This is a genomic window from Bosea beijingensis, assembly GCF_030758975.1.
Classification (GTDB): Bacteria; Pseudomonadota; Alphaproteobacteria; order Rhizobiales; family Beijerinckiaceae; genus Allobosea; species Allobosea beijingensis.
The window spans coordinates 2975690-3090155 of sequence record NZ_CP132359.1 but is presented as its reverse complement, the minus strand read 5'-3'; the positions used below and the strand labels follow the sequence as shown (position 1 = coordinate 3090155).

Below are 114466 nucleotides of genomic sequence, written 5' to 3'. Positions count from 1 at the left end.
TGATCGATGTCGCGATCGAAGCCACACCCATTCCGTTGCCCGCAGCGACAGCCCGCCTGCTTCACGGTGATTGCCGTGATCTCATGCGGAGCTTCGTCCAGCAGGGAATGATGTTCGACGCGATCGTGACCGATCCACCGTACCATCTATCTTCGATTTCGCGCCGGTTAGGCAGGAAGCAAGCAGCACCGCTGAGCGGCGGCGAGCCGGGCTCCGCCAATCCGTATCGCACACTGGCCTCGGGCTTCATGCAGCAGACTTGGGACGGAGGTGACATCGCGTTCGATGTCGATACATGGCGTGCTGTGCACGCCGTCCTGAAGCCGGGCGGCCATCTCGTCGCATTCGGCGGAACGAGAACGTTTCACCGTCTTGCGGTCGCCATCGAAGATGCGGGGTTCGAGATACGCGATCAAATCATGTGGCTGTTCGGGTCGGGCTTTCCGAAGTCCCACAACCTCAAAGGCGAGCATCAAGGACAGGGCACGGCGCTCAAACCAGCTTATGAGCCAATTTTGGTTGCCCGGAGGCCCATCCGCGAGAGCAGCGTTGCGGCGAACGTGCTCCGTTTTCGGACGGGTTCGATCAATATTGACGCTTGCCGCGTACCGACCGACGAGGTGATCGAGATGGGACGAGCCGGTCGAAAGCGCGGTTCCTCAGTCGCTCTGGAAGGCGTCGGACTACCAACAACATTGGGAGGTCCGACTACGCACAGGAAGGGACGCTGGCCCGCCAACGTGATTCATGACGGCATCGATGAGTCCTGGGGCAGATACTTCTATTCGGCCAAGGCGTCGAAATACGATCGAGGTCCTGGAAACAGCCATCCCACCGTCAAGCCCAACGATTTGATGCGATACCTCGTCCGGCTCGTAACTCCGCCCAGCGGAACGGTCTTAGACCCTTTCATGGGCTCCGGCTCGACCGGCGTCGCGGCGCTTCAGCAAGGCTTCAGCTTCGTCGGCTGCGAGCAGCAGGCAGACTATATCGAGATCGCGCGAGGCCGGATCGCGAAGGTCAAGTCGAAGAGCGGCTCGCCGCTCAGCGAGCTTCAACCGGAGGAAACACCCGCGATCCGAAACGCATCTTGAAGTGGAAAGCGTCGTCCGGGTCTGCAAAGAAATACACTCGCCCTGCGTCATCCGGCAGAGTGTCGAAGTCAAATGAAGCCGAGCGATGTTGCTCGATCCAGTGCCGCCGTTCGTCAAGCTCGGCGCGGAAGCGATCGTAGCCGAGATCGTGGCACATGAGGCCGCGCTGCTCTACTGCGTGGGGGTGCTTGGCAAGCCGTTCTGCGCGGAGACGTTCCGCGCCGCCGCTCGTTTCGATGCGTCTCATCTCGTATTTATAGAAGTGGCGCGCCTGCGCGCGCCACTGAGACTGTTCAGATAGCCAGCCGAACCGCAAAGGCGTCGTTGTCTGACTTCACGTAGATGTACTGGTGAGTCTTGTGGCGGCCCGAAGGCTTGAACACGACCTGAACACCTTCCTTCATGCCGAGATGATCGATCATCTCGCGCGCATCATTCAAGTCGCCTTCCACCCGAAATTGATGCCAGCGCTCGATCTGGGTGATGACGATCGCATCGCCCTGAACGGTGAAGCCAGGATGTTTGATCAGGTCGGTGGCGACCCGATTGAACGGCGTCTTCCGGCTACGCCAACTCCAGAAATGAAGATTGGCGGGCCAGCCGTCCCAGGTCACGGGAACAGGAAGGTAAGAGTTGGTCAAATCGGACTGATGAAAAATATCTGTCTTCAACATGCCGCTCGTGCTGATGCGGGTGCCAATATAAATCTTTGCTTTGGTCTCGATGCGACCTGTCTTGATACGTGACATTCGGAATATCCATTGGTGTTGCAATGGAACTTGAATACCGAATGGCCTGCTCAGGAGTCGAAATTAAAATCGCTCGTTGAAAAACGCATCTGCGAGCGAGAGCCGGGCCGATCCTAAATAGCCTATGACCCGTATGTGCCACTCGTCTTCGCGATGCGCTTCGATCCTCTGCGAGACGTGCTGCTGGCGATACTCTCTCAGGATCGCCCGCCGCATCCAGGCGCATGATCCTCGCCAACTTCACTCCTTGCAGATCACCTGCTCGATTGCTGACGCGTCCGCATTTAGCCAACTGCGGAGGAGCCTCCACAATTCCTTCGGCTATCAACGACGCCACAGCCGATGGTGGAAGAGCGTTGGCCTCTGGGCATGGTGGACCGGCATCGGTTTGCACGGCCTCGTCGAACTCGGCTCGATCACCGCGCACGAGTTTGTTTCCGCGCTGCGGCATCACGGAGATGTTCGTCTGCGGCCAATTGCGATCGAGGCCGTCCGAACCGAGGTCTATCGGGCGGCACAATCCATCTCGCCGTTCCAGCGCAGCGATGCTGCCGGACGATACCAGCCGGTGAAGATTTCGATCGAGCCGGTGATCGTCGCGGCGTTTGCCGTGCCTATCATTGCCAATAATGTAGAACCGCTGCCGATGCTGGTGTGAGATCACTGGCCGTTGCCATGAGACCCAGACCTATCGGCTCCACAGTTCGGCGAGACGCTCAACCTCACTGGGATGAAGCCAAAAATTTGAACCCTGACGTTGCTTGAATATGCCCATGTCCTTGAGAGCCGCATCATGCTTCAAGATATTGTAGTGTAGAGGCTTTCCTGGACGAGTTTCGACCATCTGGAGGCGAACCCTGTATTCGGGTGCTGCCGCCTCTGATCTATCGACCCAATACGATGCCGCTGGTGACGTATCTGCTCTGAGCGATGGCAAGCTGGATATACGCGCCCACCCGACCGCGCCAGCCCCGACAGGGTTTGCGCCCTTTCCGCGCCAAAGAACAACGCCATCACCGACGCGCATATCTTTTCGATGCTGCGCAGCCAGCCAGTCGCATTCAGTTGATGAGCTTCGAAGAAACCCGTCGAAGTCAAAGCGCTGAGGAATGGCCTGAAACAGCCAGAAGTTAGCCAAGGTGCTCATCTCCCAAACCGGCCTGCCGAACAGCTTCGATCGCTTCTTCTCGCTTGCGTCCAGGCTTTGTCGCGCTGCTGCCCGCCAGCCAGTTCGAATGGTGGCCGTTGAGTGGCGACGGGTGACTGATATGGCAGAACGTCACTCCTCGTGAGGCGTAGCTGACAGAGTTGATCGCTTTGAAGCTTGTCGGATGAAGCGCGCGCACGAGGTTGCGGCAGCTATCGATATAGGAATCTGTCGTACCCAACATTAGTACGAGGCGAAGCCTGCGCGGTAGATTGCCGAGATACGTTTCCGCGCACGCTCGCACGACCCGTGAGATTTCTTCACGAAAAGCGAGTGGCATCACAGACCCGGTGCAGGAGTAGGTTGCGCTCGGATGGTCGTACTCTTCTACCCGCCGCGACAGGCTGCACCGCACCAGGGAACCAAACGCGAAGTCCTGCTCCTGATGTCGCATCCGCTCTTCGACCGCTTCTGCTGCGGCAAGGACACCGACCGCTCGAAGCGCTGCCGTCAAACGTGGACGCATGCCCTTGAACGGCACCGCGTCGAAGTCTCCCTGTGCGTAAGCGTCGGCCTGGGTGAAGCCCTTCGAGAAGCCCAGAATTAGCACCAGCGGGTCCGACGATCCCCATGCTCCGGGATCGTTGACAACCCGCCAGCGACCAACTTCAGCAACCCTTTGATCGGGAGCGATGCAGCGAGCACAAGAGATTGGGCCATGAGAGGGAAAGCCGTTCTGATCCATAATCTGACCGCTGCGTTAAGCTCAGGGGCGCGAGAAGCGCGCGGTTTGATGGCCAACAGTGACGAGGCGTCCGTTGTCGCCGACGACGGCATAAACACCGAGCCAGCGCTCGATCACCTTGAGGCTGCGCTTGCCCCCGAGATGCTGGCGCAGACGCCTTATCGCGGGCTTGTCAAAGCAGTAGCGCTCCGCGCCGTGCCCGCAGGCACTGGAGGAGCCGAAGCGCTCCAGTAGATCAACAATAAGCGGTGGAACTGCGCGTTGCTGGAGGCGAGCTTGCGCATGACTAGATAGTGCGTTCGAAATTGAACCCATGTCTCGTCTCAAATCTGCTGCCAAGCCCCGACCACAGCGAGCGCCGTGACCGGGTCCTTATCGGCGAAAGGATGATATATAGCCTAGCTGGCTGAGCCAGATACATCGAAGATCGCTATGCGATCGCTCGCGACGAGAACGGGACTACGTTATTTCCCTGCGATTGCTTGCGTCACAGGGGTCTCGGGAGCGTTTTCCTCCGAGAGATGGAGAAGCGGAGAGATCACGTGGGTATCCCACAGCACGCCCACGATCTCCTCAAGGCGGTCCTTAAGCTCCGCGCTGCCGTTGAACCAAGCCTCAAGCCGGTCGGCTACGCGGCCCTTGAAACCTGCTCCCTGGCCCCATTCCGAGGCCGCCTGCGACCAAACCTGCGAGTTAGTCAACGGTCCGTGATAGACCTCCATGGCCGCTCGCTGAACGTTGTCCAGGAAGGTCGCTTTCGTCGCCGCAGCGCTTTGTCTGATCTGCTCAATTGTCTTCTCAGCGAGAGCGAGGCCCGGATCGCTCTTCAACACAACAAGGAAATCATCGAGAGAATTAAACCAGCGCGCGCAACGCGCCCGACCATCACGCGCTGCTCCGACACCGATCTGATGTACAACGTTCAGCCCGGAGTATTCGCCATTGCGGCGCGTCGCTGCCCACAGTGTCGAAGCATACCTGACGTTTCGAATCGTGGAGATTGCATCCGTATGGGCAAGGCGCTCGCGTGCACCTATCCGCCGATGCTCCTGAAGAAAGGAGTTGAGCTTGCTGGCGACCTCCTCGATCGCAGCATTGAGAGCCTGGACTTCGCTATTCTCGATCAGTTCTTCCACCGCTGCGCATAGGTCGAGAAGGCGCTCTGCCACCGTCTGCCGCATTCTGCTCAACTGCCCAAAAATGGCGTCGCGGACCTCGATTGGTTCATCCGCCTCTACGTTGAAAAAGAGCATCGGCACGCCCGCCAAATCGTCCGAAGCCAACTCACCCGTGACTTGAAGGCTCTTAAAGGCGTAGCCTTCGCTGTCAGTGAGCGCTTGTTCCCCCATGTCATCCTTCATGGCGCGAGCTTCTCCAGCACGAGGTAGCGCCAGGATCGAGACTTTTCCGGTGTCTACTCGCTCGGAGAAGGTCTGGCGCATATGCTGTAGCAACGCACGTGCACTTGTGCCGGGCGCATCGTTGAAGCGCGAGCAGAAAACGATCGTTGTGCGCGGGTCGCGAAGTCGCAAATCAAGGTCTTCCCGAACAGCTACGTCGTCCACCCCCTTAGTATCAATGACGGTAATCTCAAATTCGCCGAAGCTTCGCCCGAAATCGGGGACAAGCAAATCAATGCTCCTGGGCAGGGAAACTTCCTTGAGACGGCCATTATTCACCATTCTAAAGGTTTCGGCGACCCATTCCATTGGATTTTTGCGTGTCGCACTGTCGTACCAGAGTTCGCGCTGAGTTCTCTCAGGCAACTGCATAAGGTCGAGGACGCGCGCGCGGAACTCGTCTTCGCTGGAACAAGCTCGGGCAACATCGATAAGGGGATCGTGCCAGACCGGCTTGCCCTCGACGATCTCACGACGACGGACGAGTCCCGACATATTTCGAACCGCGCGCTCGGCCTCACGGCTAACGCCCACGCTTTCACCCGTTCCGTTGCCGGTCACGCCATCCTTGTGGCTTCCAGAGACCGCCTGCCACTTAGCCGCGCAGAGATCGTCAACAAGCTGCCGAAGCTCCCCATCGCTCATAGGCAAGAGGGAGATTCCGAACTCGGGGCCACGCTTAACGTGCACTTCGCAGATGGTCGTGCCACCAGCACCCGTTTCCAGAACAACGCGATTGATTGCCACCTTTTCCGTTGGAGAGGGCGGCACTAGCAAGTCGAACAAGAAGCTCAGTGCGGTTGACTTGCCGACGCCGATGTCGCCGATAAAGGCAACGTTGTGAGAGAGGCGCGTTAGAAAACTGGACGCCTTCACGAGGTCGTCCCGACGACGCTCCATCTGCCGCCGAAGCGGCCAGGGGTGACCTTCGTCGGCGAGGAAGTCGGCGATAACCTCCAACGTCTCTTCTGCCTGCTCAAGGTAGCTTCGTTGAGCGTTCCAGAAAGATGGCGGCTCAACGTGATTCCATTCACGCGTGGCGAACTTCTTATATTCCCCTGCATGCTCCGAGCCGAGATCGGTCAATGCATCGAGAACTCTCTCAATCTCAGCAGGAGCGACAACCTCCCCCTTCTCGATCCGCGAGATACGGCTCTGATCCACACCCGAGCTTTGAGCGATCGAGCCTTGGGTCACGCCCAACTCGGAGCGCAGGCGAGCAATGACATTTGAAGTCTGAGTAGCTGAAGGCGACATGGACAATCTCCATCGAGCATCGATGCTGCATATATGCGGCATCAATGCTCGATCGTCAATTGATTCTGTAAAAATTTATGCGCTCGCTGCCGCGTCTCGCCCCGCGATGAGCGAGCGCTCTGGCGAAATCCCCTCCCGTCCCACACTCCCTCTCGCCCCCTGTTCCAAAAACCCTCTCCCCGACGCTCTCCCAACGGTCATCGCAACTCCCTGTAAATACGGGGCTGGCGACGATCCCCGAGGATGGCGGCGAGCGTGGTCGGAACCATCTGTTTCCGACCGCGCTATGTCCTCGAACCCGCCCCTCGCAATAACGGTCGTTTCCGCGACGCTGCTGATGTGGGCGTGATCGTCCGGGATTCTGCTGGCGACGGTCTCGCAGAACTGGCGGTCAGAACTCGCCTACGTGACAGCGGCGTTCTGGCCCAGGCATCGATAGACGCTGGCCCGGCTGATCCCGACCTGCCTGACGATCTCGGCGACCTTTGCTCCCTCGGCATGGAGAGCGCGGACCGTGTCGGCCTGCCTTCGGGCGGTCGGCGCGCGGCCCTTGTATTTGCCCGCAGCCTTGGCCTTGGCGATGCCTTCAAGCTGGCGCTCAAGCATGACCGATCGTTCCCAGGATGCCGTGGCAGCAAGCACGGTCAGGATTAGCTTTGAAGTGGCGTTCGATGTGTCGAGTGTGCCTCCGCCGAACGACAAGATGCGAAGCGCGACGCCCTTCTTCTCTAAACGTTCAATGATGCTCAGGAGATCGGCTACGCCGCGAGAGAGTCGGTCAACACGGGTGACGACCAGCGTGTCACCTGCCCGGCAGAACTCGATGGCCGCTTCCAGCTTCTCGCGCTTACCAACTGAGGACACCTGCTCGCTGAACACCTTCTCGGCACCAGCCGCCTTCAGATCGCGCTCCTGGGCTTCAAGCCCGGCCTGCTGCTCAAACGTGCTTGTCCGGGCTACGCCTACAAGTATGCCTGCCATCGTCACCTCGTCTCACACGAACTTAAGACTTAAGCCTCTCACGCATTCTCAAACTGGCAACCGATTTGTGTGAGACGATTCTGAGACGGCGCAGAAGGCCCTGACCATGTGAGACGAGCTTTACTCATCCTCGTCGGGCAGATTGGTCGAGGCGTACCAGCCCTTAACGGTCGCGCTGTTGCGATAGGGCTCCGTGAAGGCGAGATGGATCGAGCGGCAGGCGGGAGCCAGTTGCCAGAGCCGCTCGAACTGGAACGGCGGCACCGAGATCACGAACTGGACGACGGGCTTGATGCCGATGAGCATCCCAGCATGCGTGCTGCTCTCCCACTCGGGATCGGAACCGATCTGAAGCTGAGCAACGCTGATGCCTCGCAGCGGCTCGTCGAGTTGGCCGTGGAAGTGCAGATGAGCCGAGTGAGGCTCGACGTTGGCAGAGCCCCCGTAGTGCGAGCCGACGCTGCCGCGCCATCGTTCGACGAGCAGGTAGCGGGCGATCGAGCTTGGACGACCAGGGCGCTTGCGCGGCATGGGACCTCCTTACCAGCACGATGTGGCAGAGCGTCGGCATCATGCAGGCCATGGTGACCACCCCTCTCGCGCACAGGAGTCAGTCAAAAAGCGCCCCTCGCGCGACCCTCACTGCTTACGCAGGAACGGGAACTCCAGCCTGTCGATGTGCTGCTTCAACAGCGGCACGTCGTCCTTCAGCAGAAGATAGTGCTCTTCCGAGATGTCGCCCGGCTTGTGGCCGGTGATCGCGTTGATGCTGGGTTTTGGGACCCCGATCACATAGGCAGCGTGCTCGAAGGTCTTGCGCAGCGAATGGACCGTCAGCCTCCGATCCGCGCCGAGCGCCGCGTCGATCTCACGGTTGAGGCGCGTGCTGATCGACCCGCTCCAACGCTCTGCCGAAGCCCGGTACTTGAGTTCGGGGAAGAGCCGGTCCGACGATTGCTGCACGAGATCGAGGATGCCGAGGTCGAGAAGATCGCGGTGCAGTGGGATGTAGCGCCTGTTGTGTGCGCTCTTCACCCTCGCATCGTGCAGGTCGATCACCTCGACGCCGTCGCGCCGGACGAACCAGGAGGCGCGAAGCTGGGCCATCTCCTCCAAGCGAGCCCCGGTCAGAAGCAGCAGTCGGGGCAGCCACAGCACCGCGCCGTCCTCGGTCTCCGTCTGTCGGAAGAACCGGGCGAGTTGGTCGAGGTCGAACCGGCTGTAGCTGCGGCGCGCCGCGACGATCGCCGTGCGATCCGGGCCGAGCCCCCGGAATGGGTTGCTGGAGATCAGGCTGGCCGCGACCGCCGCGTTGCAGATCGTCGAGAGGCAGGTGACGGTCTTCTTGACCGTGGCGACCGAGCCGAGCTTCAGCGACCGGACGAACTGCTCGGCCATCTTCTTCGTGATGCTGCCGATCGCGATGTCGCCGGTCGAAGCCGCGAAGCGGGTGATCGCCTTCTCCATGTCGAGCCGGGATCGCCGTCGCGGCGGCACACCCTTCCGCTCCTGGCGGCGCGGCAGATAGACCTCCTCGTACACGCGGCGAAGCGTCATCAGCTTCTTCGACTTCGCGGTCTCCGTGGAGACGACAGCGGGCTGCGATCGCAGAGGAAGTGCAGCACCGCGATCCTGCTGATACGCTGCCGGATCAAGCTGCCAGGGAATGTTCAGCCCCGCTCGGACGGCGACGATCATGTCGCCGACATCCGCCGCAGCACGCAGGGCTCGACCTCTGGCCGTCATTGGATCGCGCGTCTTCAGCGAGAAGGTCACGGTCCGTCTTGCACCCGCCGTACCGGCGGCGACCAGAGCCTCGAACACATCGGCAGGAAGCTGGAGCCGGAACCGGAACGTGCCGCCCTTCACGCCCAATCTCGTGAACGGCACCAGTCCAAAACGCGGCATCCTCGATCACGACCTCGCTTCACCCTTCGGTCGCATCAACTGACCGTTCCGCTCCTGTGAGAGCCGAAACGCTACCCCTGATCTGGAATCTCGCAATCAAAAGAATAGGTTGCATTAAGGTTGCAACGCACGCAATAGGTGTCCTTTCGGGCGCGCCATTCATCTCGTAAGCCGTAATTGATGCGACTTACTCGCACATAATCCGACTTTCAGTCAGACATGATGCGACCTTGGGCCGAAAGACTCGATTTCAAGCGAAACCTTCCACCACGCAAGAACGGCGCCGCTGCCGGAGCCGCGACGCCGTTTGCCTGATCGAGCGCAAAGAAAAATCCTAGCGTCCGCCTTCACGCAATGGCGCTCACGCCTGATTCACCCCCGTTGAATAGGTCCATCCTGAAGTATGTCTTTTGGCAGACAGGAGGGCCGAGACGCCAAAGAAGCGCCACAAGCCCGCAGAGATCGTCGCGAAGCTGCGCCAGGTCGATGTGCTGGTCTCGCCGTGGCAGTCTGTTGCAGACGCGATCCGCTCGATCGGCGTGACGGAGGTAAACTACTGCCGCTGGCGTCGTGAGTTCGGCAGCCTGAAGTCAGACCAGGTGAAGCGGGTGAAGGAGCTTGAGGCCGAGAACGCCCGGCTGCGCGACGAACTCCTCGGCGGCGAGATATTCTACAGCCTCCCCGAGGCAAAGATCATCGTCGAAAGCGGGCGGCAGCACTTCAATACCGTGCGCCCGCATGGTTCGCTCGAATACAAGCCTCCCGCCCCGGAGGTCTTCATCCCCGCCATGACCGCACGGGCGGCTGCGCAAACCAGACCAGCTACGCCGCCCGCGCTGTCGTCGAGGCCAACCGTCCACTAACAATCATCGTGGATCAGTCGGCGAGGGCGGCATGATGCGATATCCACCGACGCCGGTGTCACCTCGCGACGCGAGCGAAAGAAAGGTCGAGGTGATTGTTCAAGCTGCTAAGGGATGACGGGATTCCGGCTCGGCGCTTCAAGAAGCAAAGCCGACAAAAAAGAAGCAAGACAGGCGCCTTGCGCATGGGTCTTGACCAGTTCTCTGCCTGGGGATGCCTGCTATCCATCGAGGCGGTAGCGATGATGACGTCAACTTTGATCAGTCGGTGAAGACGACGGCCTTCTTGCCGTTGAGCAGCACCCGATCTTCGAGGTGATAACGTACCGCGCGGGCCAGTACTCGCCGTTCGATATCGCGGCCCTTGCGGACGAGGTCATCGGGTGTGTCGCGGTGGGAAATGCGTTCGACGTCCTGCTCGATGATCGGCCCCTCGTCGAGATCCGATGTCACGTAATGCGCTGTCGCCCCGATCAGTTTGACGCCACGTTCGTGGGCCTGATGATAGGGCTTGGCGCCCTTGAAGCCGGGCAGGAAGGAATGGTGAATGTTGATGCAGCGCCCCGAGAGCTTGGCCGAGAGAGCGTCGGACAGGACCTGCATGTAGCGCGCAAGCACGACGAAATCGGTCTGCGTCTCCTGGATCAGGCGCCAGAGTTCGGCCTCCTGCTCCATCTTGGTCTGCCGGTTGATCGGCATATGATGAAAAGGCAGGTCGCCGAGATCGGTCGAGGCGATGTGCTCACGGCCATGATTGGAGACGATGCCGCTGATGTCCATCGCCAGTTCGCCGATGCGCCAGCGGTAGATCAGATCGGCGAGGCAATGGTCGAACTTCGAGACCAGCAGCAAGACACGCTTCCGGGCGGTGGCGTCACGAAGCGAGACCGTCATCTTGAAGCGCAATGCCATCTCGTCGACGAGGCCGCGGATCTCGGCAGCGCTGCGGGTCCCGTCCAGGCGGTCGAAGACGACACGCATGAAGAACTGCCCGGTTTCGCTGTCGTCGAATTGCTGGGCATCGCGGATGTTGCAGCCTGCCTCGGCGAGCAGTGTCGATACGGCGGCGACGATGCCGGGGCGGTCCGGGCAGGACAGGGCCAGGATCAGCGGAGCGTTGGACATGGACGATCGGCCCGCCGGAGCGGGTCCCTGACAGAAGCAGTAGCGGGAGGGCAGATGGATCGGCAGCGCGCGTGCGCCGCCGTCAACCTCGGCCCGATGCCACGCGACAGCCGAATTCGCTCGCCGAGGCGACGAACCAGGACCAGAAGCTTCCCGCCATGCTGCGCGGGACCGTGATCTCGAAAGCCGGCCCTTCGGAGGTGTCCTCCAGCCGCCAGAGATGGATGCCGACATAGGCGACATTGGTCAGCGCCACGTCACCCACGGCAAAGGCAGCGGGATGCAGATCGAGCATCACGCCCTTGGCCAGCACGTCGCGAACCCGCGGCCCCGCCAGCCTGAGTGCGGCGCGCGCGTCGCTCTGGTCACTCACGGCGGCATGGGCAGAGAGTTCATCGAGAAGCCCGGCAAAGCCATCGCGCGAGATGGCCCGAAGCAACCACTGATCTGGGCCGGCCCAGATGATGTCGTGAGCCGGACCCCGGGCGATTCGCGGCGTTGCCGGCAGGGCGAGGCCCAGTCTCGCTTCAAAGGTTCGCGACAATGCCGCCGAGCCATCCGGTGCCGCGATCACGGTCGCGAGGCCGAAGCTGTCGAGCAGGGTCGCGACGACGCCGGTCTCACCTTGCGCGCCGAACGAACCCGGCTGCGCGATGCCGGCCCAGGCGCCGCGTGGCCCCCATGAGGTCGCGGTCTCAGCCATGGAGATGGCTCCCTTCGGGATCGACGAAGACGGGTGAGCAGATCTCGACGACCACGTCGCCGTTGCGAACGGGATCATAGGCGCGCACGCGATCGCCGATGCGGCCGGCGCCGCCACGGATCAGGCCAAGACCCATCCAGTGGTTCAGGTGCGGGGAATAGGCGACCGAGGTCATGTAGCCTTCGTCATTCTCCATGATCGGCGCCTTGCCGATGCCGATGAAATGCGCACCGGCGCGCAGGCGGTGCGTCGGGTCGACCGGCCTTAACCCCACGAAGGACGGACGGTCCTTCTCGATCAGAGCCTGCCGGCCGGCCATCAGGCGGCCTATGAAGTCCTTCTTCGTCGACATCATCTTGCCGAGGCCGAGATCGCGCGCCGTGGTCTGGCCGTTGAGCTCGTTGCCGGCGACATGGCCCTTCTCGATGCGCATCACGCCGAGCGCCTCGGTGCCGTAGGGCGTGATGTTGAAGCGCTCGCCCGCCTGCATCAGCGCGCGCGCCATCGCGTCGCCGTAGTCCGCGGGAACGGCCAGCTCATAGGCCAGTTCGCCCGAGAAGGAGATCCGGAACAGCCGTGCCGGGATGCCGCCGCCGACAGTGATGGCTCGCGCCGCGAGGTAGGGGAAGGCTTCGTTCGAGATGTCATGTGCGGGATCCACGACTTCACGCAGTGTCTCGCGGGCCTTCGGGCCGGCGATGGAAACCTGCGCCCATTGCTCGGAAACAGAGACCATCCGCACGTCGAGCTCCGGCCAGAGCACCTGATGGCAGAATTCCAGATGCTGCATCACCTTGCCGGCATTGGCGGTGGTGGTGGTCATCAGGAAATGCTGCTCGCCGAGGCGGGAGGTCGTGCCGTCGTCCATGACGAAGCCGTCCTCGCGCAGCATCAGGCCATAGCGCGCCTTGCCGACCGGCAGGGCCTTCCAGCCGTTTGTATAGACGCGCTCGAGGAATTCGGCCGCGTCTGCGCCCTGGATGTCGATCTTGCCCAGCGTCGAGACATCGCAGATGCCGACGCCGGCGCGAACGGCCAGGACCTCGCGATTGACCGTCGTCAGCCAGTCATTCTCGCCGGGCCTCGGGTAATACTGTGCCCGCAGCCACTGGCCGGTCTCGACGAAGACCGCGCCTTGCTCGCGCGACCAGGCATGGGTCGGCGCCAGGCGAACCGGCTTGAAATCCTTGCCGCGGTGATGGCCGGCGAGCGCGCCGATCGCGACCGGCGTATAGGGCGGCCGGAACGTCGTCGTCCCCGTCTGCGGGATCGTCTTGCCCGTCTGCTCGGCCATGATGGCGAGGCCGCCGAGATTCGAGGTCTTGCCCTGGTCGGTCGCCATGCCGAGCGTCGTATAGCGCTTGAGATGTTCGACCGGACGGAAACCCTCGCGGGCCGCAAGCTCGACATCCTTGTCGGTCACATCGTTCTGGTAATCGACGAAGGCCTTGCCCTTCGCGCCCTTCACGCGCCAGACCGGCTGCAGCCCTGCCGCCTCGGGATCGGTCGCCGGGACGGGCTCTGCGCCGGCAGGGGACAGCCCTGCTTCGATGGCAGCCTCCCGGCCAAGCCTTGCACCATCGTCCAGCGCCTGTGCCAGGGTGAAATGGCCGGCCGCGCTGCCGGCGACGGAGAGACCCGCCGGCAAGGCGCCCGGCACGAAGCATTGCTGAGCCTCATCCCAAGCCGGCTTGCCGTTCTGATGCGAAGTCAGGTGCAGGGTCGGGTTCCAGCCGTTGGAGACCGCCAGCAGGTCGCAGTCGACCGCCGTCGTACCACCGGAAGCATCGCGGATGGTGACGCCCCTGAGCTGGCGGCCCCCGCGCGCATTCTCGATGACGCCGCCCGCAAACAGCCGCGCACCGAGCTTCTCGGCCAGCGCCTTGCGTGCAGGGTCGCCATCCACGCGGCTATCGACGATCGCCGCGACCTTTCCGCCGGCAGCGGCGATGTCGCGCGCGGTCGCCCAGCCATCGTCGCCGGCGGTGAACAGCACAGTCTCGCGTCCCGGCAAAACGCCGTAGCGATTGACATAAGCGCGCGCCGCGCCGGCGAGCATGACGCCGGGCGTGTCGTTGCCGGGGAAGACGATCGGCCGCTCCAGCGCGCCCGCGGCCAGGACCGCGCGTTGGGCATAGATGCGCCAGCCGCGCTGGCGCGGCTCATGGGCTGCCGGCTCGGGCAGATGGTCGCCGACGCGCTCGACCGCGCCATAGATGCCATGGTCATAGAGCCCGAAGACGGTCGTGCGGGACATGATCCGCACCTGGGGCATGCTTTCGAGTTCGGCCAGCGTCGAGGCCAGCCATTCGCTGGCCGGCTTGCCGGCAATCTCGCGCTTTTCGGCAAGCAGCCGCCCGCCCAGGCGAAAATCCTCGTCGCAGAGGATGACGCGGGCACCACTGCGCCCTGCCGCCAGCGCCGCGGCGAGCCCCGCAGGACCGCCGCCGATCACCAGCAGGTCGCAGAAGGCGAAGGCCTTTTCGTAATGGTCGGGATCTTCGGCTCCGGCGGCACGACCCAGCCCCGCAGCGCGGCGGATGATCGGCTCGTAGAGCTTCTCCCAGAAAGCCGCCGGCCACATGAAGGTCTTGTAGTAGAAGCCCGCCACGAGCGCCGGCGAGAATAGACCGTTGATCGAGAGCAGGTCGAAGGCGAGCGAGGGCCAGCGGTTCTGGCTCGCAGCGTCGAGCCCGTCGAACAGCTCGACCACCGTGGCCCGCGTATTGGGTTCGCGACGTGCGCCCGAGCGCAGCTCCACGAGGGCGTTGGGCTCCTCCGGCCCGGCCGAGAGAATGCCGCGCGGCCGGTGATACTTGAAGGAGCGGCCGACGAGCCGGACGCCGTTGGCGAGCAAGGCCGAGGCCAGCGTGTCGCCGGCATGCCCCCGGTACGGCTTGCCGTCGAAGCTGAAGCTCAGCGTCCTGGCGCGATTGATCAGGCCGCCGGAGGCGAGGCGGAAAGGCTGCCCGCTCATGCCGCTGCTCCTGCCTTGCGCACCTTTGCCGGCTCGGCGGCCGTGATCGCGTGGGTGCGGGTATCGCGCGTCACGACCAGCCAGGAATGGCAGCCGGCCCCGTGATACCAGAGCTCGCGATTCACCCCGGCCGGATTGTCGCGCAGATAGACGTAGTCGGTCATCGCCGCCTCTGTGGCCGCGAGGCCGTTCGGGCGCTGCGGGTCGGCCGCGCCGAGATAGCTGAATTCCTGGGCGTCGCGCGCGCCGCAATGGGGGCAGTTAATGCGCATGGAAAGGTCCTCGGCAGCGCGCGGTCAGTGCAGGTTGGGCTGGGCGCCGGCGCCCTTCTCGTCGATCAGGCGCCCGGTGGCGAAGCGATCGAGCCGATAGGCAGTCGCGACCGGATGCGGCTCTCCCGTCGCGATCAGATGGGCGAAGCAGAAGCCGGAGGCCGGCGTCGCCTTGAAGCCGCCATAGCACCAGCCGGAATTGAGGTAGAGCCCGTCTACGGGCGTTAAGTCGATGATCGGCGAGCCATCCATCGACATGTCCATGACCCCGCCCCAGTGGCGCAGCATGCGCACCCGGCCGAGGCCCGGCCAGAGCGCCATCGCCGATTCCATGACGTCCTCGATGACGGGCAGGTTTCCGCGCTGGGCATAGGAGTTGTAGCCGTCGATATCGCCGCCGAAGACGAGCCCGCCCTTGTCCGACTGGCTGATGTAGAAGTGGCCCGCGCCGAAGGTGACGACGGTGTCGATCAGGGGCTTGAGCCCTTCCGATACGAAGGCCTGGAGCACGTGGCTTTCGATCGGCAGCCGCAGGCCCGCCATGGCCGCCACCCGGGATGAATTACCGGCCACCGCCATCGCGACCTTCTTGGCACGGATCGGACCGCGCGACGTCTCGACGCCGACGGCACGCCCGCCGACCATGGTAATGCCGGTAACCTCGCAATTCTGGATCATGTCGACGCCGCGGCTATCGGCGGCGCGGGCATAGCCCCAGGCGACCGCATCATGCCGGGCGCTGCCGCCGCGGCGCTGCAAGAGTCCGCCGTGGATCGGGAAGCGGGCATTGTCGTGGTCGAGATAGGGCAGCATCGCCCTCACCTCCTCGCGGCCGAGCAGTTCGGAATCGACGCCTGCGAGCCGCATCGCGTTGCCGCGCCGGGCAAAGGCGTCCCGCTGCGCATCGGAGTGGTAGAGATTGATCACGCCGCGCTGGCTGACCATGGCGTTGTAGTTCAGGTCCTCCTCGAGCCCTTCCCAGAGCTTCATGGAGAGTTCGTAGAAAGGCGTGTTGCCTGGCAGGAGATAGTTCGACCGGATGATCGTGGTGTTGCGCCCGACATTGCCGGAGCCGAGATAGCCTTTCTCCAGCACCGCGACATTGGTGATGTTGTGCCGGCTGGCGAGGTAATGCGCCGTGGCGAGGCCATGCCCGCCGCCGCCGATGATGACGACGTCATATTCCGGCTTCGGCGCGGGATCGCGCCAGGCCGGCGTCCAACCCTTGTGCCCTTGCAGGGCCTGAGTGAGCAGCGAGAAGACTGAATAGCGCATCGAAGGATCCGGACGGGCTTGTCATCTGGAGATTGAACGACATAGGCTCCGTGACATGCACGACAGCGACATGAGATTGCCTGCGAGCGACGACAGCGCCCCGGCTCATGTCGGCTTCCTGTTGATCCCGGATTTTGCGCTGCTGCCCTATGCCTCGGCGATCGAGCCGCTGCGGGCGGCCAATCGGCTTTCGGGTCGGCAACTTTATCGCTGGAGCCATGTCTCGATCGATGGAGCGCCGGCCTCGGCCTCGAACGGCGTCGCCATCGCGGCCGATGCGAGTGTCGGCGCCGATCTGCGGCTCGATTATCTGTTCGTCTGTGCGGGCGGCAATCCCGCGCTGTTTCACCATCAGCCCACGTTTGCCTGGCTGCGCCAGCTAGCGCGGCGTGGCGTGCGGATCGGCGGCATTTCGGGGGGAGCCTACCTGCTGGCCCGCGCAAACGTGCTGACTGGCTATCGCTTTACACTTCACTGGGAACATGCGCCGGCCTTCCTTGAAGAATATCCGGACCTTGATCTGCGCCGCTCGCTCTACGAGATCGATCGTGATCGCCTGACCTGCAGCGGCGGCACCGCTCCGCTCGACATGCTGCATGGCGTGATCGCACGCGAGCATGGCAGCGAACTCGCGCTCGCCGTCAGCGAATGGTTCCTTCAGACCCATGTCCGCGAAGGCGCTGGTCCGCAACGCATGCCTTTGCGCGAGCGGCTGGGCATCGCGCACGCACCCTTGCTGCGCGTCATCAGCCGCATGGAGCAGACCATCGAACATCCTGAGGCACGCGAGGACCTGGCGAGGCTCGCCAATGTCTCCCTGCGGCAGCTCGAACGCCTGTTCCGCCAGCATCTCGGGAGGTCGCTCGGCGAGCATTACATGCTTCTGCGCATCGATCGCGCGCGTGACCTGCTGCGTCAGACCAGCCTTTCGATCCTCGAAGTCGCGCTGGCATGCGGCTTCGCCAGCGCGAGTCATTTCTCCCGCAGCTATAGCGGGCGTTTCGGCCATTCCCCAAGGTCCGAGCGGCTGACGCGCGACGCGATCACTCGACGCTAAACGTCAAGAACGCGTCGCATGCGATCAATTACGCAGACCGATCCGCCGGAACTCTAAGGGTTCAAATAAAACACAGGGGATCGCGACCGATGAAGAAACTCACCGCTCTCGCTTTGGCATTCGCCGCGACGCTCGCCGCGGCGCCTGCCTTCGCTCAGGACACCCTGGCCAAGATCAAGGAGAAGGGCGTTCTCACCGTCGGCGTCAAGAACGACTACAAGCCCTGGGGCTTCCTCGATCCGTCAGGCAAGATCGTCGGGCTCGAGATCGACCTCGCTCAGGAGGTTGCCGACAAGATCGGCGTCAAGCTCGAGATGATCCCGGTCATCGCCGCCAATCGCATCGAGTTCCTTCGTCAAGGGCGCATCGACCTGATGATCGCGACGTTGGGCGACACCGCCGAGCGGCGCAAGCAGATCGGCATGATCGAGCCGAACTACTATGCCGGCGCGACCAATGTGCTCGCGCCGAAGAGCGCCGGCCTCAAGAAGTGGGAAGACCTGAAGGGCCGCAAGGTCTGCGCCGTGCAGGGCGCTTATTACAATCGCCGCGTCTCACAGGTCTATTCGCCTGAGCTCGTCGTCTTCCCCTCGGTGCCGGACGGTCTCAACGCGCTGCAGGGCAATAACTGCGTCGCCTTCCTCTTCGACGACACGCTCATCGTTTCGACGCTCTCGGGCGGAGATCCGAAATGGGCCAATTACGAGATGCCGCTCAACTCGGAAGACCCGCAGCTCTGGGCCGTGGCCGTGCGGCTCGACGATCTCGACGGCGCTTTCGGCAAGCTGCTGAAGGACATGTCGGTCGAATGGCACAAGAGCGGCAAGCTGCTGGCGCTCGAGAGCAAGTGGGGCATCAAGCAGAGCCCCTACCTGATCGAGACCAACAAGAAGCTGAAGGGCGGCTCGTAAGGGACGGCTCGTCATTCCCGGGCGAGGCGTGGTCTCGACCCGGGAATCTCATGACCGGAGATTTCTGGTTTTCGAGATGGCCCGGCCAAGCCCGGCCATGACGCTCCAATCCTCCCCGAGATGTCCCAAATGATCGCAGCCTTCTTCGAGCGCCTGAACGACACGCAGGGGCTCAATTTCTCGATCTTCTACGATGCCTTCGACCGCTCGCGCTTCCTCACGGGCCTGTGGACGACGACCTATATCTGCGTCGCCTCGATCCTGGCTTCGCTCGCGATCGGGCTCATCGGCGTCTGGATCGCCGGCAGCGGCTCGCGGCTCGGCCGACTTCTCGTGCGGACCTACGTCCAATTCTTCCGCAACACCCCGCCGCTCGTTCAGCTCTCGTTCTTCTACTTTGCCGTCGGCGGCGTGCTGCCGACGGTTTCGGATGGTTTCGGCGGCCAATCTCCGCTGATCAGCGGCACGGGCTGGGCCATCATCGCCTTCTCTCTTTTCGCCGGGGCCTTCAATGTCGAGATCTTCCGAGCCGGCATCGAGGCCGTTCCCGAGACGATGGTCGAGGCGGCGGAATCCCTCGGTTACACGCGGTTCCAGCTCTGGCGCCAGATCGTGCTGCCGCTCGCCTTTCGCATCTGCCTGCCCGCGTTGAACAACAACCTCGTCAACCTCGTGAAGACCACCACGCTCGCCTACGCGATCGGCGTGCCCGAGCTGCTTTATGCGGCCTCGCAGATCTGGTCTGAGATGTTCAATGTCCGCGAGATGATGAATGTCCTGCTCGTCGTCTATGTGCTGCTCGTCGGTGTGCTGGTCTGGATCATGCACCGCTGGGAGAAGGCCATGCGCATTCCGGGCTACATGCCATGAGGGTGGGCGCCACAGACCTTCCGGTCCTGAAGCCGTTCCGTGCCGGGCCGATCGCGCCGAGCGGGCTGGCGGCCCCGCTGCTGCTGAGTGCCGGCCTCATTGCCGGCGCCGCGATCGTCTTTGCGGGGTCGCTCGCCCTGGCGCAGGCGACCGGGCCGGCCACGCGCGACAGCGCCGTCACGATCCTGTGGCGCTGGGCGCCGCTGATCTTCCAGGGTTTCCTCTTCAACCTCCTGATCAGCTTCCTGTCGATGGCGCTGGGAACGGCCGTCGGCGTGCTGTTCGGTATCGGCCAGGTCTCGCCCTCCGCGGCCCTGCGCAAGCCGGCCTGGGCCGCGACGCAGTTCTTCCGCAACGCGCCCTGGCTCGTCCTGCTGTTCTACGCGATGTTCCTGCTGCCCTTCGAGATCAGGCTTGGGCCGATCTCCATCGCGTTCCCGGCCTGGATCAAGGCGATCATCGGGCTGGCGCTTCCCGTCGCGGCGAATGTCTCCGAGATCGTGCGCGGTGGCATCCGCTCGATCCCCTCGGGCCAGTGGGAATCCGCCGAATCCCTGGCCTTCAGCCGCCGCCAAACGATGTGGATGATCATCCTGCCGCAGGCCTTCAAGCGGATGATCCCGCCCTGGATGAATCTCTATGCCATCCTGACCATGGCGACGACGCTGATCTCGGTCGTCGGCATCCAGGACGGGCTGACGGTGACGCGCGCCGCCCTCGTCGCCGAGAGCCGGCCCGAGCTGATGCTGCCGATGTACCTGCTGCTCCTGCTGATGTTCTTCGCCTATTGCTACCCGATCGCGCGCCTCACCATGGCGCTCGAACGCCGCTTCAACGTGAAGGGATGACCATGGTCGCCAGGCATCAACTCGGCGAGCCCGTCGTCGTCGTCGAAGGCGTCGAGAAGGCGTTCGGCGCCTTCCCGGTCCTCAAGGATGTCAGCCTCACCATCCGCCGTGGCGAGACCGTCTGCATCATCGGCCCGTCCGGCTCGGGCAAGTCCACGCTGCTGCGCTGCATCAACGCGCTGGTGCCGATCAGCAAGGGCTCGATCACCGTCGCCGGCCGGCAGGTCAACGATCCCGCGCTCGACAAGCTCGCGCTGCGCCGGGACGTCGGCATCGTCTTCCAGCAATACAACCTGTTTCCGCACAAGACGGCGCTGCAGAACGTGATGATGGCGCCCATCCATGTGCTGAAGCAGGACCGGGCCGAGGTCGAGGAGCGGGCCAAGCGGCTGCTCGCCAAGGTCGGCCTGTCGCACAAGCACGACGCCTATCCCGGCGAACTCTCGGGCGGCCAGCAGCAGCGCGTCGCGATCGCCCGCTCGCTCGCGATGAACCCGAAGGTGATGCTGTTCGACGAGGTCACCGCGGCGCTCGACCCGGAGACCAAGAAGGAGGTGCTCGTCGCCATCCGCGATCTCGCGGCCGAGGGCATGACCTGCATCCTCGTTACTCATGAGATGGGCTTCGCCCGCGAAGTCGCGGACCGCGTCTATTTCACCGATGGCGGCGTGATCGTCGAGCATGCGCCGCCGGCCGAATTCTTCGGCGCGCCGCGCGAGGCCCGCACCCGCGCCTTCCTGGACCAGGTGCTCTGACGCGACATGTCGCGTCCCGGCCGGCCGATGTCGCAAACCAGCCGGCCAATGCGGTCCATGAGCCCAAGAATGCCTCCCGTCATTCGAGAGCGAGCCTCATGAACAGTCCGGCCTCAGACCCGAAATCCGTCACCGGCAAGCCGCTGGTCATCGACGAAAAGGTGGATGTGCTCGTCATAGGCGGCGGCGCAGCCGGGCTTGAAGCGGCTATCGGGGCAGCCGCCCGCGGCTTCGGTGTGCTGCTCGTCGACGAGAACCCGGTGTCCATCAAGACGATGGGCGACGAGGTGCCGCTGCACTTTGGACAGGGCATGGCCGCCAATGCCCGCAACCGCAACGCGATGATGGAGGCGTTCGTCGCTTCCGAGCCACGGATCGAGGAGGCCTTCGAGGCCGGCATCGACGTGCGCCTCGGCACGGCCTGCTGGGGGCTCTATGCCAACGGCGCCGCGCTGGGCTGGATGCCGGGGCTGGTCGCCGGGCTGGCCGATGATGAACGCAGCTTTCTGGTCGAGGCCGAGCACGTCATCCTCGCCTGCGGCAGGCGCGACATGGGGCTCGGCTTCCCCGGCTGGGAGAAGCCCGGCGTGATAGGCGCAACCGCGGCGCTCAGCCTCGCCACGCGGTATGGCGCGCTCGGCCCGCGTCGGGTCGTCGTTCTCGGCTCCGGCACGGAGGCGCTGACCACGGCGCTGGCCCTGCGCGAGACCGGCGTCGAGATTGCGGCGGTCGTCGAGCAGGCGCGCGAAGCCGTCGGCGATGCGGCACTGCTGGCGAGCCTGCGCGACGGCGGGACCGAGATCCTGACGAGCCATGTCGTACGCGAGGCCTCCGGGCGCGAGGCCGTCGAGGCGGCTCTCGTCGCGGCGCTCGACCACGAGGGCCACCCGGTATCCGACGAGCGCCGGATCGCCTGCGACGGCATCGTGCTCGCGGTCGGGGCCACGCCCGTGATCGACCTCATCGATGCTGCCGGCTGCAAGGTCGCGTTCCAGCCCGAGCGCGGCGGCTATGCGCCGATCCTCGACGCCAGCCAGCGCACCAGCATCGCCAATGTCTACGCGGTCGGCGACTGCGCCGGCATCTGGGCGGCCAAGACGCGTGACCGCGCGATCGCCGAGGCGGAGTCCGCACGCGCCGTCGCCGCGCTCGGCAGGGCGGCGGCAGAGGGGCGAGCCGAGGCGCCGCCTTCGCCGGAATACGACATCTCCGCCTATCGCCTGGCCTGGGTCCGGGCCAGCGTCGTCGAGGCGCGTGCCGAGTTCCATGTCTGCCAGTGCGAGGAGGTCACGGCCCGCGAGGTCCTCGAAATCCGTCCGCCGCGCTATCTCGACTGGCAGAACGAGCGCCGTAACGACCGCTCGCTCTCCGCGCTGCTCGGGAAAGGGCCGCCCAACCCCGATCAGGTCAAGCGGCTGACGCGGGCCGGCATGGGGCCGTGCCAGGGCCGTCGTTGCCGCGAGCAGGTCTCGGCACTGTTGGCGCTCGGCGCGGCGCAGCCCCTTTCCGCCATCCCGCTTGCGGGCTACCGCGCTCCGACGCGGCCGATGCCCCTATCGATGACGATGCATGTGCCCGAAGCGCCGGAACAGGCGGAGCATTGGGACACCTGGTTCGGCATGCATGCGCAATGGGTCCCGTTCTGGGAGGTGCCGGAGCGCTACACCGTCGCGACCAATGATGCGACCGGCCCTGTCGCAAGCGAGTGAGAGCGATCATGAGCGAGATCAAGGGAGCGTCCGTCGTCATCGTCGGCGGCGGCGTCACGGGCCTTTCCGCCGGCTGGTGGCTGGCGCGCGACGGCGTCGACGTACTGGTCATCGAGAAGGGCATGATCGGCTGGGAGGCTTCGGGCCGCAACGGTGGCGGCTGTTCTCACCATCACTCGCCGCTCTTTGCCGAAGAGCAGCGGCTGTGGCCGATCATGGACGAACTGCTGGGATACCCGACCGAGTTCAGCGGCGGGCGGGTGCGCCTCGCCGCCAGCGAGCACCAGATGATGCTCTATGGTCGCGCATTGCGGAACGCCGAGCGGCAGGGCTTCGCGTCCGAGGTGCTCGACGTCAAGCAGGCCAAGGAGATGGTGCCTCTGGCCGGTGACACCATCGTCGGTGGCTACCACTACAAGTTCGGCGGCCATGCTAATCCGCATCGCACTGTGCAGGGCTACGCCTGGGCGATGCAGGACCATGGCGGGCGCGTGCTCCAGCATACGACCGTTACCGGCTTCCGCTGCGAGGGCGACCGGGTGACCGCCGTCGAGACCGATCGCGGCCCGATCGGATGCGACAGCCTCGTTCTGGCGGCCGGTCCGCAGACCGGGCGCCTTTCGGCCATGCTCGGGCAGGAGGTGCCGGTGCAGTCGGCCCGCTGCGAGATGATCGTGACCGAGCCGCTGCCGCTGATGCCGCTCGGCGGGGTCGACGGCTGCGGCCTTTATGGCCGCCAGACGCTGCGCGGCAATCTGGCCTATGGCGGCGGGCCGCATGAGTGGCTCGCCATGGCGGAGCAGGGCACGCCGGCCAAGCCGACGACGCCGCTGATGCTGCATATGGGTCGCCGTCTCGCGGAACTTCTGCCGAAGGCTGCCCATGCACGCATCATCCGCTCCTGGGCCGGCGTGATCGAGAACACGCCGGACGGGCGCCCGGTGATCGACCGGCTCGATTCGCAGGCGAATGTCGTCGTCGCGACGCTGTCGAGCGTCGGCTTCGGCCTGTCCCCGGCGAGCGGTCATGCGATCCGCGACCTCGTGCTCGACGGGGCCTGCAGCTTCGCCGATATCTCGACCTTCAAGCTCTCGCGCTTCGCCGAGCTGGAGCCGAACTGGCGGGAATTGCAGGGTTGGCAGGTGACGGCGGCAACTGAGGCGCTCGCGGCCTGAGAGCCGAACGGTCAGGCCGTCATGGTCGGGCATGGCCCGACCATCCATGTCTTCGCTTCACGGATCATGTGCCGTGTTCGAGACGCGGATGCCCGCCACAAGGGGCGAGCACGACGGAAACGCCTCACAGGGCAATCGTCACATCCGAACGCGGGCGCGAGGAGCAGGCGAGGATATAGCCTTGCGCCTCCTCTTCCGGCGAAATGCCGCCATCGTGCTGCATGTCGACCGATCCTTCGACGAGGCTGACCCGGCAGGTACCGCACATGCCCGAGGCGCAGCCGCAGGGAATGACGATGGTCTGGCGCGTCGCTGCCTGCAGCAGCGTCTCCCCGGACTGGGCAGTGAACTGCTTGTCGCCGAAGGTGACTGCATAGCCCTGCGCCGGCGCATCGACCGGGGCCGGCGGCGGTGAAGCCGGCACGATCGCGCCGAAATGCTCGACATGGAACATGTCCCGGGCACCGCCCTCGGCGGCATGGATCAGCCGGGCCTCCTCCATGAAGCCGGCGGGGCCGCAACAGAACACTTCGCGGCGTCCGAAATCCGGCAGTGCGACCGAGACCAGCCGCCGGCCCAACCGGCCGCTGAAGCCGAACCAGCCCGGCTCCGGCCGGCTGACCAGAATCGAGACCCTGAGGCGCGGCATCCGCGCCTGCAATGCAGCGAGTTCTTGGGCGAAAAGCACATCGCCGGGCATGCGGGCGGCATGAAGCCAGTGGATGTCGGTATCGGGGGCCATGGTCGCGAGATGACGCAGCATCGCCATCAACGGGCTGGCGCCCGATCCGGCCGAGATCAGCGCCAGCCTGTCCGTCCGGCGGCCCTCGATGGTGAAGCGCCCTTTCGGCGACCGGGCTTCGAGTTTCGCGCCGACCTTGAGTTCGTCGTGCAGCCAGCGGGTCGCACGCCCCTTGGCATGAGCCTTGATCGTCATCGCCAAGGTGCCGCTCGCATCCGGGGCCGACGCGAGGGAAAATGTCCGGAACAGCGTCTCGCCGCCGAGTTCGAGCTTCAGCGTCATCGACTGTCCGGCCGAATAGGCGGGAACGCCGCCTTCCGGGCAAAAGACGAATGTCTTGATGTCGCGCGTCTCGTCGCGAATCTCGACCACGGTCAATTGCAGCAGATCACGCGATGGCGAGGAGCGATCGGCCGCTTCGAGGATGTCGGCCGTCATTCCGCCGCGAGCCTGATCGGCGTCGGGCTGCCGGCATAGGCCGCCATCTTGCCGGCATACCAGTTGGTGAAGTTGGTCAGCATGAACTCGGACGGCGCATAGGGGCCGGGCTGGTAACCCATGGAGCGGATGCCGGCATGGTTCACTGCCGCGAGTTCCGCATCCTGCGCGTTGGTCGCGATCCAGACCTCGGTCAGGCGGTCGATGTCGTAATCGACGCCCTCGACCGCGTCCTCGTGTACCAGCCAGGTCGTCCTTACCGCGGTCTTGTCCTGCGAGAGCGGCAAGACCCGGAAATGGATGATGTGATCCGCCAGGAAGTGGTTCCAGTTGTTGGGGACGCGGAACATGCGGACGGAGCCGAGGTCCGGCTCGGTGAAATCGGCAAGCAGCTTCCTGCAGGCCGGGCCGCCATCCATCGTGAAGGACACCGCGCCTTCATGGAACGGCAGGCGGATGCAGCGGAACTCCTCCCCTCCGTCAGCCGGCTGGTGGGGGAGGCCGAGCGCGTCCCATTTCGCCGTCTTGCGATCCATCAACGCCTTGAACTCCGCCGGGCCGCGCGGGTCGTTCGGCAGTGCGAACTCGACCAGCGTCACCAGCAGTTCCGGATGGTTGCCGGCGCAGTGATAGCACTCGCGGTTGTTCTCGATGACGAGTTTCCAGTTCGCATCCTCGATCAGCGTCATCTCGAAGGCGACCTTGGTGCGCTCCGGCATATGCGGCGCGATATAGGGCGTCACCGCCTCCCGAAACCGCGTCAGGTCCGGCGGATCGTCGGCCAGGCAGATATAGACCATGCCGCAGATCACCTCGACATGGACGGGCTTCAGACCGTGCTCCGAGCGGTCGAAATCGGCCGGCATCTGACGCGCGTTGATGAGCGAACCATCGAGCTCGTAGACCCATTGGTGATAGGGGCAGACGAGGCGGTTGGCGCGGCCTTTCTCATGGCCGCAGATCCGCGAGCCGCGATGGCGGCAGCTATTGTGGAAGGCGCGGACCTGCCCGTCGCGGTCCCTGAGGATGACGACCGGATTTTCGCCGATCGCCAGCGTCAGGTAGTCGCCGGGCTTCCTGATCTCGCAGGCATTGCAGGCGAACAGCCAATCCGTCTCGAATACCGCCTTGATATCGGTCTCGTGCATCGCCGGATCGACATAGAAGGCCTGCGGCAGGCTGAAGCCCTCGCGGCGCTCGGCCAGAAGCTGTCGGATGCGGTCGCGATCGATCATCGGCGGAGGACCCTGCGGACGGAGGATCGCGATTGTGGGCCACCCTGCCCGGCGAGGACCGGAATATTGCGACTTTGCTGACAAGCTTTGCGACGAACCGGCGTCGCTTTCATTGCAACAATGTCGGAAATCCGCTTCCTTGGATCGACTCCAGATTGGATCATGCAAGCGAGGAGATCGAGCCCATGAGCGAGGCGCCGGCCGGCACGCAGATCGTCACCCTACTGCTCGTCGAAGGCTTCTCGATGATGAGCGTCGCCTCGGCGATCGAACCGCTGCGCTCCCTCAACAGGTTGATCGACCGCGAGGCCTGGCGCTGGCGGCTGGCGAGCCTGGACGGAGGCGTTCTCGCCGCCTCGAACGGCATTCCGATCCCGACCGAAGCTGCGGAAAGCGCGCTGGCCGGCTCGCATTATTTCTTCGTCTGCGGCGGCCTGCGCATCCAGTCGGTCGACGAGCGGCGCTATCTTGCGGTTCTGCGCAAGGCGGTCCGCTACGGCATCCGTGTCGGTTCGCTCTCGACAGGGACCTATCTGCTGGCGCGCGCCGGCCTGCTCGACGGTTATCGCTCGACGATCCACTGGGAAAACCGCCCGGCCTTTCAGGAGGAGTTCCCCGGCCTGATCTGCACCGACAAGCTCTATGAAATCGACCGCGACCGGATGACCTGTTCCGGCGGCACGGCAGCCATGGACCTGATGCTGCATCTCATCACGGAGCGCCACGGCGCCGACCTTGCCCGGCGCGTCGCCAACCAGTTCCATCACGATCGCATCCGTGATGACCGCGACAACCAGAGCGGTGGCCGGCTGGAGCGCCTGTCGAACCTGCCGCCTGCCGTACGCAGCGCGGTGCGCCTCATGCAGCGCCATGTCGAGGACACCATCTCGATCGCCGACATCGCGGAGACGGTCGGCATGAGCCCGCGCCAGCTCGAACGGCTTTTCCTGCGCTACCTCCAGACTTCGCCTGCACGCTATTACCTGTCGCTGCGGATCGACCGTGCGCGTGAGCTGCTGCTCTATTCCGACAGACCGATCCTGGAAGTCGCGATCGCGGCAGGCTTCACCTCGACCTCCCATTTCGCCCATTGGTTCAAGAAGCTGCAGGGCCTGCGGCCGAGCCAGTTGCGCGGGCGTCCGGCAACCGCCGAAGAGGCGGCGCCGCCGCCGCCTCTCTGAAACGGCGGGGATATCTCGTGATGCGGCGTCGCAAGCGCGACATGCGATGTCGCTTTCCCGGCCCGAGCTTGGAACGGTTCTGATCGACACTTCCCGGACAAGGCGGATAACCGTCGACAGGGGATGGCAGTGGAGACGATCGCCTTCATCATGGCGAATCTCACCGTGATCGGGCAGCGGATGCTCGAGCATGTCTGGCTTGTCGGCGTCTCGGTCGGCGTCGCGATCATGACCGGCGTGCCGACCGGCATCGCGATCACGCAGAGCAGGCGCGCGGCCGATCTCGTCCTCTACATCGCCTCGATCATCATCACGATCCCCTCGATCGCGCTGTTCGGCATCCTGATTCCACTCCTGTCGACGATCGGCCACGGCATCGGCTACCTGCCGGCGGTGATCGCGCTGATCCTCTATGCGCAACTGCCGATCATCCGGAACACCTACACGGCGATCATGAATGTCGACCCGGCCCTGCGCGAGGCGGCACGCGGCATGGGCATGACGACGCTGGAGCGGCTGCGCCGGGTCGAGCTGCCACTGGCCCTGCCGGTCATCCTCAACGGAGTGCGCAGCGCCGTCGTGCTCAATATCGCGATCGCTGCGATCGCGACCTATATCGGCGCCGGCGGGCTCGGAACCTTCATATCGCGTGGCATCTCGCAGACCGATATCCGCCAGCTCCTGACCGGCGCCATCGCGGTCAGCCTGCTCGCGATCATCGCCGATTACGGCCTGCTCTTCGCGCAGCGCGTCCTCACCTCGCCGGGATTGAAGCTGAAATGATCCGTCTCGAGCAGGTCTCCAAGCATTTCGGGACGATGGTCGCCGTCGACCGCATCGACATGGAGGTGCCGGCCGGCGCCGTCTGCGTCCTGCTCGGCCCCTCGGGCTGCGGCAAGACCACGACGATGAAGATGATCAACCGGCTGATCCCGCCGACATCCGGCAAGATCTATGTCGATGGCAAGGATACGGCGGGTGTCGACGAGGTCACGCTGCGCCGCTCCATCGGCTACGTCATCCAGCAGATCGGCCTGTTTCCCAACATGACGATCGAGGAGAACATCTGCGTCGTGCCGGACCTGCTGGGCTGGCCGACGGCGAAGTCGCGCAAGCGCGCGGCCGAACTGCTCGACATGGTCAATCTCGACCCGTCCGTCTTCCTCAAGCGCTATCCCAAGCAACTCTCCGGCGGGCAGCAGCAGCGCGTCGGCGTGGTGCGCGCTCTCGCCGCCGACCCGCCGGTTCTGCTCATGGACGAGCCTTTCGGCGCCATCGACCCGATCAACCGCGAGGTGATCCAGGACGAGTTCATGAAGCTGCAGGCGGAGCTGAAGAAGACCATCGTCTTCGTCAGCCACGACATCGACGAGGCCGTGAAGATGGCGAGCCGCATCGCGATCTTCCGCGACGGCAAGTTGATCCAGTACGACACGCCCGACAACATCCTCGCCCATCCGGTGGATGCCTTCGTCTCGGAATTCGTCGGTTCGGACCGCACGCTGAAGCGGCTGCGCCTGATCCGCGTCGCGGATGCGATGATGGCCGATCCTCCGCGCGTCCGCGCGGAAGACACGCTCGATACCGCCGTCAGGCTGATGGAGGAGCACGGCCATGTCTCGGTCGTGATGGTTGGCCCGCGAGGCAGGGCGCGCGGCGTCATCCGGCTCGAAGAGGCGCGCGAGCGCAAAGGCACGGTCGGCGAGCATCAGGAGCCGCTGCCGGGCGTCGTCAACATCCGCGATGACCTGCGCACCGCCGTTTCGCAGATGTTCACCCATGGCGTGACCTGGCTCGCCTGCGTCGACGACGACGGCTTCTACAAGGGCTACATCACCCAGAAGAGCATCACCCAGGTGCTCGGCGCGACCTATCGGGAAAGCTGAGATGGCGCGCGCGGGCCTCGCCGGAACGCTTCGCTGGCTCGTGGTCTTCGGCGCCTTCGCGCTCGGCGCCTGGCTGCAGGCGCGCGGCACCATTCCCGCGATCCTCAGCCATTCCGGCGACGTCACCTATCTCATCCGCCAGCATCTCGCGCTGGCGGCGATGTCGGGCGCGATAGCGCTCGTCGTCGGCACCCCCCTCGGCATCGTCCTGACCCGCCCGCGCTTCGAGATCTTCGCGGATGCCGTGACGCAGATCGTCAATCTCGGCACCACCATCCCGACGCTGGCGCTGCTGGCGATATCGATGTCCTTCCTCGGCATCGGCTCGCCGCCGGCGGTCTTCGCGCTGTTCGTGCTGACGCTGCTGCCGATCGTGCTCAACACCATCGCCGGCCTGCGCTCCGTGCCGCAGCATCTGATCGAAGCCGCGCGGGGCATGGGCATGACGCCCGGCCAGATTCTGCGGCGCGTCGAACTGCCCAACGCCGTCTTTGTGATGCTGGCGGGCGTCCGCACTGCCTTCGCCATCAATATCGGCACCGTGCCGCTGGCCTTCCTGATCGGCGGCGGAGGGCTGGGCGAACTGATCTTCACCGGCATCGACCTGATGGAGCCGAGCATGCTGCTCGCCGGCGCGATTCCGACCGCGCTGCTCGCCGTGCTCGTCGATTTCCTGATCGGCCAGATCCAGTTCTGGCTGGTTCCGCGAGGCGTCAACCCGCTGCGCTGAGCAGCGATCCGTTCAACCAGAAAAGAGGATTACGACCATGCTCAAGCGCAGTTTCCTCCGCCTCGCTTCCGCCGCGCTGGCCTTCGCGGCCCTGCCGCTCGCCGCGCAGGCGCAGACCGTCGTCGTCGGCGGCAAGAACTTCACCGAGCAACAGCTCATGGCGGAGATGACGACGCAGTTGCTCAAGGCCAAGGGCTTCACGGTCGACAAGCGCGCCGGCCTCGGCACGGCGCCGCTGCGCCAGGCGCAGGAAGCCGGGCAGATCGACGTCTACTGGGAATATACCGGCACCTCGTTGATCACCTTCAACAAGGTCACCGACAAGCTCGATGCCAACGCGACCTATGCCAAGGTCAAGGAACTCGACGCCGCGAAGGGCCTTGTCTGGCTGAACCCCTCGAAGGCCAACAACACCTATGCGCTCGCGATGCGCAAGAAGGACGCCGACGCCAAGGGCATCAAGACGCTGGACGACCTCGCCAGCAAGGCCAAGGGCGGCGAGGGCCTGAAGTTCGGCTGCAATGCCGAGTTCTACGCCCGCCCGGACGGACTCGTCCCGCTGCAGAAGGCCTATGGCTTCGAGTTCGGGCGCGAGAACGTCGTACGCATGGATACCGGCCTGGTCTATCAGGCACTGCGTGATTCCCAGGTCGATGTCGGCCTCGTCTTCGCGACGGACGGGCGCGTCCCGGCCTTCGATTTCGTCATCCTGACCGACACCAAGGGCTATTTCCCGACCTATGCGATGACGCCGGTCATCCGCAAGGAGACGCTGGACAAGAACCCGAAGCTCGCCGAGATCCTGAACGGGCTCTCCGCCAAGCTCGACGACGCGACCATGGCCAAGCTCAACGCCTCGGTCGATGTCGACAAGAAGACCGTCGAGGACGTCGCGGCCGGCTTCCTCAAGGCGCAATCGCTGGTCTGAAGCCGGCCCGACATGCCGGAAGCGCAGCGCGCTTCCGGCTCCGCCCGAGAGCCGCCATGCCGTCGCTGAAAGTCGCCGTTGCCCAGATCCGCTGCGAACCGGGGGATGTGCCGGCCAATCTCGCCATGCATCTGTCGACGATAGCGGCCGCCCGCGAGGCCGGGGTCGAACTGCTGCTCTTCCCCGAGCTGTCGCTGACGGATTACCTGTCCGCGCCCGATTGCGAGGCGCTCGCGCTGGAGCAGGGCTCGCAGGAATTGCTCGGCCTCGCCAAGGCTGCGCGCGGGATCACGATCTCCGCCGGCTTTATCGAGCGCGACCGGGACGGCCGCTTCTTCAATGCGCAGGGCCTGTTCCACGACGGCAAGGTGCTGGCGGTCCACCGAAAGCTGAACCTGCCCGGCTACGGCGCCCTGCGGGAGGACCGCGTCTACGCACGCGGAAATGCTCTTGCGCCGACCGTGCTGGAGCGCGGCTGGCGCGCAGCCACACTGATCTGTGCCGATGCCTGGAATCCCGCCTTGCCCTGGCTCGCTGCCTTGTCCGGCATCAACCTGCTGCTGCTGCCGGCCGCCTCGGCGCTCGGAGCGGTGGGCGACGGCTTCGACAATCCAAGCGGCTGGATCGTCAATCTCGCACACACGGCTCTGACCTATGGCTTGCCGACGCTCTTCGCCAATCATTGTGGCAGCCGCGGCGACGTCGCGTTCTGGGGCGGCTCACGCATTCTCGATGCCTCCGGGCGCGAAATCGCGCGCGCGGGCGCCGCACCGGAACTCATCATCGCGTCATTGGAGCAGGCAGAGGGCGAAGTGGCCCGGCGCCGGCTGCCCACAGTGCGCGACAGCGATCCCGCGCTGGTGCGCGCCCTGTTGGCAAACATCTCAAAGGGCGAGGGCCCTGCTCCATGACCGATCCGATCGATTTCATTCACCGGCTCAGCTTTGCCCAATTGCCGGCCGAGGTGCGTCATCAGGCCCGGCGCTGCCTGCTCGACCTGATCGGCGTCGCAGCGAGCGGGCGCCGGACCGAGCTGTCGCGGATCGCTCATGATTTCGCCGTCGACCATCTCGGGAGCGGCCGCAAGGGAGCCCGTCTCCTGTTCGACGGGCGCAGGGCCAGCGCCTCGGGGGCGGCATTTGCCGGCGCGACGACGATCGATTCCTTCGATGCCCATGACGGCCACGCCCTGACCAAGGGCCATGCCGGTGTCGCCATCCTCCCGACCATCCTGGCGGTTGCGGATGCCGAAGGCCTGCTGGATGGCGACAGCCTCGATGGAGAAGCTCTGTTGACCAGCCTTGTGCTGGGCTACGAGATCGCGACACGCGCCGGCATCGCCCTGCACGCCAGCGCCTGCGATTACCATACCTCCGGAGCCTGGAACGCGCTCGGCTGCGCAGCCGTCACCGCGCGTCTGCTCGGCCTTGGGCCCAAGCAGACGCGCCATGCTCTCGGGATCGCCGAGTATCACGGCCCGCGCAGCCAAATGATGCGCTGCATCGACCACCCGACGATGGTGAAGGACGGCTCTGGATGGGGAGCGCTTGCGGGCGTTAGCGCGGCTTACCTGGCACGGGACGGCTTCACCGGCGCTCCGGCCATCACCATGGAGGCGCCGGACCAGGCGCAGGTCTGGGCGGACCTGGGAGAACGCTGGCTCATCCTCGACCAGTACTTCAAGCCTTGGCCGGTTTGCCGCTGGGCGCAGCCCGCGATCGAGGCAGCGAGCCGCCTGATGGCGGAACATGCGTTCGCGGCGGCTGATATCGACAGCGTCGAGGTCGAGACCTTCCACGAAGCTGTGCGCCTGGGAGCGCAATTGCCGACCACCACCGAGGCCGCCCAGTACGCCATCGGCTTTCCGGTCGCCGCCTACCTGGTTCGCGGACGGCTTGGCGCAGCCGAAATCGGCCCGGACGGCTTGGCTGACCCTACCATCGGCGATCTTCTGAGCCGGGTCCGGCTTGTCGAAGCGCCTCTATTGTCTCGGCGTTTCCCGGCCGAAAGAGTGGCGCGCCTGCATATCACGCTGAAGTCCGGGCAAATACTGGCCTCAGCAGATACAGTCGCTCGCGGCGATCGGATGGAACCGTTGTCGGATGCCGAGATGCTTTCGAAGTTTGATCTTCTGACTGATGCACTTGATGGCGAAGCTTCGGTCATAGGCATCGGTTGCATGCAGCTCGCCGAACCTGACCGGCCAAATCGGCTTGAGCTGGCATCGCTGCTTGTGCCGATCTGAGGCCCAAAGATTCACTTCAACGCGCACCTGAAAGCCAGTCACGAACCAATGTTGGCAACGGATCGCGAGTTGCCGTCCCGAATAGGGGCGAGGACTGTCCGCTGCCGGGCAGTCGCTCAATATTCGCTTATGGCGCGTCTAGAAGATATCGACCATGTCGGCCGCAGAGCCGAGGAACCGTTGGCCCCAGGGGCCTATAACGATCTCAAGACCGGCATGGCAAACCTGCGGAGTAGCCGGGCTGGCTCAGGTGCATCATCGATTGCAGCAAGCAACGAGGTCGGGTCTCGGCCTTCGTCGCGCAGCGTTTCGGTGCGCAGGCGAATAATGGCTGCGCAAATCTCCGGCGTGAATTCAGGATGGAACTGCGTCGAGATTGCATTTGATCCGTAGCGAACAATCTGATGCCGGTCGTGATCTGAAACTGCGAGAGCGCATGCACAGGTCGGCAGGTCGATGATCGTCTGCATATGTGTCAGATGCGCCGAGAACCGAACAGGCATCGCCTTGAGGAGGGGATCATCCTCCGCCCCTGCCAGCAGACGGATCGTCTGCGTGCCGATTTCACGTCCGTCAGGGTGATAATCCACGCGCCCCCCGAGAGCATGGGCCATCAACTGATGGCCGTAGCAGACGCCGAAGAGCGGCAGCTCGATCGCCATGGCGTCGCGTATCCAATGCGCGGCCGCCTCGCTCCATGGCAGGAGCTCCGTCACCATGTGCCACGATCCTGTGATGATCGCGCCGCGAACGGTTTCGGGGGGAGGCAAATGCTCCCCCTCGAAGACACGGACGACTTGCAGCGTTTCGCCGGGCTGCCGCAGAGCGCGATGGAACCAGAGGGGAAAGTCACCCAGCGGGCCGCGAATATCGTCGGGAGGCGTGCCTACCTGGACAAGCAGCAAGCAATCGGAACTCAAGGCAGGCTTCTCCCCGCGACAGAATATTGAGGCTGCTGACGACCGCCGGATGCGCGCCGCTCACAGACGAAGCGTGCCGACACCGTTCTCGATGTCGATCCGTATGCCGAGCTTCGCCGAATGATCCCTGAAGCGCCTCAGGATCCGGTCCGCATCGGCGTCGTCAGCGAGCTCGGGCACCAGCCGCTGCTCCAGGATGTCGCTGCTCGCGCTTTCACTGCCGCCGACCACGACCGGATGGAAGGACAGGCCGGCAAGTTCGCCGTCCTCGCCGAAGGAGCAGAGCCCGATGACGCTCTCCCACACTTCCCGCGCCATCCACGGCGACTTCTCCGAGCGGACGTGGAAGATGAAGTTGCCCAGGCTGTAGAAGATCGGCCGGCCCTTGTAGATCTCGATGGGCTGGAGAACCGGCGCGCCATGGCTGACGAACATGGCCGCGCCGGCATCGATGCACGTCTTAGCGACGGCCCCGACCCAGTCAGGCACCTGGTACCAGTCCGACGCCCAGTGGTGGTGATGCAGATAGGCTATGACCAGGTATCCCTCTTCGGCCGCCGCCGTAATGGCCGCTGTGTTTCGGGCGATGTCTGCGGCATCGACCTTGACGCGCCGGCCGAACCCGTCCGAGCGCCGGAAGATGGCCCGCGCGATGCTGATCTCGGTTTCGAGATCGACCTCCGGCCGGTCGTCCGGCTGGCTGTCATTGCCGAGATCCATCAGCGTGTAGCCGACCTTGTCGCGGATCATGCGCAACTGCTCGAAAGCCTCGGCATCGACATCGATGACCTTGCCCAGCTTCAGGCGATTGACGCCCGGGCGTTCGGGGCGGCCATCCGCGGAATCGGCGGCATACATGAAATCCGGCCCCGGCCCGCCATCCATGGCGATGAGCGCCACCTTTCGCCCGGCGAACTCTCCCTTGGCCGCCCGGCCGGCCAGCGTGTGGTTGCGCCCGATACCGGCATGAAGGAAGCCGCGTTTGTCGACCTCCTCCAGTGTCGACAGAATGCCGGCCGGTCCGAGGTCGAAGGCGTGGTTATTGGACAACGAGAGAGCCTGGAAGCCGAGGTCCTGGAGCGCACCGAGAACGACGGGCTGGCTGCATCCGAAGAAGCGCCCCTTCAGCGGCCAGCCGCCATGGGCGCCGAGGATGGTGCTCTCGAAATTGGTAAAGCGCAGATCGGCGCGTCCGAGCACCTCGCGGACGCCTTGAAATCCGGGCTTATCCACGCCGCGGATGTCGCGCTTGATGAGCGACTGCCCGGTGACGGCGATCGTGAACGTGTTGGTCATGGCAAAGCCTCTCCTGCGCCGCGGCACGTCGCAGCGTGAACGGGGTGGGGTTGAACGGATGCCCGGAGCGCTGTTGCGGCTGCGTTCCGGAGCTATTGCCGCGTCATTGCGTGAAACGCCGGGGACGCGCGTCGATCAGACTTCGGGTGTAGGGATTTCTGGACTGCGCGAAGATGAAATCCGCAGGGCCCTCATCCTCCACCTTTCCGTCCTTGAATATGTAGATCTCGCTGCAGAGCTCCTGCACGAGCGCGAGATCGTGGGAGATGAAGAGCATCGCGATGCCCTGATCGGCCACATTCTCCCTCAGCAGCTTGACGATCTCCGCCTGCACCGAGACGTCGAGCGCGGAAGTCGGCTCGTCCGCGACGATGATCCGTGGGCTGGCGAGGAGCGCGCGCGCGATGCAGATGCGCTGCTTCTGCCCGCCTGATAGCTGATGCGGGTATCGGTCGAGGAAGCTGCGTGCCAGCCCGAGCCGGTCCATCATCGCGGCCACGTCCGGGCGTTGGCTCCCGGGCCGGGCAGTGCCGAAGCGGACGCTTTCCCGCAGCGTCTCGCCGACCGACATGCGTGGATTCAGCGAGACAGCAGGATCCTGGAAGATCATCTGTACCTTGCCCAGCAACCCGCTGCGCGAGCCGGAACGCGCGATGTCGAAAGCTGTGCCTTCGATGTCGAGCGTGCCGTTGCCCGCGGTTTCCAGGCCCGCGATGATCCGGCCCATCGTGCTCTTCCCGCTACCGCTTTCCCCAACGATACCGGTGATTGCGCCATGCTCCAGTTGGACCGTGACATCCTGCAGCGCCGGCTTCGCGCTTCCCTTGCGAAACCATGTGAGCGAGCGCCCGGAGAAGGTCTTCCCGACTCCGCTTGCGACGAGAAGCGGCCGCGCGCCCGAGGCTTCCTGCATCTGGGTAGACGGCGGACCTCCCAAACCATCGAGGCTTTCCTGGCGTGTTCCGGGGGCGGACAGACGCAATCGCGGCACCGCTGCGAGCAGGCTCTGGGTGTACGTCTCTCTGGGTGCATCCAGGAGCGAGGACGTCACCCCCTGCTCCACGACCCTCCCGTGGCGCATCACGACGACACGGTCCGTGATATCCGAGACGACGCCCATGTCGTGCGTGACGAGGATGATGGCCACCCCGATTTCATCGACGAGCTCGCGCAGGAGATTAAGGATCTGCTTCTGGACTGTTGCGTCGAGGGCGGAGGTCGGCTCGTCCGCGATAATGATGTCGGGAGATCCGGCAAGCGCGATCGCGATGACGACGCGCTGACGTTGCCCGCCGGAGAACTGATGCGGGTAGCTGTGATAGCGCTCGTTCGCTTCTGGAATGCCGACGCGGGTCAGCAGGTCGATGACGCGAACGCGCGCATCCTGACGCGAGATCCCGTCGTTGGTGGCCAGGATCGTTTCTTCGAGCTGAGGGCCGATCGCCATCAGAGGATCGAGCGATGCGGTATGATCCTGGAAGATCGCGGATATCCTGCGCCCCCTGATCCGCTCCCACTGGCGCCCGTCCGAAGCGTGGAGCGCTTCTCCCTCGAACAGGATCGTGCCGCCTGTCCGTTCGAACTCGACCGGCAGCAGGCCGAGGATGGCGTTACCGAGGGTCGACTTGCCTGCTCCGGACTCGCCGATGAGGCCGAGAACTTCGCCGCGGTGCAGGTCGAGGCTTACGTCATGCAGGATCGCCGTCGTGCCGCGATGCTTGAGGGTGAGGTTCCGGACGGTGAGCAGCGTTGGCGGCGCGCGATCATGCGTCATGGGAACGGCTCCTCGGATCCAGGTTGCGCCGGACGTCTTCGCCTACGAAGTTGATGCTTGCGATCAGGCCGAACAGCGCCAGGCCGGGAAACAGGCTGATCCAGTACTGGCCGGTCAGCAGGTACTGAAAGCCGTTCGCCACCGTCGAGCCGAGCGAGGGCTTGTCGATCGGCACGCCCAGGCCGAGGAAGGACAGGGTCGCTTCGAGGGCGACCGCATGCCCGAGCTCGATCGGGATCAGCGTGATCGCCGGCGCGATGCTGTTGGGCAGGAGATGCCGGAAGATGATCCGCCCGTTGGGCAGACGCAGCAGCCGTGTCGCATCGAGGTAGGGCTTTCCGATCTCGCTTAGGGCGACGCCGCGCGCGATCCGCGCATAGGTCGCCCATTGCACGATGATAATCGCGAGGATGATGCGATCGATACCCGGGCCGAGCGTGACGATGGCGATCAGGGCCACGAGGATGGTCGGAAGGCTGAGCTGGAGATCGACGATGCGCATCATCACGGCGTCGACCCATTTGCCGAAATAGGCTGCGCTGACACCGACCGTGACGCCGATCAGGGCCGCGATCGCGGTGCTGGTGACGGCGACGACGAGGCTGATGCGCAGACCGTAGAGGATGGTGCTGACGATATCGCGCCCGAGGCCGTCTGTTCCCAGAAGATAGACATAGCCGCCGCCGCTCGCGGTGCCAGGTGGCGATGACGCCTCCCATCCGAAGATCTGCAGGGGGTCGTAGGGGTTCTGGGGAACGATGGCGGGCGCGGCGAGCGCCAGCAGGGCATAAGCGGCGAGCACGAGCTTGGCGAGGCCGACGCGCCTTCGTTCCGGGCGCTTCCAAAGAGCGCGCATGATTACAGCTTTCATCACGACAGGCGCACGCGCGGGTCGAGCACGGCGTAGAACAGGTCGACCAGGGCGTTCAGTCCGATGAAGACGACCGAGACGAAGGTCAGGGTTGCCATCACGACCGGGCGGTCGAGCAACTGGATGGAGTCGATCAGCAGCTTGCCGATGCCCGGCCAGGCGAAGATGGTCTCCACGATCACCGCGAAGGCGAGCATCCCGCCGAACTGCATCCCGATCATCGTGACGATCGGGATGCTGATGTTCGGCAAGGTGTGCCTGAACAGGATGCGCCCGGATGAGAGGCCCTTCGCCCGGCAGAACCGCACGAAATCCTGTTTCTCGACCTCGATCGTTCCCGCCCGTGCCAGCCGCGCGATCAATGCGACATTGGGGATCGCGAGTGTCAGGGCGGGGAGCGCCAGGTGGCGCAGCCCGTTCAGCGTCGGGAAGCTCCATTCCTGGCCCATCAGCAGGACGGTCGATCCGCGCCCGCTTGCCGGAAACCAGCCCATCGCAACAGCGCCGAGAAGGATCAGCATCATGCTCAGCCAGAAGGACGGGATGCTGAGCGCGAACACGCTCGTCTTGAGGACCGCGCGATCGATCCATCCGCCCTGCCGGCGGCCTGCCAGCAGGCCGAGCAGGGTGCCGCAGGGCGCGGCGATCAGCATGGCTATCGTCGCGAGTTCGAGCGTCGCGGGCAGCTTGCTCATGACCAGCGCGAAAGCCGGCAGGTGATATATGTAGGACGTCCCGAAGTTGCCGGCGAGAACGTTGCTCATGAAGCGGTAATATTGCCACCAGAGCGGCTGATCGAGGCCGAGCGCGATGGTCGCGTTGCGGATGTCCTCGGCGGTGGCCGTCTCGATATTGACGACGTTGTAGACGGGATTGCCGACGCTGTGGATTCCGGCAAAACCGATCACCGACAGGGCGAGGAGGACGAGGAAGGCCTGCGACAGCCTTCCGACGATGGCGCTCGTCATGGCCGTGCCCTCACTGTCCCGCGGGGACGGCCTGCATGGCGGTCGTCCATCCGCGTGGATGCACGGCATAGGAGCGCACCTTCTGCCCATGCCCGGTGATCAGGCTAAAATGGTAGAGCGGCAGCATCGGATAGTCGGCCATGACGAACTCCGTCGCGGCCGCGAGTGCGGCGCTGCGCGCCGGCCCTTCCTCGATCGTCTTCGCCGTCGCCAGCTTCGCGTCGAATTGCGGATTGGAGTATTTGCCGTAGTTCAACGAGCCCGTACCCAACTCGACATTCGGGGATGCAAGCAGCGCATCCAGGCAGAACGACACAGCATCGCCCGAACAGCCGCCGTACCAGACAGGATACTCGCCCTTGGCCCGCTGCGTGGCGAAAACCGAGAACGGAGCGACGGCCGGCTGGGCGCGCACACCGATCCGCGCCCAGTTCTGCGTGATCGCTTGAAGTGACTCGCTGTCGCCGGGATAACGCCCCGCAGGCCCGGCCAGCACGACGTTGAACCCGTCGGGAAAGCCGGCCTCGGCCAGCAAGGCTTTCGCGGCGCCGTAGTCAGGAGCGGCGACCTTGAGATTCGGAGAGGTTCCGGACAGGCCGCCCGGAAATATCTGAGTGGCCGCAGTGCCGTATCCAAGAAGAATTTTCTCCACGATGAAGGGGCGGTCGGTGGCCATGGAGAGAGCCTGGCGTACGCGCTTGTCGCGGAAGGGGTTCTTGATCGGATTGCCGGATTTGTCGGTCACGCCGGGAGCGGTTTCCCGTTCGATGTCGAACTGGAGGAAGTTCGAGCGCGCGGCACTGGTGCTCTCGATCTTGAGGCCGCGCTGCTTGAGGCCGGGAACGTCTCGCGCCGGAACATAGTCGGCAACATCGACATCGGCCGTCGTCAGCGCGGCGACGCGCGCGGCAGGGCTCTCGATTACCCTGAAGGTCACCTCGGCCCATGCCGGTGTCCCGCCCCAGTACCCGTCGTTCCGCGTCAGGCGGAAAGTTTCACCGGACTGCCAGTTCTGGAACCTGTAGGGTCCGGTCCCAATTGGCCGTGCCGCGGCATTCAATTCATCGGTTGAGGCGAACCCGTCCGCCTTGTGCGGCATGATGAAGATCGCGGCCAGCGAAAGCGGCAGCGTCGGGGAATCGGTGTTCGTTTCGATGACGACGGTCAACGGGTCCGGCGCCGTGATGGATTTCATCGCCTTCGCATAGGACCGGTAGCCGCCGCTCGGCGGCGTCAGGAAATCCCGGATACGCGTGAGCGAGTAGATCACGTCCCGCGCGGTGAAGGGTGAGCCGTCATGAAAGCGGACTCCTTCGCGCAGCTTGAATTCCCATCGCGTGTCCGAAAGGCGCTTCCACGAGGTCGCGAGGCCCGGCTGCGGATCGAGCTGGCTGTCCTGGTTCACCAGGCGCTCGTAGACATGCGACAGGAGGGAATTGTTCTCGTTCAGATCTGCATAATGGGGATCGAGAGTCATCAGCTTATACGAGGTCGCGACCCGCAACGTTTGGGCGGCGACGGGCTGAGACAGGGTAGCGAGGCCGGCAAGGGCGCTCGCAGCCAAGGCAAGCCGGATGCGAAGAAAAGACAGGTGTTTCAAGACGATACCCCTCATTTTTATTGGCGCTCCCACGTCGTTGCAGAAGCCGGGCGAAGCGGGATGCTATGCCGCAGAGGTCCTGTGGAACTCTCTGTGACGAACAATCGAAGAGGTGGCTGAACGGGTCAATTTATTAAGTTTCTGCAAGGCAGATTAGTTCTGCTAATATCCCTCATCGCAATGTGCCCTCCGGCTCCAGGAAAGAAAGATGAAGGATATCGCCCGACTGGCCGGATCGATCGGGCTGAGGCCGGCACAGATCTTTCGCGAGATCATCAGGGCCGGTTCGACGAGGCGTGCGGCAAAGGCGCTGGGCGTGACCCAGTCGGCGGTCAGCCAGCATCTCAAACAGTTCGAGGATGCGGTCGGCGAGAAGCTTTTCGTGCGAGACGGTCGCGGCCTAATTCCGACGACGAACGCAATTGAAATCTACAATCGCATCGACCGGTACTTTGAAACATTGCAGCATATCGAGGACGAAATCCTGGACTCGTTCTCGGCGACGCGAAACACTCTGACGATAAGCGCGCCGCATATCACTTGCTTGAGCTTCATCCCGAAGCTTGCTCTGGAATTGGATCGTGCCGACAGGACTTTGGAGCTTCACGTCAAAGCAGAGCGATATGATCAGATCGCCCATAGTCTGCTGACCGGCGAGGCCGATCTGGGCATCTCCCGCCTGCCGCTCGACGAGCGGTTTTTTTATTGGCAGGTGATCGCCGAAATCCGGAGCGTCTGCATCATGAGCGCCGGCCACCCGCTTTCCCACAAGGATTTCATCACCGAGGAGGATCTCGCCAGCCAGAAATTGCTGTCGATCGAGCGCGAATATGCAGCCAACCCTCTGGGGTCGAGCGTTTCCAATAGGCGGCGAAACGCCTCCTCAGCCAATATTTATGTCGATTCCGTGGGGTTGGGCGCGATGTACATCGCAAATGGCCTTTGCGTATCGGTCGATAACGAATTCACTGCAAAGCAGTACGCGACGCTAGGGCTAGACCTTGCATTCATCCCATTTCGCCCAGGGGCCACTTATCGATATGTTGTGTTCTCAAGGCATGGGAATGAGAAGGCACTGAAGTATCTGGATATTGTTAGAGATAGCTTCAGGAGGGAATATTTCTGAGCTCGTCATGACAGGCGCATGGATTGATCGACTGCCCAACGAGGTATCACTATAAGGCTGCCTCAGCCTCCCGCAGCAAATTCAGACCTTTCAACGTCAGGTCGCGTCGGCCCGGGCCGCTCAAGGCGATCTCGGTCAGATGTACCGATGTGGCAACGTCTTCCCGATCGCAGGGGAAAGGTCGTATGTCGAGACGCCCCACTGCTTCGCTAATTCCGCAAGGCTGATTTCGACATCGCCTGACCGTCCGAGCAGAACCACCTCGTCGCCGACTTCGGCTTCCGGGATGTCCGTCAGATCGACCCGTATAAGCTCAGAATGCGTCGGAGCGATCAGAGGTGCCCGGCGCCCTCTGATCAGAGCCATCGCATCCTTTGGCATCCGCTTGGGATAACCGTCGCTCCAGCCGAAAGGGATCAGGCCCAACCGCATGTCCGGCTTCAGCCGTATGAAGGGCGCGGGCGGGACCCCCCCGGTCTCGGCGAGAGACTTGACCATGACAAGCCTGCTCTTCAGGCCGACCAGCGCCGGCTGCCAAGTCGCCTGACGTTCGGCAGCCGCGGGGAACGAAAGGCCGAGCACAAGCCGGCCCGGGTCAACCGCGTTGAAGTCGGCTTCCGGATACCCCAGGAGAATGGCCGAACTCGAAACCATCCGTATCGGCACCGGAATGCCGGCTTCGTCGATGGCCGCTAGTGCCTGCCGGAAAGCTCCCAACTGGGCAACCGTGTAAGCCTCGTCATCGAAACCGTAGCTCGTCATCGGGTGGCCATAGATGCCTGCCAGCTCGAGGCGGCGGCTCGCGACGATAGCGCGGGCCATCTCGGCAGCATGATGCGGCAAGGCGCCGGCCCGAAAGCCGCCCGCGTCGATCTTCAGGAACACAGGCAGGCGCTGCTGCGCCGCCCCATCCCACGACTCGACATCCGCCAGCGTGGACAGAGTGGGCATCAGATGCTCGCGCTCCAGCAGCGGCGCGATCTCCGGCAGGCAGGTCGGATACAGCAGGATCGGATTGGAAACACCGGCTCTCCGACAGGCGATGGCGCTGTCGATGTTACCGAACGCGAAACCCGCTGCTTGTGCGGCGGCACGCTTTGCGATCTCCACGGCCCCGCAGCCGTTCGCATCGCCCTTGAGGCAGATATAGATTGCTACGTCAGGGCCGAGCAGACCGCGCATCTGCGTGAGGTTGTGCGTGATGGCGGCGAGATCGATCTCGCACCATGTCGGGCGCAATTCAACTGAATCCATAACAATGATCCGTCCGTGAAATGGGGTCAGAGGCGGTTGCCGGCGCGGTAGCGCTGCATGAAAGCCCGGAGTCGCTCATGCTTGGGCGCCCCGAAAATCTCGCCGGGCGGACCGCTCTCGATCAGCAGGCCATCCGCCATAAATGCGACCCTGCTCGATACCTCCCGCGCGAACTGCATTTCATGGGTGACGATCATCATGGTCATGCCGTCGGCCGCGAGTGAGCCGATCACGTCGAGCACCTCGCCGACCAATTCCGGATCGAGCGCGGACGTCACCTCGTCGAGCAGCAGCATCTTGGGCTGCATCGTCAGCGCGCGCGCGATCGCGACGCGCTGCTGCTGTCCGCCCGAGAGCTCCGACGGGTAGCGGTCGCGCTTGTCGGCGAGGCCGACGCGCGCCAGCAGGGCGAGTGCCCGCTCGCGCACGGGCGCTGTCGCCTCCCCGCGCACCCGGCGCGGGGCGACGGTCAGATTGTCCAGCACGCTCAGATGCGGAAAGAGATTGTAGTGCTGGAACACCATCCCGACCTGCGCGCGTAGCGCTGCAATCTCGCGGTCGGGCTTGCGGCGCCGGCCGCCATCCGGCGCGATGCGCACCCCGACGCTCTCACCGGCGATGGTGATCAGCCCGCGCTCATAGGTTTCGAGGTAGTTCACGCAGCGCAGCAGCGTGGTCTTGCCGGAGCCGCTGGGGCCGATGAGCGACAGCACCTCCCCGCTCTGGACCGTGAGGGTTATGTCTTTCAACACCTCGATCGCGCCGAAGGATTTGCCGACATGATCGACGATGACGAGCGGCGCCGGTTCCGAAGGGTTCTGACGATCAACCATGGCGGGTTCTCTGTTCGATGTGGCGACCGATCCGCGAGAGCGTGAAGCAGATCACGAAGTAGAAGGCGGCGACCGCGAGATAAGCGGGGAGGATCTCCATCGTGCGCTCGCCGATCTCGCGGCCAGCGGCCACAAGTTCCCAGCCGCCAATCGCCGAAACCAGCGAGGTGTTCTTCACCACGACGAGCGCGACATTGACGAAGGGAGCGATGCTCAAGCGTCGTGCCTGGGGGAGGATGACGATGGTGAAGAGCTGGAGCCGGCGCATGCCGAGGGCTCTCCCGGCATCCCACTGCTGTTTTGGAACCGCGGCGAGCGCTGCCCGGAACACCTCGGCCGCGTAAGCCGCGAAATAGAGGCCGCCGACGAGGATCACGACGAAATGCAGCGGCAGGTCGAAGCCGAGATAGGGCAAGCTGAAATAGCTGCCGACGAGAAGGACCAGAAGCGGAACGCCGCGGATCACGAGCCCATACAGCGCCGCGAGCCAGCGCAAGGGAGCCCAGGCATAAAGGCCGATCACAGCAAGCGGCAGGCCGGCAGCGGCAGCGACCAGGATTGTCGCAAGAGACAACCCGATCGTGACGACCGCTCCCTGCCCGAGATAGGTCACCGCGGCAGTGAGTGCGGCGCTGAGCATCATCACACCCTCACCGGTAGGCGAAGCGCGACGAGCTTCAGGATGCCGGCGATCGCGGCACTGATGGCGAGGTAGAACAGGGCCACCGTCGCGAAGGTCTCGTAAGGCGCCGCGCTGCGATCGAGCAGCAGCTTGCCGGCCTGCGTCAGCTCGGCGACGGCGATCGTCGAAGCGACCGAGGTGTCCTTGACGATGATGATGAGCTGATTGCCGAGCGGCGGCACGATCCGTCGGAAAGCCTGAGGCGCGATGATCGTCCAAAGCGCGGTGCGTGGCAGCATGCCGAGCGCCAGCGCCGCTTCGCGTTGGCGCATATGCACGGATTCGAGACCGGCGCGATAGATCTCGCCGATATAGGCGCTGTTCTGGAGCGAAAGCGCCAGCACGGCGGAGGAGAACGCCGAGAGCCGCAGGCCCAGCGTCGGCATTCCGAAGTACAGCACGAAGATCTGCACGAGGATCGGCGTGTTCCGCATCAGCTCCACGAAGCCCCGGCCGACCCCGCGCAGCACACTGAAGCGGCTCGTCGTGAGCGCGGCGACGACGACGCCGCCGAACGTTGCGCCGATCAGCGCCAGCGCCGCCAGCGCGAGGGTCATCACAGCCCCCTCCATCAGGAGGGGGGCGTTCGTTCTGATGAAAGCGAAGTCCACGGCGGCTCGCCCTAACTGACGGTTCAGTTCTGGTTGAAGGGGCGCTGCGGTGGCGCATCCTTGCCGAACCAGGTCTTGTAGAGCGCTTGATACTCGCCATACCGCGAGCCATTGACGTATTCGCGTACGATGGTGTCGAGCGCCAGCCAGAGCTGGAAGTCCCCGGGCTTCATGAAGATCGCGTTGTTGTTGATCGTACCGAGCGAGCCTTCCAGCAGCCGGAAATCGGCCTGGTTCTGGCCGACGAAGTAATTGGCGGCGGCGGAATCGGCTTGCCAGGCCGCGGAGCGCCCGCTCTTCAACGCCAACGCCGCAGCGCTATCGGTGTCGAAGAAGACAGCCTGGGCCTTGGGCGCGTAGCGCTTGGCGCGGTCGACCATGGCGGCGCTGTTGGTCGAGCCGAAGACGACGTTGGCATTGTCGAGATCGGCCAGCGTCTTGATCGGGGAGGCCTTGGGCACCACGACGAGCGTGCTGGAATCGATATAAGGGCGCGTGAAGGCCAGGCGCACTGCGCGGTCCGGATAGATCGTCGCCGTCGAGATGCCGAAATCCGCTCTGCCCGACAACACAGCCGGAAAGCGGCCGTCCACCGTCGTGGTCATCAGCTCGACCTTGTTGGCGTCGCCGACCAAAGCCTTCGCCATGAGCCGAGCAAACTCGACCTCGAAGCCCGTTAACTTGCCCGCCTCGTCGACGAAGCCGTTCGGGCGGGCCGTGCTCGAAACGGCGACGATCACCTTATCGCGTTTCACGATGGTTTCGAGCCGGGATTCCTGGGCATGGGCAGCGGGCTGATTCAGCCCGAGAGTCAGAGCCGTGACACCACCGAAGATAGCCGACATCCAACGATTCATTACGGTTCCCCTTTGTTTATAAAGGGAGCTAAACATGCAGTGCTGCGCTGCGAAAACGAATAATCATTGGCCTGAGCATCGCCAAATTCGATACTCGGAATGGAATTTGCTGAGTGGCCCGATAAAGGAACGACCATGCTGCGCGAGATCGACACTTTTCTGGCTGCCGCGCGCTACGGCACCTTTACGGAAGCCGGGCGGCGCCTCGGGCTGACCCAATCCGCCGTGAGCGAGCAGATCAAACGGCTCGAGGATTTCGTCGGTCACCGACTCTTCTTCCGCACCGGTCGCTCCGCGACAATCAATGCGGCGGGGCAGGATCTCATTCCGTTGGCTGACCAGTTGATGTCTATCGTGGCGGAGATGCGGGGGCGCCATGCCGTCTCTACGGTGCGGACGACCTTGCGTGTCGGAACGATCGCCTCGCTTCACTCGGGCCTGATCGCTCGATCCATGCTCGCCTTTCACCGTCGCTTCCCGGGCGTCACGCTACGGTCGACACGAGGTGAAGATGACCTGCTAGGTCAGGTCGAGCGCGAAGAGCTTGACCTTGCCGTCGTCATTCAGCCTTCCGGCGAGCTGCTGAGCAACGTTTCTTGGCACCCCTTGCTGTCAAAGCCCTTCGTGCTGATTGCGCCGAGCGAGTTGCAAGCGGCCGACTGGCGAGAGGCTCTGAGCAGGCTGCCGCTGCTACGCTACGACCACTCGACAGTCAGTGGGCGGCAGATCGATGCCTTCCTCGAAAGCACGCGCACGGCCGTCTCCGAGAACATCTGGATCAACTTTCTCGACACGATGATAGCTCTCGTCGCCGAAGGCATGGGCGTAGCGCTGATCCCGCATCCTGATGACGCGGAGACGACGGAGCGTGTGACCATCTTCAATCTGGGTGAAGACACCTTCCATCGGCAGATCGGGGTGCTGACACGCCGCAGGACCGTGTCGCGAGAGGCAGAAGCGTTCCTGAGTCTCTTGCGCGAGGAAGCAGAGCGGGAACCGGGCCGAGTTCGGTAGACACGGAGATGCGTCGACCGCGCCAACGAGGCAGGGGCCGGTCGTCTAGCTTGTCGCATACGGCGCGGCGCGTTTCCGTGCTCGGCTCAGGCAGCGATAGCGCCGCTCCGCCCGTCGTTGTTACGAACCGGGCGTTGTGCGCATTGGCGCGAACCGAGATGGAAGCGCTTCCTCAGTGCGGCATTGGACCCTGCAACCATTGCTAACAGCGTGGACCGAGACGCGGGGCATGCGTCTGTTGCGCCGATGCGCATGAAACGGAGATGCACCTATGCTCCGAAGCGCGGCTGCGGCGCGCGCGCGGGCGAGCTACACCGGTATGGCGAGCAGCCATACCCGCAATCCGCACGACAGACAGCCACGTCGTAAACCAGGAGCCGTAATGACCGACCTGCTCGTCACTAACGTCCGCCCCGACGCGAAGGCCACGTCGGATATCCTGATCCGGAATGGCCGGATCGCCGCGGTCGCGCCCAATCTGCCGCGCGAGCCCGGGATGCAGGTCCATGACGGCGCCAATGCCATCGCCATCGCTCCCTTCATCGAGCCGCATGTGCATCTGGACAAGATCCTCTGGGGCCTGCCCTGGCACGGCATCAACGTTCCCCGCACCCTGCGCGAGATGATCGACAACGAGGTCGAGATTCGCCGGAACCTGCCCTGGGGCGTGCCCGAGCGGGCCGGCAATCTCATGCGCCAGTGCGTCGCGATGGGCTCGACGCATATCCGCAGCCATATCGACATCTCGACCGAGTACAAGCTCGACAACCTGCATGGTGTGCTCGCGGCCTGGGAGAAGACGAAACACGCCGTCGGGCTGGAGCTCGTCGCCTTCCCGCAGACCGGCATGATGATCGATCCGGGCACGTCCGATCTGATGGAAGCGGCGCTCGACGAAGGCGCCTCGGTGATCGGTGGCATCGACCCCGGCGGCATCGACGGGGACCCGAAGGGTCATCTCGACACGATCTTCGACATCGCCAGCCGCAAGGGCGCCAAGATCGACATCCATCTGCACGAGGCCGGCGACCTCGGCCTGTTCGAGATGGGCCTGATCGTGGAGCGGACCAAAGCGCTCGGCATGCAGGGGCGTGTCGTCGTCAGCCACGCGTTCTGCCTGGGCGATTCCCAGCGCGACAAGGTCGAGCGCATGATCGACATGGTCGTCGAAGCGCGGATCGGCATCATCTCGTCCGTCCCCGGAGCCAATGTGTTTCCGCCGATGTTCGAGCTGGCGCGGCGCGGCGTGAAATGCGCCATCGCCTCGGATTCGCTGCGCGACACCTGGAATCCGCACGGCAATGGCGACATGCTGGAGCGCTGCTGGCTGCTCGCCTACCGGACCGGCAGCCGGACCGACGGCAAACTGGTCGAATGCCTCGACATGGGAACGCGCCGGGGCGCCGAGCTGCTCGACCTGCAGGGCCACGGCCTGGAGATCGGCTGCGAGGGCAGCCTCGTCCTGATTGAGGGCGAGAACCTGGCCCAGATCGTCGTGGACCGGCCGAAGCGCGCGCTGGTGGTGAAGAGCGGTCGCATCGTCGCCCGCGACGGCAAGTGGGCCGACTGAAGACCCCAAGTCATCGGCCCGGCAGGTGTGACGCGGCTTTCCGGCAAAGCGATGCAAAAACAAAGATCCAGAGCATCAGACCGAATAGGATAGTCCGCCGGTGCTCTGGAAAAGCAAAACCCGGCATCGCCAAGGCGCCTTGGGCCGGCACCTCGGGCGCTCTCCGGCTGGCCCGGACAAGCGCGATGACGAAGACGATCGACAACAGCAGCAGGAACGCGATGGCGCCGGGCGCGATCAGCATGGTAACTAAGGCTTTAACGACGGATTCCCAAGTCGGGTTCACACCCTGAAATGGCCATTCTCGTCGGTTTCCCGACAGTCGCGGCGTGGGCGTAGGCGCACATGCCTGAGCCTGGCTGTTGGCTTCGTGCCCGCCCACTATGGGCGTTCAGTAGCAGTGGCCTGAGCCGCGACCGCGCGACGCGCGAGACGATGCGAGCAAGTGCCGCTAGCCCGCGAAGAATCGCGCTTCCTCCAAAATCCCGCATTGCCGAAGCGCGCTAACGCGAAGCAATCTGCGGTCGAAGGGATTAGTTGGGCTTATTCGACTTATCGCCGATGGTTACCGTCAAGCTCCCGAGGCCCTCGATCGTGCCGACCAAGACATTGCCCGGAAGAGCAGGACCGACACCGTGCGGAGTTCCTGTCATGATCAGATCGCCCGCCTCGAGCGCATAGTATTTCGACAAGGTCGCAATGATCTCGGGCGTGCGCCAGATCATCAGAGAAAGGTCAGAATCCTGCTTAACTCGGCCATCGACCTCAAGCCTGATGCGGCCGCTCGCCGGATGCCCTACCTGCTCGACCGGATGGATCGATCCACAGGGCGCCGAGTGATCGAAGGACTTTTTCAGCTCCCACGGGAGGCCGGGACCGGCCGGCGTATCCAACAGGCGCCTGCGGGTCATATCCAGGCAGATGCCGTAGCCATAAACATGCGAAAGCGCGGACTCCTGACGGATATCGTAGCCTCCTGACTTCATCGCGACCAGGAGTTCCAGCTCGAAATGGAAATCATCGGTCATCGGGGGGTAGGGAACGACGCCAGCGTCCTGCACAACTGCATCGGCTGGCTTTTGGAAGATCAAGGGAAAATCGCGCGTTTCGTTGCCGCCCATCTCGCGGACATGCGCGACATAGTTGCGGCCGATGCAGTAGATTCGTCGAACGGGAAAGCGAGTGAAAGCTCCGAAGACCGGCAAAGTCGTTGGAGAAGGAGCCTGAACTGCAAACTCGGCTGTGCGCATGGGAGGCCCGCGATGTTGCTAAACGGATGAAGAGGATAGACAGCAGGCACAGGCTGTCCATCCCTGCGTGGCGGCCCTGCCACAGCCGCGGCGCGCCCGACACGATTCGAACGTGTGACCTTTGCCTTCGGAGAACTGCGTCTCATCCAAAATCCCGCATTGCCGAAGCGGCGGGGATCGGCTGTCCAGCCTGCACGGTTAGCGCCCGTAGCTCAGCTGGATAGAGCGTTGCCCTCCGAAGCGGGGAATCGCAGCTTAGAGCGCCTCAAAATATATCTTATATTTCAATCTATTACTCAAAGTTTCGTCGATGCGAGGCAGCGAGCGATCAACATCGGCACAATCACGCCACGGCCGTTGAGCCAGACAGTGTCGGAGATCATACCCCCTCTGAATTTGGGGATTGTGCCACACCGACTATTCCACGACTTCGCGATGCAAGCGTCCGCTCCTTCGAGATCGACGAGCGGTTGAGGGGCCGAGCAAGCTTGTCGAGCTGCGCTAGGTTAATGATATCTTCAACAATTCCGCCTGAACCGCTTCATCTCTTGTTTCCCTCATTCTTGCGTTCGTTTGGCTAGGGACCCAGATTTAAGGTTCCAGAAAGCGCTCTGCTCGATCGTCCCGTTCGCTAACAGGGACGTAGCAGATGGCGCATCAAGGTCTTCGCTCCAAGGAATCCAGAAGCTTTGAAGCCGGCAACGCGAAAGCGCGTCAAGCTGCGGCGGCGGCTCGCGACGCTGCTTCTCCGGTTACGTCTGTCGGTGGTCCGGAGCCTCAGGACGCCCGCGCCCTGCAGAGCAGACTGAAACAATATGTCGACGGCGGCGAACCCAAGCCCGAGGCGGGAAGCGTTGCGCAGCAGCCGGCCAGGCGGCCTGCGCTGACGCCTGCCGTCCGGCGAGCTGGAAAGGTTATGCTGGGGGCGGCCGTTGTCGCCGTTTTTGGGCTGGTGCCGTTGCGCACGCTGCTTCAGACCTCCAGCGTCGAGGCCGTAGTCAACGCACGGCTGATGACGCTGCGCTCGCCCATCGCGGGCGAGGTCGTCGCATCGACGGCGGCACTGGCAACGTCCGATGCTCTTGCGCAAGGCTCGACCTTGCTCCGCATCGTCAATCCGCGAGCTGATCGCGGCCGGCTCGACGAGCTGGAGCAGGCCCTCGGCAGGCTGGCGAGCCAGCGGGTGACGATGAGCAGCAAGCTCGCAAGTGCGCAGAGCGCCGAGGCTGATCTCGACCGGCAGGCCGAGGCGTTCAGGCTGGGCAGGATCGAGCAGTTGACCGCCCGTGCGGCCGAGCTCGAAAGCCAGATCGGCGTCGCCGTCGCCAGACGCGAGGAGGCGACGGCCGCCTATGGCCGGGCCGAAACATTGGCGCGGACCGGGAACGTCACGGCCGCAGAGTTCGACCGCCTGTCGCGCGAGGTCGCAATCGCGACAGGGACCGAAACCTCGACGCGCCATCGGCTCACGGCCGCGACCGTCGAGCTTGCAGCCGCGCGCAACCGCATCTTCCTCGGCGACAGCTACAACGACCGGCCGAGCTCGGTGCAGCGCGGCGACGAGATGCGCCAGCGCATCGCCGATCTCAGCTCGGAACTGACGGGCCTCGATGCGGAAACGAAACAGCTGGAAGCCGCGCTCGCCACGACACGTGCGCGCCATCAGGCCCAGTCGGACGTCGCCATGACGCTACCGGTCACCGGACGCATCTGGGAGGCCATGGTCTCCCCCGGCGAACAGGTTCGCGTCGGCCAGGACCTCGCCCGGTTGATCGATTGCTCGACGGCGGTCGTGACGGCGAATGTCACGGAATCCGTCTATAACCGCCTCTCGGTCGGCAGCTCCGCCCGCTTCGTTCCGGCCGATGGCGGCACTGATCTGCAAGGCAAGGTCGTCAACCTGACTGGCCGTGCCACCGCAGCGGCGAATCTTGCGATCGAACCCGCCGCGCTGAGCAAGGAACCGTACCGGGTTACGGTTTCCGTGCCTGACCTCGGCACCGGACAGGTCTGTGCCGTGGGACGCACCGGCCGCGTCGTGTTCGGCGAGCAGGTTTCCGCTCCGTGACGCAAGATCTCCTGACTGCGCTTGCGCCTGGCCTCGCCGCAGCCGGGCTTGCCGTCATGCTCACGCCGTTGCTGAGGCATGACCAGACGCCATCGCGTATGCTTATGGTCGGCGTCGGGCTCTTGCTGCTGCTGCGCTATTTCCACTGGCGGGTGACGTCGACGCTGCCGCCGATCGGCTGGACCGCCGATTTCGCGGCGGGCAGCATTTTCCTCGCAGCGGAAGCGGCGTCGCTATTGGCGGCGATCCTGGCCTCGATCTTCCTGTGCCGGACACGGAACCGTTCGACAGACGTCGAGGCGAACAAGGCTTGGCTCGCGAGCCTGGAGCCGCCGCTGGTCGACGTCCTGATCTGCACCTACAACGAGGAAGAGGCGATCCTCGAGCGCACCATGATCGGCGCGACCGGGATGAATCACGGCAATTACCGCGTCTGGGTGCTCGACGACGGGCGCCGGCCGTGGCTCGAGGAGCTGTCGCAGCGCCTGGGTTGCCGCTATCTGACCCGGCCGGACAACAGCCATGCCAAGGCCGGCAACATCAATCACGCTCTGGCGCATCTGGCGACCCTGCCGGATCCTCCGGCGTTCATCTCGATCCTGGACGCGGATTTTGTCCCGCTCCCGGATTTCCTGTCGCGAGCGCTGTGCCTGTTCCGGGATCCCGGCGTCGGTCTGGTGCAGACGCCGCAGCATTTCATCAACCCCGACCCGATCCAGACCAATCTCGCCGCCGCCCATGTCTGGCCGGACGAGCAGCGCTTCTTCTTCGATGTCGTGCTCGCCTCGAAGGATGCCTGGGGCGCGGCGTTCTGCTGCGGCACCTCGTCGGTCATACGCTTCGAGCCGCTGATGCGGATCGGCGGCTTTCCGACCGATTCCGTCACGGAAGACTATCTGCTGACACTGCGGCTGAAGGAGACAGGCTTCACCACCGCCTATCTGAACGAGCCGCTCACGCTCGGGCTCGCTCCCGAAGGCCTCAAGGAATACATCACGCAGCGCGGCCGCTGGTGCCTGGGCTTCATGCAGATCACGCGCGGGCGCAGCGGCCCATTCTCGCGCACATCGAGCCTCACCTTCATCGACCGCCTGTCATTGGTGGACACATTCCTCAACTGGACTGCGGTCTATATCGCGAAGCTGCTCGGACTGCTCGTCCCGGTCGGCTACCTGCTGTTCGGCATCCATACCGTCGATGCCGATCTCTACGACCTGCTCGGCTATTTCCTGCCGTTCTTCCTGTGGCACTCGGTCACCATGAGCTGGATTTCGCGCGGTCGCTCGCTGGTCTTCATGACCGACGTGTCCCAGTTCATCGCGGCCCCGGCAATCCTGAAAGCGGTCTTCACCGGGCTGTTGCGACCCCGGAACCAGAAATTCAAGGTCACAGCGAAAGGCGGCGACCGGGGCCAGCGCTTCATCGAATGGCCGCTCGTCAAGATCTACGGCAGCATCATTCTCCTCACCCTGGCAGGGCTGGTCTACGCCTTCGCGATCCATGTGCGCGGCGACAGCCTGACTTCGGGAGGCCTGGCCTTCGCCTGGAGCTGGTATAATCTCGTTGTCCTCATCATCGTATGCTTCGTCTGCATCGAACAGCCACGCCGCCGCAAGGCGGAGCGCTTCGCGACGGACGAGGCGGTCATGCTCGAATGTGCCGGGCAAAGCCTGATCCTGCGGCTGACGGACATTTCCATCACCGGGGCTGGGCTGCGCGGCGAACCTCCTGCACCGCTGGGCACGGCCGTCATCTGCACGATCGGCGGGCGCGCTGTCCGCGGCACGATCGTTCGCAAGCTGGCGAATGGTTTCGCGATCAAGTTCGACGAGGAGCTGAAGACGCGCATCGAGATGATCCGGGGCTTCTATGCCGGCAACTATGTCAGAGCCTTTGCGCAAGTCGCGACATTGGGAGTGACCACCGCCGTCGTGCGCAGGCTTTTCGACTGAAGCCCGAAGGCGGGTCGTGGCAGAGCGATCGGCCGCGGCGCGCGGTCTTCTCGACGTCGGCGAATGTAGCGCGTGTCCTGAGCGCGAGCGGATCACAGCAGTAGGTCTCGTGCCAAGTCCGCATGCGCCGGATAAACTCAGTATCCTGCCGGCGCCTGAGAGAGCGTTGCCTACCGAAGGCGGATCCAGGCGGAGCGCGGGATCTTCGGAACCCTTTGATGGACCAGGTATCCTGATATCCTGTCGAGCTCCCTGAGCGGCGATCGGCACAACAGAGCCATATCCAGCGCGGAAATCTCATCGCCTCATCCAAAATCCCGCATTGCCGAAGCGGCGGGGATCGGCTATCCAGCCTGCACGGTTAGCGCCCGTAGCTCAGCTGGATAGAGCGTTGCCCTCCGAAGGCAAAGGTCACACGTTCGAATCGTGTCGGGCGCGCCAAATCTAAACCGTTGAGATTGCTAATTTAGTAGATCTCAGGCCCTCCCCGAGTATCAGTGATTTCTCTTGCTTGGTCCCAATCTGGCACCACTGAGGGAAATCATGGCCACGATCCGCAAACATCGAGGCAAGTTCCAAGTCCGCATCCGCCGCAAGGATGTTCCTCCGCTTACCCAGCCTGTCGTCGTGATCGAAGGCCGGAAACTCTACCGTCCGGCGGTCCAGAAACTGGTCTCGGATCATCGCACTATCTGATCGCCGCCGGTTTCGCTTTGGTCTCGGCCAACACCGCCGGATACGTGCCGGCCCGGCTCAACCCGGTCGACATCATCCGGGGCGCCACATCAGCCCGCTGATCGAAACCAGGGGGGCTTTTCCGCATGTCCCCTGCGGCCGTGCCAGCGCCATAAGCGATCGTCGGCACGGAGCTTCGCAGGGCGTCCTGATCACTGGGCGTTGAGCTTGGTGACATCCCGGATCGCCGTCAGGCCGGACAGGGCCTCGGGCGACTTGTTGACCTTGTACAGCGTCTCGAAGATATGCGAGGCGTCCCCGTATCGGCCGAGATTGTAATAGGACCACCCGCGCATCAGCATCAGGTCGGTCGTCTCGGGCGCCAGGCGGCGGCGCTGCGACAAGGTGATGAGCGCGCCGTTGAAATCCTTGGCGTCATACTGGGCATAGAATTGTTCGGCGAGGAGCAGCGTGGACAGCTCCTTGCGGCGCGCCGGCGGCAGGTTGGCGGCGCTGGCAGCTACGGTCGCTTCGGTCGTCAGTCCCTGCTGCATCTTGGCATAAGCCAGACCTGCAGCGGCATCGGAGGAGACCTGCGCATTGCCGTCGCGCCGCGCGGCTTCGAAAGCCTGGGCTGCCGCGACCGGCCGCTTGAGATTGAGGAGGCACCAGCCCCGCTGCAAGGCGGCGGCGCCTGAGCCACCGCCTCCGCAATTGCCACCAGTTGCACGGGGAGCGTCCGACCGTCTCGCGGGCTCCGGAGCCGAGGCAGCATCACGTGCGATCGGCTCGTCGCGGCCGGCCCTGACGATGGGTGTTGGTCGGCGATCGGCCGATTCCGCCGCTGGCGTCTGACGTGTTTTGCGCTGCTGCTCGGCTGTGGGAGCCGCCCGCGCGCGCCGGGGATTGAGGACCTCCGCGATCCTCTGCGAACGGCTGCCCCATTCTGCAACGAGGGTGCGCAAGCCCACCCGATCGCGCAGGCGTTCGCGGACCAGGGCCAGCCCGTAAGCCGCCGGCTCATTGCCACGATCCCAGGAGAGCGCCGTTTCGAACCAGGTTCCCGCCGGGCCGATCTGTCCGGCATTATAGGCATACCAGCCGAGCGCCCCGGCGCCGGCTGCGTATTTATCCTGCCCCACGGCTTTCACGATGCGCTCGATCACGGCGCGGTCCAGGCGCGGTGGCGGCTCCTGGGTGAGCAGCGCGGTGATGGCGTCGAGATAGGCCTTGCGATTGGCCGGGCCGGCTTCGAGCCACTGCGCGCCGAGCGTTTCGGCCTCCTGGTATTTCCTGGTCTCGCCCAAGGCGAGCACAGCTCCCTCGGCCGCCTTGGCGCCGCCATTGCGCGCGAGCGCCGTCTGGAACCAGGCAGCGGCCTTGGCCGGCTCGTCATGGTGGAGCGTGTAGAAGCCGAGCAGGATGGCGTCGTCGGGCGTCGAGGCCGCATTGGCCAGAGCCTCGATGCGCTGGATTTCGGCAGGCGTCGCCTTCTGCGTCTGATCGTCGGCGGCCTTGCCGATATGGCGCCTCGCGATCTCGTCGCGGATGCTCGCGAACTCGTTCTGTTGTTCCTGCGACAGCAAGACTTCGACGAGGTTTTCCGGCAGGGTGGCGAGCGCCTTCTGCATCGTGCCGGTACGCTCGGCCGGATTGGCGCAATTGGTCAGGACATAGGCATAGGCATCGCGCGCACGCTCGGGCTTGCCGGTCTGGATGAAGGCCTCGGCGACGCGCCAGAGCGCATCGACGCTGGCGCAGGTCAGCATGGCCGGCGTCTCGGTACCCAGCCGGATGACCTGCTCCCATTGCCGTGCGTTCGAGGCGTTGACGAGGCGCTGCCGCGCTTCGGTGGTGTCGAGCTGGGCGGCTAGATCGGCCGGCGCGCGCCAGTTCGGATCGGCGCTGCCGCGCTGGGCGATCGCGGCACGGACCTCGCCGTATTTGCCCTCGGCGAAGAGCCGCCACATCCGCTCCAGCTCGGGGTCGCCGGCCTGGCCCTGCGAGGTGAGGTCGGTCGGAGGCTTCCATTCCGGATAGAGCGCCCTGAGCCGGGCGAGCTCCGCCTCGTAGCGGCGGGTATCGCCCTGTGCCGCGAAATAACGCAAGGCGGCTTCATCGACTTTCGGCGGCGTTGGCTGGGTCGTTGCCGGGCGGTTCGGTGCGCCGCTCTGCCCCGGCTCGACCGGCGCCGGGGCGACCTCGGCCAGAGCTTGCGGCGGCCGTTGCGGCCCCTGCGCCAAGGCAGGCTGGATCATCGCCGGCGCGGGTTCGCGCGAGACCGTGTCATGGCCGTACCGTCCAAGGGCGTAGAAGGCGAGGCCCGAGACGGCGGCAGCGATGAGGATAGGCTTCACAGGCATTGCGGATACCTCTCGCCCAGCATCGAGAGGGACAGGAGATGCAGCGTCGACGGGTAATAGGCGGTGGGTTGGAAGGCCTTGAGCTCGGCCGGGATCGGCGTGCCGTCGAGCGCGCAGGCCATGGCCGCGGAAAGGATGCGGTAACCCGCGTCCTGCAAGGGCTCGACCGGCTTGCCGCTGGCGACATCGACCACCGCCGTGCCACCGGCCCAAACCTGGCGGAACGGGGCGAGCCGTGCCTTGTCGCCAAGCCCGGCGCGCAGCAGGTAGAGCGGGATGCGGATGGCGTTGTAGCCGAACTGGGGTGGAAAACCTTCCGCAGGCTTCGGCTCGGCCTTGATCGAGAGCCATTCCGGCGCCGGCATCTTCCGCTTGGCTAGATCGTCGAGCAGCTTCAGGCCGCTGGCCTGGACCTGCATCCAGCGCTGGTCCCCGGTCAGCTTCGCCAAGGTCGGGAAGGCTTCAAAGACCCAATAGGACGGATTGATCACCGGCCCGTCGGCCCGGTCCTTTTCCGAGAAGCCGACAGCGCCCGGCATGAGCCAGGTCTGGCCGGTGTGCTGCCGCAACGCGACCTTTGCGAGCGAGGTCGCGATCTGGCGCGCGGCGGCGCTGTGGGCCGGCATGTTCCAGCGCCTGCCTGCGCAAGCGAGGGCATCTGCGATCAGCAGGTCCCCGTCGCTGGCATTGTTAATGTCGGTGACATGCGGGCTCGCCTTCGGGTCCCAGCGCCAGGCCGCGAGCCCGTCGTCGCGGATCAGAAGCTCGGTACGGGTGAAGGCGAAGATGCTGGCGAAGGTGGCGCGATCGTCGGCGAGGCAGGCCAGCAGCAGGCCGTAGCCCTGGCTTTCGCTATGGCTGATGCCGCCGTTGAGATCGTCGACGACCCGCCCTTCCGCCGTGACGAATTTCTGCCGATAGAGCGCCCAGGCATCAGCCGGCACGGCCGCGCGCACGTCCGGCGCCAGGCCGAGGAAGGTCGCGACCATCGCTGCCAGCGTCCATCTCATGATCGCCGACCCAACCGCCCGAGCATCAGGGAGGTTCCAATGCCGAGCCCGATGCAGGCGATCAGCAGCGCCAGCGCGTAGATGCCGATATTGCTGGACATCCAGTTGGCGAAGACGAGCCGCATATTCGCGAGGTTGAAGGGCCGCGTCATGACGAAGGAGGTGCTGTCGGCTGAGATGACATGCGCCTCCTGGGCGCCGCGGAAGGCCGTGATCTTGCCGGCCATGCCCGCCCAGTTTCCAGGCGAGACGATGCGGCTGACGGCGCTCTGCAAGGTCTCGTCGCGGCGCGCGATGAAGGCGGTCCAGACCTGTCGCGTGTCGGGATCGGCGGCCTGGGCTGCGATCAGCTCCGTCCCCTCCGCCGGTTCGTAGAGAGAGGGCGCGCGCGACGGGGCCCGCAATTGCGCGAAGGAAAGATCGAAGGTGCGCTGGAGCCATTGGTCGAAGCCGATGAAATAGCGTGCCAGCGGGCCGCCGAGCGAGCTGCGCCAGCGATCGCGGATCGCTTCGGTCGTCGGCGCGTCGCCGCCGGAGGCTTCGGGCGTGGCCTCCCGACCCTGCAGGCGGTTGATGACGGCGTCGAAGACGGCCGCGCCCTCGGCATCCGGCGTCACCACCACGGCATCGGCGCGCTGCGGCCAGGTGGCGCGGACATTGTCGGCGATGCCGATCCGCGGCAGCAGGCCGGCCGGCATCTGGCCGGCGGCGCCGACGATCAGTGCCGGCCTGTCGCCCACGGCCGCTGTCCCGGCGAGGAGATCGACGGCAAGCGGGCGGCTGGCATTGCGGGCAATGCGCGCGAGCAGGGTGGCGGCCGCGCTGAGATTGGCATTGTCCTGGCGGCCCATGACCAGCGCGACGCGGGAGGCGACCGAATAGGGGAAGCCGGTGCCGGCGACGGCCCCGAGATTGGGACTGACGCCGATCTTGGCGAAGTTCGGGATCGAGAGGACGGTGGTGTCGAACAGGGCGAAGCGGCTCTTGCCGGCCAGGGTCGCGCCCGGGCCGCAGGCGAGATCGGACTTGGCCAGCGTCACCGCCTCGATCCAGATCTCGTTGATCCCCGGCCGGAAATGCCGCAGCGGGACCGTGATCGGGAACTGCTGGAGCAACCCACCTGTCGTCGCATTCAGCGGCACGGTTGCCGCGACGTTGCCGTTGACGAAGACCTCGATACGGCTGTCGCCCGGCAGGACCTCCTGCGAATAGGCGCCGTCGAGATAGAGCGTCGCCTCGCCATAGGCATTGGCGTAGAAATCGCCGGGCATCGCGACGATGGCGCGCACCCGCATGCGCCGCCCGGTCGATTCCTGGGTGGGAATGCCGAGCTCGGAGAAGCGGATCGCCTGCTTGTCCGAGATGAAGGGCGCGTCCGGCACGTGCCAGCTCGCGGTCTCCATGGTCTTGCGGTTGATGTTGGCCGGCCGGGCAACGGGCGCGGTCAGGAACTTGGCGATGAGGGCTTCGAGATCGGGCCAGCCTTCGCCGGTGACGAGCAGGAGATCGGTGCTTTTCTGGGGATTCGGGACGAAGCCGACGAAGCTGCGGCCGCCCGCATCGGCCGTCAGTGCCCCGAGCAGCGCGCGCATCTCCTCACTCGTGCCGAGCGCGACGGTCAGCGTGCCCGGCCGGGTGCGGGCGGGCAGTTGCTCGGTCACGCTGACCGCGACCTGCCCGTAGCGCCCGCGCAATGCCAGCGCCTGGGCGACGGCGAGGATGCTGTTCGCGGCGCTCGCGCGCCCGGCGCCGGGCGCGACGATGGCGATCGTCGTCAGCCCGCCTTCATCGGCGCCGATGGCCGGCAGATCGTCGAGGCTTCGCAGGGCGAAGGGCCGGGCGCTCGCATTCCTGAAAGCCAGGCGCGTGCCGGCACCGTCGATGCGCGTCCAGAGCTCATAGGTCGAGCCGACCGTGCAATCGATGCGATGGCGCTGCATAGCCTCGAAGCTGATCGTATTCTGCCCGGTCCGGAGCAGGCCCTTGCGCAAGGCGATGGAGCTGCGCTTCAGGCGGTCGGAGGAGGCGATCGGCATCTCGCTGACGCGCTCGCCATTGATGCGCACCGTCAATCGCGAGGCTTCCGGCATCACCACGAGGGCGTTCTGGAAAGCCACGTCGAGATTCAGATCGGCCGCCGCCTCGTCCTGCGTCAGGTAGAATGCCCAACTGCGGACATCGCTCTCGCCTTCCAGCGTGACGCGCGCCGCCGGCAACAGCGGCTTGAACAGCAGGGCCGAGGCTGGCGTCGGGCTGGTCTCAGGCACCGGAACCGAAGCCGGCGTCGCGGGAGGCACAGGGCTTGCGGGGGTCGGCGCAGGCGGCGCAATCATGAAGGGCGCCGGGCCGGGCTGGACGGGCGGAGGCTCCTGCGCCGGAATCGGCGAGCCGACAAACAGCGCGCAGGATGCGATCGCGGCGAGACGGGCCGGGAAGCGAAGGCGCTTCATTCCGCTGCTCCCGGCCGGGTGGTCGAGCGGGACAGGCGGTAGAGACCGAAGAGATAGGACAGCCCCCGGCTCGTCTGGAAAATGGCGAGGCGCAGGAAGCGCAGCGTCCCATAGATCACACCGGGATTGTGGCGCCGTGCCTTCTGAAACCGGCTCCAGTTCTCGGCATCGGAAAAGGCGAGATCGGCGATGATGCGGCTATGCACCGGCTCCGTCGGCTCGTAGCTGCAGCCCAGCAGCAATCCCTTTTCGTCGGGCACGAGCCGGCGGACGCGCACAGGCAGGGCGCCCCGGGGCATGTCGATCGTGGTCTCGACGGTGATCTCCCCGATCGAACCGACCGGCAGCCTGTCGAATTCCTTCGCCATCACGCGGACGGCGATGCCATCGACGGAGACGTTTTCGGTGACGATCCGGGCCTTGCGCCCGTCGATTGCGATCTCGCCGCGGCGCTTCACGGCGAAGCGCCGCGCGCCGCGCCCTTCCGGCCGCTCCGAGACCACGCCGAGCGCGCAGCCGGCCATCAGCAGGTTGAGGATGTTCCAGAGCCCCACGACAAAAGTGATGTCGGCGTTGTAGGGCTCCGTGATGATGCGCCAATAGGTGGCGACGAGGCCGAGCGTGAGCACGGCGAAGATGATGAAGAACGGCCGGCCGAGTTCGGAGACGCGCCTTGTCTCGAGGGATTCGTTCTTGGCCGTGACCTTGAAGGTCGGCTTGGTCGGGTTGATGAGCACCGAGACCACGGCCGGCAGCAGGTAGACCGACTGGATGAACTCGTAGAGCTCCGAGATCCACGGCCAGCGATAGCGGCCATAGAGGTAGTTCTGCATCATCAGGTTCACGACCATGTAGCTCAGCACATAGGCGATGAACTCCGCGCCGGAGGCGGTGAAGATCTCCAGGCCGAAGAACAGGTAGAACAGGGGCGCGACCAGGAAGGTCAGGCGCGCGAAGGGGAAGAGCCAGAACAGCGCCGACGAGGAGTAACAGAGCCGCTGCGGCAGCGAGAGGCCGCGCTTGAACATCGGGCGGTGGAACATGAGGATCTGCATCATGCCCTGTGCCCAGCGCGAGCGCTGGCCGATGAAGCTGGTGAAGGTCGCCGGCTGAAGCCCCGCGATCAACGGCTTGTCGACATAGACGCTGTGCCAGCCGGTGGCGTGCAGCGTGATCGCGGTCTCCGCATCCTCGGTGATGCTGCGTCCGGAGAAGCCGTTGGTGGTTTCAAGCGCCGCGCGCCGGAGTACGGCGGCCGAGCCGCAGAAGAACGAGGCGTCCCATTTGTCGAGGCCGCGCTGGATGATGCCGTAGAACATCTCGTTCTCGGACGGCATCGAGCGGAAGGTCTGGAGATTGCGCTCCAGCGGGTCCGGATTGATGAAGAAATGCGGGGTCTGGACCAGGAAGAGTTTTGGGTCCTGCCCGAAATAACCGATCGTCTCGGTCAGGAAGCTGCGGGCCGGGGCATGGTCGGCGTCGAAGACGACGATCAGTTCACCCTGCGAGTTGGCGATGCCGTTGTTGAGATTGCCGGCCTTGGCGCTGAGATTGCGCTCGCGTGTGAGATAGGTGACGCCGAGCCCTTCGCAGAGCTTCGTCAGCGTCGCGCGGCGCTCGCGGGCGGCGCTGGCCGCGGCGAAGTCGTCGGCGTTGCATTTCTCGTCGGTGCCGCCGTCGTCGAGCAGGAAGATGTTCAGGCGCCCTGCCGGGTAGTCCATCGCCAGCGCCGCCGCGAGCGTCGTCGCGAGCATCTCGGGCTCTTCGTTGTAGGTCGGCACGAAGACGTCGACCGTCGGTGCGTTAGCGAGATCGATTGGCGGCGTCTTGCGCTTCGGCAGCGGCATCGCCACGACGAAGAGGCTGAGGCCCAGCATGCCGATATTGTAGAGTTCGGCGAGGTAGACGATCAGCCCCGGGATGAAATCCTCGAGCTGGTTGACTGGCGGCAAGGTGCTGGTCGTGCGCCAGTAGACGTAGCGCAGCACCATCGCGGTGCCCAAGCCGAGCGCGATCAGGCGCCAGACGCCGTAGGGCCGCAGGAACTTCAGCACCATCATCGCGCCCACCACGATGGCTCCGGCGATCAGATGCGCCTGCAGGCTGATCGGCAAGGCGACCAGCGCGATAACGACCATCGCAGTGACGGCCCAGAAGATGACGTAGCTCGCTGTTCGCATCGGGCTCTCGGCAATCCGGGTTGGTTCAGGGCGCGGGCGGCGGCGGGACGGTGGGGTATCCTTCAAGCGGCTTGGTCGGGATCGGATCGGAGGCCTGCGGCTCCGCGGGCACCGCGCTGCGCCGGCGCTCCGGCCGCGGACGGACGGCTTGCGGGCGCTGTGGGGCCTCGCCAAAGGAAGACTGGGGCGCCTGTGGATAGATCGGGGCGCCGGCCTGGCCGAGTTCAGGCGCCGGCGCGGGCGCATCGCCGATCGGATTCCAGCCGGGGCGCTTCAGCTTGACGTTGAACGCGTAGTCATAGGCCAGGCGCAGAAGCGAGGCCTCGGTCATGGCGGGGTCGCAGACGCGCAGGCGCACCGAGATCATGCCCGATTTCGGGCGAAAGAGACTGTCCTTGCCCGCCAGTCTTTGCCAGGCGTAGAGGCAGGCCTCGCCGCCGGTGCCGCGACCGACGGCATAGCCGAATGGACCGTAACCGTTCTGGACAAACACGGCGGAGGGCGCCATCGCGACACCGGGAAGACGCTCCTCCATCTCCTTGCCGATGGCGAAGTCGTCGATGCCGGGATCCTTCAGCAGGTTGCCCTCGACGCCGGCAGCCTCGGGAACATCCGCGGCCGTGAAGAAAGCGACATGGATCGCGTTCTCTCCCGGCGTCCGGCCACGGGTTGCCAGGGAGACTGTCTGCGAGACGGCGTTCTCATAGGTTCTCTGGATGACACCGGTCACAGGCAGGCTGCCGGAAGGAGGCAACGCCAGGGCGCGGCCCACGTCGACGGTGATCGCGCGCGAGGCCGACACGAGTTCATCGCTCGACAACCGCTGCTCGCCGCAGCCCGCGAAGACGAGAGGCAGCCCGCATGCCGCGAGCACCCCCGCGAGAGGCCGGAACAAGCCACGGAGCCTGTTGGAAGACATCCGATCGATGAAGCTCAAGGCCCTCATAGGCACGCGTGCCGATGTCGGTACAGCATCGTCATGTCTTCACCATCGGTTAACGCCGGTTAACGAGCGGTTACTCTCGCCGACGGAGCGCGCTGAGGCACCCGCGCATACTTGCAACCTCCAGTACAAGTGATTCGCGAGGTTATTCCAACCTGCGGTTGGATAAATGTTGTCATCATCAGGAAACGAGCGATCTCGACCACCATCGAGGGCAAGCAAGGACTTGCCGCCACGACCGGTCGGTGCGGCCCTGATCATGCCTCGCCGGCAGAAAGGTCCGAATGGTGCGACTTTCAGGGTGTCCGTGCCATTGGCCGGCAGGAGCGGCGATGGCTGAGACCCCGCCGCGCGCTCCGCCGCCCGTCAACCCTTGCTGTCGCGATCCTCGATCTGGGAGACGTGATTGAGCGCGATGACCCACTTGTTGTCGCGCTTGCGCATCAGGCGCGTGTTGACGCCGGTCTGGTTGCCGGCGGCGCGCACCAGCCTGTAATCGCTGATCAGTTGGGCGGCATCCGGCGCCAGCATCTCGACGCGGATATTCGTGAAGGCGAGCTGCCCTTGCGAACCGGGCGCGCCGCCATAATCGGCGATGTAATGGTCGAGCGTCGCCTGCCAGTCCTTCTGGATGCGCCCGCGCGAGACGAAGACGACATCGGGATTGGCGAAGCCCGCCATGTAGCCATGGAAGTCGCCGCGGTTCCAGGCCGCCTGCATGGTGGCGATCATTGTGCGGATGGCATCCACGTCGGCCGCATCGGACATGTCGTATTTCCTTTCAGGAGGTGGTTGCAGCGACGGTTTCGTCTTCCTGCCGCTGCCGCCGGCTCAGGACTTCCTGCGCTGCCGAGACGAGATGGCGGCGCAGCGCGCTTTCGGCGGCCTTGGCGTCCTGATCCAGAATCGCATCGACGATCCGCTGGTGCTCGCGGCAGGACTGCTTGATCCGCCCCTTGTCCTTGAGCTGGAACTTGCGGAACGGCGCCAGTTTCAATCGGAGGGTCTGGGCGACGGCGATCAGGTCGCTGTTGTGGCTGCCCTGGAAAAGCAGGTTGTGGAACCGCGTGTTGAGGTCGTTGTAGGTGTCGTTGTCGCCCTCTTCGGCGAGCACGTTCATCCGGCGGTGCAGACTTTCGAGTTCGCCGCGTTCGCTCATCGTCATCCGATGCGAGGCCAGCCGGCCGCATGTCGCTTCAAGCTCGGCCATCGCCTCGAACATCTCGTCGATGCGCTCCGCCGAGATCTGCGTCACGACCACGCCCTTGAAGGGTTCGCGCTCAGCCCATCCTCGCCCGCACAGGATATGCAATGCCTCGCGGACAGGTGTGCGCGAGACGCCGAACTGCAGGGCGATCGATGCTTCGTCGAGCCGTGCGCCGGCAGGAAACGCGCCGTTGATGACAGCCTCTTCGAGCTGTTCAGCGATGAAATCGCTGCGACTTTTCCGGGTGGCGGCGGATATCTCCGACATCGATCGCTCCTCTGCTCACACGTCGACCAATCCAGAGACCACCATCGCGATCGCGTCTGAAGATTACACAATCCTATTGCATTGTGGACAAATAATATACAAAAAGGTGCCGCCGCATCTGTGATGCGGCACGCCTTCCCGAGGCCTGCCTACACTCTCGCGCGACATCCAGCCTTTCCGGCACCCTTCTCAGGTGGCTGCAAACGGCTGGAATTGAGGAACTGCCATGACATTCACGACGCGACCGGAACTCAGGGGCACATTCGGGGCGGTGTCCTCGACCCACTGGCTGGCTTCGACCGTCGGCATGTCCATCCTGGAAAAGGGGCACACGGCTTTCGACGCGGCGGTCGCCACCGGCTTCGTCCTCCAGATCGTCGAGCCGCATCTCAACGGCCCTGCCGGCGAAGTGCCGATCATCGTCACGCCGGCCGGCGCCGAGACGCCGATCGTGATCTCCGGCCAGGGCCCCTCGCCGTCCGGGGCGACCGTCGCCTATTTCAAGGGCCTCGGCCTCGACATCATTCCGGGCACCGGCCTGCTCGCCGCCTGCATCCCCGGCGCCTTCGGCGCCTGGCTGACCCTGCTGCGCGACTACGGCACGGCCGAACTCGAGGACGTGCTCGCACCGGCGATCTACTACGCCCGTACCGGCCATCCGCTGGTGCCGCGCATCGCCCGGACGATCGGCGAAATGCGCGAGCTTTTCGAAACCCACTGGCCGAGCTCGGCTGAGCTGTACTTGCCCGGCGGCGTCGCGCCCCAGTCCGGCAAGCTGTTCCGCAATCCGCAGATCGCGGCGCTCTACCAGCAGATTCTGGATCACGCGAAATCCGGCAAGAACCGGGAGGCACGCATCAATGCGGCTCTCGACTTCTGGTATCGCGGGCCGGTCGCCGAGCGGATCGAGAAGTTCTGCGCGACGGAGGAGGTCTGGGACGTCTCGGGCCGCCATCACAAGGGCCTGATCACCGCCCAGGACATGGCCGATTACCAGCCGGTGGTCGAGAAGCCGGTCTCCGTGACCTATGGCGACTACGAGGTCTTCAAATGCGGGCCGTGGTCGCAAGGCCCCGTGCTGCTGCAGATGTTGCAGATCCTCAAGGGCACCGATATCGCCGATCTCGACCCGATGAGCGCCGATTTCGTCCATCTCGTCGTCGAGGCGACCAAGCTCGCGATGGCCGATCGCGATTCCTGGTATGGCGACAATTCCGACGTGCCGATCAAGGCGCTGCTCTCCTCCGGCTATGCCGACATCCGGCGCGCGCTGATCACGGGAGCGGCGTCGATGGAGGTGCTGCCCGGCACACCCGATGGCCGCAATCCAAACCTGCCGCCGCTGCGCAAGGTCGGCACCATCGCGCAGCCTGGCCTCGGCGGCGGCGAGCCGACCGTCCGCGAGGCCAAGCTGCCGAACGACAGGCAGGGCGAGCCGGCATTGACCCGCGAAGGCGCGCAGCGCGGCGACACCGTGCAGGTGAGCGCCGTCGATCGCTGGGGCAACATGGTCTCGGCGACGCCGTCGGGCGGCTGGTTCCAGTCGAGCCCCGTCATTCCCGGCCTCGGCTTCAGCCTGACCACGCGCGCGCAGATGTTCTGGCTAGAAGAGGGGCTGAACTCGACCCTGGCGCCGTCGAAGCGGCCGCGCACGACCCTGACGCCATCCACCGTCTATCGCGACGGCAAGCCCTACATGGCCTTCGGCACGCCCGGCGGCGACCAGCAGGACCAGTGGCAGCTCATCATGCTGCTGCGCCATCTGCACAAGGGCATGAATCTGCAGGAAGCGATCGATGCTCCATCCTTCCACACCGACCATCTCGCCTCATCCTTCTGGCCGCGCGAGATCAGCTACGGCGCCGTGACGCTCGAATCCCGCTTCCCGGAGGCGGTTCGCGAGGACCTGGCGGCGCGGGGGCACAAGATCACGGTCGGCGACGCCTGGTCGGAAGGGCGTCTCTCGGCGGTCGCGCGCGAGATGGACGGGGACGTGCAGCTCATCAAGGCCGGCGCCAATCCACGCGGCGTCCAGGGTTACGCGGTCGCCCGCTGATCGCGCAGTCGGCACATAAGGACAGAAGAGGGGAATACCGATGAAACCAGCATTGCTCGCTCTCGCCGCGGCCCTTGCCCTCGGCAACCTCGCGGTAACGGCGGCTCCCGCCACCGCTCAATCCGTTCTGAAGATCGGCCTGCAGGACGATCCGGATACGCTCGACCCTGTCTCCAACTGGAGCTTCGTCGGCCGCCATGTCCTGCAGTCGCTTTGCGACAAGATCGTCGACATCGACGACACCGGCAAAATCATCCCAATGCTCGCGGAAAGCTGGGAATGGAGTCCGGACAGCACCGTGCTGACGCTGAAGCTGCGCAAGGACGCCGTCTTCCATGACGGCACGCCGGTGGACGCCGCGTCGATCAAGTACAATCTGGAGCGTGCGCTCACCTCCGGCATCTCGCGCCGCAAGGCCGAGATCAGCGCGATCAAGACCGTCGAGGCCGTCGATGCAACGACCGTCAAGATCAACCTCAAGGAGCCGTCGGTTCCGCTGCTCGCCGCGCTCAGCGATCGCGCCGGCATGATCATCAGCCCGGCGGCGGGCGCCAAGCTCGGTGACAAGTTCACCGATGCGCCGGTCTGCTCCGGCCCCTACAAATTCCTGGAGCGCATTGTCCAGGACCGCATCGTCCTCGAGAAGTTCCCGCAATATTATGATGCGGCGAAATATCAATTCGACCGCCTGATCTATCGCGGTATGCCGGATTCCAACGTCCGCCTGCTCAACCTGCGCTCCGGCCAGCTCGACTTGATCGAGCGCCTGGCCGCAACCGACGTCGAAGCGGTCAAGAAGGACAAGGCGCTCGCTGTCGATCCCGTGGTCGGCCTCGGCTATTACGGCATCACCTTCAGTATCGGCGGCGACGGCGCCAATCTCGACGCCGGCAAGAAGGCCGCGATCCGCGAAGCCTTCAGCCTCGCGATCGATCGCCAGGCGATCAGCAATGTCGTCTTCGACGGCCAGGCCAGCACCGGCAACCAGCCGTTCCCGCCGTCCAGCCCGTTCTACGACAAGACCTTCCCGGTCCCGGCCCGTGACCTCGCCGCCGCCAAGAAGAAGATGGCCGAGGCTGGCGTGAAGTCGGTCGATCTCGAACTGCTGGTCCCCACCGATGCCGAGCGCCAGCAGGTCGCCCAGCTCATCCAGGCGATGGTGCAGGAGATCGGCATCAAGGTCTCGATCAAGCCGACCGAATTGATGACGCTGCTCGACATCGCCCGCCAGGGCAAGTTCCAGGCCCATCTCGTCGGCTGGAGCGGCCGTGTCGACCCCGACCTCAACGTCACGCCGATGCTCTCCTGCGGCGCCGCGACGAACGACGCCAAGTATTGCAACGAGCAGCTCGACGCGATCCTGGCGAAGGCCCGCTCGCTCGGCGACGTCGAGGCGCGCAAGGCCGAATACGCCAAGGCGACCGCGATCCTGCTCAAGGACCTGCCGATCGTCTATCTCTACCACTCGCAATGGATCTTCGCGCACAACTCGGCGCTCACCGGCTTCAAGCCGGCGCCGGACGGCATCATCCGCCTGACTAATGTCAGCCGCAAGAAGTAAGCCGGCATCGGGGCCGCGATGAACAGCTCGTCCCCGATCCATCCAGATTCCGGGCGCATCCGCGCCCGGGGCTGCCCGCACATCGACTTATCCGTGAAATGCCTCTGCCAACGCTCGAAAAAGCTGCGACCGGCTCCCGAAGCCACGGTCGCTCCTCCGGGCCTGAGCAGGACGGGCGCTTGAACCATGACGACATTGATCGCCCGCCGCCTCGCGCAGCTCGTGCCGACAGTCCTGCTGCTGTCGATCATCATCTTTTCGCTGCAGCATCTCCTGCCGGGCGATCCCGCACTGGTGCTCGCCGGCGAGAATCCGGACGAAGCGACGCTCGCCGCCATCCGCGCCCAGTATCATCTCGATCAGCCGCTGATCGTCCAGTACCTCTACTGGCTGAAGGGCGTGGCGACGGGCGATCTCGGCGAATCCATGCGCCATAACCGCCCCGTGCTCGAGCTGATCCTGCTCAAGCTGCCGGTGACGCTGCAGCTCGCGGTGATGGGCATCTGCATCGCGCTCGTGGTCGGCATCGCGGCCGGCGTGATCTCGGCACTGCGCCATAACAGCACGATCGACTACGCGACCAATATCGCGTCGCTCGCCGGCATTTCGGTGCCAAACTTCTGGCTCGGCATCATGCTGATCCTGTTCTTCTCGGTCTATCTCGGCTGGCTGCCGGCTTCCGGCTTCGTCAGCCCCTGGGAAGACCTGAGGATGAACCTCGCCACCACGATCATGCCCGCCTTCGTGCTCGGCACCGGGATCGCCGGCGTCATCATGCGCCATACCCGTGGGGCGATGCTCCAGGCCCTCAGCAGCGACTATGTCCGTACCGCACGCGCCAAGGGGCTCAACGAACGTACCGTCGTGCTCAAGCACGCGATGCGAAACGCGCTGACGCCGATCATCACGCTGGGTGCGCTGGAATTCGGCGCGCTTCTGTCCGGCGCGGTGCTGACCGAGCAGATCTTCACGATCCCGGGCTTCGGCAAGCTGATCGTCGATGCGGTCTTCACCCGCGACTATCCGGTGGTGCAGGGCGTCGTGCTCGTGACCTCGCTGTTCTACATCATCCTCAATCTGCTGGCCGACATCGGATACATCCTCGTCAACCCGAGACTGAGAAGCTGACACCCGTGTCGACGATGACGAAAATCACCCCTTCGGCCAATCCCTTGACCAATCTCTTCCGCGACCCGCTCTGGCAGCGCCTGGCGAAGCGCAAGAGCGCGCTGGTCGGGCTCGCGGTCGTGCTGTTCATGGTATCCGTAGCCATCTTCGCGCCGCTGCTCGCGCCCTATGACCCAACCGCCCAGAGCTGGACGGCCGTACGCAAGGCTCCCTCCGTTGCGCATTGGTTCGGGACCGACGAAGCCGGCCGCGATATCCTGTCCCGCATCATCTGGGGCGCCCGCGCCTCCCTGATGGCAGGCCTGACCTCGGTCGGCATCGCCATGGCCATCGGCGTGCCGCTCGGGCTCGCCGCAGGCTTCCTCGGCGGCTTCGTCGACGGCTTCATCAGCCGCTTCACGGATGCGATGCTCGCCTGCCCGTTCCTCATCCTCGCGATCGCGCTCGCCGCCTTCCTGGGGCCGAGCCTGACGAATGCGATGCTGGCGATCGGCATCACCGCCACGCCGTTCTTCATTCGCCTGACGCGCGGCCAGGTCCTGTCGATCAAGGGCGAGGACTATGTCGAGGCGGCGCGTGCCATGGGCAATCCGCAATGGCGCGTCGCAGCGCGGCATATCCTGCCCAACATCCTGCCGCAGCTCATGGTCCAGGCGACGCTGACCATCGCGATGGCGATCATCGCGGAAGCCAGCATGTCCTTCCTCGGCCTCGGCCTTCAGCCGCCGGCGCCATCCTGGGGCTCGATGCTGAACTCGGCGCAGCGCTTCCTCAGCAACGCGCCCTGGATGGCGCTCTGGCCGGGCATCGCCATTTTCGCGACGGTCCTGTCGTTCAACCTGCTGGGCGACGGCCTGAGGGACGCTCTCGATCCGCGCTCGCGCTGATCGGCGCGAAAGGGCGGGCCCGAGCGCTCGCGCTCAGGCTCGGACCTTCCGCTCGCCGAGCCAGGCCTTTGAGTGAAGTTTAAGCCAAGCGTCTTTTTGAGGGACCGCGAAGGATGCCGCGCGCTGGACGAGCCTGCTCGACGATCAGGCCAAGATCGTCACCAGCCGCTTGGGCACGACGCGCTTCCGCGTCGCCGGCACGGCGGAGTTCAACGGCTACAACAAGGATATCCGGGCCGCGCTCATCGAGCCCCCGATCGCCTGGTGCCGCGAGCAGTTCCCGAAGACGAGTACGAGGCAGGTGGTCCCCTGGGCGGGGTTGAGGCCGATGATGCCGGACATGGTTCCGCGCGTCATGCCCGGCCGCAATCCGCGGGTGTTCTACAACACGGGCCACGGCCATCTCGGCTGGACCTTGTCGGCAGCGACCGCCGACGCCGTCGGCGCACTGTCGCGCAGCGCCCCAACAGCCCGTCATAGAACTGGCCTTCGGCACGGGCCGGCCGGCATCCCCGGCTGGCCCATCCGTCCCGCTATCAACGCCGTCGGCGCTTTGCCGGCTCCTTGCCGCCGGCCTTGCTCAGGTCGAGCGCGACGCGCCTGACGGAGATATCATCGGGGTCGAGCGTGATCTCGAAGCCCAGGTCGCGACAGAGCGCCAGCATCGGTCCATTCTCCGCCAGGACCTGGCTATGGACGCGCTGCAGCGTCTCGGCCTTGGCCCAATCGATGATCAGCTTCATCAGCGCGCGGCCGAGCCCGATGCCCTTGAGGTCGGAGCGCAGGAGGATCGCATACTCGGCCTCGACATGGCCGGGGTCGGCATGCAGGCGAACTGCGCCGGCCGCATCGCCACTGCCCTCTTCGATCGCGATGAAGGCGATCTCCCGGGCATAGTCGAGCTGGGTCAGGCGCGCGAGGAAGGCGTGGCTGAACGATTTCAGCGGCGCGAAGAAGCGCAGGCGCAGGTCTTCCGCCGTGACCCGGGACAGCATCGCGCCGATCAGGACCTCGTCCTCCGGCTTCATCGGGCGGATGAGGAAGCGCTTCTCACCGAGCGCGAGCTGCGAGGTCCAGTTGCCGGGATAGGGCCGGATCGCCGGGCGGCGGCGGCGCGCCGGGTCCGGCTCCAGCACGACGCGCGCATCGACCGCGATGGCGCCATTGGCATCGGCGAGAATCGGGTTGAGGTCCATCGCGCGGATCTGCGGCAGCGCCGAGGCGATATTGCCGAGCGCCACCAGCACGGCGGCGATCGCGCGCCGGTCCGCTGCGGGCACGTCACGATAGGCGGCCAGGATGCGGGAAACCCGCGTCCTGGCGATCAGGCCCTCGGCCGACGCGAGGTCGAGCGGCGGCAGCGCCACATGCGTATCGGCGATCAGCTCGGCAGCGGTGCCGCCGCGCCCGAAGACGATGACCGGGCCGAAGCAGGGATCGACGGAAAAGCCGGCGATCAATTCGCGCGCCTTGGCGCGGTGCGCCATCGGCTGCACCATGAAACCCGCCAGACGCGCGTCAGGCCGCAACTCCCGGAGGCGCTCGGCCATCCGGGCGGCGGCTTCCCTGACAGCACCCTCGTTGGCGAGGTCGAGTTCGACGCCGCCGACATCCGATTTATGCGCGATGTCGGACGAGACGATCTTGAGGGCGACGGTGCGGCCCCCCGCGAACTGCGCCCTCGCAGCTTCGGCGGCAGCCTCCGCATCCGCCGCGATGACGAGGCCGATTGCCGGAATCCCGAACAGGGCAAGGAGCAGCGCCACCTCGTCCGGTTCGAGCCAGGCTCGGCCCTGCGCGATCGCCCGCTCGACCAGCGCGGTGGCGGCGTCGAAATCCGGCTGATCGTCTTCGTCGAGCACGGGCGGCGTCGCCATCAATTCCTTGAGCAGGCGGGCATGTCGCGTCAGGTGCTGGAAGCCGAGGATCGCGTCCTGCTCCGTCGCGAAAGACGGGATGCCGGCGGCCGCGAAAATCCCCGCCATCTCCTCGCCGCCGCCGACCCAGACCGCCAGCACCGGCTTGGATGCCGGCCCGGTCGAGCGCGCCTTAGCCAGGGCGCGCGCGCAATCGGCGGCATCGTCCGGCGCGAGCGGGGCATTGAGTGCCAGGACGGCGTCGACGTCGCTCTCGGCCAGCAGGCGAACAGCGGCCTCGCGATAATCCTGCGCCGTCCGAACGATCACGGGCTCCCTGAGCTGGCGGTCCGCGCCGCCCACTTGTCGCAATCGGGCGGCGGCCAGGGCCGCAAGCCCTTCGCCATTGCTGACGATCGCCAGCCGGCCGGCATCGGCGGCGCGCGCCCGTCCGAGCGTCTCGGCGGCAGCGAAGAGCTCGTCGAGATCGCTGACCCGGAGCAAGCCGGCCCGGTGGAAGGCGGCATCATGCGCGGCGTCGCTGGTGACGATCAACGCCGAATGCGTCAGGGCCGGCCAGGGTGGCTCGAGACGCGGCGGCCTCAGGACCAGCACGGGTTTCAGCCGTGCAGCGGCGCGGGCCGACGAGAGGAAGCGCGCGGCATCGCTGACGTCGTCGATTGCCAGCAGGATCGTCCGGGTTGCCGGGTCGGCGCCGAAATGATCGAGGCAATCGGCGATATCGATATCGGCGCCCTCGCCCAGGACCACCGCCCCCGCGAAGCCGATCCCGCGCCCGGCCGCCCAGGCGAGAATGCCGGCCGCCACCGAATTGGATTGCGCGATCAAAGTCAGCGAGCCCGACGCGAGATGCACCGGAACGGCCGTCGCATTGAGGCCGAGACGGGGCGCGGCGAGGCCGAGCGAGGACGGCCCGATCAGGCGCAAGCCCGCGGCTCGCGCTGCTTTCCGCAGCCGCTCGGCATCGGCCGCAGCGCCGCCGGGCACGAGGAGACCGGCATATCCGCGCCCGGCCGCCGCCGCCAGCACCTGTTCCGCGACCGCAGCCGGAGCGATGAGGAGGTCGGAGGGCGGCAGCGCTGCAAGACCGCTCGCATCTGGCAGCACCGTGAGCGCGCCGCGATAGGGCTCCGAACGGATCTGTGCCACCAGCACATCGGTCTCGGGCGTGCCGGCGATGGCCGTCACCGTCATGGGTTCAAGCGCACGTCTGAGCAGGGCGAGCGTCATCGATCGGCCATTTCCGTCCTAGGCAAGATCAGCAGACGCGATTCTCCGCGATCAAGCCAGACATGTTCCAGGGGCGCCCGGTCCGTCCATCGAGACATCCCGGGCGTTTTCGCTTGAGCTTCGGCCCCGCTTCCCCTGCGAGCGGAGCGTGTTACAGGAGCCCATGGTCGCACGCCTTACCCTCGTCGGGGTCACGACAATCCGGCAGGAGATCAAGAAGAGCCGCTTCATCGCGGTCGCCGGTCCGGTTGCCGGCGAGGCGGCGGCCAGGAATTTCATCGCCGCGCAGTCCGATCCGGCGGCCAATCACAATTGCTGGGCCTGGCGCTTCGGGCAGAACTATCGCTTCAACGACGATGGCGAGCCGAGCGGCACCGCCGGCAAGCCGATCCTCGCGGCCATCGACGGGCAAGGGCTCGACGGTGTCGTCGTGGTCGTCACGCGCTGGTTCGGTGGCGTCCTGCTGGGCAGCGGCGGATTGATCCGGGCTTATGGCGGCAGCGCCGCCCAGTGCCTGCGCGAGGCCGAGAAGCTGCCACTGATCGAGACGATCTCGGCCGCGATCACTTGCGGCTTCGGCGATCTGGCGCTCGTGGGAGCGCGGCTCGGCGCGCTGCCCGGCGTGACGATCGGCGACCAGGCTTTCACCGATGCCGGTGCCGTGCTGTCGGTCTCCGTCCCGAAGGCCGAAGCCGATGACATCGCACGGCTGGTGACGGATCTCACCAGCGGCCGCGCCGTAATCGACTGGAACGCCTAGCGCATTCGTTGCAGCAGCACCGCCTGTCGGGATAATCACGGAGTTCGCGGCGATCCCGGAGCGACGAGCGCATGAATCGCTATCCGATGTTCAACCCGCAGGTGCTGATCAGCTTCGTCGCGGTCTGCGAAACCCTGAGTTTCACGCGCGGAGCGGACCGCGTCTCGCTTTCGCAATCCACCGTCAGCCTGCAGGTCAAGCGCCTGGAGGACCTGCTCGGCTGCCCGTTGCTGGAACGCTCCTCGCATCAGGTCCAGCTCACCGAGGAGGGCGAGCGGCTGCTGAGTTATGCGCGCCGGATCATCGCCCTCAACGAGGAGGCGCATGACGCGCTGACCGACGTCTGGCGGGACGGCGTGCTGCGGCTGGGCATGCCCGAGGATTTCGCCGTGCCGACCATCGACCTGCTCGCCGATTTCGGCCGGCAGCATCCGCATCTCAGGCTCGATGTCAGCAGCGGCCTGAGCGCCGATCTGCGCAGCGCCTATGAGCGCGAGGAACTCGACCTCGTGCTGGTGAAGCAGCGGCGCGGGCAGCCGCCCCGTGCCGCAAGGCGCGAGCCCCTGCTCTGGCTCGACAGTCTGGCGCATCCGGCGATCGAACGCGCGCCCATATCGCTTGCGATGTTTCCGCTCGGCGGGCTCTATCGCGATGAGCTGTGCCAGGCCGTCGATGCCCTCGGCATGCGCTGGCGCATCGGCTATTGCAGCGGCAGCCTTGCCGCGCTGGCCGCCGCCTCTGCCGCAGGGCTCGGCATGACCCTTCTGCCCGCGAGCTGCCGCCTGCCCGGTCACAGGGTTCTCGGCGCGGCCGAGGGCTTCGCCGAGATCACCGATTTCGAGCTCGCGCTCTATCACCGCGACGACGCCCCGGTCGCGACCGCGATTCTGGCCGAGCGGCTCATCGCCTATTGTCATCTGGAGCCGTGAAGGCCGCCAGCATTGCCAGTCGCAATCGCCAGCATTGCCAAATATCGCTGCCAAAAGACCGGGTTCGGGCTTATGGCGTCCGCAACAGTCACAAGGAGGCGGCGACCATGGAACTGGCACATCATCAGAGCAGGCGTTCATTCATCGGCCGGACGGGTGGCCTCGCCACCGCCTGCGCCGTGATGGCGGGCCTTCCCGGCGGGGCTGCCAAGGCGCAGCCGGCCGCGGCCCAGTCCGCTTCCGCCAAGCCTGTGGCCAAGACCGGCATGCGCGCTCCGACCGAGCAGCACTATCTCCTGAGCAATGTCCGGCTCGAGGAAGGCTTCGTCTATGACGGCGAGGTCGTGACGGGCACGCGCTCGGGCCTCCACACCCTCGAGATCAAGGCCGGCAAGATCGCCGCGATCCATGCGGCCGACGCCACGCTGCCCGCAGGCGTGCCGAGCTATGAGGCTCATGGCCAGCTCGCCCTGCCCGCGATGCGCGACATGCACATCCATCTCGACAAGACCTTCTACGGCCGCGCCTGGCAGGCGCCGCTGCCGCGGCAGGGCAAAACCATCCTCGACATGATCGCCCGCGAGGAGAAGCTGCTCCCGCAATTGCTGCCGGACTCGCAAGCGCATGCCGAGCAGCTCATCGCCCTGCTCCATTCCAAGGGCACCACGGTCGCTCGCAGCCACTGCAATATCGACCCGGTCAGCGGGCTGAAGAGCCTGGAGAACCTGAAGCGCGCCCTGGAGAAGCATCGCGACGACTTCTCTTGCGAGATCGTCGCCTTCCCGCAGCATGGCCTGCTGCTCTCGAAGGTCGACAAGCTGATGCGCGAGGCGATGAGCATGGGCGTCGCCTATGTCGGCGGGCTCGACCCGACCAATGTCGACGGCGCGACGGAGAAGTCGCTCGACGCGATGTTCCAGATCGCGCTCGACACCGATACCGGCGTCGACATCCACCTGCACGAATCGAGCCCGGCCGGCGTCGCCGCGATCCAGTATATGATCGCCACCGTCGAGAAGAACCCGGCCTTGCGCGGCAAGGTCACGATCAGCCACGGCTTCGCACTGGCCACGATGTCGCCGGGCGCCCTCGACGAAGCCGCCACGCGCATGGCCGCGCAAGGCATGAGCGTCGCCTCGACGGTGCCGCTCGGCGCCTCGACGATGCCGCTGCCGCAACTCAGCGCGAAGGGCGTCTTCGTGATGACCGGCACCGACAGCGTCACCGACCACTGGTCGCCCTTCGGCCGCGCCGACATGCTGGAAAAGGCAAATCTCTACGCGCAGCTCTATCGCGGCAGCGACGAGTTCCGCCTGTCCCGCGCGCTGGCGATCGCGACCGGCGGCGTGCTCCCGCTCACCGACAAGGGCGAACGGGCCTGGCCCAAGGCCGGCGACTCCGCCGATTTCACGCTGGTCCCGGCGAGCTGCTCGGCCGAGGCCGTAGCTCGTTTGCCGGAGCGCAGCGCGACCTTCCATCGCGGCCGCATGGTCTTCGGCGGCACCGGAGCCGCCTGACGCAGCCGTCAGAGCTCGGCGAAGCGGCCGGCGCACGCGCCGGCCTCTAGACCGGGTTGCGGAGCTGTCCGATTTGGGCAATCCAGGCGCGAGCGGGGAGGCCCCATGGAATCGAGCATCGTTCTTGTCGTCGCTGGCCTGCTTGCCGGCGCGTTGAACTCCGTCGCCGGCGGCGGGACGTTCATCTCGTTTCCCGCTCTGGTCTGGATCGGGGTGCCGCCGATCATGGCGAATGCCACGGCGACGCTTGCCGCGCTCCCCGGCTATATCGGCGGCGCCTGGGGCTTCCGGAAGGATATCCGCGCCAGCGGGCCGATCAGCCTAGCCTGGACGATCGCGATGGCCGCGCTGGGCGGGCTGCTCGGCGCGCTCCTGCTGCTGGTCACGTCGAAGGAGACCTTCTCGGCGCTGGTGCCCTGGCTGCTGCTCGGTGCGACCCTGATCTTCGCCGCCGGCCCGGCCCTCGTAAGCCGCGTGCTGCGCAATGGTGGCGGGCTGCCGAAGCTGCCGGCCCTGCTGCTGTTGCTGGCCGTCTCGATCTATGGCGGCTATTTCAATGGCGGCCTCGGCATCATGCTGCTCGCGGCCTTCGGCTTCGTCGGGCTGACCAACCTGCACGAGATGAATGGGCTGAAGAGCCTGATGTCGGCGGTTCTCTCGGCGGTTTCCGTCGCGACCTATTCCGTCGCCGGGCTGATCGACTGGCGCTCTGCGCTCGTGCTCGGCGTGTCCTGTGCGCTCGGCGGCTTCGTCGGGGCGCATCTGGCGCGGCGCATCACCAACATGCGCGCACTGCGCATCTTCATCACATTGATCGGGCTCGGGATGGCGGCAGCCTTCTTCATGGCCTGAGCGCCCAATCCAGCACCCGCACGACATGCACGGCCTCGCGCTGCGCGCCATCATGGATCTGGTGGCGGCAGCTCGTGCCATCGGCGACCACGAAATCGTCGGCACCGGCCTTGCGCACCGCGGGCAAGAGCGAGAGCTCGCCCATCGCCAGCGAAACGTCGATCGTCCTGGCGCCATAGCCGAAGGCGCCGGACATGCCGCAGCAGCTCGACTCGATCGGCTTGACCTCCAGGCCCGGCACCGCCCGCAGCGTCTTCTCCACCGCCCCCATCGCGTCGAACGCCTTCTGGTGGCAATGTCCGTGCAGATGCGCGACGCGGCCGCCCTGATCGCCAAGCGGGAGCGTCGTTCTGCCCGCCTCCATGTCGCCTGCCAGCAATTCCTCGATCAGCAGCGCCGATTTCGCCAGGGGCTCGACCTCAGCCTTGGGCAGCAGCGCCGCGAACTCATCGCGAAAACTCATCAGGCAGGAAGGTTCGAGCCCGACGATTCGCGCACCCTTCGCCACGAAGGGCGCCAGCGCATCGACCGTCCGCCGCGCCTCGGCCCGCGCCTCATCGACCAGTCCGGCCGAGAGGAAGGTGCGTCCGCAGCATAGCGGCCGACCTCCGTCCTTCGCTGCAACACGGTGCAGGCGATAGCCGCCAGCCTCCAGAACGCGTTCGGCCGCTTCTAGATTCTCGCGCTCGAAATAGCGGTTGAACGTGTCGCCGAAGAGCACGATGTCGCGGCCGTCGCCTTTGACCGCAGAAGCGTCGGCAGGGGCAGCCGCCTCGCGCCAGGGCTTGCGCCAGACCGGAAGCGAGCGCCGGGCCGAGAAGCCGAGCCAGTGCTCGCTGAGCTTCGCCAGCAGCGGAATCCGGTCACGCAGGTTCATCAGCGGCGCGAGCTTCGCGGCGAAGGGCGCATAGCGCGGCAGAAAGGCGATCAGACGCTCCTTCAGCGGCAAGCCGTGCTTCGCATGGTAATGATGCAGGAACTCGACCTTCATCCGGGCCATGTCGACGCCGGTCGGGCAGTCGCGCTTGCAGCCCTTGCAGGAGACGCAGAGATCAAGCGTCTCCTTCATCTCCGGCGCGGTGAAGGCATCGGGGCCGAGCTGTCCGGAGATCGCCAGCCGGAGCGTATTGGCCCGGCCGCGCGTCACATGTTGCTCGTCTTGCGTCGCACGCCAGGATGGACACATCGTCCCGCCCGCCATCTTCCGGCAGGTGCCATTGTTGTTGCACATCTCGACCGCGCCGCCGAAGCCGCCCCAATCGGACCAGTCGAGCACGGTGTGTGCGGGAACCGGCGTGGCATAGCCCGGCGCGAAGCGCATCAAGTCGCGGTCGTCCATATGGTAGGAACGGACGATCTTGCCGGGATTGAGCCTGTTGTCGGGGTCGAACCCGTCCTTCACTGCCTCGAAGGCGCGGGTAAGCGGTCCCCCGAACATCGGCTCGACGAAATCCGAGCGCGAGATGCCGTCGCCGTGCTCGCCCGAGAACGAGCCCTTGAAGCGGCGGACGAGTTCGCTGGCCTCCTCGGCAATGCCGCGCATCGCCTTCACGCCGGCTTCCGTCTTCATGTTCAGGATCGGACGCACATGCAGGCAGCCGACCGAGGCATGCGCATACCAGGTGCCGCGCGTGCCGTGTTTCTCGAACACCGCCGTCACCGCGTCGGTATAGTCGGCGAGATGCTCCAGCGGCACCGCGCAATCCTCGATGAAGGAGACCGGCTTCCCGTCGCCTTTCATCGACATCATGATGTTGAGACAGGCTTCGCGCACGTCCCAGACCGGCTTCTGCCGGGCGGGCTCGATCACCTCGACCACCGCCTCGGGGAAGCCGAAATCGGCCATGCACTGGTCGAGCCGCTTCAGGTCGCGCTTGAGATCGGCCAGATCATCGCCGGCGAACTCGACCAGCAGCAGGCAGTTCGGCTGGCCCCTGGTGATGTCGGCGAGCGTGCGCACGAAGAGCGGGATATCGGCGCCGAGGACCAGCACGTTGTTGTCGACGAGCTCGACCGCGACCGGGCCGAGCGCAACGATATGTTGCGTCGTCTCCATCGCGGCGCGGAAATTGGGGAAATGACAGACTCCCATGACGCGATGCTGCGGCAGCGGCGACAGCTTCAGCGTCGCTTCCGTGGTGATCGCGAGCGTGCCTTCCGAGCCGACGAGGAGATGCGACAGGTTCGGCCGCGGCACGATCAGCTCGTCGAGATTGTAGCCGCCGACGCGCCGCTGCACCTTCGGGAAGATCGCCTCGATCGCCGCGCGATGCTCATCCGCCAGCGCCATCATTTTGGTCATCAGGTCGCGGGTGCGCGGCGAGGCATTGTCGCTGACGGCGCCTTCGCCCAGCGCGAAGGGCTCGCCATCATGGAACATCGCCTTCAGGGCGAGGACATTGTCGACCATCTTGCCGTAGCGCAGCGAGCGCGCGCCCGACGAATTATTGCCTGCCATGCCGCCGATCGTGCAACGGCTCGCCGTCGAAGGCTCCACGGGAAAGAACAGCCCGTCCTTCCTGAGCCGCGTGTTCAGCGCCTCCAGCACGAGGCCGGGCGCGACCGAGACGGTACGTGCTTGCGGGTCGTAATCGCGGATCGCGTTGAAATGCCGGCTCAGGTCGAGCACCAGCCCGTCGCCGATCGGCTGGCCGTTCTGCGAGGTGCCGCCGCCGCGCGCGATCACCGGCACGCCATGCTCGGCCGCGATCGTCAGCGCCGCCCCGATATCGGCCTCGCTCTTCGGAAAGGCCACGCCCTGCGGCAGGATCTGGTAGATCGAGGCGTCGGTGGCGTAGCGGCCGCGGGTGAAGGCATCGAAGCGGACCTCGCCTTCCAGCGCCTGGGCCAGCCGGCGCTCGAAGCCGAGATTGCGGCTATGCGAACGGGAAAGCGCCGTCTGGTTCATTCCGCAGCCTCTGCCATTTTGGATGACGCCCGCGATCAGGGCGTCCACCGCTCCCAGAAGAGCAGGATGAAGGCCGGCTCGACAAGGGGCCCCACGTGACCGTTCACGCATGGCACCCCGGCACGACCGGGGAGGCTTGCGGGGTTTGATCTTCAAAAAAGCGAAGGCAAGATGAAGCCAGCAACAGCGCGTCGCTTGCCGCAGGCCGAATGCCGAACGAGGGTAACAACACCATGCAGGGTCGTCACTTTCTGCACATTCCCGGCCCGAGCCCGATCCCGGACCGCATCCTGCGTGCGATCGCGATGCCGATCATCGACCACCGCAGCGCCGAATTCGCCGCGCTCGGCAGGCACGTTCTGGAAGGCAGCAAGGCGGTCTTCCAGACGAAGCAGCCGGTCGTGATCTATCCCTCTTCCGGCACGGGCGCCTGGGAGGCTGCGATCGTCAACACGCTCTCCCCCGGAGACACTGTCCTGATGGCCGAGACCGGCCATTTCGCCACGCTCTGGAAGCAGATCGCCACGCGCTTCGGCATCGAGGTCGAGTTCATCCCCGGCGACTGGCGCCATGGCGCCGACCCCGCCGCGATAGAGGCGAGGCTCGCCGAGGACAAGGCCCGCCGGATCAAGGCCGTCATGGTCGTCCATAACGAGACCTCGACCGGCGCGACCAGCCGCATCGCAGAGATCCGCAAGGCGATCGACGCCGCCGGTCACCCGGCCCTGTTCATGGTCGACACCATCTCCTCGCTCGCCTCGGTCGACTATCGCCACGACGAATGGCAGGTCGACGTCACCGTCTCCGGCTCGCAGAAGGGGCTGATGCTGCCGCCCGGCCTCGGCTTCAACGCGATCTCGGAGAAGGCGCTCGCGGCATCAAAGACCAACACACTGCCGCGCTCCTATTGGGACTGGCAGGAAATGGTGAAGATCAACGCCAACGGCTTCTTCCCCTACACGCCCGCGACGAACCTGCTCTACGGGCTCAAGGAAGCGCTCGCGATGCTGCAGGAGGAAGGGCTCGCCAACGTCTTCTCCCGGCATCAGCGCCTCGCGGCAGCCTGCCGCGCCGCGGTCAAGGCGTGGGGGCTCGAGGTGCTCTGCCAGAACCCGGCCGAGCATTCGCCGGTCCTCACCGCCGTGCTGATGCCGCCGAGCCATGATGCCGACCGCTTCCGCAAGGTCGCGCTGGAGAACTACAACATCTCGCTCGGCTCGGGCCTCGGCAAGGTCGCCGGCAAGGTCTTCCGCATCGGCCATCTCGGCGAGTGCAACGAGCTCAGCCTGCTCGGCGCGCTCTCCGGCGTCGAGCTCGGCCTGTCGGCGGCCGGCGTGCCGCATCGCAGCGGCGGCGTCGCCGCCGCGATGGCGAGCTTCGAGGGCAAAGACCAGGCCAACGCTGCGTAGGCCGCCGATACCTGGGCTACTGCAGCCGAGGCCCGGCAGTTCTCATCAGGCTTACGGCCCGACGAGCTGGCCGCCATCGACGACGATGCTCTGGCCGGTGACCCAGCTCGCCTTGGCCGAGGCCAGGAAGAGGACGACCTCGGCGACCTCTTCGGGCTTGCCCATGCGCCCGAAAGCGATCGATGCCAGCGTCGCGTTGTAGAGCTCGGGGTTGGAAGTCTTCCGGTTCTCCCAGGAGCCGCCGGGGAACTCGATCGAGCCCGGCGCGACGCAGTTCACCCGGATGCCCTTGCGCGCCAGCATCTTCGCCTGGCTGCCGGTATAGTGCATCACCGCCGCCTTGATCGCGCCATAGGGCGCCGAGCGCGAGGACGCCCGCAAAGCCGAGATCGACGAGATATTGACGATAGACGAGCCCGGCTGGAGATGCGGGATCGCCGCATGGCTGCCGCGCACCACCGCCATCATGTCGACGCTGAGCGAGGCGGCCCAACCGTCCTCGTCGTCGGTCTGGCCGAAGCCGGAGGCGTTGTTGACGAGGATGTCGAGACCGCCCAGCGCCTTCACGGCCTCCGGCACATAAGCCTCGATCTGGCCGGCATCGGCGAGATCGACAGTTCCCGCGTGGGCTGTGACACCGAGTGCCTCGATCTCCTTGCGCGTCGCCTCCAGCGGCCCGGCGCTGCGCGCGCAGATCGAGACCGCCGCCCCGCCCGCGGCGAAGCCGAGCGCGATCGAGCGGCCGATGCCACGGCTGCCACCCATCACGATCACGCGCTTGCCGGTGAATTCCTTGGCCATGCGGGCCTCCCCTTCCTGATTGATTCCCGGTCCTTATTGCCGGGGGGAAGGGGCTGGCTTCAAGGCAGCCGGCGCGCATGCCGGCCTTGCGGTTTTGGGAGGAACCGCCGCTCTAGCGATCGCGCGCGACGCGGAATCCGTTGGTGTAGAAGCGCACATCGGCCTCGTATTTGAAGCGCGCAGCCGAGCGCAGATAGCGCGGATCGTTGTTGAACGAGCCGCCGCGCAGCACACGCTCGCGGCAGCCACCGACCGTATAGGCGCTGCCGTCGCGGGGCGCGCTGCGATAATTCTCGCTCCAGCAATCGGCGACCCATTCGGCCGCATTGCCGGCCATGTCGTAGAGCCCGAAGGCATTGGCCGGGAACTGTCCGGCCGCGACGGCGCTGCCGCGCTTCTGGTCGTTGCAGCCGAGGCAATTGGCCCGCTCCTTCACCAGGGTCTGGCCCCAGGGATAGGTCGTCGTGGTCCCGGCGCGGGCGGCATATTCCCATTCGCTTTCGGTCGGCAGGCGATAGGCTTTGCCGGATTTGGCCGAGAGCCAGGCGAGATAGGCATTGGCATCGTTCCAGTGGATGTCGGTGACCGGCCGCTTTCCGCGGCCGAGCCCGCGATCGTCGGGCCGGTGATTGCACCCGCCCTGGTCGATGCAGAGATCCCATTCCTCGAAGGTCACCTCGCGCGCGCCGAGATAGAAGCCGCGGACGCTCACCGGGTGGACCGGCTTCTCAAACTCGTAGAGATCGTTCGAGCCCATCTGGAAATTGCCGGCGGGGATCGCGACCAGTTCGGGGCAGCCGGTGCAGTCGCGCTGCGGCGCGCCGGCGACCGGCTGGGCCGCTGCTGGTGGAGTCGCGACCGCAACAGCAGTGGGAGCGGGGACCGCTGGGCTCGCACGATACTCCTGCTCACGCGTGCGGGCGAGCGAGGCAAAGCGCCCGTTTGGATAGGCATCGAGATAGGCGCGGTACTCTGCTGCGCTCCGGCTGTTGCGGATCGATTCCCAGAAAGCGAGATCGTAAGCGGCATCCTGGGTCGCGCCGGGCGTCTGCGGCGGCGGAATGACGGCGCGGCTGGTTTGCGCGACGGCAACCGGCCGGGCGACAGGCGTGACGACGAGCCCCTTGGGCGGCTCCGCCGAAAGCCAGACCTGCCGGCTGCGCCGGCTCTCGCGCGAGACCGTGTCGCGCACCTGCTTCAGCGCCTGCGCCATCTCCAGCCCCGGCGTCCGGATCGCCTTGAGCCAAGCCTCGCCGGCACGATCGGGGCCATTCGGCAGCGCCTTCCCGGGAGCCGTCGGGAACAACACGGAAATGCCTTCCATCGGTTCTAGCGGCAGCAGCCCTTTCACCTTCTCTTGCCAGGGATTGTCGCGGCCGGCATCGAGGAAGATCAGGGCGCTTGCTGGCCTTGCGATGATCAGGGGATCGACGATCTCGTCGAGATCGACGGCTCCTTCGGCTCCGTTCTGCACCGGCAGCAGGAAATTGCGGTTGCGCTGCTGCATGGTGTGGCCGCTGTAGAACACCACGACCTGCGCGCCACGTCTGAGCTTGCTGGCGAAGCCCGCGATCGCCTGACGCAGCGCATTGCGGTCGGCATTCTCGACGGCGACGACATCGAAACCGCCAGCAGTCAAGGTCTCGGCAACAGCACGCCCTTGCTGAGCGGCGCCTGCGATCGCCGCCTCCGGATAGGTCTCGTTGGCGATGACGAGGGCGATCCGCGCAGCCTCGCCCGGCTGCTGGGCCCGGCCGGAGACAGCCAGCAGCGGCAGCAGGACCAGAGCGATCAGGACGCGCAGCCAGGTCATCGACGGACGGAAGCCTCTCCAGTTAGCGGACATTGACCGTGATCTTCGGCGACATCACGGGCGGATTATGCGGCGTATGAGTGTGGTCGCCGAGCAGCAATTGCAGCGTGTGCCGGCCCTTGGGCAGCGTCACAACCACCTCGGTCTGGCCATTGCCGAGATGGATGTTGTTGTAGTCGGAGGGAATCGGCTGGTCGGGCGGGCCTGGATCGGTGTCGATCAGCAGGTGATGGTGGCCGGTCCGCGCATGGTTGATGCCGGCCGGCGCGACGCCCATGCCGCGCAGGCCGATGCGCACGGTGAAGCGTTCGGGCACGCTCAGGCCATCGATCGGATAGTGGAAATAGACCTGTGCCCCCGGCGGAGCCGGCTGACGCGTCGGCGTCTGCGCCGCGGCTTCCGGAAGGGCAGCATGCCAGATCGCCAGTGCGAAAAGGCCGGCTGCTGCGATGCGCGCTCGCGATATCACCGGCGCCTCCTCGCATTCGGCCCGCCCGGCGCCACGATCACCGTGATGCGCTCCGAGATCACCGGCGGATCATGCGGCACATGGTTCTCGTCCGCGAGAAGGAGCTGCAGCGTGTGCCGCCCGTTCGGCAATGTCAGCTTTAATTCGGTCTGGCCGCCGCCGAGATGGATATGATTGAGATCGGCCGGAATCGGCTCGCCGAAGGCTGGCGGCTCGGTGTCGACCAGCAGGTGGTGATGGCCGGTATTCGGCTTGGCGACGCCGGCCGGCGCCACGCCCATGTTGCGCAGGCCGAAGCGGATCGTCGATGTCGGGTAGATCCGGTCTCCGTCCCGCGGATAGACGAAATAGACCGCCGCATCATTGGGCGACGCCGTGCGCGCGCGGCCGGCGCCATAAGCATTTGGCGGTGGAGGCGCTGCAACCGAGGCCTGCGCCTCGCCGACCACCCGAACCCGGATACGCGGCGAGACCACAGGCGGATCGTGCGGGACATGCTCGTGATCGCCCAACAGCAATTGCAGCGTGTGCTCGCCGGGCGGCAGCGAGAGCTCGACCTCGGTCTGGCCGCGCCCGAAATGCAGGTGGTTGAAGTCGCTGGGGATCTCGCGGTCGAGCGCCGGCAGCTCGGTATCGACGAGCAGATGATGGTGGCCGCCATTCTGGCTCACCGTCCCGGCCGGCGTCACCGTGATACCCTCCGTCCCGAAGCGGATCTTCGCGCGGCTGGGGATGGTCGCGCCATCCTGCAGATCCGTGAAGAAGACGCGCGCGCCGGGCGCCGCGGCCGAGCGCGGCTTTTCGGCCGGTGTCGCCGGTACCTCGACCGTGATGCGCTCGGACACGATCGGCGGGTCATGTGGCACATGGTTGTGGTCGGCGAAGAGCAGTTGCAGCGTGTGCTTGCCCGGCGCCAGCGCGATCTCGGCCTCGGTCTGGCCCCCGCCGAAATGGATATGGTTGAAATCGCTGGGAATCGGCTGGTCGAGCGGCGGCAGTTCGGTGTCGATCAGCAGGTGGTGATGCCCGCCATTGCGCGCGACCTGGCCGGCGGGCACGACCTCCATGCCGGAGATCGCGAAACGCACCGTGAGCTTGGCGGGAACCTGCGCCTTGTCGGCGAGGCCGATGAAGGAAAGACGGGCCGTTGCGGGGGCCGGGCTGCGCTGCCGGGCGCGCTCCTGCGCGGAGGCGTCGGCCAACGAGATCCCCAAGGCCAGACCCAACAGGAGAAGCGCCGGCGCAATGCGAAGCATCAGCGTCTTCCTTTCACGCGAAGATGGGATGGAGGCTACCAGCGCCGCCTGGCGCCTTCAAGCAAAACGCCATACCGTTTCGGTGAGGACTATGCTTTGTTCTGGAGATGGTCGGGGTCATGCATTAGCATGACGTAGAGGCTGCCGGCAGCCTTTAGGAACGTGACTCATGACCCTCGTCGCGCGACTCTGCGGCCTGTTCCTCCTGCTGCTGTCAGGCCTCGCCCTGGCCGAGACGCCGCCTGAGCGCCGCGTCGCGCTGGTCATCGGCAATTCCAGTTACCGCAACGCCCCCGTGCTGCCCAACACCGTGAACGACGCGCGCGACATGGTAGCCGCTCTGCGCAAGGTCGGCTTCGAGGTCGTCGACGGCATCGATCTCGACAAGCGCGGCATGGATTCAGCGCTCACACGTTTCGCCCGGCTGGCGCAGGATGCGGATGCCGCGATGTTCTATTACGCCGGCCACGGCTTCCAGTTCAACGGCGAGAACTATCTCGTACCCGTAGAGGCGAAGGTCGAGGACGAGGTCGGCGTCCAGTACGAGACGACCCGGCTCAACGACGTCGTCAACGCCCTGAACTACGCCCGGGGCGTCAAGATCATGGTGCTCGACGCTTGCCGCAACAACCCCTTCGTCGGCTTGCTCGCCAAGCGGCAGGCGACCCGCGGCTTCTCGGTAGGCTCGGGCCTTGCTCCGGTCCAGCGCGCGCAAGGCATGGTCATCGCCTATGCCACGCAGGCGAACGACGTCGCAGCAGACGGCGCCGGCCGCAACAGCCCCTTCACCGCGGCCCTGGTGCGCGAGATCGACCAGCCCGGCCTCGAAGTCGCCGCACTGTTCCGCCGCGTGCAGAAGAGCGTCTACGATACCACCGCCGGCAAGCAGACGCCGGAGCTCTCGCTCTCCCTGCTCGGCGATTTCTACCTCAACCGCGAGGAGACCGACGCCGATGTCTGGCGCCGCATCCGCGCCAGCGACGACGCCACGGCACTCCAGACCTTCATCCAGCGCTATCCGCAGAGCTTCTTCGTCATCGACGCGCGCACGCGGCTCGACCTGCTCGAACGCCGCTCATCGGTCTCGAGCGAGCGCGACAAGCTGGTGCGCGAATTCGCCGAGCGCGAGCGCGCCCTGCTCCAGCGTCTCGAACGGGCGGAACAGGGCAGACGGCAGGCTGCCGACAATCTCGCCCGCAAGGATATCGGCGATGCCGTAGGCGTCCCGCCCCCCGTGCCGGCTCCGGGCTCGGCTCCTGTCACGGTCGCCCCCGCCCCCACTCCGCCGCGCGCGCAGGACAAGGCCGAGCGGGCCCGTCTCGCCGACGAGCTCGCCCGGCGGGAATCCGAGCTTGCCGCGATCGAGACGGAAAAGCAGCGCCTGGCCGAGGAGCGCCGGAACGTCGAGCAGGCCATGGCGGCGCGGCTCGGCGCCCCTGCGATGCCCAATCGCTCGACGCAGCCCGTCGCGCTGCCGGGCACCGCCGCGCGTCCGCCGGAAGCCGCGCCGCGAGGCCGTGCCTCCGGCGAATGCGCCGAACTGCTGATGCGAGCGCAGCTCGGCGAGCTGACGCCGGCAGGGCGGGAACAATTGCGGCAATGCCGCTGATGCAAACGCCGTAGCCGGGAGCCCCGGCAAAAGCTGGAGAGGTGAGGCATGACGGGCCTGGTCCGCTTCAAGATCGCGATGATCGGCCTCGCCCTGTTGGCGAGCGCCACCTCGGCCGGCGCGCAGACCGCGCCGCCTCCACCGACCCCCATTCCCTTTGCCGAAGCACTGCGCAAGGCTGCCGACGACCTCTTCAGCAAGGCGTCGGTGTCCGGGGACAAGGTCGAGCTGGTCATCGACCCCCTGATCGATGCCGCCTCGGGCGCGCAGTCGACCGCGACGCGCTCGATGCAGGCGACATTGATGGAGCTCGTCCGCACGAACTACCCGCGCTTCAACGTCCTGCCTTTCGACAGCGAGGCGCTCGCGAGCAAGCCGGTGGTGCTGGTCGGCACCTTCACCGCCGTTAACAACCAGGGCGCGGCCGACGGCCCGCGGGACGCCTACCGGATCTGCCTGACCCTGGCCGACCTCAAGTCCAACAGCGTCGTCTCCAAGGGTGTCTCGCGCGCCCGCATCGAAGGCGTCGACACGACGCCCACGCCCTATTACCGGGACTCGCCGCTCTGGGCGAAGGATCAGGCGACGGAGTCCTATATCAAGGTCTGCCAGGGCACGAAGCTCGGCGACCCGATCGACCCCGTCTATATCGAGAAGCTCACCGCCAATGCGCTGATCAATGACGGCATCCTCGCCTATGAGACCCAGCATTTCCGCGAAGCGCTCGCCTTCTACCGGACGGCGCGCAAGCTGCCGGGCGGCGAGCAGCACCGCGTCAGGATCGGCACCTATCTCGCCGCCAGCAAGCTCGCGCGGCGCGAGGACATGGTCGACGCCTTCGGCGACCTGATCGATTACGGCCTCGCGTCCGACCGCCTGATGGTGAAATTGCTGTTCAAGCCCGGCACGACGCAATTCGTCGACGACCGCCAGATCACCGATCCCTATCCGATGTGGCTGAGCCAGATCGCGACACGCTCGCGCCAGAAGGGCGCCTGCCTGGAGATCGTCGGCCACACCTCGCATACCGGCCTGCCGCAGGTGAACGACCGGCTTTCCGCCCTGCGGGCGCAATTCGTCATGGACCTGCTGCTGACCGGCGCCCCCGACAATCGCGGCCGCATGATCGCCAGCGGCCGCGGCTTCCGCGAGAACCTCGTCGGAACCGGCAAGGACGACGCCAGCGACGCGCTCGACCGCCGCGTCGAGTTCAAGGTGATCGGCTGCTGAGAAGCCCGCCGAGGACATGCGGGATCAGCGGCTGACCGGCGAACGCGAGACCTCGAAGCGCTTGGACAGCGCTTCCGTCGCCAGATGCGAGTCCGTACCAAACTCGCCCATCCGAATGCGTGCGATGATGTCGTTGGCGACGCGAGTGATCGCAGGTCACGCGACACAGCAGCGGAATCAATCTGAAGATCGTTGTCCTGCGCTGCAATGGCTTCCGGCCGCATGCCGGCGCCTACACCCCACCAACCTGTGCTCGCGGTCGAGCCACGAAGCCTTGCATTCCGGTCGATGGCCTCGCTGCAATCCTCCCGGTCGAAGGCGAACGGGCGAAGATCGTCACCGCCGTCCCGATAACCGATTGATCCAGCGTCGCGCCGCCCGTATTCCTCTTGTCGACAAGAGGATTCCCGATGAAAGCCACCAAGACCAAGGCCGCCGCCGTTCCGGAGCGAAAGCGCGGCTCGGGCGTGAAATTCGTCTACGATCTGCTGCGTGACGAAATCCTCGATCTCGTCCTGCCGCCGGGGAGCCCGATCGACGAAGTCCAGCTCGCAGAGCGCTTCAGCATGTCGCGCACTCCGATCCGCGAAGCGCTGGTGCGGCTGGCAGGCGAGGGCCTGATCGACACGCTGCCGAACCGCTCGACGATGGTGGCCAATCTCGACTTCCTCAACATGTCGCCGTTCTTCGACGCGCTGACGCTGATGTACCGGGTGACGACACAGCTCGCCGCCCAGAACCGCCGCCCGGAAGACCTCGAGGCGATCCGCGCCCGGCAGGCGGAATTCGCCGCCGCGGTGAAGGCGCAGGATGCCCTGGCGATGATCGCGACCAACGCCGCCTTCCACGCCGCGATCGCGGAGGCCGGGCGCAACCCGTATTTCAACGGCCTGTTCAGCCGCCTCCTCGACGAGGGCCGGCGCTTCCTGCGCCTCTATTACCAGTCCTACGACGACCGGCTGCCGCAGCAGTTCGTCGACGAGCACGAGGCGATGATCGCCGCGATCGTGGCCCGCGACATCGCGCTGTCCGACCGTCTCGGCAAGGCGCATGCCGAACAGATCGTCCAGCAGATTCAAAAGCTTATGATCGGGGAAGAGCGACTGGACATCTCACTTTGAACTTTGCTGCGTAATTCTTGTCGACAAATAATATGCAAATGACTATAAGACACTAGGAAGGGGCGCGACGCTAGAGCACGTCCGATCGGATGGTAACGCGATCCGATCGGCTCTGGCGGCGAGGTCTCCGCAGGAACGACAGCCAGAAGGAGAGCGAGATGAAGGCCCAGATTTTCTCCGGCGTGATCCCCGCGCTGATGACCCCTTGCAACGCCGACCGCACGCCCGACTTCGACGGGCTGGTGCGCAAGGGCAAGGAACTGATCGCCGCCGGCATGTCCGCAGTGGTCTATTGCGGCTCGATGGGTGACTGGCCGCTTCTGAGCGATGCCCAGCGCATGGAAGGCGTCGAGCGCCTGGTGAAGGCCGGCATCCCGGTCATCGTCGGCACCGGCGCGGTCAACACCGCCTCCGCCGTGGCGCACGCCGCCCATGCCCAGAAGGTCGGCGCCAAGGGCCTGATGGTGATCCCGCGCGTCCTCTCGCGCGGTTCGGTCATCGCCGCCCAGAAGGCGCATTTCAAGGCGATCCTGACCGCCGCGCCTGGCCTGCCGGCGGTGATCTACAACAGCCCCTATTACGGCTTCGCCACCCGCGCCGAGCTGTTCTTCGCGCTGCGCGCCGAGCATCCGAACCTTGTCGGCTTCAAGGAATTCGGCGGCGCCGACGACATGCGCTATGCGGCCGAGAACATCACCAGCCGCGATGACGCCGTCTCGCTGATGATCGGCATCGACACCACCGTCGTCCATGGCTACGTCAATTGCGGCGCGACCGGCGCGATCACCGGCATCGGCAACGTCCTGCCGAAGGAAGTGCTCCATCTCTGCCACCTCTCGGTGGCCGCGGCCGCCGGCGACGCCACGGCCCGCCGCCAGGCTCAGGAACTGGAGCAGGCGCTGGCCGTGCTCTCCTCCTTCGATGCGGGCCCGGACCTCGTCCTGTACTTCAAGCACATGATGGTGCTGAAGGGCGACGCGGAATACGCGCTGCACTTCAACGAGACCGATGCGCTGAGCGACAGCCAGCGCGGCTATGCCGAGGCCCAGCTCAAGCTGTTCGATGCCTGGTATGCCGACTGGTCCAAGACGAACGTCGTCCGCAAGCAGGCGGCCTGATCATGCACCCCGCGCGGCGGAAGCCCTTCCGTCGCGCGGGAGCAAGCTCCATGCTGACATCCCCGGCCGGTCATCGGCACGGGCCGGAACCGCAATACGCATTCGCGAAACGCACCCGCTGATGGCCAATCCCGATGTCATCGTCATAGGCGCCGGCGTGGTCGGCCTCTCCACCGCGATCGCGGCGCAGGGGCGCGGCCTGTCCGTCGTTGTGCTGGACAGGGCCGGGCCAGCGGCGGGCGCCTCCGCCGGCAATGCCGGCGCCTTCGCCTTCACCGACATCCTGCCGCTCGCCTCGCCCGGTATCCTGCGCAAGGCGCCGAAATGGCTGCTCGACCCGCTTGGGCCGCTTTCGGTGCCGCCGGCCTATGCGCTCCGGATCGTGCCCTGGATGTTCCGCTTCTGGCGCGCCTGCTCGCCCGCCCGCGTCGCGCATTCCACCGCGGCACAGACGGCGCTGATGGACCTGTCCAAGGCGGAGCTGGAACCCTTCCTGCACGAAACCGGCACCTTCGCCATGCTGCGCAAGGACGGCAATCTCCAGGTGTATGAGAGCGAGGCCGAGCTGAAGGCCTCCCTGCCCGGCTGGCAGGCCCGCGCGGAGCACGGCATCGCATTCCGCCATCTCGACGCCGCCGGCATGGCCGAGATCCAGCCCGGTCTCGCGCAGCGCTTCACCCACGGTACCTTCACCCCCGGCTGGTACTCGATCGCCGATCCCCAAGGCTACACGGTCGCGCTTGCCGATCAATTCCGCGCCCGCGGCGGCACGATCGAACGGCTGGAGGTCGAAGGCCTCGCGCCTGTCGACGGCGGCATTGCGATCCATGCCCGTGGCGGCCAGAAGCGGCAGGCGGCGCAGGTCGTGCTGGCGGCCGGCGCCTTCTCCCACCGTATTGCCCGCAGCTTGGGTGAGCGCATCCCGCTCGAAACCGAACGCGGCTACAACACCACGCTGCCGCCTGATGCCTTCGATCTGCGCACGCAGGTCACCTTCGGCGGCCATGGCTTCGTCGTCAGCCGGCTCTCGATCGGCATCCGCGTCGGTGGCGCCGTCGAGCTCGGCGGGCTCGACTTAGCCCCGAATTTCCGCCGCTCGGAGGCGATGCTGGCCAAGGCCCGCGCCTTCCTGCCCGGGCTCAAGCCCGATAACGGCGTGCAATGGATGGGTTTTCGCCCCTCTCTCCCCGACAGCCTGCCGGCGATCGGCCGGGCGCGCGCGACGCCGCGCGTCGTATATGCTTTCGGCCATGGCCATCTCGGCCTGACGCAATCGGCCGGCACTGCCCGGCTGGTCGCCGACCTCTTGACCGATCAGTCCCCAGTCATCGACATCGCTTCCTTCTCACCGCAGCGCTTCTGAGAGTCGGACCATGGCCAGCCACACCTTCTCCTGCATCGACGGCCACACCTGCGGCAATCCGGTGCGCCTCGTCTCCGGCGGAGGCCCGCGGCTCGAAGGCGCCAACATGCTGGAGAAGCGCGCGCATTTCCTGCGCGAGTTCGACTGGATCCGCACCGGCCTGATGTTCGAGCCGCGCGGGCACGACATGATGTCGGGCTCGATCCTCTATCCGCCGACCCGCCCCGATTGCGACGTCGCCGTGCTCTTCATCGAAACCTCGGGCTGCCTGCCGATGTGCGGCCACGGCACCATCGGCACCATCACCATGGGTATCGAGAACGGGCTGATCACCCCGCGCGAGCCGGGCAAGCTCTCGATCGAAGCGCCCGCCGGCAAGGTCGATATCAGCTATCGCCAGGAAGGCCGCTTCGTCGAGGAGGTCCGCCTGACCAACGTGCCGGGCTTCCTCTATGCGGAAGGCTTGACGGCGGAGGTCGAAGGCCTCGGCGAGATCGTCGTCGACGTCGCCTATGGCGGCAACTTCTATGCCATCGTCGAGCCGCAGAAGAATTTTCGGGATATGGCCGACCACACTGCCGGCGAACTGATCGGCTGGTCGCCGAAGCTGCGCGCCGCACTGAACAAGAAATACGAGTTCGTCCATCCCGAGCACCCCGAGATCCAGGGGCTCAGCCATATCCAGTGGACCGGCAAGGCGACGAAGCCGGAGGCCCATGCCCGCAACGCCGTGTTCTACGGCGACAAGGCAATCGACCGCTCGCCCTGCGGCACCGGCACCTCCGCCCGCATGGCCCAGCTCGCCGCCAAGGGGAAGCTCGCGGTCGGCGACGAGTTCGTGCATGAATCGATCATCGGCTCGCTGTTCAAGGGCCGCGTCGAGGCCGCCGTCACCGTCGCCAATCGCCCTGCGATCATCCCTTCCATCGCCGGCTGGGCGCGGATGACCGGCTACAACACCATCTTCATCGACGACCGCGACCCCTTCGCCCACGGCTTCGTCGTGGTGTAAGGGACCTCGGCTGCCCGCTCCGCTCAGCGGAGCGCCTTTCGGTCGAATGCTCTAGCCATCGGCGACGATGACGCGCCCGACGACATTCGACAGCGCGGCGAGCGCCGGCAATCTCCGCGCCTTCTTGTCGGTCACGATGGCCGACACCCGGTCCAGCTCGCAGAAGCGGACGCGGCTCGTGACGCCGATCTTGGAGTGGTCGGCGATCAGGATGACGCTCGCCGAATTGGCGACCATCGCCCGGGCGATCTCAGCGGTATGCTCGAAGAAATTGGTCGCCGCGCCATCCACGTCCACGCCGAAGGGCGACAGCAGCGCCAGGTCTGCCTTGAAGCGATAGATGTCGTTGATCGTCGACGCGCCGCCGGTCTCCGGCGGCTCATGCACGATGGCGCCGCCGAGCAGGAAGACGCGGCTGCCTGTCCTGTGCTGGGTCGAGGCCATGCTCGTCGCGACCTGGAGCGAATTCGTGAGAATGTTGAGCTCGGGGACGCTCTTCAATTCCTCGGCCAGAGCCGCCGTCGTGGTTCCCCCATCGAGGAACAGCGTCTGGCCGCTTTTGATCAGCGTCAGCGCGGCCAGCGCGATCGCGCGCTTTTCCTGCAGCCGGACCGTGGAACGGGCACCGTAGGAAGCGTCCTGCTCCGCAGGCAGGCTGACCGCACCACCGTGGACGCGCCTCAATCGGCCGTCCCGCTCTAGGGCGACGAGATCGCGGCGGATCGACTCGTGCGAAACATCGAACTCCTGCGCCAGCCGCTCGACCGACACGCTGCCGAATGTCTCGAGAAGCGCGCCGATGCGCTGCTTTCGATCGCCTTGCCACATCTGCCATCGCCTCCTCCGTAACGCTCATGGCATCGCGCGCGGCGGCGCACAACCAGAGCCTTGACGAACTGCACATAAATACACATTGCCACATATATCCACAGCTGCTAAGCCACCTTCCAGAGTAAGCGGGGATGGCGAATGCGCGCCGGGAACGATCAGAACGAATGGCTGGCTTTCGCCCTCCGCCTTGCCGCAGAGAGCGGCACGATCCTGCGCGAGGGCGCGACTGCCCGCCCCGATGTCGAGGTCAAACCGGATAAGAGCTTCGTCACCGCGCTCGATGCCCGCATCGAGCGGCGCATGCGCGAGATGCTCGCCGACCGCTTTCCCAGCCACGGTATCATCGGCGAGGAGGAGGCTCCCTCCGATGGCGACGCCGATCTGGTCTGGGTACTCGATCCCATCGACGGCACCGCCGCCTTCATTGCTGGCCTGCCGGTCTACGGCTCCCTGATCGCCCTGATGAAGGAAGGCGAGCCGATCCTGGGGATCATCGACCACCCGGTCACCGGCGATCGCTGGATCGGGGTCAAGGGCCGCCCGACCACGCATAACGGCCGTCCCTGCCGCACCCGCGTCTGTGGCGCGCTCGTGGAAGCCATTCTCTCGGCCAGCAATCCCGATTTCTTCGACGCGGAAGAGACCCCGGCGCTCGACGCCATGCGCGCCGCGACCGCGTGGCGCATCTGGGGCGGCGCCTGCATGAGCTTTGGCCTGCTCGCGAGTGGACGCACCGATGCAGCCTTCGACACGCGACTGAAGCTGTGGGATTTCGCGCCTTTCCGCCCGATCATCGAAGGCGCCGGCGGCGTCATCACTGATTGGGAAGGGCAGCCGATCACTCGCGACACGGGCAAGCGCATAATGGCGGCCGGCGACCCGGCCCGCCACCGCGAGATGCTGCGGCTGGTCGAGACCGCCATGAACCGCTAAGCCGACTACAGAACACCCGCTCCGAGACGGCGCCGATCCGCCGGAGCTTCAGTTGAGAGGGGAATGCCATGGGTATCGCGATCGAGGATCTGGCCGTCTCCTATGGCGGCCAGCGCGTCATCGACGGGCTCGCGCTGACGATCGAGCCAGGCACGTTCTTCACGCTGCTCGGCCCGTCCGGCTGCGGCAAGACCACGCTCCTGCGCACCATTGCCGGCTTCGTCCCGGCCGAGCGGGGGCGTATGCGCTTCGGCGGCACCGAGGTCACGCATCTGCCGCCGCACAAGCGCGATATCGGCATGTGCTTCCAGGACTACGCGCTCTTTCCCGACAAGACCGTCTTCGACAACGTCGCCTATGGCCTGCGCGCCCGCAAGCTGGCTGAAAGCGCGATCAAGCCCAAGGTTCAGGCGGCGCTGGAACGCGTCGGCCTCGGCCATCTCGGCGGCCGTCATCCGGCCGCCCTCTCCGGCGGCCAGCGCCAGCGCGTCGCGCTCGCCCGCGCCCTCGTCATCCAGCCGAAGGTGCTGCTGATGGACGAGCCGCTCTCCAATCTCGACGCCAAGCTCCGACTGCAGGTGCGCGAGACCATCGTCGAGCTCCAGCGCGAGGCAAAGATCACCACGGTCTTCGTCACGCATGACCGGGAAGAGGCGCTCGCCATGTCCGACCGGATCGGCGTGATGAACCAGGGCCGGCTCGAGCAGGTGGGCACCCCCGCTCAGATCTATCGCGAGCCGCGCACCGGCTATGTCGCCGATTTCGTCGGCGGCGCCAACATCATCGCAATCGAGACCGCTGCCCGGCACGCCGGCGAGACCGCGACCATCGCGCTTGACGGCGCCGCGATCACGGCCCGCGCGCCCGCCGCCATCGCGGCTGGCAAAGCGACGCTGGTCGCCCGCCCCGAGGATATCCTGCTGGCTGAGCCCGGCATGGCCGGCACGCTGCCCGGCCGGATCGCGCATCGCCAGTATCTCGGCGGCAAGACCAGCTACAAGGTCGCGCTCGATAGCGGCCGCATGCTCGCGGTCGACCTGCAGAGCGGCGCGCATGACCGTTTCGAGCCCGGCGCGACTGTGGGCCTCGGCTTCGACCCCGCCCGCACGCTGGTGCTCGCGTCATGACCCGCCAGTTCAGCTCGATCTGGTTCTGGTTCTCCGCGCTGGCGCTGGCGATCCTGGCCGTCTTCCTGCTCTATCCGCTGCTGAACGTCCTGACCGGCTCGATCGGCAGCGGAGGCCGCAACGGCTGGGTGACCCTGGCCGGCGATCCCAAATATTTCGCGGCCATCGTCAACACCATCGTACTCGGCATCGCAGTGACGCTGACCACAACGCTGATCGGCGTGCCGCTCGCCTATTTCACCGCGCGCTTCGACTTTCCCGGCAAGGGCATCGTCGCGGTGCTGCCGCTGGTAACGCTCGTCATCCCCGAGGTCATCGCAGCCCAGACCTGGCTGATGATGCTCGGCAATAACGGCTTCATCACCCGCTGGTTAGGCGCGCGAGGCATCGACATGCCGAGCTTCTATGGCTGGCCCGGCCTGATCACGGTGATGACCTTCACCTATTACACCTACATCTATATCGGCACGCTCGCCGCCATCCGCGGCTTCGACGTCCAGCTCGAGGAGGCCGCACAGAGCCTCGGCACCGCGCCTGCCCGCTCGCGCCTCAACGTGATGCTGCCGGTGGTGCTTCCTTCGATTCTGGCGAGTGCCCTCTTGGTCTTCACGCTGGTCGTCGGCAATTTCGCGACCGCCACCATCCTCGGCAGCCGCGTGCCGCTGCTCTCGGTCCTGACCTATCAGGCCGCCGTCGCCGAGGGCGGCTCCGATCCGGTGATGCAGTCGACGCTCGCCACCGTCTCGATCGCGCTTGTCATGATCGTGCTCTTCGTCCAGCGCTGGATCGTCTCGCGCGGCCGCCACGAGGTCACCCAAGGGCGCGGCGCGCGGCCTGAGAAGCTGCGCGGCCTGCCCGGCCTCGTCATCGGGCTCGCCGCCGGGCTCCTCGTCATCGTCTCGCTGCTGCCGCTGGGCTCGATCGTGATCGGCGCCTTCACCGTCTCGCGCGGCCCGGTGATGCGCTGGGGCGAATGGACGACGGCCCATGTCGAGCGGCTTGTGAAGATCGCACCCGATCCGGTGATCAACACACTGCTCTATTCGGCCGTCGCGACCGCGATCGGCATTACCTTCTCGGCCATCGTCAGCTACCTGATCGTCAAGAAGCGCAACATCCTCACTCCTGCGCTCGACTACCTGACGGCGCTGCCGCTGGCCTTGTCCGGCACGATCATCGGCATCGGCCTGATCATGTCGTTCAACACCGGCTTCCTGCCGCTCACCGGCACGGCCAGCATCATCGTGCTCGCCTATATCGTGCGCCGCCTGCCCTTCGGCATCCGCAACGCGTCCTCGACGCTCTACAACATCCCGAACTCGATCGAGGAGGCCTCGATCAGCCTCGGCGTGCCGCCGGTCTCGACCTTCTTCAAGGTCGTTCTGCCCTTGATGCTGCCGGCCGTCGCCGCCGCGGCCGTGCTGACCTGGACGACCACGGTCGCCGAGCTTTCGGCTTCGATCATCGTCTATTCCGGCGGCCGCGAGACCATGCCGATCCAGATCTACAAGCTGATCGACTCCAATCTGATGGCCCCGGCCTCGGCCTATGGCCTCGTGCTGGTCGCCGTGATCCTGATCCCGATCATCGTCGCGACCCGCGTCTTCAAGATCGACCTTTTTTCGTCGAAGAGCTGAACGAACCGAACCAGACAAGGCCGGGCCGGCGCCGCCTGCCGCCCGCGCCCAGAGGGGAAGGCGGAATGAAAGGAACGACCATGAACCACCTGATCGACCGCCGCACCATGCTCGCCGGCCTCGCCGGCATGGCCGCCGCGCCCGCCTTCGCGCAGAGCGCCTCGGGCACCGTCGTGGTCTACACCTCCAACAACGCGCAATCCGTCGATGCCGTACTCGGCGTTGCCAAGGAGAAGCAGCCCAACCTGAAGATCAGCACGATCACCGGCGGCTCGGGCCAGCTGCTGCGCCGCATCGAGGCCGAGGCCGCCAAGCCGCAGGCCGACATCTTCTGGAGCTCCAGCGCCAACACGCTCGGCGCCTTCAAGCAGCTCTTCGAGCCCTATGCCTCCCCGGACGCCTCGGCCATTCCGGCGGCGCTGCGCCATCCGGAGAACCTCTGGACAGCCTCGAACGTCCATCTCGTCGTGGCGATGATCAACAAGAACCAGCTCGGCGGGAAGCCGGCGCCGAAGACCTGGAAGGACCTGGTCGACCCCGCCTTCAAGGGCAAGATCATCATCGCCGACCCCGCCAACAGCTCGACCGCCTTCACCATCCTCTGGGGCGTCGACAAGCTGATGGGCCCTGACGGCCTCAAGGCGCTCGCCGCGAACCTGACCGTCTCCAGCGCCGCCTCGACGGTTCTGCGCGCCGTCGGCCAGGGCGAATACGCCATGGGCCTCACCTTCGAGTCGAACGCCTATGCCTATGTCGCGGGCGGCCAGCGCGAGATCTCGCTGCTCTATCCGGCCGAGGGCACGTTCTTGACGCCGGAATTCCAGGTGTTGGTCAAGGGCGCCCCGGCCGGCGCCGCCGCCAAGGCGGCCTATGATCTGATGCTGTCGAAGGAAGCCCAGATCGCTCTGCTGGAGAACGCGTTCCGCCGCCCGAGCCGCAGCGATATCGACGTCTCCAAGCATGTCGAACTGCCGGCCATGGAAAGCGTCAAGGTCTTCGCCATCGACGAGGAGGAAGCCGCCGCCAAGCGCGACGAATTCCTCAAGCGCTGGCAGTCCTACGGCACGTCGACGAAGTAGGCGGGCTGCCGTTTCGGCCGGCCGGAGCAGGCCCGTCCCCAAGCAGTTCTCAGGCGCCTCTAGGCGCCTGATTGCGTTGGAGGATGCGAAGCAACCACGGCGATAGCCTCACGGCGCCTCATCCCCTCCCCGGCGGATCAGGAAGATCGCGGCGCCCGCGCTCATCAGGGCCAGGCAGAACCAGGTCAGCGCATAGATCAGATGCGTGTTGCGGAAGCTGACCTGGGTCATGCCGCCCTGCGGCAGGGGACCAGGCTCGGACGCGACGTCGGCATCGACGAAATAGGGCGCGACCGCACCCAAGCTGCGCACGCCCGCGATCGCGGCGACATCTCGCGAATACCAGCGGCCGGCCGCGGCATCATTGCTGCGAAGGAAGCCGCCGCCGGGCTCGCTCAGCCGCAGCAGGCCGACCACCTTCGTGTCCGCGGTTCCTGCCGCACGCCGCTCGCTCGCCCCGCGCTGCCCCTCCGGCACGAAGCCGCGATTGACCAGCACGGTGAAGCCGGCGTCGCTGCGGAACGGCGCCAGGACCCAGAAACCGGGCCCGCGTTCGGTCACCGCCATGGTCAGCGTCTCCGGCGCATCCAGGTAACGCCCCTGCAACGCCACGCGGCGGTACTCGCTGGCACGGCCGATGCCGGTCCAGGCATCAGGCTCAGGCGCCGCGACAGGTGTCGCATGGATCCGCCCCTCGACGCGGGCGATCAGGTCGAGCTTCCAGCTCCGGCGTTCGACCTGCCAGAAGCCGAGCCCTGCGAAGATCAGCGCGAACAGGCCAAGAGCGGTCGCGAAGGCGAAACGGGCCAAGCCACGACGCGTTCGCCCGCCCGCATCCACCGGCATCGACCCGGCCTTACATTCTATGCATGTCCGGCATCATGTTCGTATTGAGATGGAACATCACCCAGAGCGAGCCGGCGAGCACGATCGCCACGATGACGAGGGTGAAGATCAGCCCCATCATGTTCCAGCCGCCTTCGGAGCGGCCGTTCATATGCAGGAAATAGACCATGTGGACGACGATCTGCACGGCGGCGAAGGCCATGATCACGATCGCCGTCAGCGTCGCATTGCCCAGCACGTCGTTCATCACGAGCCAGAACGGGATCGCGGTCAGGACGACCGATAGCAGGAAGCCGGTGACATAGCCGCGCAGGCTGCCATGCGGAGCATGGTCGTCATGCGCACCATGGGTTTCGGCGTGGTTCTGGCTACCGCTCATTTCAGCACGCCCATCAGGTAGACGAAGGTGAAGACGCCGATCCAGATGACGTCGAGGAAGTGCCAGAACATCGAGAGGCACAAAAGGCGCCGGCGATTGGCCTCGATCAGCCCTCGCTTCGAGACCTGCACCATCAGCACGACGAGCCAGATCAGGCCGAAGGTGACGTGCAGGCCGTGCGTGCCCACCAGCGTGAAGAAGGAGGACAGGAAGGCGCTGCGCATCGGCGTGGCGCCTTCACGGATGAGATGCGCGAACTCGTAGAGCTCGATCCCGAGGAAGGCGAGGCCGAACAGGCCGGTGACGACGAGCCAGCGCTGCATCAGCGCCTGCTTGCCCTTGTCCATCGCCAACATGGCGAAGCCATAGGTGATCGAGGAGAACAGCAGCATCGCCGTGTTGACCGCAACCAGCTTGAGATCGAACAGGTCGGCGCCGGATGGGCCCGCCGCGTAATTGCGCCCGAGCACGCCATAGGTCGCGAAGAGGACTGCGAAGATCAGGCAGTCGCTCATCAGGTAGAGCCAGAAGCCGAGCATGGTCGAGCCGCCTGAATGGGCGTGCTCGTCCCCGGTGACGTAGAAAGCCGGAACGCTCGCGGCCTGTGCCTGTGCTTTCGCCTTGGCCATCATCGCCCCTCAGGCCCGTCCGAGCTGTCGGCTGCGCGCGTCCTCCTCCCGCACGACATCGTCGGCGGGAATATGGAAGTCGCGGTCGTAATTGAAGCTATGCGCGATCGCGGTCGCGACGACGCCGACGAAGGTCAGCGCCGCCAGCCACCAGATGTACCAGATCAGCGCGAAGCCGCAGACCGTCGCGAGCCCGGCGATGATGACGCCGGCACCCGTATTCCGGGGCATGTGGATCGGCCTGAAGCCGCCGAGCGGGCGCCGGTAGCCGCGCTTCTTCATGTCGGCCCAGGCATCGAGGTCATGCACGATCGGCGTGAACGCGAAATTGTAGGCCGGTGGCGGCGACGAGGTCGACCATTCCAGCGTCCGCCCGTCCCACGGGTCGCCGGTCGCGTCGCTGAGCTTCTCGCGCCTGACGATGCTGACGGCGATCTGGATGAGGAAGCAGAGGATGCCGAAGGCGATCAGCACGGCGCCGAAAGCCGCGATCACGAACCAGATCTGCAGCGACGGGTCCTCGAACCGGCTGAGACGCCGCGTCACGCCCATCAGGCCGAGCACATAGAGCGGCATGAAGGCGACGTAGAAGCCGATCACCCAGAACCAGAACGAGAGCAGGCCCCAGAACTTGTCGAGCTTGAAGCCGAAGGCCTTGGGGAACCAGTAGGCGATGCCGGCGAAGACGCCGAAGACCACGCCGCCGATGATGACGTTGTGGAAATGGGCGATCAGGAACAGGCTGTTATGCAGCACGAAATCGGCTGGCGGCACCGCCAGCATCACGCCGGTCATGCCGCCGATGACGAAGGTGATCATGAAGGCAAGCAGCCACAGCATCGGCAGTTCGAAGCGTATGCGCCCGCGATACATCGTGAACAGCCAGTTGAAGATCTTCGCCCCCGTCGGGATCGAGATGATCATCGTCGTGATGCCGAAGAACGAGTTCACGCTCGCGCCCGAGCCCATCGTGAAGAAATGGTGCAGCCAGACGAGATAAGACAGAATGGTGATCACCACGGTCGCATAGACCATCGAGGCATAGCCGAAGAGGCGCTTGCCGCAGAAGGTCGAGGCCACCTCGGAATAGACCCCGAAGATCGGCAGGATCAGGATGTAGACCTCCGGGTGACCCCAGATCCAGATCAGGTTCACGTACATCATCGGGTTGCCGCCGAGATCGTTCGTGAAGAAATTGGTGCCGACATAGCGGTCGAGCGTCAGCAGGGCGAGCGTCGCCGCCAGGATCGGGAAGGTCGCGACGATCAGCACGTTGGTGCAGAGCGACGTCCAGGTGAAGACCGGCATCTTCATCATGTCCATGCCGGGCGCGCGCATCTTCACGATGGTCGCGATCAGGTTGACGCCCGATAACGTCGTGCCTACGCCCGCGATCTGCAGGGCCCAGAGGTAGTAGTCCATGCCCACCCCGGGCGAATAGGCGGCCCCCGAGAGCGGCGGATAGGCAAGCCAGCCGACCTTGGCGAACTCGCCGACGAAGAGCGAGGCCATCACCAGCACGGCGCCGCCGACCGTCATCCAGAACGAGAAATTATTGAGGAAGGGGAAGGCGACGTCACGTGCGCCGATCTGCAGCGGCACGACATAATTCATCAGGCCGGTGACGAAGGGCATCGCCACGAAGAAGATCATGATCACGCCATGCGCCGTGAAGATCTGGTCGTAATGATGCGGCGGCAGGTAGCCCTCGTTGCCGGCAAAGGCGATCGCCTGCTGGCCGCGCATCATCAGCGCATCGGCGAAGCCGCGCAGCAGCATGATGACGCCGAGGATCATGTACATGATCCCGATCTTCTTGTGGTCCACACTGGTGAACCACTCGTGCCAGAGATAGCCCCAGAGCCTGTAACGGGTGACGACAGCGACGAGGGCGAGGCCGCCGAGAAGCACGGCCGCGAAGGTCCCGATCAGGATCGGCTCGTGATAGGGAATCGCCTCGAGGGTGAAGCGGCCGAAGATCAGCTTCCACCAGTCGGGATAGGTCATCGCTCACTCGCCTCAGTTGGCGACGCGGGCGGTGACGCCCGCGGTGCCGTAGACGTCGGTCGGCGTGCAGATCGCCGTCACGAAGGGGCGTGGCGGCATCGGTTGCCCGCCGCGGCGCACGCTCTTGTCGTATTCGAGCTGCGCGACGATATGGATACCTTCCTTGCCGCCGCCGCCCCTGGCGTCCAGCGCCATCATATCGCGCGTACACATCTTGGCCCGGTCGACGCACATGTTGAGGACGGCGCTGAACAGATCGGACGGGATGTCGCGGAAATAGCGGACTGCCTCGCGCTCGCTCGGCCGCTCCAGCACGAGATATTCCTCGCGCCCCAGCGTGCTGCCGTTGCGGATCGCGCCCTGCACCCAGTCGCCGAAAGCCTTGTCGTCGACCCCACGGAAGCGGAAACGCATGTCGGAGAAGCCGGCGCCGCTGTAATTGGCCGAGAAGCCCTCGAACTCGCCGGCATAGTTGATCACGGCGTTGAGCTTGGTCTGCATGCCCGGCATCGCATAGATCTGGCCGGCCAGTGCGGGGATGAAGAGCGAATTCATCACCGAGGAGGAGGTGATGCGGAACTCGATCGGCTGGTCGACCGGCGCCACCACCTCGTTGAGCGAGGCGACACCCTGCGCCGGGTAGAGAAACAGCCATTTCCAGTCGAGCGCGACGACCTGGATGACGAGCGGCTCCTTGCGGACGCCGTTGCCGCCGGCCTTCGCCTCGACCATCGGCTTGCTGGCGCTGATGCGGTTGAGCGGACGATAGGGGTCGAGCAGATGCGTCCCCATCCAGGTCATGGCGCCGATGACGATGATGATCAGCAGCGGGACCGACCAGATCACCACCTCCAGCGGCAGCGAATGGTTCCAGTCGGGATCGTAGCTTGCTTTGGCCGAGGCACGGTAGCGCCAAGCGAAAAAGATCGTCAGCGCCATCACGGGAACGATGACCAGCAGCATGAGCGCGGTGGAGGCGAGCAGCAGGTTGCGCTGCTGCAGGGCGACATCGCCGGAGGGGCCGAGCAGCACCATCTGGCAGCCGCCGAGCAGCGCAAACAATGGCAAAATCTGTAGAATTCGAAAGATTCTCAAGAGACTCGAGACCTCCCTGATCCGGGAACCACCGTTCTCTATTCCCATTCTCCCGTACTGCACATCGGGCAATCTGTCCCGTTGCGACGGTTTGACGGGTGGCTTCTATCCACCGTATCCATTTGTATGAGGTGCGGGCAAGCCCGGTCCTGCCGGCCTGCCTGCCAACCTGTCTGCCAGCGAGGAATTCGCGGTCATGAGCGCTGACGCGGCGAACCATTCATCGAGGCATCCGACGGACGCGCATGGCCGCGACCACGTCTCGCCGGCCGATATCGCGCTCGGCGTCATCATCGGCAGGACCTCGGAGTATTTCGACTTCTTCGTCTTCGGGCTGGGCTGCGTGCTGGTCTTCCCCGAGCTGGTCTTCCCCTTCACCGACCGCCTCACCGGCACGATCTATTCCTTCGGCATCTTTGCGCTGGCCTTCATCACCCGCCCGATCGGCTCGGTGCTGTTCTTCGCCATCGACCGCCATTACGGCCGTGCGACCAAGCTTACCGCCGCGCTCTTCCTGCTCGGCGGCTCGACGGCGGGCGTCGCCTTCCTGCCTGGCTATGCCACGCTCGGCATCTGGTCGATCGTCATCCTCGCCAGCTTCCGGCTGCTGCAGGGCATCGCGCTCGGCGGCGCCTGGGACGGCCTGTCATCCCTGCTCGCGCTCAACGCCCCGCCTAACCGCCGCGGCTGGTACGCGATGCTGCCGCAGCTCGGCGCACCCTTCGGCTTCATCCTTGCCGCCGGGCTGTTCGCCTATTTCGAGGGCGCGCTCTCCAAGCAGGACTTCCTCGGCTGGGGTTGGCGCTATCCCTTCTTCGTCGCGCTTACGATCAATGTCGTGGCGCTCTTCGCCCGCCTGCGCATGGTCGCGACCCAGGAATTCGCCCAGTTGATGGAGACCCGCGAACTGATGCCGGTCTCGATCGTCGAGCTGGTCCGCGTCCATGGCCGCACGCTCATCCTCGGCGCCTTCGTGCCGCTGGCGAGCTTTGCGCTGTTCCACCTCGTGACGATCTTCCCGGTGAGCTGGATCAACCTCTTCACCGACCGCTCGGTCTCCGAGTTCCTGCTGGTGCAGGGGGCTGGCGGCGTGGTCGGGGCAGGCGCCATCGTCACCTCCGGCCTGATCGCCGACCAGATCGGCCGCCGCAACACGCTGCTGCTCTCCGGCGGCATGATCGCGCTGTTCAGCCTGTCCAGCATCGTCGCGCCGCTGCTATTCGGCGACAGCCTCGCCGGGCAGACGATCTATGTCATCATCGGTTTCGGCCTGCTGGGCCTCGCCTATGGCCAGGCCGCCGGCGCGGTCGCTTCGAGCTTCAAGCCGCAATACCGCTATACCGGCGCGGCCCTGACCTCGGACTTCGCCTGGCTGATCGGCGCCGGCTTCGCCCCGCTGGTGGCGCTGACCCTGTCGAGCAGCTTCGGCCTCGCCTGGGTCGGGCTCTATCTGCTCTCCGGCGCGCTCTGCACGCTGGCTGCGCTCTGGATCGATCGCCGGCTGGAAGCGCGCTACGAGTAGCGCGCCCTCGCGTCAGCCCTGCCGGTACAGGAAGCGCTCCGGCTGGACCGGCTCCTCGCGCAGGCCCATGCGCTGCACCCGGTAGAGATGCTTGGTGAAGGCCAGAGCATCGGCCCGCGACAATTCGCGTCCGCGATAATAGGCCTCCATCTCGACGCGCACGGCTTCCGGCGGATGGCGCGCAATCTTGGCGGCGACCTCGCGGGCCGTCGCCATCAGGGCATCCGGCGCGACGACCTTGTTGACCAGCCGATGCGACAGTGCCTCCTCCGCCTCCATCGGCTCGCCGGTCAGAAGCATCCACATCGCGACGGTATGCGGCAATTGCAGGCCGAGCCGCGAAGTGCCGCCCGCCCCGCCCATGCCATAGGCCACCTCGGGGAAGCCGAATTTCGCGTTGGTCGAGGCGATCCGGATATCCGTCAGCGAGAGCAGGTAGATCATGCCCTGCCCCAAGCACCAACCATTGACCGCGCCGATGATCGGCTTGAACCGCTCGAGCGCGAGCACATCGCGCGACCAGGAGAAGTCATGCGGCGTCTCACCCTCGCCGTTATGCGGCCAGAGATGGTCGACGAGCTCGTCGCGCGAGGTCGTGCCGCGCTTGTAAGGGGTCTTGATGTCGTCGCCGGCGCAGAAGCCGCGCTCGCCCGCCCCAGTCAGGATGCCGCAGCGGATCGAGGTATCCGCCAGGAAATCCTTCAGCGCGAGGAAGAGCTCCTTGTGGATGGCGGGATTGGTCGGGTTCACCGACCCGTTCTCGATGGTGAAGACGGCGACGTCACCATCCTTCTCGTAGCGAAGAGGCAAGGCGGTTCTCCTTCGGCGCGGATATCTCGAAACGGAAACGGTTCAGCCGGCGAGCCAGCCGCGGGACAGGCGGTCATAGGCGCCGGCACGCAAATCCTCGCGCTCGCCGACGATGACGTGCTTGGCGACCTTCTCGGACGGGGTTTTCGGCAGGCTCGCGCGAAATTCGAGGAAGCGCGGCACCTTGAACGGCGCGAGATGCGCGCTGCAATGCGTGAAGAAGCCGTCGAGATCGAAGGCATCGGCGGCGACGCCCGGCTTCAGCACGATGCAGGCTTTCACCTCCTGCCCGCGGTCGATGTCGGGCACGGGAATGACGGCGGCCTCCAGGATATCCTGCCAGCCGAGCATGACGGCCTCGACCTCGCGCGCTGCGATGTTCTCGCCGGAGCGGCGGATCATGTCCTTGATCCGCCCGACGATGGTATGGAAGCCGCGCTCGTCGCGCCGGAACAGGTCGCCGGTGCGGAACCAGCCGCCCTCGCGAAAACTGTCGGCATTGGCCTCGGGCTTGTTCCAGTAGCCCTGCAGGATGCCGGGACCGCGGATCCACAATTCGCCGATCTCGCCGGGTGGCACTTCCTTGCCCTCCTCGTCGCGGATGGTCGCCTCGCGAAAGGGCGAGGCGATGCCGCAGGTGCCGGATCCGACCATCGATGTCGCGCCATAGGGCGTGAACAGGGCCGAGCCGACCTCGGTCATGCCGAAGCTCTCGCGCGCCACCACGTTGAAGCGCTGCTCCAGCTCGGCATGCATGTTCTTCCGCAGGCCGAAGACCGAAACCATCTTCAGCGGAATGTCGCGGTCATCCGGCCGCGGCGCCTGTTTCAGGACGATCTGCGGGAAGATGCAGTATTCGATGCCGTAGCGCCTGACCCAGTCGAGGAAATTGGTGCCCGAGGCCTTGGCCGCGACAAAGAGCGTGCCCTTCAGGCGCATCGCCATCAGCAGCAGCCATTGCGGGTCCATGTAGTAGAAGGGCTGGGCCGCGATGACATGCTTGACGATGCCGTTGGCACGCATCGCCGCGACCCGCCCCAGCGTCAGCCAGTAGCGATGGCTGAGCATGCAGCCCTTGGGAAAGCCCGTCGTGCCCGAGGTGTACTGGATGTTGATGAGGTCATCGAGTTCGGGCGTGCGCGCCGGCACAAAGTCCCGAGCCGGGGTCGCGGCCAGCGCTTCCCAATCGCCCGCACCGCCGACGACGATCGGCTTGGCGAAAGCCGCGAGATCCCTGACCTCCGGTGCCTCGCCGATCTCGGCGAGCACGCTGGCATCGATCACGATCGTCCCGGCGCCGCTATCGTTCAGCACATAGGCGACCTCGCGCGGGGTATAGCGGACATTGACGGGCACCATGATCGCGCCGATCCGCGCCAGCGCCAGCCAGGTCAGCGGAAAGGCCGGGATGTTCGGCAGCATGACGCCGACACGGTCCCCGAAGCCGATGCCGCGCGCCGCAAGCCCCGCCGCAAGCGAGCGCGTCTTCTCGGCAAGCTCGCGATAACTGAGGACGATGCCCGCCTCGAAGAAATTCGCCGCCGGCGCATCGCCCATCTCGGCCGCGCTTGCATCGATGAAGGCCGCGAGATTGCGCGGGAACGGCTCGGCCTCGATCAGCGCCCGCAGCTCGGCGGCTTCCTGTAATTCCCTATCCATCGGCCTGTTCCGTCCTGAGCCGGCGCAAGCCGGCGCTGCGTGCGATTTCCGCGATACCGAGCCCGATCATCGACATCGCCACCATCACGCAGGCGGCGGCGGCGACGGTCGGGTCGAGCCTGAGATTGAGGTCGTTCCAGATCCGGAGCGGCAGGGTCTCGATCGCCCCGGAGACGAAGAGCGTGATGATCAGATCGTCGAAGGAGGCGAAGAAGGCGAACATCGCCCCGGCCAGGATCGCGGGTCGCAGCGCCGGCAATGTCACCAGCATGAAGCTCCGCCATGGCCCGGCACCGAGCACGCGGGCGGCGCGCTCGATCGTCTCGTCGAGATTGCGCAAGGCCGCGCTCACCACCACGATCACGTACGGCACGGCCACGACCGTATGGGCGAGGACCAGCGTGGTCAGGCTCTCCAGCCATTTCAGCCGCGCGAACAGCATGAACATGCCGAGCGCGATCACGATGCCCGGTACGATCAATGGCGCGATCGCCAGCCCGTAGAGCAGCCCGGCTCCCGGCAAACGGTGGCGCACGATCGCCAGCGCACTTGCCGTACCGATGGCGACCGACAGGATCGTCACGAGCACGCCGATCTTGACGCTGAGCCAGAGCGCCCCGCTCCAGGACGCATCGGTGAAGAGTACGCGGTACCAGCGCAGCGACCATGCCGTCGGCGGAAAGCTCAGGATCTCCGACTCGTTGAAGGAGAGCGGGATCAGGAAGACCAGCGGAAACAGCAGGAAGAAGACGATCGCGCAGAACCAGACGCCGAGCGCGATGCGGACGATACGGGGGCTCATCGTGCCCCCCCGTAGAGATTGCGCTCCGGCACCAGCCAGCGCAGCAGCGCGACCGCGGCGATCGTCGTCGCCAGCAGCACGAGCGCCATGGCGGAGGCCGCAGTCCAGTCGTTCATCTGGTTGACCTGGAGGTCGATCAGGTTTGCGATGGTGCGGTGCCGCGGCCCGCCGAGCAGCGCTGGCGTGATGTAGAAGCCGAGCGAGAGGATGAAGAGCAGCATCGCCGCGGCGACGATGCCGGGCTTCGTCATCGGCAGGTAGACATGCCAGAAGGCGCGCCAGGGCGAGGCGCCGAGCACGCGCGCGGCCCGGACCAGCCCCGCATCGAGCTCGGTCATCACGCCGACAAGGGTGAGGATCGCGACCGGCAGCAGGATCTGCACCATGCCGAGATGCACGGCGAGCGGCGTGAACATGAAGCGCTGCGGCTCGGAGGTGATCCCGAGCCAGATCAGCGAAGCGTTGAGCAGCCCTTCGCGCCCGAGCACCAGCGACCATGTGTAGGTGCGCACGAGCACGCTGGTCCAGAACGGCAGCAGCACCAGCGCGAGATAGATGCCGCGCCGCGAGGCAGGCTGCCCGGCGATGAAGCAGGCGGCGGGATAGCCGAGGACGAGGCAGATCAGCGTCACGCTCAGCGCGAGCTTCAACGTGTTCAGGAAGACCAGCACAAAGACCGGCGAGGACATCAGCCAGGTCACTCCGGTCCATGCGCCGCCCTTGCCCGCAAACGAGATTCGCATGATCTCGACGAACGGGACCACGAAGAAGATCGCGAAGAGCAGCAGGAGCGGCGCAGCCAGAAGCGGCGCCACCAGCGATTTCCTGAGCACGTTACCTGTCCCTGATCCTGTTCCTCAGCTCAGCAGCCAGGCGGCCCAGCGCTCGGTCAGCTTCGGCCGGTGCTCGCTCCAGTATTCCGGGTTGAACGAATACTGGACCGCGACATTGTCCGGATGGATGGGCAGGATCTTGGCGAGTTCGGGATCGACCTTCTCGATCAGGCCGGGCGCGAAGCCGGGATAGGGCGAGTCCTGCAGGAGCTGGACGCCCTTGTCGGGATCGAGGCGTGATTTCATGTAGCGCATCGCTTCCTTCGGGTGCTTGGCACCCTTCGGCACCGCCCAGTAGGAGAGCTGGAGCGCGCCGCCGTTCCAGATGATGTCGACCGGCTTGCCCTCCTTCTTCAGCGGCGGCACGCGCCCGTTCCAGACCGTGCCCATCACCGCCTCGCCATCGACGAGAAGCTGGACCTGCTGGGCACCGGTCGTCCACCAGGCCGCGACGTTGCGCTTGATCTGGTCGAGCTTCTTGAAGGCACGCTCGACATCGAGCGGATAGAGCTTGTCGGCCGGTACACCGTCGGCGAGCAGCGCGAATTCGAGATTCTGCACCGGCGAATCCTGCAACGCGCGCGGTCCCGGGAAGCTCTTCACGTCCCAGAAATCGGCCCAGGACTTCGGCGCCTTGCCGCCGAACTTGTCGGTGCGATAGGCGATCACGGTCGAGAAGGTCGAGGTGACCATGCCGTATTTCTGGCGGGCGATCGGCGGCAGCTTGTTGTCGGGATCGACGATCGACCAGTCGATCTCGGTCAACCAGTTGTTCTTGACGGCCTCGATCATATCGGCCCCGCCCATCTCGGTCAGGTCCCATTCCATGTTGCCGGTATCGACCATCGCCTTGAGCTTGGCGAGCGAAACGGGCGCAGTGGCGCGGACCCCGATGCCGGTCTCGGCCGTGAACGGCTTCTCGTAGATCCGCTCCAGCGACTTGGCGAGGCTGCCGCCCGAACCGTTGACGGTGATCGTCACGGCTTGCGCGCGGGCGCCCGTACCCAATGCGGTCAATGCCGCGCCGCCCAGCGCCAGGCGGCCCATGTCACGTCTCGTCACTGCGGTCATCGTTCGTTCCCTCCCGTTGTTCTCGTTGTGGAATCGATCGTCAGCCGTCGAGGAACGCGGCCCTTTCCAGGCTGAATCCGAGCGTCACAGGCGCACCGACGACCGGGCCGTCGCCGCCATGACGGCGCTGCTCCTGCACGATCACGCGCCCGGCTTTCTCGGTCTCGACGACATAGCGATAGCTGCCGCCGTGGAAGGCGACATCGCCGATCCGCCCGGCGAGCACCGGAGCACTGCCGGCCTCCGAAACCCGTGTGAAATGCTCCGGCCGCAAGGCCACCCGCCCGCGCCAGCCTTCCGGCAGGCGCACGGGGGCCGGGGCGTCTGCTCCCGCGAAGGCGAGCCGCCCACCTGCCAACTCTGCGGCCAAGAAATTGGTCTCGCCAACAAATTGCGCGACGAAGGCATTGCTGGGGCTGTCATAGACCGCAGCAGGCGTTCCGATCTGCTCGATCCGCCCCTCGCTCATCACCACGATCCGGTCGGACATGGCGAGCGCCTCGCCCTGGTCGTGCGTGACATAGATCACCGTGCAGCCGATGCGGCGCTGCACCTCCTTGATCTCGTCCTGCATCGCCTCGCGCAGCTTGAGGTCGAGCGCGCCGAGCGGCTCGTCCATCAGCAGCACGCGCGGCTCGAACACGATGGCCCGCGCGCAGGCGACGCGCTGGCGCTGCCCGCCGGACAACTCATGCGGCTTGCGCCCGCCGAAGCCCGCGAGCCGGACCATCGCCAGCGCCTGCTCGGCCCGCGCGTGACGCTCGGCCTTCGGCACGCCGCGCATCCGCAGCGGAAACGCAACATTGTCGCGCACATCCATATGCGGGAACAGCGAATAGCTCTGGAAGACCATGCCGACATTGCGTTTCTCGGTCGGCAAACGGGTGATCGACACGCCGTCGATCAGCACGTCGCCGGCGCTGGGCTCGATGAAGCCGGCGAGGATGTTGAGCGCCGTCGTCTTGCCCGAGCCGGAGGGGCCGAGGAAGGTGACGAACTCTCCGCCCGCGATATCCAGCGAGAATTCGCGGAGTGCCTCGACCGGGCCATAGCGCTTCGTGATCCCCGCAAAGGAGATCGGCGCCCCGCCTGCGGAGGCCTGCAACCCTTTCGCGCCGCGATGTGCTAGAGATGGGTGCATCACGATCCTGAAACTGATATCAATGTCAGTATGTGAATCGGAGACGAGACGTGTCAAGCGGTCATCCATCCGCAAAACAGGCGAACGAAGCGATCGCTCCGGCTGAACTGGCGGCCCGTGCAGCCGTTGGTTCAGGCGGGACGGGAACCTCAACCTCCGGCTTCAGCCTGCCGGACGCGATGCGGGCCGAACTGGAAGCCGCGCCGAAACTGTCGCGTTCGGAAATGACCCGCCGGAAACTGATGATCGCGGCGGCGGAACTGATCCAGGATTCAGGCTTCGGCGGCCTCAAGGTCGCCGATATCTGCAAGCGCGCCGATTTCGCCCACGGCACCTTCTATCTGCACTGGAAGGACAAGCGCGGCGTGGCGCATGACGTGCTGACCGCCTTCATGGAGGCGATCCGCGCCAATCGACCGCAGCGCCGGCCCGGCCAGAGCTTCTACGAGCGCCTCGTCGTCGGGCATCTCTACTATGTCGACCTCTACCGCCGGAATATCGGCCTGATGCGCTGTCAGGGGCAGCTCGCCGACGAGCTCGACGAGTTCGCCGCGATAGGCCTCAAGGCGAACCTTGCACTGGCCCATCGCATCCTGCGGGCGGCGGAGCGCGAACAGCCTTCATTGACCGCGGAGCCGATACCCCAGCGCCTCGCAACGGCGCTGGGCTGCATCGCCATGGTCGACAAGCTCCTGCACGAGGTTTTCGCCCGTGGCCTCGCCATCGGCCTGACCGATGACGAATTCGCCGGGACGCTTTCGCTGAGCTGGCATCGCTCCCTGCTGGGGCGCGATCCCTGACCGGCAGGCGCCGCGCGCTCAGGCCGCCTGCGGCTGCTCCTGCCGCGCGAGATAGGCGCTCTGGAAGGTCTCCATCACATGCTGGACCATGTCGCGCGCGACATGGAGCTGATCGTCCTGGAAGGCGAGCGCGCGCGGCGAGTTGAGCACGATCTCGTAGCTCGGGAAGTAGTCGACGAAATCGAAGCGGCGGAACAATTCCTCCGCCACCGCTCGCAGCACCGATTTCGAGGCGCTGTTGGCCACGATGACATCGGCATCCTTGAAGGTCGCCCCGAACGGCACCGGCGACACTGTCACTACGAAGCGCATCTCCGGGTGGCAGTGCTCGCGGATCAGCCCGATGATGTCGAGCATATCCGCCAGCGTCGCGTCATAGCCGTAGTCGACGAAGCGGAAGCGCTCCGGCATGCGCTGCAGCCAGACCGGGCCGGGATGGGCGTTCATGGCGATGCCGGTCTCGGCGTCGAGCCAGGTCTCTGTCAGGCCGAGCGTGAAGAAGCAGACCCGCGCCTGCCTGATCTGCGCCGTCGCGGCGGTGAGGCGCTTGCGGTTGGCAAAGGCGCTCTCCCGATCGAGCAGCCTGAGGCCGCTGGCCTGCGGATCGAACCATTGCCCGGGCGCAAGCTCGATCAGCCCCTCGTCCGGGTAGCTCTCGCCCATCAGGACGCGCTTCAGCTCATGCGTCATCGAGCGCACCGAGTACTTGTTCAGCGCGCCCCGGCTGAGCTGGCCGCGATCGGCCCCGCCGCCGCGCCCGCTCTCCTCGTTCCAGCTCTCGAAATGCTCGGCCGGCACGCCATGGCCTTCGAGCAGCAGCGGCAGGCCCCGCGCCATCAGGATGTTCTCGACCTCGCGCGCGAAGCACGAGCCCATGGTGAAGATCGGTTCGGACGGATCGAGCTTGAACTTCGACTTGTGCTCCACCGCGACATAGTCGCCCGTGGTCAGGCGCTCCCTGGCCATCTTCTCGGGCTTGCCCGAGGTCCAGCCGCGCACGGGGTTGCCGCGCATGATCGAAAGGGCCGTGCCAGCATCGTATTCGATCTTCATGATCGTCTCCTGGTTCGTGGAAGCCGATAGCCGGAAAGCCCTTGCGCCTTTGCGAGGGCCGTTCATGGGTCCGGACCAAAGCATTTTCGAGCGAAGTGGCCCCCGGTTCGCGTGAAGAAAATGCGGAATACTATTGCCCTTACATCCGGTGAGGGATGCCGTTCCGGTCGAGGAAACCGCGCATCCGGTCGTAGGAGCCGGCATAGCTCTTCGCGAGGCCGTTCAGCGCCGCCTCCTGATAGACCGCGCGCCAGCCGCCCTCGGCCAAGGCCGCCTCCGGCACGACCGGGATCTTCAGCGTCTCCGCCAGTTCCTGGCTGCGCGTGTCATAGGCGACGAGCACGCCGGGCACGCCATGC

At 65.5% G+C, this 114466-nt stretch carries 99 protein-coding genes, 1 tRNA gene and 3 pseudogenes (2 of these 103 cut by a window edge); 48 read left to right on the top strand and 55 right to left on the bottom strand.

What is annotated here, in order from left to right; all coding sequences use genetic code 11:
• Both Q9235_RS14780 and Q9235_RS14775 read left to right on the top strand, forming a co-directional pair.
• Positions 1 to 1094, top strand: partial view of a DNA methyltransferase gene (locus Q9235_RS14780; protein WP_306222530.1) — the 3' portion only. 388 nt of this gene lie to the left of the window's left edge; 1094 of the gene's 1482 nt are visible here — the last part of the coding sequence; its start codon lies off the left edge, out of view; it ends in the stop codon at positions 1092 to 1094.
• Between the two features lie 85 nt (positions 1095 to 1179).
• Entirely contained in the window at positions 1180 to 1395 is a 216-nt protein-coding gene (locus Q9235_RS14775) for a hypothetical protein (RefSeq protein WP_306222529.1), read from the top strand.
• On the opposite strand, the gene Q9235_RS14770 is transcribed toward Q9235_RS14775, so the two are convergent.
• The gene (locus tag Q9235_RS14770) at positions 1388 to 1843 is read right to left on the bottom strand and encodes a hypothetical protein (protein WP_306222528.1); all 456 of its coding nucleotides are present in this window, start codon (positions 1841 to 1843) and stop codon (positions 1388 to 1390) included. The genes Q9235_RS14775 and Q9235_RS14770 overlap by 8 nt on opposite strands.
• 247 nt (positions 1844 to 2090) lie before the next feature.
• Here Q9235_RS14770 and Q9235_RS14765 point away from each other — a divergent pair, with 247 nt between their 5' ends.
• The gene (locus Q9235_RS14765) at positions 2091 to 2501 is read left to right on the top strand and encodes a hypothetical protein (RefSeq protein WP_306222527.1); all 411 of its coding nucleotides are present in this window, start codon (positions 2091 to 2093) and stop codon (positions 2499 to 2501) included.
• A 30-nt stretch (positions 2502 to 2531) separates the two neighbouring features.
• Here Q9235_RS14765 and Q9235_RS14760 read toward each other — a convergent pair whose 3' ends face one another.
• From Q9235_RS14760 to Q9235_RS14730, 7 genes are all read right to left on the bottom strand, one after another.
• Positions 2532 to 2981: an EVE domain-containing protein gene (locus Q9235_RS14760; RefSeq protein WP_306222526.1), complete on the bottom strand. Its 450-nt coding sequence runs from the start codon at positions 2979 to 2981 to the stop codon at positions 2532 to 2534.
• Positions 2974 to 3735: a hypothetical protein gene (locus Q9235_RS14755; RefSeq protein ID WP_306222525.1), complete on the bottom strand. Its 762-nt coding sequence runs from the start codon at positions 3733 to 3735 to the stop codon at positions 2974 to 2976. The genes Q9235_RS14760 and Q9235_RS14755 overlap by 8 nt, the downstream gene beginning before the upstream one ends.
• A gap of 21 nt (positions 3736 to 3756) precedes the next feature.
• Positions 3757 to 4050, bottom strand: a complete 294-nt coding sequence (locus tag Q9235_RS14750) for a hypothetical protein (protein ID WP_306222524.1) — start codon at positions 4048 to 4050, stop codon at positions 3757 to 3759.
• Positions 4051 to 4199: 149 nt separating this feature from the next.
• Positions 4200 to 6392, bottom strand: coding sequence for a helix-turn-helix domain-containing protein (locus tag Q9235_RS14745; protein ID WP_306222523.1), 2193 nt, complete (start codon positions 6390 to 6392; stop codon positions 4200 to 4202).
• Positions 6393 to 6794: 402 nt separating this feature from the next.
• A complete protein-coding gene (locus Q9235_RS14740; protein ID WP_306222522.1) occupies positions 6795 to 7373 on the bottom strand; it encodes a recombinase family protein in 579 nt (192 codons plus the stop codon).
• Between the two features lie 120 nt (positions 7374 to 7493).
• Complete coding sequence (locus tag Q9235_RS14735) at positions 7494 to 7904, bottom strand: hypothetical protein (protein ID WP_306222521.1); 411 nt, start codon at positions 7902 to 7904, stop codon at positions 7494 to 7496.
• Positions 7905 to 8012: 108 nt separating this feature from the next.
• Complete coding sequence (locus Q9235_RS14730) at positions 8013 to 9242, bottom strand: DUF6538 domain-containing protein (RefSeq protein ID WP_306228278.1); 1230 nt, start codon at positions 9240 to 9242, stop codon at positions 8013 to 8015.
• A gap of 449 nt (positions 9243 to 9691) precedes the next feature.
• On the opposite strand from Q9235_RS14730, the pseudogene Q9235_RS26845 reads away from it, so the two are divergent.
• Together Q9235_RS26845 and Q9235_RS26840 are read left to right on the top strand one after the other, a co-directional pair.
• Positions 9692 to 9925 (top strand): annotated as a pseudogene (locus tag Q9235_RS26845) (transposase); the annotation flags it as partial.
• Positions 9902 to 10144 (top strand): annotated as a pseudogene (locus Q9235_RS26840) (integrase core domain-containing protein); the annotation flags it as partial. The pseudogenes Q9235_RS26845 and Q9235_RS26840, both read left to right, overlap by 24 nt.
• 261 nt (positions 10145 to 10405) lie before the next feature.
• Here the strand turns inward: Q9235_RS26840 and purU are convergent.
• The 5 genes from purU to Q9235_RS14700 all read right to left on the bottom strand — a co-directional run bounded on the left by purU (position 10406) and on the right by Q9235_RS14700 (position 16496).
• Positions 10406 to 11269, bottom strand: coding sequence for a formyltetrahydrofolate deformylase (purU, locus tag Q9235_RS14720; RefSeq protein ID WP_306222519.1), 864 nt, complete (start codon positions 11267 to 11269; stop codon positions 10406 to 10408).
• Between the two features lie 82 nt (positions 11270 to 11351).
• Positions 11352 to 11972 (bottom strand): sarcosine oxidase subunit gamma, encoded by a 621-nt coding sequence (locus Q9235_RS14715; RefSeq protein ID WP_306222518.1) that lies wholly within the window; start codon positions 11970 to 11972, stop codon positions 11352 to 11354.
• Positions 11965 to 14949, bottom strand: coding sequence for a sarcosine oxidase subunit alpha family protein (locus tag Q9235_RS14710; RefSeq protein WP_306222517.1), 2985 nt, complete (start codon positions 14947 to 14949; stop codon positions 11965 to 11967). The genes Q9235_RS14715 and Q9235_RS14710 overlap by 8 nt, the downstream gene beginning before the upstream one ends.
• Positions 14946 to 15221 (bottom strand): sarcosine oxidase subunit delta, encoded by a 276-nt coding sequence (locus tag Q9235_RS14705; protein ID WP_306222516.1) that lies wholly within the window; start codon positions 15219 to 15221, stop codon positions 14946 to 14948. The genes Q9235_RS14710 and Q9235_RS14705 overlap by 4 nt, the downstream gene beginning before the upstream one ends.
• 24 nt (positions 15222 to 15245) lie before the next feature.
• Entirely contained in the window at positions 15246 to 16496 is a 1251-nt protein-coding gene (locus Q9235_RS14700) for a sarcosine oxidase subunit beta family protein (protein WP_306222515.1), read from the bottom strand.
• Between the two features lie 70 nt (positions 16497 to 16566).
• Here Q9235_RS14700 and Q9235_RS14695 point away from each other — a divergent pair, with 70 nt between their 5' ends.
• The 7 genes from Q9235_RS14695 to Q9235_RS14665 all read left to right on the top strand — a co-directional run bounded on the left by Q9235_RS14695 (position 16567) and on the right by Q9235_RS14665 (position 23821).
• Positions 16567 to 17553 carry a GlxA family transcriptional regulator gene (locus Q9235_RS14695; protein WP_306222514.1) on the top strand — a complete coding sequence of 329 codons (987 nt, stop codon included), beginning with the start codon at positions 16567 to 16569 and terminating at the stop codon, positions 17551 to 17553.
• Positions 17554 to 17642: 89 nt separating this feature from the next.
• Positions 17643 to 18464, top strand: coding sequence for a transporter substrate-binding domain-containing protein (locus tag Q9235_RS14690; protein ID WP_306222513.1), 822 nt, complete (start codon positions 17643 to 17645; stop codon positions 18462 to 18464).
• Between the two features lie 120 nt (positions 18465 to 18584).
• On the top strand, positions 18585 to 19334 hold the full coding sequence (locus Q9235_RS14685; RefSeq protein WP_306222512.1) for an amino acid ABC transporter permease: 750 nt from the start codon (positions 18585 to 18587) through the stop codon (positions 19332 to 19334).
• The gene (locus Q9235_RS14680) at positions 19331 to 20182 is read left to right on the top strand and encodes an amino acid ABC transporter permease (RefSeq protein WP_306222511.1); all 852 of its coding nucleotides are present in this window, start codon (positions 19331 to 19333) and stop codon (positions 20180 to 20182) included. The genes Q9235_RS14685 and Q9235_RS14680 overlap by 4 nt, the downstream gene beginning before the upstream one ends.
• A complete protein-coding gene (locus Q9235_RS14675) occupies positions 20179 to 20937 on the top strand; it encodes an amino acid ABC transporter ATP-binding protein (protein ID WP_422678194.1) in 759 nt (252 codons plus the stop codon). Before Q9235_RS14680 ends, Q9235_RS14675 begins: the two co-directional genes overlap by 4 nt.
• 98 nt (positions 20938 to 21035) lie before the next feature.
• Complete coding sequence (locus Q9235_RS14670; protein WP_306222509.1) at positions 21036 to 22646, top strand: FAD/NAD(P)-dependent oxidoreductase; 1611 nt, start codon at positions 21036 to 21038, stop codon at positions 22644 to 22646.
• Positions 22647 to 22654: 8 nt separating this feature from the next.
• Positions 22655 to 23821, top strand: coding sequence for an NAD(P)/FAD-dependent oxidoreductase (locus Q9235_RS14665; protein ID WP_306222508.1), 1167 nt, complete (start codon positions 22655 to 22657; stop codon positions 23819 to 23821).
• Between the two features lie 124 nt (positions 23822 to 23945).
• Here the strand turns inward: Q9235_RS14665 and Q9235_RS14660 are convergent, their stop codons facing one another.
• Positions 23946 to 25001 (bottom strand): flavin reductase family protein, encoded by a 1056-nt coding sequence (locus Q9235_RS14660; protein ID WP_306222507.1) that lies wholly within the window; start codon positions 24999 to 25001, stop codon positions 23946 to 23948.
• Positions 24998 to 26236: an aromatic ring-hydroxylating oxygenase subunit alpha gene (locus Q9235_RS14655; RefSeq protein ID WP_306222506.1), complete on the bottom strand. Its 1239-nt coding sequence runs from the start codon at positions 26234 to 26236 to the stop codon at positions 24998 to 25000. The genes Q9235_RS14660 and Q9235_RS14655 overlap by 4 nt, the downstream gene beginning before the upstream one ends.
• A 185-nt stretch (positions 26237 to 26421) precedes the next feature.
• On the opposite strand from Q9235_RS14655, the gene Q9235_RS14650 reads away from it, so the two are divergent.
• The 7 genes from Q9235_RS14650 to Q9235_RS14620 all read left to right on the top strand — a co-directional run bounded on the left by Q9235_RS14650 (position 26422) and on the right by Q9235_RS14620 (position 33206).
• Positions 26422 to 27417 carry a GlxA family transcriptional regulator gene (locus Q9235_RS14650; protein ID WP_306222505.1) on the top strand — a complete coding sequence of 332 codons (996 nt, stop codon included), beginning with the start codon at positions 26422 to 26424 and terminating at the stop codon, positions 27415 to 27417.
• 123 nt (positions 27418 to 27540) lie between these two features.
• A complete protein-coding gene (locus tag Q9235_RS14645; RefSeq protein ID WP_306222504.1) occupies positions 27541 to 28200 on the top strand; it encodes an ABC transporter permease in 660 nt (219 codons plus the stop codon).
• On the top strand, positions 28197 to 29303 hold the full coding sequence (locus Q9235_RS14640; RefSeq protein WP_306222503.1) for an ABC transporter ATP-binding protein: 1107 nt from the start codon (positions 28197 to 28199) through the stop codon (positions 29301 to 29303). Before Q9235_RS14645 ends, Q9235_RS14640 begins: the two co-directional genes overlap by 4 nt.
• A gap of 1 nt (position 29304) precedes the next feature.
• Complete coding sequence (locus Q9235_RS14635; protein WP_306222502.1) at positions 29305 to 30033, top strand: ABC transporter permease; 729 nt, start codon at positions 29305 to 29307, stop codon at positions 30031 to 30033.
• A 37-nt stretch (positions 30034 to 30070) separates the two neighbouring features.
• Positions 30071 to 30961 (top strand): glycine betaine ABC transporter substrate-binding protein, encoded by an 891-nt coding sequence (locus Q9235_RS14630; protein WP_306222501.1) that lies wholly within the window; start codon positions 30071 to 30073, stop codon positions 30959 to 30961.
• Positions 30962 to 31017: 56 nt separating this feature from the next.
• Complete coding sequence (locus Q9235_RS14625) at positions 31018 to 31872, top strand: nitrilase-related carbon-nitrogen hydrolase (protein WP_306222500.1); 855 nt, start codon at positions 31018 to 31020, stop codon at positions 31870 to 31872.
• Complete coding sequence (locus Q9235_RS14620; RefSeq protein WP_306222499.1) at positions 31869 to 33206, top strand: MmgE/PrpD family protein; 1338 nt, start codon at positions 31869 to 31871, stop codon at positions 33204 to 33206. The genes Q9235_RS14625 and Q9235_RS14620 overlap by 4 nt, the downstream gene beginning before the upstream one ends.
• Before the next feature lie 194 nt (positions 33207 to 33400).
• Here the strand turns inward: Q9235_RS14620 and Q9235_RS14615 are convergent, their stop codons facing one another.
• The 6 genes from Q9235_RS14615 to Q9235_RS14590 form a co-directional block, all read right to left on the bottom strand.
• A complete protein-coding gene (locus Q9235_RS14615) occupies positions 33401 to 34126 on the bottom strand; it encodes a glutamine amidotransferase (protein WP_306222498.1) in 726 nt (241 codons plus the stop codon).
• 60 nt (positions 34127 to 34186) lie between these two features.
• The gene (locus Q9235_RS14610) at positions 34187 to 35422 is read right to left on the bottom strand and encodes a CapA family protein (RefSeq protein ID WP_306222497.1); all 1236 of its coding nucleotides are present in this window, start codon (positions 35420 to 35422) and stop codon (positions 34187 to 34189) included.
• Positions 35423 to 35525: 103 nt separating this feature from the next.
• Complete coding sequence (locus tag Q9235_RS14605; RefSeq protein WP_306222496.1) at positions 35526 to 37196, bottom strand: dipeptide ABC transporter ATP-binding protein; 1671 nt, start codon at positions 37194 to 37196, stop codon at positions 35526 to 35528.
• Complete coding sequence (locus Q9235_RS14600; protein ID WP_306222495.1) at positions 37186 to 38067, bottom strand: ABC transporter permease; 882 nt, start codon at positions 38065 to 38067, stop codon at positions 37186 to 37188. Before Q9235_RS14600 ends, Q9235_RS14605 begins: the two co-directional genes overlap by 11 nt.
• A complete protein-coding gene (locus tag Q9235_RS14595) occupies positions 38067 to 39035 on the bottom strand; it encodes an ABC transporter permease (RefSeq protein ID WP_306222494.1) in 969 nt (322 codons plus the stop codon). The genes Q9235_RS14600 and Q9235_RS14595 overlap by 1 nt, the downstream gene beginning before the upstream one ends.
• 10 nt (positions 39036 to 39045) lie before the next feature.
• The gene (locus tag Q9235_RS14590) at positions 39046 to 40650 is read right to left on the bottom strand and encodes an ABC transporter substrate-binding protein (RefSeq protein WP_306222493.1); all 1605 of its coding nucleotides are present in this window, start codon (positions 40648 to 40650) and stop codon (positions 39046 to 39048) included.
• 193 nt (positions 40651 to 40843) lie between these two features.
• Between Q9235_RS14590 and Q9235_RS14585 the strand changes: the two genes are divergently transcribed.
• The gene (locus Q9235_RS14585) at positions 40844 to 41761 is read left to right on the top strand and encodes a LysR family transcriptional regulator (protein ID WP_306222492.1); all 918 of its coding nucleotides are present in this window, start codon (positions 40844 to 40846) and stop codon (positions 41759 to 41761) included.
• Between the two features lie 135 nt (positions 41762 to 41896).
• Here the strand turns inward: Q9235_RS14585 and alr are convergent, their stop codons facing one another.
• The 5 genes from alr to Q9235_RS14560 all read right to left on the bottom strand — a co-directional run bounded on the left by alr (position 41897) and on the right by Q9235_RS14560 (position 45896).
• On the bottom strand, positions 41897 to 43015 hold the full coding sequence (gene alr / locus Q9235_RS14580) for an alanine racemase (protein ID WP_306222491.1): 1119 nt from the start codon (positions 43013 to 43015) through the stop codon (positions 41897 to 41899).
• A gap of 26 nt (positions 43016 to 43041) precedes the next feature.
• Positions 43042 to 43848, bottom strand: coding sequence for an amino acid ABC transporter ATP-binding protein (locus Q9235_RS14575; RefSeq protein WP_306222490.1), 807 nt, complete (start codon positions 43846 to 43848; stop codon positions 43042 to 43044).
• Positions 43841 to 44491, bottom strand: coding sequence for an amino acid ABC transporter permease (locus Q9235_RS14570; protein ID WP_306222489.1), 651 nt, complete (start codon positions 44489 to 44491; stop codon positions 43841 to 43843). Before Q9235_RS14570 ends, Q9235_RS14575 begins: the two co-directional genes overlap by 8 nt.
• Positions 44491 to 45087, bottom strand: a complete 597-nt coding sequence (locus Q9235_RS14565; protein WP_422678193.1) for an amino acid ABC transporter permease — start codon at positions 45085 to 45087, stop codon at positions 44491 to 44493. Before Q9235_RS14565 ends, Q9235_RS14570 begins: the two co-directional genes overlap by 1 nt.
• 77 nt (positions 45088 to 45164) lie before the next feature.
• Positions 45165 to 45896 carry a substrate-binding periplasmic protein gene (locus Q9235_RS14560; RefSeq protein WP_306222488.1) on the bottom strand — a complete coding sequence of 244 codons (732 nt, stop codon included), beginning with the start codon at positions 45894 to 45896 and terminating at the stop codon, positions 45165 to 45167.
• 237 nt (positions 45897 to 46133) lie between these two features.
• On the opposite strand from Q9235_RS14560, the gene Q9235_RS14555 reads away from it, so the two are divergent.
• Entirely contained in the window at positions 46134 to 47012 is an 879-nt protein-coding gene (locus Q9235_RS14555; RefSeq protein ID WP_306222487.1) for a LysR family transcriptional regulator, read from the top strand.
• A gap of 382 nt (positions 47013 to 47394) precedes the next feature.
• A complete protein-coding gene (locus tag Q9235_RS14550) occupies positions 47395 to 48582 on the top strand; it encodes an amidohydrolase (RefSeq protein WP_306222486.1) in 1188 nt (395 codons plus the stop codon).
• Between the two features lie 10 nt (positions 48583 to 48592).
• On the opposite strand, the gene Q9235_RS14545 is transcribed toward Q9235_RS14550, so the two are convergent.
• Complete coding sequence (locus tag Q9235_RS14545; RefSeq protein ID WP_306222485.1) at positions 48593 to 48826, bottom strand: hypothetical protein; 234 nt, start codon at positions 48824 to 48826, stop codon at positions 48593 to 48595.
• A 289-nt stretch (positions 48827 to 49115) separates the two neighbouring features.
• Entirely contained in the window at positions 49116 to 49832 is a 717-nt protein-coding gene (locus tag Q9235_RS14540) for a fumarylacetoacetate hydrolase family protein (RefSeq protein WP_306222484.1), read from the bottom strand.
• Between the two features lie 916 nt (positions 49833 to 50748).
• Between Q9235_RS14540 and Q9235_RS14535 the strand changes: the two genes are divergently transcribed.
• The 4 genes from Q9235_RS14535 (at position 50749) to Q9235_RS14520 (ending at position 54548) form a co-directional block, all read left to right on the top strand.
• A complete protein-coding gene (locus Q9235_RS14535) occupies positions 50749 to 51900 on the top strand; it encodes an HlyD family secretion protein (protein ID WP_306222483.1) in 1152 nt (383 codons plus the stop codon).
• Between the two features lie 56 nt (positions 51901 to 51956).
• A complete protein-coding gene (locus tag Q9235_RS14530) occupies positions 51957 to 53852 on the top strand; it encodes a glycosyltransferase (RefSeq protein WP_306228274.1) in 1896 nt (631 codons plus the stop codon).
• A 364-nt stretch (positions 53853 to 54216) separates the two neighbouring features.
• Positions 54217 to 54293, top strand: a tRNA-Arg gene (locus Q9235_RS14525).
• Between the two features lie 102 nt (positions 54294 to 54395).
• Positions 54396 to 54548 (top strand): hypothetical protein, encoded by a 153-nt coding sequence (locus tag Q9235_RS14520; RefSeq protein WP_306228479.1) that lies wholly within the window; start codon positions 54396 to 54398, stop codon positions 54546 to 54548.
• 191 nt (positions 54549 to 54739) lie between these two features.
• Here Q9235_RS14520 and Q9235_RS14515 read toward each other — a convergent pair whose 3' ends face one another.
• The 7 genes from Q9235_RS14515 to Q9235_RS14485 all read right to left on the bottom strand — a co-directional run bounded on the left by Q9235_RS14515 (position 54740) and on the right by Q9235_RS14485 (position 64947).
• Positions 54740 to 56890 carry a hypothetical protein gene (locus Q9235_RS14515; protein ID WP_306222482.1) on the bottom strand — a complete coding sequence of 717 codons (2151 nt, stop codon included), beginning with the start codon at positions 56888 to 56890 and terminating at the stop codon, positions 54740 to 54742.
• The gene (locus Q9235_RS14510; protein ID WP_306222481.1) at positions 56881 to 57900 is read right to left on the bottom strand and encodes a family 8 glycosyl hydrolase; all 1020 of its coding nucleotides are present in this window, start codon (positions 57898 to 57900) and stop codon (positions 56881 to 56883) included. The genes Q9235_RS14515 and Q9235_RS14510 overlap by 10 nt, the downstream gene beginning before the upstream one ends.
• Positions 57897 to 60350: a cellulose biosynthesis cyclic di-GMP-binding regulatory protein BcsB gene (locus tag Q9235_RS14505; protein ID WP_306222480.1), complete on the bottom strand. Its 2454-nt coding sequence runs from the start codon at positions 60348 to 60350 to the stop codon at positions 57897 to 57899. The genes Q9235_RS14510 and Q9235_RS14505 overlap by 4 nt, the downstream gene beginning before the upstream one ends.
• Positions 60347 to 62530 (bottom strand): UDP-forming cellulose synthase catalytic subunit, encoded by a 2184-nt coding sequence (bcsA, locus tag Q9235_RS14500; RefSeq protein ID WP_306222479.1) that lies wholly within the window; start codon positions 62528 to 62530, stop codon positions 60347 to 60349. Before bcsA ends, Q9235_RS14505 begins: the two co-directional genes overlap by 4 nt.
• A 25-nt stretch (positions 62531 to 62555) precedes the next feature.
• Entirely contained in the window at positions 62556 to 63425 is an 870-nt protein-coding gene (bcsN, locus tag Q9235_RS14495; protein ID WP_306222478.1) for a cellulose biosynthesis protein BcsN, read from the bottom strand.
• Between the two features lie 414 nt (positions 63426 to 63839).
• Positions 63840 to 64241, bottom strand: coding sequence for an SgcJ/EcaC family oxidoreductase (locus tag Q9235_RS14490; protein WP_306222477.1), 402 nt, complete (start codon positions 64239 to 64241; stop codon positions 63840 to 63842).
• A 13-nt stretch (positions 64242 to 64254) separates the two neighbouring features.
• A complete protein-coding gene (locus Q9235_RS14485; protein ID WP_306222476.1) occupies positions 64255 to 64947 on the bottom strand; it encodes a GntR family transcriptional regulator in 693 nt (230 codons plus the stop codon).
• Between the two features lie 226 nt (positions 64948 to 65173).
• Here Q9235_RS14485 and Q9235_RS14480 point away from each other — a divergent pair, with 226 nt between their 5' ends.
• The 5 genes and pseudogenes from Q9235_RS14480 to Q9235_RS14460 all read left to right on the top strand — a co-directional run.
• The gene (locus Q9235_RS14480) at positions 65174 to 67003 is read left to right on the top strand and encodes a gamma-glutamyltransferase family protein (RefSeq protein WP_306222475.1); all 1830 of its coding nucleotides are present in this window, start codon (positions 65174 to 65176) and stop codon (positions 67001 to 67003) included.
• Between the two features lie 40 nt (positions 67004 to 67043).
• The gene (locus tag Q9235_RS14475) at positions 67044 to 68564 is read left to right on the top strand and encodes an ABC transporter substrate-binding protein (protein WP_306222474.1); all 1521 of its coding nucleotides are present in this window, start codon (positions 67044 to 67046) and stop codon (positions 68562 to 68564) included.
• A 186-nt stretch (positions 68565 to 68750) separates the two neighbouring features.
• A complete protein-coding gene (locus Q9235_RS14470; protein ID WP_306222473.1) occupies positions 68751 to 69692 on the top strand; it encodes an ABC transporter permease in 942 nt (313 codons plus the stop codon).
• A 14-nt stretch (positions 69693 to 69706) separates the two neighbouring features.
• Positions 69707 to 70579 carry an ABC transporter permease gene (locus Q9235_RS14465; protein ID WP_306222472.1) on the top strand — a complete coding sequence of 291 codons (873 nt, stop codon included), beginning with the start codon at positions 69707 to 69709 and terminating at the stop codon, positions 70577 to 70579.
• A gap of 115 nt (positions 70580 to 70694) precedes the next feature.
• Positions 70695 to 71183 (top strand): annotated as a pseudogene (locus Q9235_RS14460) (FAD-dependent oxidoreductase); the annotation flags it as partial.
• On the opposite strand, the gene Q9235_RS14455 reads toward Q9235_RS14460, so the two are convergent.
• Positions 71116 to 73686, bottom strand: coding sequence for a bifunctional acetate--CoA ligase family protein/GNAT family N-acetyltransferase (locus tag Q9235_RS14455; protein ID WP_306222471.1), 2571 nt, complete (start codon positions 73684 to 73686; stop codon positions 71116 to 71118). The pseudogene Q9235_RS14460 and the gene Q9235_RS14455 sit on opposite strands and share 68 nt — an antisense overlap.
• Positions 73687 to 73849: 163 nt before the next feature.
• On the opposite strand from Q9235_RS14455, the gene Q9235_RS14450 reads away from it, so the two are divergent.
• From Q9235_RS14450 to Q9235_RS14435, 4 genes are all read left to right on the top strand, one after another.
• On the top strand, positions 73850 to 74446 hold the full coding sequence (locus Q9235_RS14450) for an IMPACT family protein (RefSeq protein WP_306222470.1): 597 nt from the start codon (positions 73850 to 73852) through the stop codon (positions 74444 to 74446).
• A 71-nt stretch (positions 74447 to 74517) separates the two neighbouring features.
• Positions 74518 to 75375: a LysR family transcriptional regulator gene (locus Q9235_RS14445; RefSeq protein WP_306222469.1), complete on the top strand. Its 858-nt coding sequence runs from the start codon at positions 74518 to 74520 to the stop codon at positions 75373 to 75375.
• Positions 75376 to 75482: 107 nt separating this feature from the next.
• The gene (locus Q9235_RS14440) at positions 75483 to 76892 is read left to right on the top strand and encodes an amidohydrolase family protein (RefSeq protein ID WP_306222468.1); all 1410 of its coding nucleotides are present in this window, start codon (positions 75483 to 75485) and stop codon (positions 76890 to 76892) included.
• Between the two features lie 105 nt (positions 76893 to 76997).
• Positions 76998 to 77744: a sulfite exporter TauE/SafE family protein gene (locus Q9235_RS14435; RefSeq protein WP_306222467.1), complete on the top strand. Its 747-nt coding sequence runs from the start codon at positions 76998 to 77000 to the stop codon at positions 77742 to 77744.
• On the opposite strand, the gene Q9235_RS14430 is transcribed toward Q9235_RS14435, so the two are convergent.
• On the bottom strand, positions 77734 to 80652 hold the full coding sequence (locus Q9235_RS14430; RefSeq protein ID WP_306222466.1) for an FAD-binding and (Fe-S)-binding domain-containing protein: 2919 nt from the start codon (positions 80650 to 80652) through the stop codon (positions 77734 to 77736). The two genes, Q9235_RS14435 and Q9235_RS14430, sit on opposite strands and share 11 nt — an antisense overlap.
• A gap of 209 nt (positions 80653 to 80861) precedes the next feature.
• Here Q9235_RS14430 and Q9235_RS14425 point away from each other — a divergent pair, with 209 nt between their 5' ends.
• Positions 80862 to 82061, top strand: coding sequence for a pyridoxal-phosphate-dependent aminotransferase family protein (locus Q9235_RS14425; RefSeq protein WP_306222465.1), 1200 nt, complete (start codon positions 80862 to 80864; stop codon positions 82059 to 82061).
• A 51-nt stretch (positions 82062 to 82112) separates the two neighbouring features.
• Here Q9235_RS14425 and Q9235_RS14420 read toward each other — a convergent pair whose 3' ends face one another.
• The 4 genes from Q9235_RS14420 to Q9235_RS14405 form a co-directional block, all read right to left on the bottom strand.
• A complete protein-coding gene (locus Q9235_RS14420) occupies positions 82113 to 82862 on the bottom strand; it encodes an SDR family NAD(P)-dependent oxidoreductase (RefSeq protein WP_306222464.1) in 750 nt (249 codons plus the stop codon).
• 112 nt (positions 82863 to 82974) lie between these two features.
• Complete coding sequence (locus Q9235_RS14415) at positions 82975 to 84675, bottom strand: SUMF1/EgtB/PvdO family nonheme iron enzyme (RefSeq protein WP_306222463.1); 1701 nt, start codon at positions 84673 to 84675, stop codon at positions 82975 to 82977.
• Between the two features lie 22 nt (positions 84676 to 84697).
• Complete coding sequence (locus tag Q9235_RS14410) at positions 84698 to 85144, bottom strand: DUF4399 domain-containing protein (protein WP_306222462.1); 447 nt, start codon at positions 85142 to 85144, stop codon at positions 84698 to 84700.
• Positions 85141 to 86400, bottom strand: coding sequence for a DUF4399 domain-containing protein (locus tag Q9235_RS14405; RefSeq protein WP_306222461.1), 1260 nt, complete (start codon positions 86398 to 86400; stop codon positions 85141 to 85143). The genes Q9235_RS14410 and Q9235_RS14405 overlap by 4 nt, the downstream gene beginning before the upstream one ends.
• 169 nt (positions 86401 to 86569) lie before the next feature.
• Between Q9235_RS14405 and Q9235_RS14400 the strand changes: the two genes are divergently transcribed.
• The 6 genes from Q9235_RS14400 (at position 86570) to Q9235_RS14375 (ending at position 93853) form a co-directional block, all read left to right on the top strand.
• Positions 86570 to 88009, top strand: coding sequence for a caspase family protein (locus tag Q9235_RS14400; RefSeq protein ID WP_306222460.1), 1440 nt, complete (start codon positions 86570 to 86572; stop codon positions 88007 to 88009).
• A 48-nt stretch (positions 88010 to 88057) separates the two neighbouring features.
• Entirely contained in the window at positions 88058 to 89239 is a 1182-nt protein-coding gene (locus Q9235_RS14395; RefSeq protein ID WP_306222459.1) for an OmpA family protein, read from the top strand.
• 410 nt (positions 89240 to 89649) lie between these two features.
• Positions 89650 to 90360 carry a GntR family transcriptional regulator gene (locus tag Q9235_RS14390; RefSeq protein ID WP_306222458.1) on the top strand — a complete coding sequence of 237 codons (711 nt, stop codon included), beginning with the start codon at positions 89650 to 89652 and terminating at the stop codon, positions 90358 to 90360.
• A 158-nt stretch (positions 90361 to 90518) separates the two neighbouring features.
• Positions 90519 to 91478, top strand: coding sequence for a dihydrodipicolinate synthase family protein (locus tag Q9235_RS14385; protein ID WP_306222457.1), 960 nt, complete (start codon positions 90519 to 90521; stop codon positions 91476 to 91478).
• 121 nt (positions 91479 to 91599) lie between these two features.
• Positions 91600 to 92841 carry an NAD(P)/FAD-dependent oxidoreductase gene (locus Q9235_RS14380; RefSeq protein WP_306222456.1) on the top strand — a complete coding sequence of 414 codons (1242 nt, stop codon included), beginning with the start codon at positions 91600 to 91602 and terminating at the stop codon, positions 92839 to 92841.
• A 10-nt stretch (positions 92842 to 92851) separates the two neighbouring features.
• A complete protein-coding gene (locus Q9235_RS14375; RefSeq protein WP_306222455.1) occupies positions 92852 to 93853 on the top strand; it encodes a 4-hydroxyproline epimerase in 1002 nt (333 codons plus the stop codon).
• Between the two features lie 51 nt (positions 93854 to 93904).
• On the opposite strand, the gene Q9235_RS14370 is transcribed toward Q9235_RS14375, so the two are convergent.
• Entirely contained in the window at positions 93905 to 94681 is a 777-nt protein-coding gene (locus Q9235_RS14370; protein ID WP_306222454.1) for a DeoR/GlpR family DNA-binding transcription regulator, read from the bottom strand.
• 141 nt (positions 94682 to 94822) lie between these two features.
• Here Q9235_RS14370 and Q9235_RS14365 point away from each other — a divergent pair, with 141 nt between their 5' ends.
• From Q9235_RS14365 to Q9235_RS14350, 4 genes are all read left to right on the top strand, one after another.
• Complete coding sequence (locus tag Q9235_RS14365; protein WP_306222453.1) at positions 94823 to 95617, top strand: inositol monophosphatase family protein; 795 nt, start codon at positions 94823 to 94825, stop codon at positions 95615 to 95617.
• Between the two features lie 68 nt (positions 95618 to 95685).
• Complete coding sequence (locus tag Q9235_RS14360) at positions 95686 to 96744, top strand: ABC transporter ATP-binding protein (protein WP_306222452.1); 1059 nt, start codon at positions 95686 to 95688, stop codon at positions 96742 to 96744.
• The gene (locus Q9235_RS14355) at positions 96741 to 98381 is read left to right on the top strand and encodes an ABC transporter permease (protein ID WP_306222451.1); all 1641 of its coding nucleotides are present in this window, start codon (positions 96741 to 96743) and stop codon (positions 98379 to 98381) included. The genes Q9235_RS14360 and Q9235_RS14355 overlap by 4 nt, the downstream gene beginning before the upstream one ends.
• A 65-nt stretch (positions 98382 to 98446) precedes the next feature.
• Positions 98447 to 99460 carry an extracellular solute-binding protein gene (locus tag Q9235_RS14350; protein ID WP_306222450.1) on the top strand — a complete coding sequence of 338 codons (1014 nt, stop codon included), beginning with the start codon at positions 98447 to 98449 and terminating at the stop codon, positions 99458 to 99460.
• A gap of 108 nt (positions 99461 to 99568) precedes the next feature.
• Here the strand turns inward: Q9235_RS14350 and Q9235_RS14345 are convergent, their stop codons facing one another.
• Genes Q9235_RS14345 through cyoA form a run of 5 tightly spaced genes read right to left on the bottom strand, consistent with a single transcriptional unit; the run spans position 99569 to position 104383 of the window.
• Positions 99569 to 100306: an SURF1 family protein gene (locus Q9235_RS14345; protein WP_422678192.1), complete on the bottom strand. Its 738-nt coding sequence runs from the start codon at positions 100304 to 100306 to the stop codon at positions 99569 to 99571.
• A 10-nt stretch (positions 100307 to 100316) separates the two neighbouring features.
• Positions 100317 to 100685, bottom strand: coding sequence for a cytochrome o ubiquinol oxidase subunit IV (gene cyoD / locus Q9235_RS14340; protein WP_306222448.1), 369 nt, complete (start codon positions 100683 to 100685; stop codon positions 100317 to 100319).
• Complete coding sequence (gene cyoC, locus Q9235_RS14335) at positions 100682 to 101314, bottom strand: cytochrome o ubiquinol oxidase subunit III (RefSeq protein ID WP_306228273.1); 633 nt, start codon at positions 101312 to 101314, stop codon at positions 100682 to 100684. Before cyoC ends, cyoD begins: the two co-directional genes overlap by 4 nt.
• 9 nt (positions 101315 to 101323) lie before the next feature.
• Entirely contained in the window at positions 101324 to 103321 is a 1998-nt protein-coding gene (cyoB, locus tag Q9235_RS14330) for a cytochrome o ubiquinol oxidase subunit I (protein WP_306222447.1), read from the bottom strand.
• 12 nt (positions 103322 to 103333) lie between these two features.
• Complete coding sequence (gene cyoA / locus Q9235_RS14325; RefSeq protein ID WP_422678191.1) at positions 103334 to 104383, bottom strand: ubiquinol oxidase subunit II; 1050 nt, start codon at positions 104381 to 104383, stop codon at positions 103334 to 103336.
• 229 nt (positions 104384 to 104612) lie between these two features.
• Between cyoA and Q9235_RS14320 the strand changes: the two genes are divergently transcribed.
• A complete protein-coding gene (locus Q9235_RS14320) occupies positions 104613 to 105938 on the top strand; it encodes an MFS transporter (RefSeq protein ID WP_306222445.1) in 1326 nt (441 codons plus the stop codon).
• A gap of 12 nt (positions 105939 to 105950) precedes the next feature.
• Here Q9235_RS14320 and Q9235_RS14315 read toward each other — a convergent pair whose 3' ends face one another.
• The 6 genes from Q9235_RS14315 to Q9235_RS14290 are packed head-to-tail and all read right to left on the bottom strand — an operon-like array spanning position 105951 to position 112311.
• Complete coding sequence (locus tag Q9235_RS14315) at positions 105951 to 106748, bottom strand: enoyl-CoA hydratase/isomerase family protein (protein ID WP_306222444.1); 798 nt, start codon at positions 106746 to 106748, stop codon at positions 105951 to 105953.
• Positions 106749 to 106790: 42 nt separating this feature from the next.
• Positions 106791 to 108407: a class I adenylate-forming enzyme family protein gene (locus tag Q9235_RS14310; RefSeq protein WP_306222443.1), complete on the bottom strand. Its 1617-nt coding sequence runs from the start codon at positions 108405 to 108407 to the stop codon at positions 106791 to 106793.
• A complete protein-coding gene (locus Q9235_RS14305) occupies positions 108400 to 109209 on the bottom strand; it encodes an ABC transporter permease (protein ID WP_306222442.1) in 810 nt (269 codons plus the stop codon). The genes Q9235_RS14310 and Q9235_RS14305 overlap by 8 nt, the downstream gene beginning before the upstream one ends.
• Positions 109206 to 110024 carry an ABC transporter permease gene (locus Q9235_RS14300; protein WP_306222441.1) on the bottom strand — a complete coding sequence of 273 codons (819 nt, stop codon included), beginning with the start codon at positions 110022 to 110024 and terminating at the stop codon, positions 109206 to 109208. Before Q9235_RS14300 ends, Q9235_RS14305 begins: the two co-directional genes overlap by 4 nt.
• A 42-nt stretch (positions 110025 to 110066) precedes the next feature.
• Entirely contained in the window at positions 110067 to 111113 is a 1047-nt protein-coding gene (locus tag Q9235_RS14295) for an ABC transporter substrate-binding protein (RefSeq protein ID WP_306222440.1), read from the bottom strand.
• A gap of 40 nt (positions 111114 to 111153) precedes the next feature.
• On the bottom strand, positions 111154 to 112311 hold the full coding sequence (locus Q9235_RS14290) for an ABC transporter ATP-binding protein (RefSeq protein WP_306222439.1): 1158 nt from the start codon (positions 112309 to 112311) through the stop codon (positions 111154 to 111156).
• Between Q9235_RS14290 and Q9235_RS14285 the strand changes: the two genes are divergently transcribed.
• Positions 112305 to 113054 (top strand): TetR/AcrR family transcriptional regulator, encoded by a 750-nt coding sequence (locus tag Q9235_RS14285; protein ID WP_306222438.1) that lies wholly within the window; start codon positions 112305 to 112307, stop codon positions 113052 to 113054. The genes Q9235_RS14290 and Q9235_RS14285 overlap by 7 nt on opposite strands.
• Before the next feature lie 18 nt (positions 113055 to 113072).
• Here Q9235_RS14285 and Q9235_RS14280 read toward each other — a convergent pair whose 3' ends face one another.
• Both Q9235_RS14280 and Q9235_RS14275 read right to left on the bottom strand, forming a co-directional pair.
• Positions 113073 to 114107 (bottom strand): GSCFA domain-containing protein, encoded by a 1035-nt coding sequence (locus Q9235_RS14280; RefSeq protein ID WP_306222437.1) that lies wholly within the window; start codon positions 114105 to 114107, stop codon positions 113073 to 113075.
• A 139-nt stretch (positions 114108 to 114246) separates the two neighbouring features.
• Positions 114247 to 114466 carry the 3' portion of a polysaccharide pyruvyl transferase family protein gene (locus Q9235_RS14275; protein ID WP_306222436.1) on the bottom strand. It continues 1238 nt past the right edge of the window, so 220 of the gene's 1458 nt are visible here — the last part of the coding sequence; the start codon falls outside the window, past its right edge; it ends in the stop codon at positions 114247 to 114249.

Coding starts and splice junctions, on each gene's coding strand:
- Q9235_RS14775 (WP_306222529.1), top strand. CDS start 1,180: ATGTTGCTCGATCCAGTGCCGCCGTTCGTCAAGCTCGGCGCGGAAGCG.
- Q9235_RS14770 (WP_306222528.1), bottom strand. CDS start 1,843: ATGTCACGTATCAAGACAGGTCGCATCGAGACCAAAGCAAAGATTTAT.
- Q9235_RS14755 (WP_306222525.1), bottom strand. CDS start 3,735: ATGGATCAGAACGGCTTTCCCTCTCATGGCCCAATCTCTTGTGCTCGC.
- Q9235_RS14750 (WP_306222524.1), bottom strand. CDS start 4,050: ATGGGTTCAATTTCGAACGCACTATCTAGTCATGCGCAAGCTCGCCTC.
- Q9235_RS14745 (WP_306222523.1), bottom strand. CDS start 6,392: ATGTCGCCTTCAGCTACTCAGACTTCAAATGTCATTGCTCGCCTGCGC.
- Q9235_RS14740 (WP_306222522.1), bottom strand. CDS start 7,373: ATGGCAGGCATACTTGTAGGCGTAGCCCGGACAAGCACGTTTGAGCAG.
- Q9235_RS14735 (WP_306222521.1), bottom strand. CDS start 7,904: ATGCCGCGCAAGCGCCCTGGTCGTCCAAGCTCGATCGCCCGCTACCTG.
- purU (WP_306222519.1), bottom strand. CDS start 11,269: ATGTCCAACGCTCCGCTGATCCTGGCCCTGTCCTGCCCGGACCGCCCC.
- Q9235_RS14715 (WP_306222518.1), bottom strand. CDS start 11,972: ATGGCTGAGACCGCGACCTCATGGGGGCCACGCGGCGCCTGGGCCGGC.
- Q9235_RS14710 (WP_306222517.1), bottom strand. CDS start 14,949: ATGAGCGGGCAGCCTTTCCGCCTCGCCTCCGGCGGCCTGATCAATCGC.
- Q9235_RS14705 (WP_306222516.1), bottom strand. CDS start 15,221: ATGCGCATTAACTGCCCCCATTGCGGCGCGCGCGACGCCCAGGAATTC.
- Q9235_RS14700 (WP_306222515.1), bottom strand. CDS start 16,496: ATGCGCTATTCAGTCTTCTCGCTGCTCACTCAGGCCCTGCAAGGGCAC.
- Q9235_RS14695 (WP_306222514.1), top strand. CDS start 16,567: ATGAGATTGCCTGCGAGCGACGACAGCGCCCCGGCTCATGTCGGCTTC.
- Q9235_RS14690 (WP_306222513.1), top strand. CDS start 17,643: ATGAAGAAACTCACCGCTCTCGCTTTGGCATTCGCCGCGACGCTCGCC.
- Q9235_RS14685 (WP_306222512.1), top strand. CDS start 18,585: ATGTCCCAAATGATCGCAGCCTTCTTCGAGCGCCTGAACGACACGCAG.
- Q9235_RS14680 (WP_306222511.1), top strand. CDS start 19,331: ATGAGGGTGGGCGCCACAGACCTTCCGGTCCTGAAGCCGTTCCGTGCC.
- Q9235_RS14675 (WP_422678194.1), top strand. CDS start 20,179: ATGACCATGGTCGCCAGGCATCAACTCGGCGAGCCCGTCGTCGTCGTC.
- Q9235_RS14670 (WP_306222509.1), top strand. CDS start 21,036: ATGAACAGTCCGGCCTCAGACCCGAAATCCGTCACCGGCAAGCCGCTG.
- Q9235_RS14665 (WP_306222508.1), top strand. CDS start 22,655: ATGAGCGAGATCAAGGGAGCGTCCGTCGTCATCGTCGGCGGCGGCGTC.
- Q9235_RS14660 (WP_306222507.1), bottom strand. CDS start 25,001: ATGACGGCCGACATCCTCGAAGCGGCCGATCGCTCCTCGCCATCGCGT.
- Q9235_RS14655 (WP_306222506.1), bottom strand. CDS start 26,236: ATGATCGATCGCGACCGCATCCGACAGCTTCTGGCCGAGCGCCGCGAG.
- Q9235_RS14650 (WP_306222505.1), top strand. CDS start 26,422: ATGAGCGAGGCGCCGGCCGGCACGCAGATCGTCACCCTACTGCTCGTC.
- Q9235_RS14645 (WP_306222504.1), top strand. CDS start 27,541: ATGGCAGTGGAGACGATCGCCTTCATCATGGCGAATCTCACCGTGATC.
- Q9235_RS14640 (WP_306222503.1), top strand. CDS start 28,197: ATGATCCGTCTCGAGCAGGTCTCCAAGCATTTCGGGACGATGGTCGCC.
- Q9235_RS14635 (WP_306222502.1), top strand. CDS start 29,305: ATGGCGCGCGCGGGCCTCGCCGGAACGCTTCGCTGGCTCGTGGTCTTC.
- Q9235_RS14630 (WP_306222501.1), top strand. CDS start 30,071: ATGCTCAAGCGCAGTTTCCTCCGCCTCGCTTCCGCCGCGCTGGCCTTC.
- Q9235_RS14625 (WP_306222500.1), top strand. CDS start 31,018: ATGCCGTCGCTGAAAGTCGCCGTTGCCCAGATCCGCTGCGAACCGGGG.
- Q9235_RS14620 (WP_306222499.1), top strand. CDS start 31,869: ATGACCGATCCGATCGATTTCATTCACCGGCTCAGCTTTGCCCAATTG.
- Q9235_RS14610 (WP_306222497.1), bottom strand. CDS start 35,422: ATGACCAACACGTTCACGATCGCCGTCACCGGGCAGTCGCTCATCAAG.
- Q9235_RS14605 (WP_306222496.1), bottom strand. CDS start 37,196: ATGACGCATGATCGCGCGCCGCCAACGCTGCTCACCGTCCGGAACCTC.
- Q9235_RS14600 (WP_306222495.1), bottom strand. CDS start 38,067: ATGAAAGCTGTAATCATGCGCGCTCTTTGGAAGCGCCCGGAACGAAGG.
- Q9235_RS14595 (WP_306222494.1), bottom strand. CDS start 39,035: ATGACGAGCGCCATCGTCGGAAGGCTGTCGCAGGCCTTCCTCGTCCTC.
- Q9235_RS14590 (WP_306222493.1), bottom strand. CDS start 40,650: ATGAGGGGTATCGTCTTGAAACACCTGTCTTTTCTTCGCATCCGGCTT.
- Q9235_RS14585 (WP_306222492.1), top strand. CDS start 40,844: ATGAAGGATATCGCCCGACTGGCCGGATCGATCGGGCTGAGGCCGGCA.
- alr (WP_306222491.1), bottom strand. CDS start 43,015: ATGGATTCAGTTGAATTGCGCCCGACATGGTGCGAGATCGATCTCGCC.
- Q9235_RS14575 (WP_306222490.1), bottom strand. CDS start 43,848: ATGGTTGATCGTCAGAACCCTTCGGAACCGGCGCCGCTCGTCATCGTC.
- Q9235_RS14570 (WP_306222489.1), bottom strand. CDS start 44,491: ATGATGCTCAGCGCCGCACTCACTGCCGCGGTGACCTATCTCGGGCAG.
- Q9235_RS14565 (WP_422678193.1), bottom strand. CDS start 45,087: ATGACCCTCGCGCTGGCGGCGCTGGCGCTGATCGGCGCAACGTTCGGC.
- Q9235_RS14555 (WP_306222487.1), top strand. CDS start 46,134: ATGCTGCGCGAGATCGACACTTTTCTGGCTGCCGCGCGCTACGGCACC.
- Q9235_RS14550 (WP_306222486.1), top strand. CDS start 47,395: ATGACCGACCTGCTCGTCACTAACGTCCGCCCCGACGCGAAGGCCACG.
- Q9235_RS14545 (WP_306222485.1), bottom strand. CDS start 48,826: ATGCTGATCGCGCCCGGCGCCATCGCGTTCCTGCTGCTGTTGTCGATC.
- Q9235_RS14540 (WP_306222484.1), bottom strand. CDS start 49,832: ATGCGCACAGCCGAGTTTGCAGTTCAGGCTCCTTCTCCAACGACTTTG.
- Q9235_RS14535 (WP_306222483.1), top strand. CDS start 50,749: ATGCTGGGGGCGGCCGTTGTCGCCGTTTTTGGGCTGGTGCCGTTGCGC.
- Q9235_RS14530 (WP_306228274.1), top strand. CDS start 51,957: ATGCTCACGCCGTTGCTGAGGCATGACCAGACGCCATCGCGTATGCTT.
- Q9235_RS14520 (WP_306228479.1), top strand. CDS start 54,396: ATGGCCACGATCCGCAAACATCGAGGCAAGTTCCAAGTCCGCATCCGC.
- Q9235_RS14515 (WP_306222482.1), bottom strand. CDS start 56,890: ATGCCTGTGAAGCCTATCCTCATCGCTGCCGCCGTCTCGGGCCTCGCC.
- Q9235_RS14510 (WP_306222481.1), bottom strand. CDS start 57,900: ATGAGATGGACGCTGGCAGCGATGGTCGCGACCTTCCTCGGCCTGGCG.
- Q9235_RS14505 (WP_306222480.1), bottom strand. CDS start 60,350: ATGAAGCGCCTTCGCTTCCCGGCCCGTCTCGCCGCGATCGCATCCTGC.
- bcsA (WP_306222479.1), bottom strand. CDS start 62,530: ATGCGAACAGCGAGCTACGTCATCTTCTGGGCCGTCACTGCGATGGTC.
- Q9235_RS14490 (WP_306222477.1), bottom strand. CDS start 64,241: ATGTCCGATGCGGCCGACGTGGATGCCATCCGCACAATGATCGCCACC.
- Q9235_RS14485 (WP_306222476.1), bottom strand. CDS start 64,947: ATGTCGGAGATATCCGCCGCCACCCGGAAAAGTCGCAGCGATTTCATC.
- Q9235_RS14480 (WP_306222475.1), top strand. CDS start 65,174: ATGACATTCACGACGCGACCGGAACTCAGGGGCACATTCGGGGCGGTG.
- Q9235_RS14475 (WP_306222474.1), top strand. CDS start 67,044: ATGAAACCAGCATTGCTCGCTCTCGCCGCGGCCCTTGCCCTCGGCAAC.
- Q9235_RS14470 (WP_306222473.1), top strand. CDS start 68,751: ATGACGACATTGATCGCCCGCCGCCTCGCGCAGCTCGTGCCGACAGTC.
- Q9235_RS14465 (WP_306222472.1), top strand. CDS start 69,707: ATGACGAAAATCACCCCTTCGGCCAATCCCTTGACCAATCTCTTCCGC.
- Q9235_RS14455 (WP_306222471.1), bottom strand. CDS start 73,686: ATGACGCTCGCCCTGCTCAGACGTGCGCTTGAACCCATGACGGTGACG.
- Q9235_RS14450 (WP_306222470.1), top strand. CDS start 73,850: ATGGTCGCACGCCTTACCCTCGTCGGGGTCACGACAATCCGGCAGGAG.
- Q9235_RS14445 (WP_306222469.1), top strand. CDS start 74,518: ATGAATCGCTATCCGATGTTCAACCCGCAGGTGCTGATCAGCTTCGTC.
- Q9235_RS14440 (WP_306222468.1), top strand. CDS start 75,483: ATGGAACTGGCACATCATCAGAGCAGGCGTTCATTCATCGGCCGGACG.
- Q9235_RS14435 (WP_306222467.1), top strand. CDS start 76,998: ATGGAATCGAGCATCGTTCTTGTCGTCGCTGGCCTGCTTGCCGGCGCG.
- Q9235_RS14430 (WP_306222466.1), bottom strand. CDS start 80,652: ATGAACCAGACGGCGCTTTCCCGTTCGCATAGCCGCAATCTCGGCTTC.
- Q9235_RS14425 (WP_306222465.1), top strand. CDS start 80,862: ATGCCGAACGAGGGTAACAACACCATGCAGGGTCGTCACTTTCTGCAC.
- Q9235_RS14420 (WP_306222464.1), bottom strand. CDS start 82,862: ATGGCCAAGGAATTCACCGGCAAGCGCGTGATCGTGATGGGTGGCAGC.
- Q9235_RS14415 (WP_306222463.1), bottom strand. CDS start 84,675: ATGACCTGGCTGCGCGTCCTGATCGCTCTGGTCCTGCTGCCGCTGCTG.
- Q9235_RS14405 (WP_306222461.1), bottom strand. CDS start 86,400: ATGCTTCGCATTGCGCCGGCGCTTCTCCTGTTGGGTCTGGCCTTGGGG.
- Q9235_RS14400 (WP_306222460.1), top strand. CDS start 86,570: ATGACCCTCGTCGCGCGACTCTGCGGCCTGTTCCTCCTGCTGCTGTCA.
- Q9235_RS14395 (WP_306222459.1), top strand. CDS start 88,058: ATGACGGGCCTGGTCCGCTTCAAGATCGCGATGATCGGCCTCGCCCTG.
- Q9235_RS14390 (WP_306222458.1), top strand. CDS start 89,650: ATGAAAGCCACCAAGACCAAGGCCGCCGCCGTTCCGGAGCGAAAGCGC.
- Q9235_RS14385 (WP_306222457.1), top strand. CDS start 90,519: ATGAAGGCCCAGATTTTCTCCGGCGTGATCCCCGCGCTGATGACCCCT.
- Q9235_RS14380 (WP_306222456.1), top strand. CDS start 91,600: ATGGCCAATCCCGATGTCATCGTCATAGGCGCCGGCGTGGTCGGCCTC.
- Q9235_RS14375 (WP_306222455.1), top strand. CDS start 92,852: ATGGCCAGCCACACCTTCTCCTGCATCGACGGCCACACCTGCGGCAAT.
- Q9235_RS14370 (WP_306222454.1), bottom strand. CDS start 94,681: ATGTGGCAAGGCGATCGAAAGCAGCGCATCGGCGCGCTTCTCGAGACA.
- Q9235_RS14365 (WP_306222453.1), top strand. CDS start 94,823: ATGCGCGCCGGGAACGATCAGAACGAATGGCTGGCTTTCGCCCTCCGC.
- Q9235_RS14360 (WP_306222452.1), top strand. CDS start 95,686: ATGGGTATCGCGATCGAGGATCTGGCCGTCTCCTATGGCGGCCAGCGC.
- Q9235_RS14355 (WP_306222451.1), top strand. CDS start 96,741: ATGACCCGCCAGTTCAGCTCGATCTGGTTCTGGTTCTCCGCGCTGGCG.
- Q9235_RS14350 (WP_306222450.1), top strand. CDS start 98,447: ATGAAAGGAACGACCATGAACCACCTGATCGACCGCCGCACCATGCTC.
- Q9235_RS14345 (WP_422678192.1), bottom strand. CDS start 100,306: ATGCCGGTGGATGCGGGCGGGCGAACGCGTCGTGGCTTGGCCCGTTTC.
- cyoD (WP_306222448.1), bottom strand. CDS start 100,685: ATGAGCGGTAGCCAGAACCACGCCGAAACCCATGGTGCGCATGACGAC.
- cyoC (WP_306228273.1), bottom strand. CDS start 101,314: ATGGCCAAGGCGAAAGCACAGGCACAGGCCGCGAGCGTTCCGGCTTTC.
- cyoB (WP_306222447.1), bottom strand. CDS start 103,321: ATGACCTATCCCGACTGGTGGAAGCTGATCTTCGGCCGCTTCACCCTC.
- Q9235_RS14320 (WP_306222445.1), top strand. CDS start 104,613: ATGAGCGCTGACGCGGCGAACCATTCATCGAGGCATCCGACGGACGCG.
- Q9235_RS14310 (WP_306222443.1), bottom strand. CDS start 108,407: ATGGATAGGGAATTACAGGAAGCCGCCGAGCTGCGGGCGCTGATCGAG.
- Q9235_RS14305 (WP_306222442.1), bottom strand. CDS start 109,209: ATGAGCCCCCGTATCGTCCGCATCGCGCTCGGCGTCTGGTTCTGCGCG.
- Q9235_RS14295 (WP_306222440.1), bottom strand. CDS start 111,113: ATGACCGCAGTGACGAGACGTGACATGGGCCGCCTGGCGCTGGGCGGC.
- Q9235_RS14280 (WP_306222437.1), bottom strand. CDS start 114,107: ATGAAGATCGAATACGATGCTGGCACGGCCCTTTCGATCATGCGCGGC.